Annotated in this window: 113 protein-coding genes (2 of these 113 only partly in view); 61 read left to right on the plus strand and 52 right to left on the minus strand. The window is 54.0% G+C overall.

Annotated features, from left to right (window positions below; translation table 11 throughout):
* From GBC03_17635 to GBC03_17650, 4 genes are all read right to left on the minus strand, one after another.
* A protein-coding gene (locus tag GBC03_17635; protein QFS71894.1) for a DUF4186 family protein crosses the window boundary here: on the minus strand, positions 1-296 show its 5' portion. The gene continues 64 nt to the left of window position 1, outside the view; 296 of the gene's 360 nt are visible here — the first part of the coding sequence; it begins with the start codon at positions 294-296; the stop codon falls past the left edge of the window.
* Complete coding sequence (gene glsB, locus GBC03_17640; protein QFS71895.1) at positions 296-1,222, minus strand: glutaminase B; 927 nt, start codon at positions 1,220-1,222, stop codon at positions 296-298. The genes GBC03_17635 and glsB overlap by 1 nt, the downstream gene beginning before the upstream one ends.
* A gap of 63 nt (positions 1,223-1,285) precedes the next feature.
* A complete protein-coding gene (locus GBC03_17645; protein ID QFS71896.1) occupies positions 1,286-2,875 on the minus strand; it encodes a HAMP domain-containing protein in 1,590 nt (529 codons plus the stop codon).
* A 101-nt stretch (positions 2,876-2,976) separates the two neighbouring features.
* Positions 2,977-4,365, minus strand: a complete 1,389-nt coding sequence (locus tag GBC03_17650; protein ID QFS71897.1) for a succinate-semialdehyde dehydrogenase — start codon at positions 4,363-4,365, stop codon at positions 2,977-2,979.
* Positions 4,366-4,464: 99 nt separating this feature from the next.
* Here GBC03_17650 and GBC03_17655 point away from each other — a divergent pair, with 99 nt between their 5' ends.
* Both GBC03_17655 and GBC03_17660 read left to right on the plus strand, forming a co-directional pair.
* Positions 4,465-5,325, plus strand: a complete 861-nt coding sequence (locus GBC03_17655) for a LysR family transcriptional regulator (protein ID QFS71898.1) — start codon at positions 4,465-4,467, stop codon at positions 5,323-5,325.
* 94 nt (positions 5,326-5,419) lie between these two features.
* The gene (locus GBC03_17660) at positions 5,420-6,616 is read left to right on the plus strand and encodes a sugar transporter (GenBank protein QFS71899.1); all 1,197 of its coding nucleotides are present in this window, start codon (positions 5,420-5,422) and stop codon (positions 6,614-6,616) included.
* A 33-nt stretch (positions 6,617-6,649) separates the two neighbouring features.
* On the opposite strand, the gene GBC03_17665 is transcribed toward GBC03_17660, so the two are convergent.
* A complete protein-coding gene (locus tag GBC03_17665) occupies positions 6,650-7,312 on the minus strand; it encodes a MarC family NAAT transporter (protein ID QFS71900.1) in 663 nt (220 codons plus the stop codon).
* Between the two features lie 258 nt (positions 7,313-7,570).
* Between GBC03_17665 and marR the strand changes: the two genes are divergently transcribed.
* From marR to marB, 3 genes are read left to right on the plus strand one after another with little or no spacing between them, the layout of a single operon-like run.
* Complete coding sequence (gene marR / locus GBC03_17670) at positions 7,571-8,005, plus strand: multiple antibiotic resistance transcriptional regulator MarR (GenBank protein ID QFS71901.1); 435 nt, start codon at positions 7,571-7,573, stop codon at positions 8,003-8,005.
* 19 nt (positions 8,006-8,024) lie between these two features.
* A complete protein-coding gene (gene marA / locus GBC03_17675) occupies positions 8,025-8,405 on the plus strand; it encodes an MDR efflux pump AcrAB transcriptional activator MarA (protein ID QFS71902.1) in 381 nt (126 codons plus the stop codon).
* A gap of 33 nt (positions 8,406-8,438) precedes the next feature.
* On the plus strand, positions 8,439-8,657 hold the full coding sequence (gene marB / locus GBC03_17680; protein QFS71903.1) for a multiple antibiotic resistance protein MarB: 219 nt from the start codon (positions 8,439-8,441) through the stop codon (positions 8,655-8,657).
* Positions 8,658-8,690: 33 nt separating this feature from the next.
* Here the strand turns inward: marB and eamA are convergent, their stop codons facing one another.
* Complete coding sequence (gene eamA / locus GBC03_17685) at positions 8,691-9,590, minus strand: O-acetylserine/cysteine exporter (GenBank protein ID QFS71904.1); 900 nt, start codon at positions 9,588-9,590, stop codon at positions 8,691-8,693.
* Positions 9,591-9,786: 196 nt separating this feature from the next.
* Here eamA and ydeE point away from each other — a divergent pair, with 196 nt between their 5' ends.
* Positions 9,787-10,974: an efflux MFS transporter YdeE gene (ydeE, locus tag GBC03_17690; GenBank protein QFS71905.1), complete on the plus strand. Its 1,188-nt coding sequence runs from the start codon at positions 9,787-9,789 to the stop codon at positions 10,972-10,974.
* A gap of 34 nt (positions 10,975-11,008) precedes the next feature.
* On the opposite strand, the gene urtE is transcribed toward ydeE, so the two are convergent.
* The 7 genes from urtE to GBC03_17725 form a co-directional block, all read right to left on the minus strand.
* Positions 11,009-11,707, minus strand: coding sequence for an urea ABC transporter ATP-binding subunit UrtE (gene urtE, locus GBC03_17695; GenBank protein QFS71906.1), 699 nt, complete (start codon positions 11,705-11,707; stop codon positions 11,009-11,011).
* Between the two features lie 12 nt (positions 11,708-11,719).
* Positions 11,720-12,517: an urea ABC transporter ATP-binding protein UrtD gene (urtD, locus tag GBC03_17700; GenBank protein ID QFS71907.1), complete on the minus strand. Its 798-nt coding sequence runs from the start codon at positions 12,515-12,517 to the stop codon at positions 11,720-11,722.
* Positions 12,517-13,590: an urea ABC transporter permease subunit UrtC gene (urtC, locus tag GBC03_17705; GenBank protein ID QFS71908.1), complete on the minus strand. Its 1,074-nt coding sequence runs from the start codon at positions 13,588-13,590 to the stop codon at positions 12,517-12,519. The genes urtD and urtC overlap by 1 nt, the downstream gene beginning before the upstream one ends.
* Complete coding sequence (gene urtB / locus GBC03_17710; protein QFS71909.1) at positions 13,587-15,164, minus strand: urea ABC transporter permease subunit UrtB; 1,578 nt, start codon at positions 15,162-15,164, stop codon at positions 13,587-13,589. The genes urtC and urtB overlap by 4 nt, the downstream gene beginning before the upstream one ends.
* A gap of 184 nt (positions 15,165-15,348) precedes the next feature.
* A complete protein-coding gene (gene urtA / locus GBC03_17715) occupies positions 15,349-16,620 on the minus strand; it encodes an urea ABC transporter substrate-binding protein (GenBank protein ID QFS71910.1) in 1,272 nt (423 codons plus the stop codon).
* Positions 16,621-16,846: 226 nt separating this feature from the next.
* Positions 16,847-17,950: a 5-methyltetrahydropteroyltriglutamate--homocysteine S-methyltransferase gene (locus GBC03_17720; GenBank protein ID QFS71911.1), complete on the minus strand. Its 1,104-nt coding sequence runs from the start codon at positions 17,948-17,950 to the stop codon at positions 16,847-16,849.
* 151 nt (positions 17,951-18,101) lie between these two features.
* A complete protein-coding gene (locus GBC03_17725; protein QFS71912.1) occupies positions 18,102-18,503 on the minus strand; it encodes a rhodanese-like domain-containing protein in 402 nt (133 codons plus the stop codon).
* Between the two features lie 73 nt (positions 18,504-18,576).
* Here GBC03_17725 and ftrA point away from each other — a divergent pair, with 73 nt between their 5' ends.
* Positions 18,577-19,569 (plus strand): transcriptional regulator FtrA, encoded by a 993-nt coding sequence (gene ftrA, locus GBC03_17730; GenBank protein QFS71913.1) that lies wholly within the window; start codon positions 18,577-18,579, stop codon positions 19,567-19,569.
* A 103-nt stretch (positions 19,570-19,672) separates the two neighbouring features.
* A complete protein-coding gene (gene mgtS, locus GBC03_17735; protein QFS71914.1) occupies positions 19,673-19,768 on the plus strand; it encodes a protein MgtS in 96 nt (31 codons plus the stop codon).
* Positions 19,769-20,232: 464 nt separating this feature from the next.
* On the opposite strand, the gene GBC03_17740 is transcribed toward mgtS, so the two are convergent.
* The 3 genes from GBC03_17740 to dcp form a co-directional block, all read right to left on the minus strand.
* Positions 20,233-21,171, minus strand: coding sequence for a diguanylate cyclase (locus GBC03_17740; GenBank protein ID QFS71915.1), 939 nt, complete (start codon positions 21,169-21,171; stop codon positions 20,233-20,235).
* Positions 21,172-21,307: 136 nt separating this feature from the next.
* The gene (locus GBC03_17745) at positions 21,308-22,489 is read right to left on the minus strand and encodes a serine hydrolase (protein ID QFS71916.1); all 1,182 of its coding nucleotides are present in this window, start codon (positions 22,487-22,489) and stop codon (positions 21,308-21,310) included.
* Positions 22,490-22,614: 125 nt separating this feature from the next.
* Complete coding sequence (gene dcp / locus GBC03_17750) at positions 22,615-24,660, minus strand: peptidyl-dipeptidase Dcp (GenBank protein ID QFS71917.1); 2,046 nt, start codon at positions 24,658-24,660, stop codon at positions 22,615-22,617.
* A gap of 138 nt (positions 24,661-24,798) precedes the next feature.
* Here dcp and ydfG point away from each other — a divergent pair, with 138 nt between their 5' ends.
* The 3 genes from ydfG (at position 24,799) to ydfZ (ending at position 26,709) form a co-directional block, all read left to right on the plus strand.
* Positions 24,799-25,545, plus strand: a complete 747-nt coding sequence (gene ydfG / locus GBC03_17755; GenBank protein QFS71918.1) for a bifunctional NADP-dependent 3-hydroxy acid dehydrogenase/3-hydroxypropionate dehydrogenase YdfG — start codon at positions 24,799-24,801, stop codon at positions 25,543-25,545.
* Between the two features lie 87 nt (positions 25,546-25,632).
* Positions 25,633-26,319: an FCD domain-containing protein gene (locus tag GBC03_17760; protein ID QFS71919.1), complete on the plus strand. Its 687-nt coding sequence runs from the start codon at positions 25,633-25,635 to the stop codon at positions 26,317-26,319.
* Positions 26,320-26,505: 186 nt separating this feature from the next.
* Positions 26,506-26,709, plus strand: a complete 204-nt coding sequence (gene ydfZ, locus GBC03_17765; GenBank protein QFS71920.1) for a putative selenium delivery protein YdfZ — start codon at positions 26,506-26,508, stop codon at positions 26,707-26,709.
* Between the two features lie 49 nt (positions 26,710-26,758).
* Here ydfZ and GBC03_17770 read toward each other — a convergent pair whose 3' ends face one another.
* The 7 genes from GBC03_17770 to GBC03_17800 all read right to left on the minus strand — a co-directional run bounded on the left by GBC03_17770 (position 26,759) and on the right by GBC03_17800 (position 35,694).
* Positions 26,759-28,225 (minus strand): fructuronate reductase, encoded by a 1,467-nt coding sequence (locus GBC03_17770; GenBank protein QFS71921.1) that lies wholly within the window; start codon positions 28,223-28,225, stop codon positions 26,759-26,761.
* Positions 28,226-28,386: 161 nt separating this feature from the next.
* Complete coding sequence (locus GBC03_17775) at positions 28,387-29,931, minus strand: MFS transporter (GenBank protein ID QFS71922.1); 1,545 nt, start codon at positions 29,929-29,931, stop codon at positions 28,387-28,389.
* 22 nt (positions 29,932-29,953) lie between these two features.
* A complete protein-coding gene (gene uxaC, locus GBC03_17780; protein QFS71923.1) occupies positions 29,954-31,360 on the minus strand; it encodes a glucuronate isomerase in 1,407 nt (468 codons plus the stop codon).
* A 33-nt stretch (positions 31,361-31,393) separates the two neighbouring features.
* Positions 31,394-32,608, minus strand: a complete 1,215-nt coding sequence (rspA, locus tag GBC03_17785) for a starvation-sensing protein RspA (protein ID QFS71924.1) — start codon at positions 32,606-32,608, stop codon at positions 31,394-31,396.
* 184 nt (positions 32,609-32,792) lie between these two features.
* Positions 32,793-34,166 (minus strand): MFS transporter, encoded by a 1,374-nt coding sequence (locus GBC03_17790; GenBank protein ID QFS71925.1) that lies wholly within the window; start codon positions 34,164-34,166, stop codon positions 32,793-32,795.
* 74 nt (positions 34,167-34,240) lie between these two features.
* Positions 34,241-35,260, minus strand: a complete 1,020-nt coding sequence (locus GBC03_17795) for a Zn-dependent oxidoreductase (GenBank protein QFS71926.1) — start codon at positions 35,258-35,260, stop codon at positions 34,241-34,243.
* A gap of 107 nt (positions 35,261-35,367) precedes the next feature.
* Entirely contained in the window at positions 35,368-35,694 is a 327-nt protein-coding gene (locus GBC03_17800; protein ID QFS71927.1) for a YnfA family protein, read from the minus strand.
* Positions 35,695-35,846: 152 nt separating this feature from the next.
* Here GBC03_17800 and GBC03_17805 point away from each other — a divergent pair, with 152 nt between their 5' ends.
* Together GBC03_17805 and speG are read left to right on the plus strand one after the other, a co-directional pair.
* Entirely contained in the window at positions 35,847-36,188 is a 342-nt protein-coding gene (locus GBC03_17805) for a DUF1283 family protein (GenBank protein QFS71928.1), read from the plus strand.
* A 34-nt stretch (positions 36,189-36,222) separates the two neighbouring features.
* The gene (speG, locus tag GBC03_17810) at positions 36,223-36,783 is read left to right on the plus strand and encodes a spermidine N1-acetyltransferase (GenBank protein QFS71929.1); all 561 of its coding nucleotides are present in this window, start codon (positions 36,223-36,225) and stop codon (positions 36,781-36,783) included.
* 16 nt (positions 36,784-36,799) lie between these two features.
* On the opposite strand, the gene GBC03_17815 is transcribed toward speG, so the two are convergent.
* Positions 36,800-37,510: a YnfC family lipoprotein gene (locus GBC03_17815; GenBank protein QFS71930.1), complete on the minus strand. Its 711-nt coding sequence runs from the start codon at positions 37,508-37,510 to the stop codon at positions 36,800-36,802.
* 631 nt (positions 37,511-38,141) lie between these two features.
* Between GBC03_17815 and GBC03_17820 the strand changes: the two genes are divergently transcribed.
* The 10 genes from GBC03_17820 to osmV all read left to right on the plus strand — a co-directional run bounded on the left by GBC03_17820 (position 38,142) and on the right by osmV (position 49,806).
* Positions 38,142-40,736, plus strand: coding sequence for an autotransporter outer membrane beta-barrel domain-containing protein (locus GBC03_17820; protein QFS71931.1), 2,595 nt, complete (start codon positions 38,142-38,144; stop codon positions 40,734-40,736).
* Positions 40,737-40,906: 170 nt separating this feature from the next.
* Entirely contained in the window at positions 40,907-41,215 is a 309-nt protein-coding gene (locus tag GBC03_17825; protein ID QFS71932.1) for a DUF1161 domain-containing protein, read from the plus strand.
* Between the two features lie 271 nt (positions 41,216-41,486).
* On the plus strand, positions 41,487-43,922 hold the full coding sequence (locus GBC03_17830; protein ID QFS71933.1) for a molybdopterin-dependent oxidoreductase: 2,436 nt from the start codon (positions 41,487-41,489) through the stop codon (positions 43,920-43,922).
* A gap of 10 nt (positions 43,923-43,932) precedes the next feature.
* Positions 43,933-44,550, plus strand: coding sequence for a dimethylsulfoxide reductase subunit B (dmsB, locus tag GBC03_17835; protein QFS71934.1), 618 nt, complete (start codon positions 43,933-43,935; stop codon positions 44,548-44,550).
* Position 44,551: 1 nt separating this feature from the next.
* The gene (locus GBC03_17840; GenBank protein QFS71935.1) at positions 44,552-45,409 is read left to right on the plus strand and encodes a dimethylsulfoxide reductase; all 858 of its coding nucleotides are present in this window, start codon (positions 44,552-44,554) and stop codon (positions 45,407-45,409) included.
* 42 nt (positions 45,410-45,451) lie between these two features.
* A complete protein-coding gene (dmsD, locus tag GBC03_17845) occupies positions 45,452-46,066 on the plus strand; it encodes a Tat proofreading chaperone DmsD (protein ID QFS71936.1) in 615 nt (204 codons plus the stop codon).
* A gap of 293 nt (positions 46,067-46,359) precedes the next feature.
* Positions 46,360-47,070: an osmoprotectant ABC transporter permease OsmY gene (osmY, locus tag GBC03_17850; GenBank protein ID QFS71937.1), complete on the plus strand. Its 711-nt coding sequence runs from the start codon at positions 46,360-46,362 to the stop codon at positions 47,068-47,070.
* A gap of 28 nt (positions 47,071-47,098) precedes the next feature.
* The gene (gene osmX / locus GBC03_17855; protein QFS71938.1) at positions 47,099-48,001 is read left to right on the plus strand and encodes an osmoprotectant ABC transporter substrate-binding protein OsmX; all 903 of its coding nucleotides are present in this window, start codon (positions 47,099-47,101) and stop codon (positions 47,999-48,001) included.
* A 9-nt stretch (positions 48,002-48,010) separates the two neighbouring features.
* Positions 48,011-48,658, plus strand: a complete 648-nt coding sequence (gene osmW, locus GBC03_17860) for an osmoprotectant ABC transporter permease OsmW (protein QFS71939.1) — start codon at positions 48,011-48,013, stop codon at positions 48,656-48,658.
* Positions 48,658-49,806, plus strand: a complete 1,149-nt coding sequence (gene osmV / locus GBC03_17865) for an osmoprotectant ABC transporter ATP-binding protein OsmV (protein QFS71940.1) — start codon at positions 48,658-48,660, stop codon at positions 49,804-49,806. Before osmW ends, osmV begins: the two co-directional genes overlap by 1 nt.
* Before the next feature lie 79 nt (positions 49,807-49,885).
* On the opposite strand, the gene bioD is transcribed toward osmV, so the two are convergent.
* The 3 genes from bioD to GBC03_17880 all read right to left on the minus strand — a co-directional run bounded on the left by bioD (position 49,886) and on the right by GBC03_17880 (position 52,955).
* Positions 49,886-50,581, minus strand: coding sequence for an ATP-dependent dethiobiotin synthetase BioD (gene bioD / locus GBC03_17870; protein ID QFS71941.1), 696 nt, complete (start codon positions 50,579-50,581; stop codon positions 49,886-49,888).
* A 125-nt stretch (positions 50,582-50,706) separates the two neighbouring features.
* Positions 50,707-51,927 carry an ROK family protein gene (locus tag GBC03_17875; protein QFS71942.1) on the minus strand — a complete coding sequence of 407 codons (1,221 nt, stop codon included), beginning with the start codon at positions 51,925-51,927 and terminating at the stop codon, positions 50,707-50,709.
* Positions 51,928-52,055: 128 nt separating this feature from the next.
* Positions 52,056-52,955, minus strand: a complete 900-nt coding sequence (locus GBC03_17880) for a LysR family transcriptional regulator (protein QFS71943.1) — start codon at positions 52,953-52,955, stop codon at positions 52,056-52,058.
* A gap of 121 nt (positions 52,956-53,076) precedes the next feature.
* Here GBC03_17880 and GBC03_17885 point away from each other — a divergent pair, with 121 nt between their 5' ends.
* From GBC03_17885 to GBC03_17905, 5 genes are all read left to right on the plus strand, one after another.
* Positions 53,077-54,330 carry an MFS transporter gene (locus tag GBC03_17885; protein ID QFS71944.1) on the plus strand — a complete coding sequence of 418 codons (1,254 nt, stop codon included), beginning with the start codon at positions 53,077-53,079 and terminating at the stop codon, positions 54,328-54,330.
* A gap of 278 nt (positions 54,331-54,608) precedes the next feature.
* Positions 54,609-56,093 carry a carboxypeptidase M32 gene (locus GBC03_17890; GenBank protein QFS71945.1) on the plus strand — a complete coding sequence of 495 codons (1,485 nt, stop codon included), beginning with the start codon at positions 54,609-54,611 and terminating at the stop codon, positions 56,091-56,093.
* A 149-nt stretch (positions 56,094-56,242) separates the two neighbouring features.
* Positions 56,243-56,569 carry an acid resistance repetitive basic protein Asr gene (asr, locus tag GBC03_17895; GenBank protein QFS74051.1) on the plus strand — a complete coding sequence of 109 codons (327 nt, stop codon included), beginning with the start codon at positions 56,243-56,245 and terminating at the stop codon, positions 56,567-56,569.
* A 94-nt stretch (positions 56,570-56,663) separates the two neighbouring features.
* Positions 56,664-56,747, plus strand: coding sequence for a hypothetical protein (locus tag GBC03_17900; protein QFS74052.1), 84 nt, complete (start codon positions 56,664-56,666; stop codon positions 56,745-56,747).
* Between the two features lie 101 nt (positions 56,748-56,848).
* Positions 56,849-57,670 carry a trypsin-like serine protease gene (locus tag GBC03_17905; GenBank protein QFS71946.1) on the plus strand — a complete coding sequence of 274 codons (822 nt, stop codon included), beginning with the start codon at positions 56,849-56,851 and terminating at the stop codon, positions 57,668-57,670.
* A gap of 39 nt (positions 57,671-57,709) precedes the next feature.
* Here the strand turns inward: GBC03_17905 and mdtI are convergent, their stop codons facing one another.
* The 3 genes from mdtI to GBC03_17920 all read right to left on the minus strand — a co-directional run bounded on the left by mdtI (position 57,710) and on the right by GBC03_17920 (position 58,669).
* A complete protein-coding gene (gene mdtI, locus GBC03_17910) occupies positions 57,710-58,039 on the minus strand; it encodes a multidrug/spermidine efflux SMR transporter subunit MdtI (GenBank protein ID QFS71947.1) in 330 nt (109 codons plus the stop codon).
* Positions 58,026-58,388 (minus strand): multidrug/spermidine efflux SMR transporter subunit MdtJ, encoded by a 363-nt coding sequence (gene mdtJ, locus GBC03_17915; GenBank protein QFS71948.1) that lies wholly within the window; start codon positions 58,386-58,388, stop codon positions 58,026-58,028. The genes mdtI and mdtJ overlap by 14 nt, the downstream gene beginning before the upstream one ends.
* 110 nt (positions 58,389-58,498) lie before the next feature.
* Positions 58,499-58,669, minus strand: a complete 171-nt coding sequence (locus GBC03_17920; protein QFS71949.1) for a hypothetical protein — start codon at positions 58,667-58,669, stop codon at positions 58,499-58,501.
* A gap of 136 nt (positions 58,670-58,805) precedes the next feature.
* Between GBC03_17920 and GBC03_17925 the strand changes: the two genes are divergently transcribed.
* The gene (locus tag GBC03_17925; GenBank protein ID QFS71950.1) at positions 58,806-59,840 is read left to right on the plus strand and encodes an AI-2E family transporter; all 1,035 of its coding nucleotides are present in this window, start codon (positions 58,806-58,808) and stop codon (positions 59,838-59,840) included.
* 48 nt (positions 59,841-59,888) lie between these two features.
* Here GBC03_17925 and pntB read toward each other — a convergent pair whose 3' ends face one another.
* Positions 59,889-61,277: a Re/Si-specific NAD(P)(+) transhydrogenase subunit beta gene (pntB, locus tag GBC03_17930; GenBank protein ID QFS71951.1), complete on the minus strand. Its 1,389-nt coding sequence runs from the start codon at positions 61,275-61,277 to the stop codon at positions 59,889-59,891.
* Positions 61,278-61,287: 10 nt separating this feature from the next.
* A complete protein-coding gene (gene pntA, locus GBC03_17935; GenBank protein ID QFS71952.1) occupies positions 61,288-62,817 on the minus strand; it encodes a Re/Si-specific NAD(P)(+) transhydrogenase subunit alpha in 1,530 nt (509 codons plus the stop codon).
* A 526-nt stretch (positions 62,818-63,343) separates the two neighbouring features.
* On the opposite strand from pntA, the gene GBC03_17940 reads away from it, so the two are divergent.
* The 3 genes from GBC03_17940 (at position 63,344) to folM (ending at position 66,638) form a co-directional block, all read left to right on the plus strand.
* The gene (locus GBC03_17940; GenBank protein QFS71953.1) at positions 63,344-64,288 is read left to right on the plus strand and encodes a DUF1471 domain-containing protein; all 945 of its coding nucleotides are present in this window, start codon (positions 63,344-63,346) and stop codon (positions 64,286-64,288) included.
* Positions 64,289-64,474: 186 nt separating this feature from the next.
* On the plus strand, positions 64,475-65,857 hold the full coding sequence (locus GBC03_17945; protein QFS71954.1) for an amino acid permease: 1,383 nt from the start codon (positions 64,475-64,477) through the stop codon (positions 65,855-65,857).
* Positions 65,858-65,915: 58 nt separating this feature from the next.
* Positions 65,916-66,638 carry a dihydromonapterin reductase gene (gene folM / locus GBC03_17950; protein ID QFS71955.1) on the plus strand — a complete coding sequence of 241 codons (723 nt, stop codon included), beginning with the start codon at positions 65,916-65,918 and terminating at the stop codon, positions 66,636-66,638.
* Here the strand turns inward: folM and GBC03_17955 are convergent.
* Positions 66,635-66,970, minus strand: coding sequence for a hypothetical protein (locus tag GBC03_17955; protein QFS71956.1), 336 nt, complete (start codon positions 66,968-66,970; stop codon positions 66,635-66,637). The genes folM and GBC03_17955 overlap by 4 nt on opposite strands.
* Before the next feature lie 127 nt (positions 66,971-67,097).
* Between GBC03_17955 and rstA the strand changes: the two genes are divergently transcribed.
* The gene (gene rstA / locus GBC03_17960; GenBank protein ID QFS71957.1) at positions 67,098-67,832 is read left to right on the plus strand and encodes a two-component system response regulator RstA; all 735 of its coding nucleotides are present in this window, start codon (positions 67,098-67,100) and stop codon (positions 67,830-67,832) included.
* An 18-nt stretch (positions 67,833-67,850) separates the two neighbouring features.
* On the opposite strand, the gene GBC03_17965 is transcribed toward rstA, so the two are convergent.
* Together GBC03_17965 and GBC03_17970 are read right to left on the minus strand one after the other, a co-directional pair.
* Entirely contained in the window at positions 67,851-68,168 is a 318-nt protein-coding gene (locus tag GBC03_17965; GenBank protein QFS71958.1) for a hypothetical protein, read from the minus strand.
* Positions 68,161-68,478, minus strand: coding sequence for a hypothetical protein (locus tag GBC03_17970; GenBank protein ID QFS71959.1), 318 nt, complete (start codon positions 68,476-68,478; stop codon positions 68,161-68,163). The genes GBC03_17965 and GBC03_17970 overlap by 8 nt, the downstream gene beginning before the upstream one ends.
* A gap of 213 nt (positions 68,479-68,691) precedes the next feature.
* On the opposite strand from GBC03_17970, the gene rstB reads away from it, so the two are divergent.
* Together rstB and GBC03_17980 are read left to right on the plus strand one after the other, a co-directional pair.
* A complete protein-coding gene (gene rstB, locus GBC03_17975; GenBank protein ID QFS71960.1) occupies positions 68,692-69,993 on the plus strand; it encodes a two-component system sensor histidine kinase RstB in 1,302 nt (433 codons plus the stop codon).
* A 73-nt stretch (positions 69,994-70,066) separates the two neighbouring features.
* On the plus strand, positions 70,067-70,996 hold the full coding sequence (locus GBC03_17980; GenBank protein ID QFS71961.1) for a DNA replication terminus site-binding protein: 930 nt from the start codon (positions 70,067-70,069) through the stop codon (positions 70,994-70,996).
* On the opposite strand, the gene fumC is transcribed toward GBC03_17980, so the two are convergent.
* Complete coding sequence (gene fumC / locus GBC03_17985) at positions 70,993-72,396, minus strand: class II fumarate hydratase (GenBank protein ID QFS71962.1); 1,404 nt, start codon at positions 72,394-72,396, stop codon at positions 70,993-70,995. The two genes, GBC03_17980 and fumC, sit on opposite strands and share 4 nt — an antisense overlap.
* 141 nt (positions 72,397-72,537) lie before the next feature.
* A complete protein-coding gene (locus GBC03_17990; protein ID QFS71963.1) occupies positions 72,538-74,184 on the minus strand; it encodes a class I fumarate hydratase in 1,647 nt (548 codons plus the stop codon).
* 217 nt (positions 74,185-74,401) lie between these two features.
* Between GBC03_17990 and manA the strand changes: the two genes are divergently transcribed.
* A complete protein-coding gene (gene manA / locus GBC03_17995; GenBank protein QFS71964.1) occupies positions 74,402-75,577 on the plus strand; it encodes a mannose-6-phosphate isomerase in 1,176 nt (391 codons plus the stop codon).
* A gap of 101 nt (positions 75,578-75,678) precedes the next feature.
* Complete coding sequence (locus GBC03_18000) at positions 75,679-77,160, plus strand: DUF945 family protein (protein QFS71965.1); 1,482 nt, start codon at positions 75,679-75,681, stop codon at positions 77,158-77,160.
* A 26-nt stretch (positions 77,161-77,186) separates the two neighbouring features.
* On the opposite strand, the gene malI is transcribed toward GBC03_18000, so the two are convergent.
* The gene (gene malI / locus GBC03_18005; protein QFS71966.1) at positions 77,187-78,215 is read right to left on the minus strand and encodes a Mal regulon transcriptional regulator MalI; all 1,029 of its coding nucleotides are present in this window, start codon (positions 78,213-78,215) and stop codon (positions 77,187-77,189) included.
* Between the two features lie 176 nt (positions 78,216-78,391).
* On the opposite strand from malI, the gene malX reads away from it, so the two are divergent.
* The 3 genes from malX to GBC03_18020 all read left to right on the plus strand — a co-directional run bounded on the left by malX (position 78,392) and on the right by GBC03_18020 (position 82,272).
* The gene (gene malX / locus GBC03_18010; protein QFS71967.1) at positions 78,392-79,984 is read left to right on the plus strand and encodes a PTS maltose transporter subunit IICB; all 1,593 of its coding nucleotides are present in this window, start codon (positions 78,392-78,394) and stop codon (positions 79,982-79,984) included.
* Between the two features lie 10 nt (positions 79,985-79,994).
* Positions 79,995-81,167, plus strand: coding sequence for a putative C-S lyase (locus GBC03_18015; GenBank protein QFS71968.1), 1,173 nt, complete (start codon positions 79,995-79,997; stop codon positions 81,165-81,167).
* Positions 81,168-81,270: 103 nt separating this feature from the next.
* Positions 81,271-82,272, plus strand: coding sequence for an adenosine deaminase (locus GBC03_18020; protein ID QFS71969.1), 1,002 nt, complete (start codon positions 81,271-81,273; stop codon positions 82,270-82,272).
* 39 nt (positions 82,273-82,311) lie between these two features.
* Here GBC03_18020 and GBC03_18025 read toward each other — a convergent pair whose 3' ends face one another.
* The gene (locus tag GBC03_18025; GenBank protein QFS71970.1) at positions 82,312-83,352 is read right to left on the minus strand and encodes an oxidoreductase; all 1,041 of its coding nucleotides are present in this window, start codon (positions 83,350-83,352) and stop codon (positions 82,312-82,314) included.
* Positions 83,353-83,582: 230 nt separating this feature from the next.
* Here GBC03_18025 and blr point away from each other — a divergent pair, with 230 nt between their 5' ends.
* The 12 genes from blr (at position 83,583) to gstA (ending at position 93,947) form a co-directional block, all read left to right on the plus strand.
* Positions 83,583-83,720: a division septum protein Blr gene (blr, locus tag GBC03_18030; protein QFS71971.1), complete on the plus strand. Its 138-nt coding sequence runs from the start codon at positions 83,583-83,585 to the stop codon at positions 83,718-83,720.
* A gap of 282 nt (positions 83,721-84,002) precedes the next feature.
* Entirely contained in the window at positions 84,003-84,218 is a 216-nt protein-coding gene (gene ydgT, locus GBC03_18035; GenBank protein ID QFS71972.1) for a transcription modulator YdgT, read from the plus strand.
* 78 nt (positions 84,219-84,296) lie between these two features.
* Entirely contained in the window at positions 84,297-84,737 is a 441-nt protein-coding gene (locus GBC03_18040; protein QFS71973.1) for a DUF2569 family protein, read from the plus strand.
* 76 nt (positions 84,738-84,813) lie between these two features.
* A complete protein-coding gene (gene rsxA, locus GBC03_18045) occupies positions 84,814-85,395 on the plus strand; it encodes an electron transport complex subunit RsxA (protein ID QFS71974.1) in 582 nt (193 codons plus the stop codon).
* The gene (rsxB, locus tag GBC03_18050; GenBank protein ID QFS71975.1) at positions 85,395-85,973 is read left to right on the plus strand and encodes an electron transport complex subunit RsxB; all 579 of its coding nucleotides are present in this window, start codon (positions 85,395-85,397) and stop codon (positions 85,971-85,973) included. The genes rsxA and rsxB overlap by 1 nt, the downstream gene beginning before the upstream one ends.
* The gene (gene rsxC / locus GBC03_18055) at positions 85,966-88,104 is read left to right on the plus strand and encodes an electron transport complex subunit RsxC (GenBank protein QFS71976.1); all 2,139 of its coding nucleotides are present in this window, start codon (positions 85,966-85,968) and stop codon (positions 88,102-88,104) included. The genes rsxB and rsxC overlap by 8 nt, the downstream gene beginning before the upstream one ends.
* Positions 88,105-89,163 carry an electron transport complex subunit RsxD gene (gene rsxD, locus GBC03_18060; protein QFS71977.1) on the plus strand — a complete coding sequence of 353 codons (1,059 nt, stop codon included), beginning with the start codon at positions 88,105-88,107 and terminating at the stop codon, positions 89,161-89,163.
* A gap of 3 nt (positions 89,164-89,166) precedes the next feature.
* Positions 89,167-89,787 carry an electron transport complex subunit RsxG gene (rsxG, locus tag GBC03_18065; GenBank protein ID QFS71978.1) on the plus strand — a complete coding sequence of 207 codons (621 nt, stop codon included), beginning with the start codon at positions 89,167-89,169 and terminating at the stop codon, positions 89,785-89,787.
* Between the two features lie 3 nt (positions 89,788-89,790).
* On the plus strand, positions 89,791-90,489 hold the full coding sequence (locus GBC03_18070) for an RnfABCDGE type electron transport complex subunit E (GenBank protein QFS71979.1): 699 nt from the start codon (positions 89,791-89,793) through the stop codon (positions 90,487-90,489).
* A complete protein-coding gene (gene nth / locus GBC03_18075) occupies positions 90,486-91,121 on the plus strand; it encodes an endonuclease III (GenBank protein QFS71980.1) in 636 nt (211 codons plus the stop codon). The genes GBC03_18070 and nth overlap by 4 nt, the downstream gene beginning before the upstream one ends.
* A gap of 608 nt (positions 91,122-91,729) precedes the next feature.
* Complete coding sequence (gene dtpA, locus GBC03_18080) at positions 91,730-93,235, plus strand: dipeptide/tripeptide permease DtpA (protein ID QFS71981.1); 1,506 nt, start codon at positions 91,730-91,732, stop codon at positions 93,233-93,235.
* A 106-nt stretch (positions 93,236-93,341) separates the two neighbouring features.
* Positions 93,342-93,947 (plus strand): glutathione transferase GstA, encoded by a 606-nt coding sequence (gene gstA / locus GBC03_18085; protein QFS71982.1) that lies wholly within the window; start codon positions 93,342-93,344, stop codon positions 93,945-93,947.
* Positions 93,948-93,995: 48 nt separating this feature from the next.
* Here gstA and pdxY read toward each other — a convergent pair whose 3' ends face one another.
* The 5 genes from pdxY to anmK form a co-directional block, all read right to left on the minus strand.
* Positions 93,996-94,856, minus strand: coding sequence for a pyridoxal kinase PdxY (gene pdxY / locus GBC03_18090; GenBank protein QFS71983.1), 861 nt, complete (start codon positions 94,854-94,856; stop codon positions 93,996-93,998).
* Positions 94,857-94,922: 66 nt separating this feature from the next.
* A complete protein-coding gene (gene tyrS / locus GBC03_18095) occupies positions 94,923-96,197 on the minus strand; it encodes a tyrosine--tRNA ligase (GenBank protein ID QFS71984.1) in 1,275 nt (424 codons plus the stop codon).
* A gap of 126 nt (positions 96,198-96,323) precedes the next feature.
* A complete protein-coding gene (gene pdxH, locus GBC03_18100; GenBank protein QFS71985.1) occupies positions 96,324-96,980 on the minus strand; it encodes a pyridoxamine 5'-phosphate oxidase in 657 nt (218 codons plus the stop codon).
* A 58-nt stretch (positions 96,981-97,038) separates the two neighbouring features.
* Positions 97,039-97,362 (minus strand): C-type lysozyme inhibitor, encoded by a 324-nt coding sequence (gene mliC, locus GBC03_18105; protein ID QFS71986.1) that lies wholly within the window; start codon positions 97,360-97,362, stop codon positions 97,039-97,041.
* A 93-nt stretch (positions 97,363-97,455) separates the two neighbouring features.
* A complete protein-coding gene (gene anmK, locus GBC03_18110; protein QFS71987.1) occupies positions 97,456-98,577 on the minus strand; it encodes an anhydro-N-acetylmuramic acid kinase in 1,122 nt (373 codons plus the stop codon).
* A 274-nt stretch (positions 98,578-98,851) separates the two neighbouring features.
* On the opposite strand from anmK, the gene slyB reads away from it, so the two are divergent.
* Positions 98,852-99,319, plus strand: a complete 468-nt coding sequence (gene slyB, locus GBC03_18115; protein QFS71988.1) for an outer membrane lipoprotein SlyB — start codon at positions 98,852-98,854, stop codon at positions 99,317-99,319.
* A gap of 44 nt (positions 99,320-99,363) precedes the next feature.
* Here slyB and slyA read toward each other — a convergent pair whose 3' ends face one another.
* Positions 99,364-99,804, minus strand: a complete 441-nt coding sequence (slyA, locus tag GBC03_18120) for a transcriptional regulator SlyA (protein ID QFS71989.1) — start codon at positions 99,802-99,804, stop codon at positions 99,364-99,366.
* A 195-nt stretch (positions 99,805-99,999) separates the two neighbouring features.
* On the opposite strand from slyA, the gene GBC03_18125 reads away from it, so the two are divergent.
* The 3 genes from GBC03_18125 to GBC03_18135 are packed head-to-tail and all read left to right on the plus strand — an operon-like array spanning position 100,000 to position 103,112.
* The gene (locus GBC03_18125) at positions 100,000-100,236 is read left to right on the plus strand and encodes a DUF1656 domain-containing protein (protein ID QFS71990.1); all 237 of its coding nucleotides are present in this window, start codon (positions 100,000-100,002) and stop codon (positions 100,234-100,236) included.
* 2 nt (positions 100,237-100,238) lie between these two features.
* A complete protein-coding gene (locus GBC03_18130; GenBank protein ID QFS71991.1) occupies positions 100,239-101,096 on the plus strand; it encodes an efflux RND transporter periplasmic adaptor subunit in 858 nt (285 codons plus the stop codon).
* Entirely contained in the window at positions 101,097-103,112 is a 2,016-nt protein-coding gene (locus tag GBC03_18135) for an FUSC family protein (GenBank protein ID QFS71992.1), read from the plus strand. It begins immediately after the preceding gene.
* Here the strand turns inward: GBC03_18135 and sodC are convergent, their stop codons facing one another.
* From sodC to GBC03_18150, 3 genes are all read right to left on the minus strand, one after another.
* A complete protein-coding gene (gene sodC / locus GBC03_18140) occupies positions 103,113-103,634 on the minus strand; it encodes a superoxide dismutase [Cu-Zn] SodC2 (protein ID QFS71993.1) in 522 nt (173 codons plus the stop codon).
* 78 nt (positions 103,635-103,712) lie between these two features.
* Positions 103,713-104,609 (minus strand): oxidoreductase, encoded by an 897-nt coding sequence (locus GBC03_18145; GenBank protein QFS71994.1) that lies wholly within the window; start codon positions 104,607-104,609, stop codon positions 103,713-103,715.
* Positions 104,610-104,658: 49 nt separating this feature from the next.
* Positions 104,659-104,898 carry a DUF1289 domain-containing protein gene (locus GBC03_18150; GenBank protein ID QFS71995.1) on the minus strand — a complete coding sequence of 80 codons (240 nt, stop codon included), beginning with the start codon at positions 104,896-104,898 and terminating at the stop codon, positions 104,659-104,661.
* Positions 104,899-104,999: 101 nt separating this feature from the next.
* Between GBC03_18150 and GBC03_18155 the strand changes: the two genes are divergently transcribed.
* The 3 genes from GBC03_18155 (at position 105,000) to gloA (ending at position 107,259) form a co-directional block, all read left to right on the plus strand.
* Positions 105,000-105,599, plus strand: a complete 600-nt coding sequence (locus GBC03_18155; GenBank protein ID QFS71996.1) for a TetR family transcriptional regulator — start codon at positions 105,000-105,002, stop codon at positions 105,597-105,599.
* 57 nt (positions 105,600-105,656) lie between these two features.
* Positions 105,657-106,754, plus strand: coding sequence for an N-ethylmaleimide reductase (gene nemA, locus GBC03_18160; GenBank protein QFS71997.1), 1,098 nt, complete (start codon positions 105,657-105,659; stop codon positions 106,752-106,754).
* Between the two features lie 97 nt (positions 106,755-106,851).
* A complete protein-coding gene (gloA, locus tag GBC03_18165; GenBank protein QFS71998.1) occupies positions 106,852-107,259 on the plus strand; it encodes a lactoylglutathione lyase in 408 nt (135 codons plus the stop codon).
* A gap of 48 nt (positions 107,260-107,307) precedes the next feature.
* On the opposite strand, the gene GBC03_18170 is transcribed toward gloA, so the two are convergent.
* From GBC03_18170 to GBC03_18185, 4 genes are read right to left on the minus strand one after another with little or no spacing between them, the layout of a single operon-like run.
* On the minus strand, positions 107,308-108,405 hold the full coding sequence (locus tag GBC03_18170) for a fimbrial protein (GenBank protein ID QFS71999.1): 1,098 nt from the start codon (positions 108,403-108,405) through the stop codon (positions 107,308-107,310).
* 31 nt (positions 108,406-108,436) lie between these two features.
* On the minus strand, positions 108,437-110,962 hold the full coding sequence (locus GBC03_18175) for a fimbria/pilus outer membrane usher protein (GenBank protein ID QFS72000.1): 2,526 nt from the start codon (positions 110,960-110,962) through the stop codon (positions 108,437-108,439).
* A 22-nt stretch (positions 110,963-110,984) separates the two neighbouring features.
* A complete protein-coding gene (locus GBC03_18180; protein ID QFS72001.1) occupies positions 110,985-111,707 on the minus strand; it encodes a fimbria/pilus periplasmic chaperone in 723 nt (240 codons plus the stop codon).
* A 50-nt stretch (positions 111,708-111,757) separates the two neighbouring features.
* Positions 111,758-112,315 carry a fimbrial protein gene (locus GBC03_18185; protein QFS72002.1) on the minus strand — a complete coding sequence of 186 codons (558 nt, stop codon included), beginning with the start codon at positions 112,313-112,315 and terminating at the stop codon, positions 111,758-111,760.
* A gap of 648 nt (positions 112,316-112,963) precedes the next feature.
* Here GBC03_18185 and GBC03_18190 point away from each other — a divergent pair.
* Together GBC03_18190 and GBC03_18195 are read left to right on the plus strand one after the other, a co-directional pair.
* Positions 112,964-113,611, plus strand: coding sequence for a ribonuclease T (locus tag GBC03_18190; GenBank protein ID QFS72003.1), 648 nt, complete (start codon positions 112,964-112,966; stop codon positions 113,609-113,611).
* 146 nt (positions 113,612-113,757) lie between these two features.
* On the plus strand, positions 113,758-115,343 hold the 5' portion of the coding sequence (locus GBC03_18195) for an ATP-dependent helicase (GenBank protein QFS72004.1). It continues 3,094 nt past the right edge of the window; the window shows 1,586 of its 4,680 coding nt (coding positions 1-1,586); it begins with the start codon at positions 113,758-113,760; its stop codon lies off the right edge, out of view.

Genomic DNA, 115,343 nt, shown 5'->3' on the forward strand with positions numbered 1-115,343 from the left:
TCATCGCTCAGCGGCTGTCCCTGCGCGATATTATGCCATTTAGCAAGACAACCGCGACAGCAGGTCGCCGTGGCGTGCTGGGCGATAAACACCGGATGACCGCGCATCGGCGTTTGCTTGCCATCATTGACAGGCATCGCCGGAGCAAGCCGCTGCGCCACAAAATCCGCAGCATGCCTGTCGATAACCTCAGCCCCTTTATCCCAGCAATACTGTCTCTCTTTTGTTCCCAGACGAAAACGGGAACGAAACGTTGAGCGCGACAGACGGGCAAAAAGTGGATCAAACGAGTTCATCAGTACACTGAGCGTCCTAATCGTTGAGTGAGTTGTTCCAGAACCGCAATGCCTGCCAGCGAATTACCGGTTGGATCCAGTTCCGGGCTCCAGACGGCGATCGCCATCTCATGCGGCACAATCGCGACAATTCCCCCACCAACGCCCGACTTCGCGGGTAAACCAACGCGCCACGCAAACTCTCCGGCGTTCTGATACATTCCGCTGGTCGCCATCAGCGCATTGATCTGTCGCGCCTGCATCGGCGTCACCACGGGCTCATCGAGATGAAACGCTTTTCCCTGGTTAGCAAGAAAGACAAAGGTCTTCGCCAGCTCCACACAGCTCATTTTCAGCGCGCAGTAATGAAAATAGTTTTGCAGGACCGTCGTGACGTCATGGTGAAAATTGCCGAAGGATTTCATCAGCCAGGCGATGGCGGCATTGCGGGCGGAATGTTCGAACTCCGAACGGGCCACCACCGCATCATAAGCGATATCGGCCACGCCGCTCAGCGCCCGCACGACTTCCAGCATACGTTGACGCGGTGCGCTGAGTCGTCCCTGCAACATGTCGCAGACGACCAGCGCCCCGGCATTAATAAACGGATTGCGCGGGATGCCGTGTTCCATTTCTAACTGTACCAGCGAGTTAAACGGCGAGCCGGACGGATCTTTCCCCACCCGTTGCCAGATCTCATCCTCTGAATAGTGACGCATCGCCACCACCAGACTGAGCACCTTCGAAATCGACTGAATGGAAAAGCGTTCTGTCGCATCTCCGGCATGCCAGAGCTGTCCCTCCACGGTGCAAATCGCAATACCCAGTCGGGAACCCTCAACCGAAGCAAGCGCAGGAATATAATCCGCCACGTTGCCCTGACCAATCAGCGGGCGAACCTCTGTCAGAATGGTCTCTAAAATTGAATTGTCCAGGGTGATTGCCACACCACACTCCTTGCCTGCCGGTCTGAAAAGGGCTGCGAGTATAGCAGAGCTAAATACCTCGCGTCAGGCCGGAAGACGGAATCTCGCCACGGCGTGAATCAACTGATGCGATTCATTATGCAACTGCCGTGAAGAGGCCGATGCGGTATCCACCAGCTCGCGGGTGTCGCGGGCAACCAGATTCAGCGCCTGCAACTGACGCGTCATCTGGTGGATTCGGGTTCCCTGATGCAGCGTTGCGGCTGAGATATCATTCAGCGAGGCGCCCAAATTCTCCACCAGTGCGATCACCTGTTGCAGATTTTCTTCCAGATGCGTCACCGCACTCGACCCTTCTTCTATTCCCTGCAATGAATGATAGATCAGCGCCTGAATATCCTGCGTAGACTGACTGCTCTTGCGCGCCAGCAGCCCCACTTCTTTTGCCACCACCGCAAAGCCGCGTCCTTGCTCACCGGCATGGGCGGCTTCAATGGCCGCGTTCAGCGCCAGGATGTTGGTCTGGAAGGCGACGTTATCAATCAGCGCAATAATCCCGCGCATCTCTGCCGATCGCGTCACGATCGCCTGCATCGAACGATTCACCGTGTCCATCATTCTGTCACCGCCAGCCGCAATGGTACGGGCTTCTTCCGCACGCTGATTCGCCAGTTGGGCAAACCCGCTGTTATCTTCAACGTGCGTTTCCAGCACAGAAATATGCGAGGTAACGTTATTCAGCTCCTCGTTCTGTTTTTCGGACTGTTGATACAGGCGCGTATTGTTCTGCGCCAGCCTTTCGATATTGTCGGCCATCGCCGTGGTCGCCTTGCTGACCTGTCGGACTAACTCGCGCAGTCCCTGCTGCATCGAACCGATACGCACGTGGAGTTGCGACACTTCCCGGTTCGCCCCGGACACTGCGGGAAGCGGTTGTGAAAGATCGCCAGCCGCCAGAATGTCGATGAACGCTATCAGCCGACGCAGCGGAGAAATGACCCAGCGCGACATCCCCCACCAGACCGCAACCGCAATAGCCAGCAGCACCCCCGGCAGTACCAAAAACAGATGCTGGAGATCCAACAGGCGATCCAGCAACTGCTGCCGTCCGCTTTCCCGCGCCTGCGCGCTGACCTTTTGCACTCTGGCATAGTTATCATTGAAGTCGGCCTGAAATGCCTGAATGGGCACGGCGAAGAACGCATCAATCGACTGCGTCTGGCTTAATCCTGCCACTTGTTCCTGAATGCCGCCGCTAAAGCGCTGATAGCTGTCGACCAGCCCGTCGTCCGCCTGCGGGTTCATCTCGCGCCACGCCTGCCATGCGGTTGTCGACTGGGTTAACGCCTGTCGGGCTTCGTCGATCAGCGGCTGCCAGCTTCCTTCAGAACCCGTGGCGGCGTCCTGCATAAAGTAGACCCCCGCCCGGTTGAGCAGATCGCTGGCCGTCAGTAGCGCAATCCGCGCCTCTTCGACCTTTGTCTGCTGACGCAACGCCAGTTGGTTACGCTGTTCATTTTCCCGGGCCTGGCTAACTGAAAATGACAGCATCAGTGACGAGGTCAGTTGCAGTACGGAAAACAACGCAATGATGCAAAAAATCCCGGTCAACAGGCCAAACTGCTGCGGTAAAAAACGGCGCGCCTGGCGACGTAAAGTTTGAGTTAAGTTCATAATATTCTTCAGTATCAACACGTTAATCGCGAGTCTACGAAGCGTAAATGACAAAACTATGGCGGAAATGTGACAAGACGCCCCGCAGGGCGTCAGAAAGATCAGCGTCGGTTCTTCCAGACGGTCTGCACGTTACAAAATTCATGCAGGCCAAAGTGCGAGAGCTCGCGACCAAAACCGCTCTTCTTCACGCCACCAAACGCGACCCGGGCATCGCTGGCGCTAAAACCGTTAATGAAGACACCGCCGCATTCCAGACGCGCAGCCATCTCCTGTGCACGGGCTTCATCGGCGGTAAAGAGGGTTGCGGACAGACCAAAATCACTGCAGTTTGCCAGTTCCAGCGCGTGTTCGGCACTCTTCGCCACGCCGATCGCCGCAACCGGCCCGAAGAGTTCCTCACGAAACGCGGTCATCTCTGGGGTCACATTCGCCAGCACGGTGACCGGATAATAGCTCCCACCGGTGGAAGGCTTCTCGCCGCCAAGCAATAGCTGAGCGCCTTCGGCGATCGTAGCCAGCACCTGCTGGTGCAATTCATCGCGCAGATCGGCACGCGCCATTGGGCCGAGTTCAGTCTCCTCCGCCAGCGGATCGCCCTGCTTCAGCGCGCCCGCTGCCGCCACAAAGCGCTCGATAAAGCGCTCCGCGATCCCCTCTTCGAGGATAAAGCGTTTCGCCGCCGCGCAAACCTGTCCGCTATTCTGATAGCGCCCGGCCACTGCCGCCTTCACCGCCAGATCCAGATCGGCATCGTTAAGCACAATAAACGGATCGGAACCGCCCAACTCCAGCACGCATTTTTTCAGCGCCGCACCGGCCTGAGCGCCAATGGCCGCCCCGGCTCGCACGCTGCCGGTCACCGTAACCGCCGCAATTCGCGGATCCTGAATCAGCGTACTGACGCCCTGATTATCCGCATTCAGCCAGCCGTAAACGCCAGCGGGGATCGCAGCGTCGGCAAAGACCTGGCTTATTATCTGCGCACAGCCAGTGACGTTGGGTGCAGGCTTGAGCAAATACCCATTCCCGGCCAGTAAAATCGGCACCGCACCACGCAGTACCTGCCACAAAGGAAAATTCCACGGCATGACCGCCAGCACGGTGCCTAAGGGACGATACTCAATCACCGCCTGATGGTTTTCCACCTGTGTCGGTTCGGCGGCCAGCATCGCCGGACCGTGTTCCGCATACCAGTCGCACAGCGCCGCCGATTTGGCGACCTCCGCATGCGCCTGCTTAATGGGTTTGCCCATCTCGCGGGTAATGCACTGCGCCATCTCTTCGCCACGCGCACGTAAGGCCTCGCCGATGTCGCGTAATTTCTGCGCCCGATGCGCTGGCGTCGTCAGTTTCCAGCCGCGCAATCCCGCAGCAGCACGCTGTAGCGCCTGCTCGATTTCCTGAGCCGTAGACCACGGCAGCGCCGAAAGGTGTTCGCCATTATGCGGGTTGGTGGAAATGGCATGGGTTGCCGATGAAATCGTCATACTGTCTCTCCGTGGTTCTTGATGTCATCATCATGGACGCGTTTACTCTTTCCGAAAAATGAATAATATTAACGAAACTATTCACTATGAGAGAATGCTATGGATCTGACCCAACTAGAGATGTTTAACGCGGTTGCCGAAACGGGCAGCATCACCCAGGCGGCGGCGAAGGTGCATCGCGTCCCTTCCAATCTCACCACCCGTATTCGCCAACTGGAGGCGGACCTCGGCGTCGATCTGTTTATTCGTGAGAACCAGCGACTGCGACTTTCTCCCGCCGGGCATAACTTTCTGCGCTACAGTCAGCAGATCCTTGCGCTGGTTGACGAGGCGCGGATGGTCGTCGCTGGTGATGAACCCCAGGGATTATTCTCACTGGGTGCGCTGGAGAGTACGGCAGCCGTGCGTATTCCGGCCACGCTTGCCCGCTACAATCAGCGCTACCCCAAAATCCAGTTCTCCCTGGCGACCGGCCCTTCTGGCACGATGCTGGACGGCGTGCTTGAGGGTCATCTCAACGCCGCCTTTGTTGACGGCCCGATTACTCACCCCGGTCTTGAAGGGATGCCGGTGTATCAGGAAGAGATGATGGTGGTCACTCCGCACGGCCATGCGCCGGTAACTCGCGCCAGCGAGGTCAACGGCAGCAATATTTACGCCTTTCGCGCCAACTGCTCTTACCGCCGCCACTTCGAAAGCTGGTTTCATGCCGATCGGGCGATGCCGGGCACAATCCACGAAATGGAGTCCTATCACGGTATGCTGGCCTGTGTGATTGCTGGAGCCGGTATCGCGCTGATCCCCCGCTCGATGCTTGAAAGTATGCCCGGACATCAGCAGGTCGAAGCTTGGCCATTGGCCGAGAACTGGCACTGGCTGACCACATGGCTGGTCTGGCGACGCGGTACGATGATGCGACAGTTGGAAGCGTTCATTGAGCTGTTAGCTGAGCAGGAATGAAAACGAGATCTGAGTCACAAAACGGTTGTCTTTTCATCAGCAAACGTTTTAAGATCCCCTTCTCTCCTTTTTCGCAACGAACCGATTCATTTTTATGACAACTCAAACGGTCTCCCGCAAAGTCGCATGGTTACGGGTCGTTACGCTGGCTATTGCTGCGTTTATTTTCAATACCACAGAATTTGTCCCTGTGGGCCTGCTCTCCGATATCGCGCAGAGTTTTAACATGCAGACCGCGCAGGTCGGGATCATGCTGACGATCTACGCCTGGGTTGTCGCGCTGATGTCCCTGCCGTTCATGCTGCTGACCAGCCAGGTTGAGCGGCGTAACTTGCTGATTTGCCTGTTTGCACTGTTTATCGTCAGCCATGTGCTCTCATTCCTGGCGTGGAACTTTACCGTGCTGGTGATAAGCCGTATCGGGATTGCCTTTGCTCATGCAATCTTCTGGTCGATTACCGCCTCACTAGCGATCCGCCTTGCCCCAGCGGGCAAACGCGCTCAGGCACTAAGTTTACTTGCCACCGGAACAGCGCTGGCGATGGTGCTGGGCTTACCGCTCGGGCGCATTGTCGGCCAGTATTTTGGCTGGCGAACCACGTTCTTCGCTATCGGGATGGGAGCGCTAATCACCCTGATTTGCCTGATCAAACTGCTGCCAAAATTACCAAGCGAACACTCGGGTTCGCTGAAAAGTCTGCCACTGCTGTTCCGTCGTCCGGCGCTGATGAGCCTCTACCTGTTGACGGTCGTGGTGGTGACAGCGCACTACACCGCGTACAGCTACATCGAACCGTTTGTGCAGACCGTTGCCGGGCTAAGCGCCAATTTCGCCACCGTACTGTTACTGGTACTGGGCGGTGCAGGCATTATCGGCAGCGTTATCTTTGGTAAGCTTGGCAATCGCCACGCTTCGGCGCTCATTACCGTTGCCATTGCACTGCTGCTGGCCTGCCTGATGCTGCTGTTACCTGCCGCGGACAGTGAATCTCATCTGGCGGTCCTGAGTATCTTCTGGGGAATTGCCATCATGGTCATTGGCCTGGGAATGCAGGTAAAAGTCCTCGCGCTGGCCCCGGACGCCACGGATGTAGCGATGGCGCTGTTCTCCGGCATTTTCAATATTGGTATTGGCGCAGGCGCGCTGGTGGGAAATCAGGTGAGTCTGCACTGGTCGATGTCAACGATTGGTTATGTGGGCGCCATTCCTGCCCTCGCTGCGCTTATCTGGTCAGTGATTATTTTTCGTAAATGGCCAGTCTCACTGGAAGAGCAGCCACAGCATTCCTGACAGACGGCCCGGTCACGACGACCGGGCTTTTTTTCAGTAGGTTTTAATAATTTCCAGCACGCCGTTAATAATAAACTGCACGCCCATACAGACCAGCAGAAAGCCCATCAGGCGGGAAATGGCTTCAATACCGCCCTTACCCACCAGACGCATAATCGCCCCGGAACTGCGTAAACATCCCCACAGGATCACCGCCACCAGCGCAAAGATGATCGGCGGCGCGACGGTAATCACCCAGCCAGGAAAATCCGTTCCGTGACGCACCGTTGAGGCGGAGCTGATGATCATCGCTATGGTTCCCGGCCCCGCCGTGCTTGGCATCGCCAGCGGCACAAAGGCAATATTGGCGGTCGGCTCGTCTTCCAGTTCTTCCGACTTACTCCGCGCCTCAGGCGAATCATGCGCTTTCTGCTGCGGAAATAGCATACGGAAACCGATAAACGCCACAATTAAGCCCCCGGCGATGCGCAGGCCTGGAATGGAGATGCCGAAGGTATTCATCACCAGCTGGCCCGCATAGTAGGCCACCATCATGATGGCGAACACGTAAACCGAAGCCATAAGCGACTGGTGATTGCGTTCCGCACTGTTCATATTCCCGGCAAGGCCGAGAAACAGCGCGATGGTTGTCAATGGATTTGCCAGAGGAAGAATCACCACCAGCCCCAGTCCTATTGCTTTAAACAAATCCATCATATTGACTGCCATTCCTGTTTAACCCTGTGTTAGCGGCAAGTATAAGTGTAAAACCATGAAGTTAGCCATTCTGGCGCTGTAAGGATTCGTTATCGGTAAGAAGCATAACCGGTAATTATCATTAATTAAATAAAGTGTGACGCAAGGCGCATCTTTTCCCTTTTAGCAATTCGTGTGATCGGTAAATCCATTCGTTTGACTTATAGTTGCCTGGGCAATATTATCTGCCGTAACTAAATACTTGCCAGGGCAACCATTGTGAAAAGCACCAGTGACTTATTCAATGAAATCATCCCACTGGGGCGCTTGATCTACATGGTCAATCAGAAAAAAGATCGTCTGTTGAACGACTATCTCTCACCGCTGGATATCACAGCAGCACAGTTTAAAGTGCTCTGCTCTATCCGCTGTGCGGGCTGCATTACCCCGGTTGAACTGAAAAAAGTGCTGTCTGTCGATCTCGGTGCCTTGACGCGCATGCTCGATCGTCTGGTCTGCAAAGGCTGGATTGACAGACTTCCTAACCCGAATGACAAGCGCGGCGTACTGGTGAAACTCACCGAGCACGGCGCGGCAATTTGTGAGCAATGTCATCAATTAGTAGGACAAGACCTGCACCAGGAATTAACAAAAAACTTAACGGCGGACGAAGTGGCAACGCTTGAGCATTTGCTTAAGAAAGTCCTGCCGTAAAACAAGAAGAGGTATGACGATGTCCAGACGCAATACTGACGCTATCACCATTCATAGCATTTTGGACTGGATCGAAGATAACCTGGAATCGCCGCTCTCACTGGAAAAAGTGTCTGAGCGTTCAGGTTACTCCAAATGGCACCTGCAACGGATGTTCAAAAAAGAGACCGGCCATTCATTAGGCCAATACATCCGCAGCCGTAAAATGACCGAAATAGCGCAAAAATTAAAAGAAAGTAACGAGCCGATTTTATATCTGGCGGAACGTTACGGTTTCGAGTCGCAGCAGACGCTGACCCGGACGTTCAAAAACTATTTCGACGTTCCGCCGCATAAATTCCGTATTACCAATATGCACGGCGAATCGCGCTATTTGCTTCCGCTGAATCATTGTAACTAACTATCGCCTGTAAACGACGTAATCGAGGAAATCATGAAACTGTTGTCTTCTGCAATGCTGGCCCTGCTGCTTGTTGTCTCAGGTCAGAGCGTTGCGGAACAATCCGCGCAGCCCACCACGACGAACAGTCGTGACACGATGATTGTCCCCACCTCTCTGGAACAGTCGCCGTTTGATTTTAACCATATGGGCGCGGGAAGCGATAAGTCCGACGAACTGGGCGTGCCTTATTACAACCGGCACCGCCTGTGATTCGTTTTTGCCCTGCTCATGCAGGGCTTTTTTTTACCCTCTCACCTGCGCCGTTTTGCGCCAGCGAAAGCCAAACACGTTGATGTACAGACCCGCCATAATCAGCACCGCACCAAACAATTGCAGCGCGCTCAGCGTTTCGTCGAGCAGCAGCGCTGCGCTTGCCAGTCCCACCACCGGCACCAGCAGAGAGAGCGGCGCGACACGCCAGGTTTCATAACGACCAAGCAGCGTTCCCCAGATCCCGTAGCCGACAATTGTGGCGACAAAGGCCAGATAGACCAGCGATAAGATCGTTGTCAGATCGATGGCGATAAGGCTTTGCACGATTTGCGCCGCGCCGTCGAGAAACAGCGAGGCGGCAAAGAACGGCAGTATCGGGATCAGCGCGCTCCAGACCACCAGCGACATCACCGGCGGGCGCGAGGCATGACCCATTATTTTTTTGTTGAAGATATTGCCGCAGGCCCAGCTGAATGCCGCCGCCAGCGTCAGCATAAAGCCGAGCAGCGCCACATGCTGCCCATTGAGACTGCCTTCAATCAGCACCAGCACGCCAAAGACAGCGAGCGCAATCCCGGCAATTTGTTTACCCTGCAAACGTTCGCCAAAGGCAAATGCCCCGAGCACGATGGTGAAGAAGGCCTGCGCCTGCAACACCAGCGACGCCAGCCCTGCCGGCATGCCGAATTTGATCGCGCAAAACAGAAAGGCAAACTGACCGAAGCTTATCGTCAGGCCGTAACCGAGCAGCAGCGAAAGCGGAATACGCGGACGCGCAACAAAGAATATCGCCGGAAATGCCACCAGTAAAAAGCGTAACCCCGCCAGCATCAGCGGCGGCATCGCGTGCAGTCCGACCTTAATGACGACAAAATTCAGCCCCCATACCACCACCACCAGTAATGCCAACAGCCCGTCTTTGCGCGTCATACCACGGCTCCGCGAAGTTTAAATTTTTGTAAACAAGTTAAAGTAGCGGAAATCCCTTCCCCGTAACAGATCATAAATTCTGGTAGGGATAACAGTGCACAATAGAACAATTTATCCGCTATACATCACAATTTTGCCGTGCTATTCCTTTACATATCTAAAAAAAACATAACGAATCGCACTGTCGGGCAGATAAATGAACAAGACTTTGAGACGATCCACCCTCGCTTTACTCGCCTCCTCACTGTTGTTGACGATCGGTCGCGGCGCAACGCTGCCCTTCATGACCATTTATCTGAATCGCCAGTACGACCTGGGCGTGGATCTGATCGGCTATGCCATGACCATCGCGCTGACCATCGGCGTGGTCTTTAGCCTCGGTTTTGGCATTCTGGCGGATAAGTTCGACAAGAAGCGCTACATGCTGCTGGCAATTTCCGCCTTTGCCTTTGGCTTTATCGCCATTCCACTGGTGCATAACGTGGTGCTGGTGGTACTGCTCTTTGCCCTGATTAATTGCGCATACTCGGTGTTCGCCACCGTGCTGAAAGCATGGTTTGCCGACCATCTCTCACCCGGCGCGAAGGCGAAAATCTTCTCACTGAACTATACGGTGCTGAATATCGGCTGGACGGTGGGCCCACCGCTGGGCACGCTGCTGGTGATGCAGAGCATCAACTTGCCCTTCTGGCTCGCGGCAATCTGCTCCGCCTTTCCGCTGGTGTTTATCCAACTGCTGGTCAAGCGCTCTGTCGCCGCCGTCGACGGCGAAAACAGCGTCGCCTGGTCGCCTTCCGTGCTGCTGCATGATAAAGCGCTGTTCTGGTTTACGCTGTCAGCGTTTCTGGCCTCGTTTGTGAGCGGCGCGTTTGCATCCTGCCTCTCCCAGTACGTTATGGTCGTTGCCGACGGCAACTTCGCGGAGAAAGTGGTGGCAGTGGTGTTACCCGTTAACGCCGCGGTGGTCGTCAGCTTGCAGTACGCACTGGGACGCAGACTGACGCCGGGAAACATTCGCCCTCTGATGGCCTTTGGCACGGTCTGTTTTGTCATTGGCCTCGGCGGGTTCATGATCTCCGGCAACAGCCTGCTGTTATGGGGTGTATCCGCCGCGATCTTTACCCTTGGCGAAGTGATCTACGCGCCAGGTGAGTACATGCTGATCGACAACATCGCCCCTTCGGGCATGAAGGCCAGCTATTTCTCCGCGCAGTCGCTGGGCTGGTTGGGGGCGGCGGTTAACCCGCTGGCCAGCGGCGTTATTCTGACCTCTTTCCCCGCGTGGACGCTGTTCGTCGTCCTGATGATAGCGATTATTGCCGCGTGGGCGCTGATGCTTAAAGGCATGCGCGCCAGGCCCTGGGGCCAGGCGGCGCTGTGCTGATCCGATGTCGTGCAGGCGCAGGCCTGCACGATTGTCAGATAGCCACTAATCCGCGTACCCCTTCTGATGCCATATTTTCGCCACGCCCGCGTTGAATAATGCTGCCGCGCGACATCAGCAAATAGTTGTCTGCCAGTTCTGCCGCGAAGTCGTAGAACTGCTCAACCAGCAAAATCGCCATGTCGCCGCGACGGGCAAGTTGGGCGATCACCTGACCTATCTCCTTGATAACAGAAGGCTGAATGCCCTCCGTCGGCTCATCGAGAATCAACAATTGCGGACGACTCGCCAGCGCACGACCAATCGCCAGCTGCTGCTGTTGACCGCCCGAGAGATCGCCGCCGCGTCGCTGTTTCATCTCTTTCAGTACCGGGAACAGCGTGTAGATCTCTTCCGGTACCGTTTTGGCTTCACGCGACGAAAAACGCGATAACCCCAACAGCAGGTTTTCTTCGACCGTGAGTCGCGGGAATATTTCGCGGCCCTGTGGCACATACGCGATACCCGCCTGTACCCGCTGGTGCGGCTTACGATGGGTGATATTCTTCTCCTGCCAGGTCACCGTTCCGCTACGTGCCGGGATCAACCCCATCAGACACTTCAGCAAGGTGGTTTTACCCACGCCGTTGCGCCCCAGCAGGCAGGTCACTTCACCAGGCCTGGCGTCAAAGGTGACGCCGCGCAGAATATGGCTGCCACCGTAGTATTGATTCAGTTCATTCACCTGTAGCATCTTCTGCACTCCTTAGCGCCCAAGATAGACATCAATCACCTGCTCATTGGCCTGAACGTCGCGCAGACTGCCCTGCGCCAGCACCCGTCCCTGATGGAGCACCGTGACGTGGTCGGCAATGGTTTCCACAAACCCCATATCATGTTCCACCACCATCAGCGAATGCTTACCCGCCAGCGTGCGAAACAGCTCTGCGGTGTATTCTGTCTCTGCATCCGTCATTCCGGCGGCGGGTTCGTCGAGCAGCAGCAGATGCGGCTCCTGCACCAACAGCATGCCGATCTCGAGAAACTGCTTCTGACCATGAGACAACATTCCGGCGCGACGCCCTCTTTCTGTCCGCAGGCGCAGCAGACCCAGCATCTCATCGATGCGATCGTGCTGTTCGCTGTTTAGCCTGGCGCGCAGTGACGCCCACACCGATTTGTCGTTTTTCATCGCCAGTTCGAGGTTTTCCTCCACCGTCAGCGCTTCGAACACCGTCGGCTTTTGAAACTTACGGCCAATTCCCTGGCGGGCAATGGCGATCGGATCCAGCGTGGTCAGATCGGTTGACTGGTCATACAACGCCTTGCCGCTTTGCGGACGCGTCTTCCCGGTAATCACATCCATCAGCGTGGTTTTCCCCGCGCCGTTAGGGCCAATGATGCAGCGCAGTTCGCCGACGCCAATATTCAACGTGAGATCGGTTAACGCTTTAAAGCCATCAAAGCTGACGTTGATGTTTTCCAGTTGCAGCACCGGGTCCGTCTGCTGGCGATAGCGATCGCCGGGAACCTGGCGGGTAAAAAGGCCTTCATCTGGCTGCATTATTTTTCTCCTTTGCGGAACAGGCCTATCACGCCGCGCGGTAGAAAAAGCGTGACGCCGATAAAGATAAGCCCCAGAAACAGCTGCCAGTATTCCGGCATGATAACGGTGAAGAGGCTTTTAGCGCCGTTCACCGTCACCGCGCCGATGACCGGGCCAATCAGCGAACCGCGCCCGCCGAGCGCCACCCAGATGGCGGCTTCGATAGAGTTGGTGGGTGACATTTCGCTGGGGTTAATAATTCCGACCTGTGGCACATACAGCGCCCCCGCCAGTCCGCACAGCACGGCGGAGAGCGTCCAGACCAGCAGCTTGAAGCCTTTCGGATCATAGCCGCAAAACATCAGCCGGTTTTCCGCGTCGCGCACGGCGGTGAGGATCCGGCCAAATTTACTGCGCGCCAGCGCAAATCCCAGCCACAGTGCCAGCATCAGCAGTAATAGCGTCGCCAGAAACAGCCCAATGCGGGTAGTCGTCGCGGTGATCGGCATTCCGAGGAGAGTGGTAAATCCGGTAAAGCCATTGTTGCCGCCAAAGCCGGTTTCATTACGAAAGAACAGCAGCATACCGGCGAAGGTCAGCGCCTGCGTCATGATCGAAAAGTAGACGCCCTTAATTTTCGAGCGGAAGGCAAAATAGCCAAAGATGAGCGCCAGCCCCCCCGGAACCAGCACCACCAGCGCCATTGCCCACGCAAAATGCTGGGTTCCCCACCAGAACCACGGCAATTCACTCCACGAAAGAAAGGACATAAACGCCGGCAACCCTTCGCCGGAGGCCTGGCGCATCAGATACATCCCCATCGCATAGCCGCCAAGCGCGAAGAAAAGCCCGTGTCCCAGCGACAGCATTCCGGCATAGCCCCAGACGAGATCCAGCGCCACAGCAACGACCGCATAGCAAAGAATTTTCCCGGCAAGCTGAAGCGTCCACACAGAAATGGCCAGCGGATGATCGGCGGGCAGCAAGGTGAGAAACGGCAGGATCACCAGCGTCAGCAGGATAATCGCCCCCAATACCCGGCTGACACGCGGCGCTTTACGCGCCAGTGTTAAGGTCATTGGCATCGTCATGATTCGGTAACCCTCCCTTTCAGGGCAAACAGTCCCTGGGGTCGTTTCTGAATAAACAAAATGATCAACACCAGGATCACTATCTTCCCGAGAACCGCCCCCATCTGCGGCTCAAGAATTTTGTTGAACACGCCCAGACCAAACGCCGCCGCCACGCTGCCGGCAAGTTGACCCACGCCGCCCAGTACCACCACCAGGAAGGAGTCGATGATATAGCCCTGACCCAGTTCCGGGCCGACGTTACCCAGTTGCGACAAGGCGACGCCGCCGAGGCCCGCAATCCCCGAACCGAGTCCGAAGGCCAGCATGTCCACACGTCCGGTCGGCACGCCACAGCAAGCCGCCATACTGCGGTTCTGGGTGACCGCGCGTACCCGCATGCCCAGTCGCGTTTTGTTCAGCAGCAGCCAGGTGAAGAACAACACCAGCAGCGTGAAACCCAGTACCACAATGCGATTCCACGGGAGTACCAGACCGGCGTAGACCTGCACGCCGCCGGAAAGCCACGCCGGATTCGCCACTTCCAGGTTTTGCGCGCCAAAGGTCATCCGCACGAGCTGAATCAGCATGAGGCTTATCCCCCACGTCGCCAGCAGCGTTTCCAGCGGACGTCCGTAGAGATGGCGGATCACCCCGCGTTCCAGAATCATTCCCGCGCCTGCGGTAAACAGAAAGGCGACTGGCAAGGCAACCAGTGGATAAAAGGCCAACCACTGCGGCAGGAACTGCGCCATCGCCTGTTGCACCATCCACGTACAGTACGCCCCGAGCATCAACATTTCGCCGTGCGCCATGTTGATAACCCCCAGCAGACCATAGGTGATCGCCAGCCCCAGCGCCGCCAGCAGCAGTACCGATCCCAGCGAGAGCCCCATAAACGCCTGTCCAAGCAGATCGCCAATCGCCATCCGCTGCTGAATGCGCGCCAGGCTATCACTGGCCGCCGCACGCACGCTGGCATCCGGTTCATGCGCCTTGTCAGTAAAAGGCTGCAGGCGCGCCTGCATTTCCGGATCGCTGGATTCCCCCAACAGCGCGATCGCCTCGCGACGAATCTCAGCGGATGGACTGGTCAGTTGCAGATTAGCCAGCACGCGGGTCAGACGAGTTTTCACTTCCGCATCCGTTTCCTGTGCCAGGCGCTGTTGGATAAAAGGCAGCATGGCTGGCTGTGCGTCGCGCTGAAGCGTACGGGTTGCTGCCAGCCTTTGTGTGACACTGTCACTAATAAGCTGATGTGTCGCCAGCGCGCCAGCGACAAGAATACGTAGTCGGTTGGTCAGGCGCAGCGGTTTTAGCGCGCCCGTTGGACTGCTGGCACTCCCCAGGGCGACGACCTGCGATCCCTCTCGGGTAAAAGCCTGTTTTGTGCCGTCGGTGAGCACCGCCTCCCGGCTCAGTGCCGTCAGCAGCGGCAAACGTTGTGTTTCAGGTGCCGCTGCCCACTGTTCGAGCAGTTGCGCCTGCTCGCTGCGACTGGCGGCAACGAACACATCGGCATCGCTGGCCTGAACGAACCATGGCAGAAGCCCGAACGCCAGCAGCAAGCCGCGAATAAAGCCCATGGCTTTCATGTCGTGATCTCCAGAAGTCACCCTCCGCTGGAGGGATAAGAACGTTGACAAACCTTGCGACGCGTTCGCCGGATGACGGCTTACGCCTTATCCGGCCTACATCTGCTTCCCCCTGCTCTGTCCAGGCCCGATAAGCTTGCGCCATCGGGCATCACGCCGTCTGCGCCCGCAGGAGGGCTTAACGTTAGTTGCTGGCTGTTTTCACCGGTTGTTCAGATTTTTTGTCATTACCGGCAATGAACGGGCTCCACGGTTGGGCTCGAACCGGCTCTTCGGTCTGCCACACGACGTTGAACTGACCGTTGCCTTCAATCTCGCCAATCATCACCGGCTTATGCAGATGATGGTTGGTGGCATCCATCGTCAGGGTAAAGCCAGACGGAGCCTTGAAGGACTGTCCGGCCATCGCCGCACGGACTTTATCCACATCCGTCGTCCCGGCTTTTTCAACGGCCTGCGCCCACATATGCAGGCCAACGTATGTCGCCTCCATCGGGTCGTTAGTCACAACGGTGTCGGCATTTGGCAGCTTATGGGCTTTGGCGTATGCGCGATAATCGGCGACAAATTTTTGATTAGTGGCGTTATCAACCGATTCGAAGTAGTTCCAGGCGGCAAGGTTACCCACCAGCGGTTTGGTATCAATCCCACGCAGTTCCTCTTCTCCCACGGAAAACGCGACCACCGGAACGTCGGTGGCTTTCAGCCCCTGGTTTGCCAGCTCTTTATAAAACGGGACGTTAGAATCGCCATTGATGGTCGACACCACGGCCGTTTTACCCCCGGCGGAGAACTTTTTGATGTTGGCGACAATGGTCTGATAATCACTGTGACCAAACGGCGTGTAGACTTCTTCAATATCTTTATCGGCAATCCCTTTTGAATGCAGGAACGCACGCAAAATTTTGTTGGTCGTACGCGGATAAACGTAATCGGTGCCCAGCAGGAAGAAGCGTTTGGCGTTTCCACCGTCCTCACTCAGCAGGTACTCAACCGCCGGGATCGCCTGCTGGTTGGGTGCCGCGCCGGTGTAGAAGACGTTCGGCGACATCTCTTCCCCCTCGTACTGGACGGGGTAGAACAACAGGCCGTTCAGCTCTTCAAAAACCGGCAACACCGACTTACGCGACACGGAGGTCCAGCAGCCAAACACCACCGCCACCTTATCCTGGCTCAGCAACTGTCGTGCTTTCTCGGCAAACAGCGGCCAGTTTGAAGCCGGGTCGACCACCACCGGTTCCAGCTTCTTGCCTAATACGCCCCCTTTGGCGTTGATCTCATCAATCGTCATCAGAGCCACATCTTTCAGCGGCGTTTCGGAGATAGCCATCGTGCCGGAAAGTGAGTGCATAATGCCCACTTTGATGGTATCGGCGGCCTGAACGCTAAAACTGAAGCCCATGGCGGCAACCGAGGCCGAGAGGGCAAACGCTTTGAGTAAGGTACGACGCTGCATAATTTCACTCCTGAAAATAAAAATGCTGTGAGTTCTGGTGCGACCCGACAAACAACACGGCGCAAAAATTTGTTCAGGAGGAATAAGGCAAAAAGGATGCCAGAACGGGGATGAAGAGGAAAAAGTGTTAAAACGCACGACCAGACGGGCTTAGCGTGGAGGATGCTCCATCATGAACCCGCGCTGCATTATTAGTGTGCAACGCGGTGTGCATTATTGAGGCAACTTACCAGACCTGTTGGGCTATTTCGGTGATAAGTTTAATTTTGTTCCACTGCTGGGCTTCCGTGAGGCTGTTCCCCTCTTCCGTCGAAGCAAAACCGCACTGCGGGCTGAGACAAATTTGCGCTTTGTCGACATAGTGTGCCGCTTCCTGCAGGCGCGCTTTTACTCCCTCCGGGTTTTCCAGTTCACCATTTTTGGTGGTCACCAGTCCCAGCACCACCTGCTGGTGGCCAGGGCGGATAAAGCGCAGCGGCGCAAAGTCGCCGGAGCGATCGTTGTCGTATTCCAGGAAAAAGGCATCGACGTTGACGCTGCCGAACAGGATCTCCGCAACCGGTTCATAGCCGCCTTCGGAGATCCAGGTTGAGCGGAAGTTACCGCGGCAGACGTGCAGGCCCACCGTCAGATCGGCCGGTTTATCCGCCAGCGCCCGGTTGATAACATCGGCATAAATCCGCGCCAGTTCGTCAGGGCAGTCCCCACGCTCGCGAATTTGCTGACGCTGGGCATCAGAGCAGAGATACGCCCATACCGTGTCATCCAGTTGCAGATAGCGACAGCCTGCGGCGTAGAAAGCGTGGATAGCATCGCGCCAGGTCGTCGCCAGATCGTCAAAATAGGCCTCAAGATCCGGATACACTGAGGCATCGATATCCTTACGCCCGCCGCGAAAGTGCAGCACGCTGGGGCTGGGAATGGTCATCTTCGGTTGCGCGTTACCGCTGATGCTCTTCAGATAGCGGAAATCCTCCAGCATCGGATGATCGCCGAAAGCCAGTTTTCCGGTAACCCGCACACCGTGCGCTTTGGTCTGCACACCATTAAACTGAATGCCCTGCTGTGAGTCATAACGCTCCACCCCTTGCAGACCGTCGAAGAAATCAAAATGCCACCAGGCGCGGCGGAACTCACCGTCCGTGACAACGTGCAAACCGCAGGCGCACTGCTGTTCGACCACCCGGCGAATCGCGTCGTCTTCGACGGCGCGTAACTGCAGTGCGGTTAACTCACCGCGCGAAAACTGTTGGCGGGCAACTTTGATGTCGTCGGGACGTAAAAAGCTGCCAACGACTTCTGCGCGAAATGGGGCCTGTTGTCTTTGCATGTGATCTCCTTCGTCGTCAGGCAAAGGTTGCCTGACGTGATAGTTTCTTATTTAAACATTTAGACTTCTGGATGTCCATGCGTCCAAATTGACATGCAAGGGTCGTGCAGGCAAACGAGATAAATTCATGGATGATGAAAAAAATTCATCTTCATTCTGCGGGACAGGCAAACGCGTAGCCTTCGTCTGCCCATCCGGTGATACCGCCAATCATCACCTTCACCGGTATGCCCAGCCTTGCGAGCTTCAGCGCCGCGCGGTCGGCACCGTTACAGTGAGGCCCGGCGCAGTAAACCACAAACAGGGTATCCGCAGGCCATTGCGCCATCCGTTCGGCGGTCATCATGGCATGCGGCAGATGAATAGCGCCCGGAATATGGCGACGTGCAAATGTCTCCGGCCTTCCCACTACGTGGAGTAAGACGAAATCCGGCTCCCCGCTATGGATACTTTCATAAACATCGGCGCAATCTGTTTCCAGACTCAAACGAGACAGGAAATGGTTGACCGCAAGGGCGGATGCGGCGGCCGGAAACTCAGTGACATGACTCATTCTGCTTTCTCCTCAGGGACGATTGTGTTTACAATAATTTAACCATCCCTGACCTCACATACCGCCTTCAACTATGCCAAAAAACGCCAGGATTATGCCAAAAACGCCGCGCCCGCTGGTGGTCGTGCTCGCCTATGACGGACTGTGCACCTTCGAGTTTGGCGTGGCGGTCGAAATATTTGGCCTGCCGCGCCCGGAACTGGGTGCTGACTGGTATCATTTTGCCGTTGCGTCAGTCGATCCCGGTCCACTCTGCGCGACCGGCGGCGTGCGGATGATGGTGGATGGAGGGCTGGAACTGCTGGCTGAGGCGGATACCATTGTTGTTCCCGGCTGGCGGGACAGCGACGCGCCGGTGCCGGAAGCCTTGTGTGTCGCACTGCGCACCGCACAGGCGCGAGGTTGCCGTCTGTTGTCGATCTGTTCCGGCGTGTTTGTACTGGCGGCGACCGGGTTGTTGGATGGGCGCAAAGCCACCACCCACTGGCGCTACACTGAGAAACTCCAGCAGCGTTTCCCGGCGGTCGAGGTGCTTGATGACGTTCTCTACCATGATGCGGGACGGTTGCTGACCTCGGCGGGCAGCGCGGCGGGTATAGACCTTTGTCTCTACCTGGTCAGAGAAGACTACGGCCTCGAGGTTGCCAACAGCGTTGCCCGACGACTGGTGGTGCAACCCCATCGCGACGGCGCGCAACCACAGCAACTGCTACGCCCCGTTGCCCGGCAGCGTGAAAGCCAGACGCTCGGCCCGTTGTTTGATTTTCTGCATCAGAATCTGACGATGAATCATGACGCCGCCTCGCTGGCCAAACGCGCCGGAATGAGTTCGCGCACATTTTTGCGGCGTTTCACCGACTGTACGGGCACCACGCCTGCACGTTGGATCCTCAACGAACGTTTATTACGGGCGCGCGATTACCTGGAAAATTCACCGCTCAGCGTGGAAATGATCGCGGAACAAACCGGTTTTGGCAGTGCGGCGCTATTTCGTCACCATTTTCGCCACGCTTATTGTCTGTCCCCGTCACAATACCGAAAGAAATTTACTTTTAACGTTAAATAATCACCTAATTCAGCTTTTGTTTAGGTTCACGCTGCTATTATCTCTTTCACCAACCGAAATTAAGGTAAGCGAGGAAAAACACAACCCGTCAAAGGAGGTAATTATGCTGGGTAATATGAACGTTTTCATGGCCGTTCTGGGAATCATTTTATTTTCTGGATTCCTGGCCGCTTATTTCAGCCACAAATGGGATGACTAATGAACGGAGAAAGTCCTGAACCGATAAGGCCCCTTGTCGCAACACTGCACAAGGGGCCATTTTTTTATCTCCGACAGGCAAAAAAAAACCGCCGGATAACCGACGGTGAATGCTTGCATGGATAGATTTGTATTTTACTTTTTCTATCATCCTGCCAATCCCGGCAGAGACAATAGACAGCCAATACCTTACCACGCCAATTCTCAATGAATGTTAAACGACAGGAACTAAGATTCCGGCGCGTCTCGTTTCCACTCTTTCTTACTCTGGCAACATGCGGTACGTGAAGACCACGGTTCAGCGGAACGTGTATTCTGTAAATCTTGCGATTCAGGACGGGAATTCCAGCGTTTTCTCTGTAATTTCTTGCGCATCAACAGCTGCATATGACCTCCGGGTTTCACTGTTTTAGTCCATTAATCAACTTGTTGACAGGAATTTAGCATATCGAGTGCAGACTTATGTCAGCTAACGGCCTGTTTTGTAAAGACCGCGTGAACGGGGGCGACGTTTACCACGTTGGTCATTCGTTGGTCCTTATCGATAAACATACAACGGTTTCTTCCCGTCTGTTTCCCCTCATACATGGCTTTGTCGGCACGGCCTAATACGGTATTCAGGGACTCGCCCGGCCAGCCGCGGGTGATTCCGCCTGTTGCTGTGATATCCAGAGTCCCGCCAGGATAGTGAATCGTTGTGCTCGCAATAGCCTGACAAATGCGTAAACCGGCCTGTCGGGCTTCTTCATCCGATTTTGCCCGGATGACAATCACAAATTCCTCGCCGCCATAGCGGTAAGCCGTTTCATCGCTGCGCGTCCAGGCCGTCAGATTCGTCGCCAGCATACGTAGTACGATGTCCCCCACCAGGTGACCATAGCCATCGTTAATCGATTTAAATCGGTCAATATCCAGCAACAAGAGATATAACTCCAGCGGCGCGGCGTCTTTAAGTTGTCTGTCAAACGTTTCATCCAGCATCCGACGTCCAGGAAGGCCGGTTAATATATCCATATTGCTTCGCAGATTGACCAGAGATATTTTATATTCCATCACTTTCCCGGTGAAGCTTAATAAGCTGTCCTGAAAATGGTCAAAATGGGTACCGCGCCAACGCTTTTCAATGACCGCCAACATTAATTCACGACCCGATTCATGCATTTTAGCGTGTGCATATTCCATTTCGCGAAAATGTTCCCACTCCTCGTGACTGTGCACAGTATGATTTTTTAACCACTGACCAAAATGGCATAAACAGTGTGCGTTAGTAGCAATAATATCTGCCTGCGACGCATCCTCTGTGACCACACAGTGGAACATTTTGACTAACCACTGATAATGCGTATCAATAGACTGATTAAGTTCTAAGAGGATAGCATCAATTTCTACTGCCTTTTTAATCATCGCCACTCCTTCGCACCTGTTCCATTTCGAAAAATAGTGTAACGAGATAAAAGCAAGGTTATGTCAATTTATTAATAGAAGAGGATGGGATCAACGGTTCAGAGCAATATGCTGATTTAACCCCGACATAGCGCCCTCAGAATGGCATGTTCTCCTGTTTGTCCAATTTTGTAAGAATGGTATGCCCCAGATAATTACTCCAGTTAAAACTATTTTGCAGCACCACCACCGCATTCTGATTCCGTTTGTCAAAACCAATATAACTGGAATATCCGCCAATATACCCTACCTGCCAGGTTATCTGGCGATCGGCTAAGGTATCTGTCACCCACGCAATATTCGCCGCTTCTTTTTGACGATAAAACTGGATGCGGGAAACATCCGCAAACGCGCGGGCGAGCACGGCGTTGTCCCCTGGCGCAAAATGGGCCCGTGCGTAGCCCGCCAGATCGCGTGCGCTGCTGTATAAACTCGCCGCCCCGACCATGTTGTGGCGGAACGTCCAGTCCGGCGTCAGTTCGCCGCGTTGAATGAGCTTCGGCTGATCTCCCGCGTGGCCTAATGCGCGATACGGATAGGCTTTGAGCGACGTCGGCACAAAACTGCTGTTGCTCATCTGTAGTGGCTGGAAGATTAGACGACGGGCCAACGCCGGGATCGACTCACCGGTTTGACGTTGCACGATGTAGCCAAGCAGCGCGTAACCGATATTGGAATAGCGCGGCACGCGCGCTTCAGGCGCGGTGAAGTCGGAGAGAAATGTCAGCACCGTGTCGTTATCCAGTTGGGTATAAAAATTTTCACCCGTACTGAAATAGTGCAGAAGATTTTCCAGAGTCAGCAAATCCATCGGTTGTCTGGGTAAACCGGAAGTATGCGTCGCCAGTTGCAGCAGGGTAATTTTTCTGGCGTCCTCGCTTAACGGCGTACTGGCCGGTAGCAGTTGCGCCAGCGTGTCGTTCCACTGAAGCACGCCCTGATTCACCAGAACGGTAGTGACTTCCGCGGTCACCCCTTTACTCAGCGACCCCAGCGCAAATAGCGTGTCCGGCGTGATCGGATAACGATGCCTGCTGTCGGTCACACCGTAACTGTGGAACTCCACCGGCCCGTTGTGCTGAATAACCGCCACCACCATCCCGGTCACCTGCTTTTCCTGCATATACTGGCGGATCATCGGATCGATGCCGCGCGCGTAGTAACCCACCACCGCCTGCGCACGCTGTTCAGCCGGCATATTCATCTGCGATAAGGTGCTGTTGCCACAACCGGCCAGTAGCAGGACAGAGGAAAGAAGGAGGGGTGCGGATCCTTTCATGGGATGAAAATTACCTGAAGGGTATCAGCGCAGAAAGGGAGGAAAACAGGCATGTGCAACCGCGGACTCCGAAAAAAGAAGCCCGCATTGTACATCAAGTTACCCGTATTGGGTTGTCAATCGTCTTATCCCGCCAGGCCACGGTGTCTGAGCATGTGGTCGATCTGCGGTTCATTTCCTCGCCAGGCCGGGTAAAGATGCTCTAAATCTTCACTGTTGCCCCGCGATAAAATCGCCTCGCGGAAACGCTGACCGTTCTCGCGCGTCAGCCCACCCTGCTCCACAAACCACTGAAAGCCGTCATCCGCCAGCATCTGCGTCCAGAGATAGGCGTAATAGCCTGCCGCGTAACCCCCGCCAAAAATATGAGCAAAATAGCTGCTGCGATAGCGCGGTGGTACCGCCGGAAGACTGAGTTGCTCTGCCGCCAGCAGTTGCTTTTCAAACGACTCGACCTGCTGGCTCGATGCTTCAACAGACAGCCTGTGCCAGCCCATATCCAGCAGCGCGGCGCTGAGCAGTTCGCTCATGTCATAGCCTTTATTGAACAGGCTTGCCTTACGCATTTTGTCCTGTAGCGCCTCTGGCATTTTCTCGCCGGTAGCATAATGGCGGGCGTAGCGCCCAAATACCGCCGGGTGGCTCGCCCAGTGTTCGTTAATCTGCGATGGAAATTCAACGAAATCACGCGGCGTATTGGTGCCGGAGAGCGTGGCATAACGCTGTGAGGCAAACAGCCCGTGCAGGGTATGACCGAACTCATGGAACAGCGTGATGACATCATCCCAGAGTAACAGCGCGGGCTGTCCCGCCGCGGGCTTCTGATAATTACAGACGTTGTAGATAACCGGTTGGGTTTCGTTGAGCGTCGACTGCTCGACAAAATTGCCCATCCAGGCACCGCCGCTTTTCGAATCACGGGCAAAGAAATCACCGTAATAAAGCGCCAGTCCGACGCCGTTATGATCGAAGATTTCCCAGACGCGCACATCCGGATGGTAGACCGGAATATCAAAGCGCTCGATGAATTTGATGCCAAAGAGTTGGTTGGCGGTCCAGAACACCCCTTCGTGCAGAACGGTATCCAGTTCAAAATAAGGTTTTAGCTGTGATTCATCTAACGCATATTTCGCGCGGCGCACCTGCTCGGCATAAAACGACCAGTCCCAGGCCTGCGCGCTAAACCCGCCCTGTTCGTCATCAATGACCTGCTGAATATCGGCCAACTCATTCAACGCCCGCTGACGTGCGGCAGGAACAATTGCGCGCATAAACGCCAGTGCGGCGTCTGGCGTTTTTGCCATCTGATCGGCGATTTTCCACGACGCGTAATCCGCAAAGCCCAACAGTTGCGCCTGACGGGCTCGAAGGGTGACCAGTCGCTGAATCAGCGCTCGCGTGTCATTGTCGTCCCCTTTCTCCGCACGACGCCACCCGGCGTTAAACAGATTCTCCCGCGTCTGACGATCGCGCAGCACGCTTAACGCCGGCTGTTGGGTCGTATTCAGTAGCGGAATGAGCCATCCCTCGGTTAGCCCTTTTTCACTCGCCGCCTGACGCGCGCTGGCTACCTCTTCCGCACTGAGTCCCTCCAGTTGATGGGCATAGTCCACCACCAGACCACCGGATTTATTCGCCGCCAGCAGACGCTGGTTAAACTGGCTGGTGAGCGTCGCCGCTTCGGTATTAAGTGCCCGGAGCTGCATTTTGTCGGCGTCGCTCAGTTGCGCACCAGCAAGGACAAAGCGCTGATGCGTCACCTCAATCAAACGCACGGATTCGCTGTCGAGCCCCAGCGCATCGCGCTGTTGCCAGACGTGGTCGACGCGGGAAAATAGCGCACTGTTAAGCCAGATATCATTCGCCAGTTCCGCGAGTTCGGCGGAAAACGCCTCATCGAGACGCTGAAGTTGCTCATTGGTATGCGCGGCGGTCATGGCAAAGAAGACACTGGTAACGCGGGTCAACAGTTCACCGCTTTTCTCCAGCGCGAGAACGGTATTGGTAAAATCCGGCGCATCGCGGTTAGCGATAATCACGGCGATATCCTCCCGCTTTTGCTTCATCCCTTCATCAAATGCGGGACGATAATGACTGACTTCAATCAGATCAAAACGGGGTGCCTGATACGGTAACAGGCTGTGGCTAAAGAACGGATTCGTTAACGACATCTTTCACTCCTGAAAACGATTTGTTCAATAGAGTAGGCTTCAGGGTAAAAGACCGCAATCCTGTAAAACCAGGATTACCCGCGTGGGCGGATCGCGTGCTATGGTAGTTAAACGTAAAAAGCGTTGAGGAACAGTGAGATGATCGTTTTAGTAACCGGAGCAACAGCAGGTTTTGGTGAATGCATTACACGTCGTTTTGTTGAGAACGGGCATAAAGTCATTGCCACTGGCCGTCGCCAGGAACGCCTGCAAGAGTTAAAAGAGTCGCTGGGTGATAACGTGCTGACCGCGCAACTGGATGTCCGCAACCGCGCGGCCATTGAGGAGATGCTGGCGTCATTGCCTGCCGGGTGGCGTGATATCGATCTGCTGGTCAATAACGCCGGTCTGGCGCTGGGCCTGGAACCTGCGCATAAAGCCAGTGTGGAAGACTGGGAAACCATGATCGATACCAACAACAAAGGGCTGGTTTACATGACCCGCGCCGTCCTGCCTGGCATGGTAGAGCGTAACCGGGGTCATATCATCAATATTGGCTCTACGGCAGGCAGTTGGCCTTATGCCGGCGGTAACGTTTATGGCGCGACCAAAGCGTTTGTTCGTCAGTTTAGCCTGAATCTGCGTACCGATCTGCACGGTACGGCGGTTCGCGTCACGGATATCGAACCGGGTCTGGTGGGCGGTACTGAGTTTTCCAACGTGCGCTTTAAAGGCGATGACAACAAAGCGGACAAAACCTATGAGAACACCACGGCGCTGACGCCGGAAGATGTGACCGAAGCAGTCTGGTGGGTTGCCACCCTGCCTGCCCATGTGAACATCAATACGGTAGAAATGATGCCTGTGACGCAGTCATTTGCCGGACTGAGCGTTCACCGCGGTTAATTTTGCCTCCCGGCCTGCGGGCCGGGTATAGCTCGCGACAAAAAAGTGGTAGAATTTGTGGGTTAACTTTTTAAAAAGTAAGAGCGAATGACCGTCGAAACGCAACTCAACCCTACACAGCCCGTAAATCAGCAGATTTATCGCATTCTTCGCCGTGACATCGTGCACTGCCTCATTGCGCCAGGCACGCCGCTGTCCGAAAAAGAGGTGTCTGTTCGCTTCGATGTCTCTCGTCAACCGGTGCGCGAAGCGTTTATTAAGCTCGCGGAAAACGGATTGATCCAGATCCGCCCGCAGCGCGGCAGCTACGTCAACAAGATCTCCCTCTCGCAGGTGCGAAACGGCTGCTTTGTCCGTCAGGCTATCGAATGCGCAGTGGCGCGGCGGGCCGCAGCCCAAATCACCGACAGTCAGTGCTATCAGCTTGAGCAGAATCTCAATCAGCAGCGGATTGCCATTGAGCGCAAACAGCTGAACGATTTCTTCGAGCTGGATGACAATTTCCACCAGAAGCTGGCAACCATTGCCGACTGTCAGTTGGCATGGGACACCATCGAAAATATCAAGGCCACTATCGACCGCGTGCGTTACATGAGCCTTGATCACGTTTCCCCGCCGGAAATGTTACTCCGTCAGCACCTCGATATTTTTGCCGCGCTGGAAAAGCACGACGCCGATGCCGTCGAGCAGGCAATGACCCAACATCTGCAAGAAATTGGCGAATCGGTCCTGTTGATCCGCCAGGAAAACAGTGACTGGTTCAGCGAAGAGTAATTCCCCCACCTCATCTCCTGCGAGATGAGGTTTCCTCGTTTTCTTCCCTGCATGTCCGCATCAAAAAAGATGTGAGATTGATCAAAAACAAAAAAATTCCTGACTGATAAGCGTATTTATATAGCGCCCGTTACGTGGGACCTGAGCCCACGGGCTTTGACGGTAAGTTAGAAAGGAGAAAATACCATGATGACATACGATCGTAACCGTAACGCAATCACCACAGGTAGCCGTGTGATGATCAGTGGCACCGGCCATACCGGTCGCATCAAAGCGATTGATACCGAGGGCCGGGATGCGGCGCAAATTCGTCGTGAAAAAACAGTCGAAGTGGAAGGCTGTGAAGGCATATTTGCCCCGGTAGAACTGATTCGGCTCGGCATGAACTAATGGTGTGAGTGCCGGATAATGCCTTGATTATCCGGCAGTCCTGAGGCAGTTACTTCACTTTTGCCGCATATTTTGCCACGGTGGCTTTCGCCCCATCCGCCAGCAACGTCCGATACGCCTCTTTCACCGCCTGCGTGAACAACGCCACTTGCGGCAGTTCGTTACCAAAGATCGCGTCAATACCCAGCAGTGCCTCAACGCGGCTTTCACCTTCCGCACTGTTTTGCACTGCCTGCTGAATTACCGGCAACAGCGGATCGTTCACTTCAATGGCATTTCCCTGCTCGTCCACGCCGCCGACATAGCGCATCCAGCCCGCCACGCCCAGCGCCAGCAAATCAAAACGGCTGTTGTGCGCCAGATGCCAGCGCACAGAATCCAACATCCGCTGAGGTAATTTCTGGCTACCGTCCATCGCAATCTGCCAGGTACGGTGACGCAGCGCCGGGTTGCTGTAGCGTTCGATGAGGAGATCGGCATAATGCGTGAGATCCACCCCCTGCACTTTCAGCGTCGGCGCCTGCTCGTTAAGCATCAGCGCGCGGGCCGCCACGCGGTAATTTTCATCCCCCATGCAGTCGTTGATATGCTGATACCCTGCAAGATAACCCAGATAAGCGAGGAATGAGTGGCTGCCGTTAAGCATACGCAGTTTCATCTCTTCAAACGGGATCACGTCAGAGACCAGTTCTGCCCCCGCTTTTTCCCACTGCGGGCGACCGGCAACAAAGTTATCTTCAATCACCCACTGGCGGAACGGCTCGCAGGCCACGCCCGCCGGATCGCGCACACCGGTCAGTTTCTCGATTTTATCCAGCGTGTCGGCGGTGACGGCCGGAACGATACGGTCAACCATCGTCGACGGGAACGTGACGTTTTGTTCGATCCAGGCGGCCAGTTCAGCATCCACTGCGCGTGCATAGGCGGTGACCACGTTACGCATCACGTGACCGTTTTCCGGCATGTTGTCGCAGGACATCACGGTAAAGGCCGCTAAACCCGCGGCTTTGCGACGCGCCAGCGCTTCAACCACCACGCCTGGCGCAGATTTCGGCTGATGAGGGTTTTGCAGATCGGCGGCGATCATTGGATGATCCAGCATCAGTTGTCCGGTTGCCGGGGAGTGGCAATACCCTTTCTCAGTAATCGTCAGTGAAACAATGGCAACCTGCGGTTCACACATCGCCGCCAGCACGCTCTCCAGCCCGTCAACCTGAGCATGCAGCGCCTTTTTCACCACGCCCACGACTCTCGCCGTCCAGGCATCGGCAGACATTTCCGCCACGGTATAGAGATTATCCTGCTGCTTAAGATCGGCGATTTGTTGCTCGCCGCCGATTAGGTTTACTTCGCAGTATCCCCAGTCGCTGTTGTGCTCTGCTGCCAGAATATCGGTATAGACGCCCTGGTGCGCACGGTGGAAAGCACCAAAACCAAGATGAACAATACGCGGAATCAGTCGGTTGCGATCGTAGTCAGGAAGCGTCGCCTTTGCCGTTAAGAGCTTGTTTTGCATTGTATGACCTACTTTGAATGAAATCAGGACGGTCCCAGAGTAACGCCTGTATGGTTGTATGTTTTGATTTGAATTAATATTTTGCTAATTGGTATAACATCATTAAGAAGTTATGTGACAGCCCTGGCGATTTGATATTCACGACCAGGACTGTCCACCCATTAACTCTGCGTGGTGGCCGGTTTAGCGGATTTTGCAACCTGAGGTTGCGCATCGCACCACAGCGTGTCGTAGTTGTAGCCCGTCAGATCCTCTACCACTCGGCGGGTCTCAGGATCCACATCCTGTTTAGCGCCGTTAGCTTTTAAACGATCCACCTCATCAACAAAGATTTTGTGGGTCTGTTTATTCAGATGGAATGTCACTGCCTGCCAGAGCGCCAGAATCAGTAAGCCAGCGGTACCGGCAAAGAGGAGTGTCGCTATGGTATTGATGGCCTGCTCGGGTTGCACCTGACTACCCTTCACAAACCCACCGTTTTGCAGCATCAATCCCACAATAAAGGTGGCGATTGCTACGGTTGTTTTGCGCGAAAACGTCATCACTGCAGCGAATAAACCTTCACGGCGCTGACGGGTGATCATCTCGTCAATATCAGGAATAAAGGGGAACACGTTCCAGGGCGTAAACTCAAGTACGCAGCGCCCAACCTGATACAGTGCGGCAAGGATCACCAGCAAGGTGACTTTGCTGTCTGTCGGGAACTGGTAAACCATAAACAGTCCGCCCAGACAGAGCATCATTAATGTATAGGCAAAAATGTAGAGGCGAGACGGACCGTACTTGATGATCCCTACTCCTGCCAGTAAGGTAACCGGCAGTCCCACAATACTCATCGACAGCAACGTTCCCGCCAGCGATGACGACACGTTAAGGCAATAGACGCAGAAAAAAACAAAGACCGTGTTGTAGACGTCTTTCGCCGTAAACGAGAACAAGTAGATCGCCAGATGTTTACGGAAAGCACGTACTTTCAGCGTTGACGCGTAATCTTTAAAGAGCTGTCCAACCTTCACGACTTTCTCAGCAAACGTGGAGGGTTGATTGCTACGTTCCAGTTCCTGCAGCATTTCTGGGGTTAACTCGCGCTCCCAGGTCACTTTCCAGGAGATAAACACGCACAGCATAAACATGACTGCAAATACAACACCATTAATAAAATAGGCATTAGGATCTTGTTCGCCAAAATAACCGATTAGCAGTCCTGGAATAAAGGTCGCCAAAAACGTCCCGGATGCAGAGAGGAACATACGACAGGTAGAAAGTTTGGTTCGGGAATTAAAGTCTTTGGTCATTTCCGACGGTAATGTTTCCCACGGGATTAATACCATTGCTGCGATAATTTCGAAGGCAAGGTAGACCGAAAGATAGAACCAGAAATTCATTCCGGTGACCCACAAGAGAATATAGACCAGCATCAATGGCGCGCCGATCAGCAGGAAAAAACGTCTTCTGCCAAATCGTTTACCTAACGCATTCTTATAGAAATGGTCGGTAAATGAGCCCATAAACAAACTGACAATGGCATCGACAATTCGCGCAATCGCCACGATGGCAGCAGCCTCTACCGGCGACAGGCCGACAAAAGTGGTGTAGAAGAAGAGTAGCCAGGCGCCAATAACGGTAAACGCGCCTCCCCCCATTATATCCGTCAGTCCGTAGCCGATACTGACCGGAATGGTTATTTTTCTATTGGTACGAGTCATGTTCTATCCTCACCGGAGAGTATTAGAATTTAAAATAGTTATTAGCGTTATCGTGACAAATATTTCTGATCATTCGTGCCAGAATCTCTTTATTGTCGGGTACTTCACCTTTCTCAACCCATCCCCCGATCAGATTGCACAGGATCCTGCGGAAATAGTCATGACGGGTGTAGGAAACAAAACTGCGCGAATCCGTAAGCATGCCAACAAAATGCATCAACAACCCCTGATCGGCCAAACTGTTCAGTTGATTTTCCATGCCACGTCGGGTGTCGTTAAACCACCAACCGGAACCAAACTGCATTGGTGATTTCACCCCATGTTCGGCACTCTGGAAATTGGCGATAGTTGTCGCCACAACGTCGTTATAAACAGCGTTCAGGTTATACAGGATGGTTTTTGGCAGCGCGTTTTCCTGCGCCATCGCATCCAGTAACTGATTCAGAGACATCGCCAGATTCGACTGATCGTTTATCGAGTCAAAACCCGTATTAATCCCCAGTTGTTGACGCATCCGGCTATTGTTATTACGAATCGCGCCAAAATGGATTTGCATCGCCCAGTCTGATGCTTTGTAGTGTCTGGCCAACATGACAAAAATAGCGCTGCTCAGCTGTCGCTCTTCTTCTTTTTTCAGCGTCTCACCAGAGGCTTTGCGCATAAAAAGTTGATTCACGCGGGACGGTTCGGCTGCCTGATAGTCAATAGCGATCGGACCATGATCAGAAATACGGCACCCTGCCTCATGGAACCAGGCAATACGTTTGCTCAGCGCTGCGCTGAACTGCTCGAACGTCGTAATCTCAATCTGCGTTAACTGCCCAAGTTTTGCCGTAAACTGCGAAAACTGTACGGCATCCTCATTAAAGACATCGTCCGGACGGAAGGTAGGTAATACCTTAATGGCAAACGTGTCGTCCTGCTGGAGCAGACGATGGTATTCCAGAGAATCGAGGGGGGCATCGGTTGTACAAATCACTTCAACCCTGGAGCGTTCCATTAAGCGGCGCGGTTTAAAATCAGCCAGCTTAATAAGCCGGTTACAGTGATCCATCACTTCACGCCAGTTATGACTGTCAAGCATAAGCTGGCAATCAAAATAGTGATTTAATTCCAGATGCGTCCAGTGATACAGCGGATTGCCAAATGCCGCTTCCACAGTTTCAGCCCATGCCTGGAATTTTTCCTCCGCGCTGGCATTGCCAGTAATAAAACGTTCGTCGATGCCGTTTGCCCGCATCGCCCGCCATTTATAATGGTCTCCCGCCAGCCAGAGTTGGGTAATATCATCAAATGCGTGATTTTCGTAAATGTCTTTTGCTTCAAGATGGCAATGATAATCGATGATCGGCAGATCTTTAGCGATATCCTGATAGAGCCGAACACCGACTTCATTGCCAATCATAAAGCGATCGTTAATGAAGCCCATGTTATTTCTCCTGCGTGAATCGAAATAGGTTTTTTACCAATTCCACAAGGTGCCATCTTCAAGCCGGGCAACCGGCAAATAGGCGGGGTCATAGGGATATTTCGCGGCCAGCTTTTCATCGAACTCGATACCCAGTCCCGGCTTCTCACCCGGATGCATATAGCCGTTGTCAAAGGTCCAGTTGTGCGGGAACACTTCCAGCATCTGCTCGGAATAGCCCATGTACTCCTGAACGCCAAAGTTCGGAACCCACAGGTCAAAGTGCAGCGCAGCGGCCATACAGACCGGAGAAAGATCGGACGGTCCGTGCGATCCTGTACGTACCTGATACAGAGAGGCGAAGTCGGCGATACGACGCATGCCGGTAATTCCGCCCGCGTGGGTGATCGTGGCCCGGATGTAATCGATGAGCTGTTCTTCAATAAGCTGCTTGCAGTCCCAGATGCTGTTAAAGACTTCACCGACGGCAATCGGGGTCACCGTATGCTGACGAATCAGTCGGAAGCACTCCTGATTCTCAGCAGGCGTCGGATCTTCCATCCAGAAAAGACGATAATCTTCGATGCTTTTACCAAAGCGCGCCGCTTCTATGGGCGTCAGACGGTGGTGCATGTCGTGCAACAGGTGTTCGTTAAAGCCGAACGTATTGCGCACCGCCTCGAACAGTTTCGGCGTGAAATCGAGATATTTTTCGGTTGACCACAGTTGTTCTTCCGGCCACTGCCCTTTAGTCGCCGGTTCATAAGCCTGCCCTTTCCCCTTCGCCATGCCGTAGGTGGTTTTCATGCCCGGCACGCCGCACTGTACGCGAATGGCTTTGAATCCCATCTCTTTGTGACGCGCATAGTCTTCCAGCACATCATCAACGGTATGACCCGTGGTGTGGCAGTAAACCATCACGCCTTCGCGCGATGCGCCACCGAGCAACTGATACAACGGCATGTTGGCGGCTTTGGCTTTGATATCCCACAGCGCCATGTCGACGGCGGAGATGGCAGACATGGTCACCGGTCCGCGACGCCAGTACGCCCCCTTATAAAAGAACTGCCAGATATCTTCGATGCGGTGGGCATCACGGCCGATTAACTGCGGGCAAAGATGATCTTTCAGGTACGACGCGACGGACAGCTCACGTCCATTCAGCGTTGCGTCTCCCAGACCGGTGATGCCGTCCTCGGTCGTAATCTTCAACGTGACAAAGTTACGCCCCGGACAGGTGATAAAAACCTCAGCCCCTACAATCTTCATTTTTTCTTCCTGGTTCTGTGTGGTGATGGTGAGAATCTACGCAATTCACATACTACCATACAAGTATAAATGATCTGTTTTTCTGAGCAGATCACAAAACTCGCGGGTTATGTCATGGAATGCTGAATTCAGAAAGGGTGTAAAGACGGCCCTGAAGGACAGGAACCGTCACCCTTGAAGGAGGTCAGACGCGACTGGCTGTCGCAGAACGCCGTTTCCCGGTCACCGGCTGCGCGGCGTCTTCCGGTATCCGCAGATCGCGGTCGCACACTTCAGGCATCAGGAATGCAGAGAGCAGACCAATCAGGGAATAAATCACGATCATCACCAGAATTGGCAGCCAGTTTCCTGTCATGTTGCAGAAAATCCCTGCCAGCACCGGTCCAAAGCCGACCGCCACCAGTCCCCCTGCTTCTTTGGCGATCGCCATACGGGTAAAGCGATTACGTGAGCCAAATATTTCAGCCATCGTAATGTTTTCCAGAGCAAATAATCCCAGTACCGCGACGTTATGAATGACGATCAGAGCCGTCATAATCACGCCCGGTTGGTAAGAGTTATCCACCACGATGGATAACATTGGGTATGCGAGAATAATCGCCGAGATATTCAGCACGATATAGGGTAATCGACGGCCGAATTTGTCGGATAACCATCCCAGTAGCGGGATAGTGATAAAACCAATCACCGAACTTATCATCAGCGCATCCGTCGGAATGGCCTTATTGAACAGCAGCGTCTGCACCAGATATCCGGCAAGAAACGTCTGGATCAGCCCCGAGTTACCGGCCTGACCAAAGCGTAATCCCGTTGCCAGCCAGAAAGATTTACTGGTAAACATCGTTCCCACTGAAATCGCCTCCTGCGAGGCTGTCGCCGGTGCGTCCCCTTCATTGACCTGCTCGAAGACGGGACTTTCTTTCAGGTTCAACCGCAACCAGATCGCAAAAATCATGACGACGACGCTCGCCAGAAATGGAATACGCCAACCCCATGCCAGCAAGGCTTCACGATCGAGCGCAAAGAACATCACCGCCCAAATCGCGGTCGCGCTGAGCGTGCCGCAGTTTGTTCCCATAGCGACCAGTGATGAAATAATTCCCCGCCTACCGACTGGCGCATATTCTGCGAGCATGGTTCCGGCACCGGATATTTCTGCCCCGGCCCCGAGTCCCTGAATAATACGTAATGTCACCAACAGCACGGGTGCAAAAATGCCTATCTGCGCATAAGTCGGAAGTATACCGATTAAGGTCGTACACATTCCCATTAACGTGATGGTAATAAACAACACCTTCTTACGCCCGATCCTGTCCCCCATTTTGCCAAAAAAGAAGGCCCCGATAATGCGGGCGATATAGCCTGCCCCGTAAGTTCCCATTGCGAGAATTAACGCCATTGCCGCCGATTGTTCCGGGAAAAATATTTCATGGAAAACCAGTGCGGCACCCAGAGAATATAACTGAAAGTCCATAAACTCTAATGCGGTGCCTAACCAACCGGAAACCGCGGCGCGCACCAGATCCCGGGTGCTTCTTTCATGCTTTGTTGTATTCATGTCGTCTGTCTCTACAGAGTAAATGCGTACCACGGAATACCCGAATCGTCAGGCATCCATCGCATGAATTAATTTTAAGCGGAAAAGGTGAGTAATACTTTACAACAGCTTTGCTGATCGGTTTCGAATAGCGTTATTGCGTCGATGACCTGTCGATAGTCAAACTGATGCGTGATTAATTTATCAGGGTCGATTAATTTATTTTGCATCCACTCAATAACGGTTGGAAATTTATGCGCGTTCAGTCGGGATGAAAAAATCGTGAGCTCTTTTCCGGTAATCCCCTGTTGGATTATCTGACAAGGGTCACTGGAAAAACCCATTATCACAATACGCGCCGCAGGTGATGCCAGGCCAATGGCTTCAGACAGGATGGTGGGATGGCAGGCCGCATCGATAATCAGCGTCGGTCTGATGCCCTTCTGTGCCAGATATTCCGCTAATGACCGCCGGGCATTATTCATCGTTTCATCGGCCCCGCACGCTTTCGCCATTGCCAGGCGCGCGTCAATCCGGTCAACAACAATCACCGTTTTGACCTGATATACCCCTTTAAGCGCCTGGACGGTGGTTAACCCCATCGGACCGGCGCCGTAAATTAAGGCAATATCATTTTCTGTTGGCGCAACCTGCCCCGTGACATTCGCGGCAATCGTAAAGGGTTCAACCATTACCGCCTGTCGGTCGCTAATCGAATCCGGAATACAATAAACATTACTTTCCGGAACCGTGACATATTCACTGAAGCCACCATCCCGATGAACACCTAATACCGTTAAAGAGGTACAAACATTGGGTTTGCCAACAGTGCAGGGATAACAGACACCGCAACTTATTACGGGATCCACCACCACACGTTCGCCAGCGCGTTTATTCTCCACGCTCTCGCCGACTGCATCAATAATGCCATAGAACTCATGACCAATGACGCGAGGATATTGCGCAAAAGGATTATGTCCACGATATATATGACTATCCGACCCGCAGATCCCTGCTATTTTTACCTTAATCCTCACGTCTCCAGGTTCTGGTAAAGGTAATGGCCGCTGTTCAATGCATAATTTATTTGGCTGTTGAATCACTATACTTTCCATGCGTTTTCCTTACATCAAATTAGTGATGCAAGAAATTTATTCCCCCCATAACTACCATACAAGTATAATGATCAAAAAATCACCAGGCGATCACAAAAAAGAGGCGCTTATCCGCGTCCCCATCCCGCCACAATAATCAGCATTCCGCTGAGCGCGATGAGCGCCCCGCTCCAGTCATACACGCTGAGCTTTACTCCATCCACCACGCGCAGCCAGATAAGCGCAGTACAAACATAAACGCCGCCATACGCAGCATACACCCGACCACTGGCGGCAGGATGCAGCGTCAACAGCCAGACAAACAGCGCCAGCGCAACGCCTGCAGGTAACAGCAACCAGGCGGTAGCCCCCCGCTTTAGCCAGAGCCAGGGGAGAAAGCAGCCGATAATTTCGCAAAGTGCGGTGGCAAAAAAAAGCAGCGTCGTTTTGATCATCTGTATCGTTCATTTACCTGAGGTTCAGGCATGATACGTCATAATTGCCTGAACTTATCCATAACCTTCCGGCGGGTATGCCCTGTGCGAGGAATGGTGTAGAATTTGCCTGTCAATGATGCTTTTTGCGTCGCTCATAAAAGGAACTTGCCATGAACATTACGCTTCGCAAACGCCTGTGCCTGACGGCAATGCTGCTGCTGAGTGCCGTCGTCTACACCGCGACCGCGCAGGCTGAGACCAGTCGACTGGTGATCGAATCCGGTGACAGCGCCCTGAGCCGTCAGCAGGCAGCCATGCAAAAAGAGCAATGGGATGACACACGTAGCCTGCGTCAGAAAATTAACAAGCGCGCGGAAAAAGAGTGGGATAAAGCGGATGCCGCTTTTGATAACCGCGATAGCTGCGAGCAGAGTGCCAATCTGAATGCGTACTGGGAGCCGAATACCCTGCGCTGTCTGGATCGTCGCACCGGTCGCGTGGTTGCCCCCTGATACAAAGAACTAAACGAGACGTTAAGGATTTGGTATGACAAGCGCCCTCAGTGTCAAGCTACGCCCGCTGGAGCGTGAAGATTTACGTTTTGTCCATCAACTCGATAACAATGCCAGCGTGATGCGCTACTGGTTTGAAGAGCCTTATGAGGCCTTCGTCGAGTTGTCCGATCTTTACGATAAGCACATTCACGATCAGAGCGAACGCCGTTTCGTTGTCGAATGCGACGGTGAAAAAGCGGGACTGGTCGAACTGGTTGAAATCAACCATGTCCATCGTCGGGCCGAATTTCAGATCATTATTTCCCCGGAGTATCAGGGAAAAGGTCTCGCCTCACGTGCCGCCAGGCTGGCGATGGACTACGGATTTACCGTACTTAACCTCTATAAGCTGTACCTCATCGTTGATAAAGAGAACGAAAAAGCGATCCACATCTACCGTAAGCTGGGCTTTATGGTTGAAGGTGAACTGATTCATGAATTCTTTATTAACGGTGAATACCGCAATACTATCCGGATGTGTATCTTCCAGCATCAGTACCTGGCGGAACATCGGTCGCCCGGTACGGCGATGTTGAAACCTACCGCGCAGTAATCGCTGCGCGGTCATCTTAGTAGTAATCGATGGTATTTTTGATCGTGTAATTGTGCTCAACCGCGGGCTTGACGCTTTCATCAACGATCACCAGCGTACAGTCCGTGGGATTGGCATGACGGTCATAATCACAGGTTTGCTTAACGTTCCCCAGAGGGCGATCGTTAAGCAGACTTACCGCCGTATAATCAAGCTTCTTACGCGGATCGGTCGAAGGTTTTGCGCTGACGGATAGCGTCTGGTCCTTGCTGACGGTGGTCTTGCCGAGCGGATAACCCTCGGCATCATAGCGATACTGGACTTTCATCTCTTTTCCGGTCGCCGCGACCACAAAGCCATTATCATCGGTATCCCAGACGACGCCGGCTGAAGGCAGTTCCGCGAGCTGACATTTCCCCTGCAGGCGCACCTTTTTCTCCAGCGTTTCGGCATCACGATAAAAGTTCGCATCCAGCACCAGCGCCACGCCGGTATTGTTTTCAAGATCGTGCAGCTCCAGCGAGTCAAAACAGCCTTCCTCAGACAGCGTACCGTTGACGCGCTTCGCCACTTCGCCCTTCTCATTGAGCAACGTCTGGCTGAAGTCCTTTACCGGCCCGCGCAAAGGGTCAAAATCAAACTCATTAGAGAAACTGGCCATTTCCGGCGTAAAGGAGAGCGGTACCGTACCGTTGTCACATCCCACCAGCAAAGTACCGAGCACGAAAAGAAATATCTGTTTTTTCACAGCTTCCCCGAAAGAAAAGGATGATCTCCAGTCATATTAGCAAAGACTGTCGTTTACACGACAGCAAAGCAAAAAAAACCGTTGAGTGCCAACGGGCACATAGCGTCTGGTGGCAAACTTCTACGCAAAACGCGCCCGGACTTTACTTATCTCAACTGCGAGGTTTGATCGAAATCAAGCTATCATGTATTAGCTTTCCGCAAAAATCCTAAATCACCACGCTCACGCATTTAAGCAATGATTGCCTGACAAATGACTAGCAGGTTAGTCATTCGCTCTATAATAAAAATCACTCATCCTCCACGCCTATTATCTCATTGTATAAGGGAAATTATTTGCACTAATCCTAATATTTTAAATGGTCTTAATAAGATACATTGCTGGCAAAAAAACACTTAAGATCTTATATAAGAAAATTAAAGATATATTAAATAGATGAAACCTATTGAACAACACAATAATTAGTCGATAAAACCATTTCTCAATTTAAAATCATGCGAATAAAATACACCTTAAGAAAACAATTTATTTTTACAAATTATATTTTTGTTCATCACCATGCACTAAGGGATTGTTCTTCAATACAAAATTTATTTCGTACACCAGGCACTCTCTTATGGAAGAGACAATTATGAATATTAAAAAATCGCACCAACCAAAATCAATACTGGCAATCGCTATTGCCTTCGCAATACAAACTGCCGCCGCAGCGAATGTGGATAATATCAATCTGTTAACCGTGACGCCTCCGACGGACATCACGAGCGATCTCATTATCGATAATAATGACTCTCTCACCCTTTCCTCAACCGAAAATACCGGCAGTAACTGGAATCAGGTTCGCGCAGCAAGCGTTGGGAGTACCGGCGTCGGTACATTGATTATTGATGGTCGGGATATCCTCGTTGCCGAAGGGGCTATCATTGGTTACGGGGGGACCGGTATCGTCACCTTGACCAATGGCGCCACCTGGAGAACGAATAACTGGCATATCCAGCTTGGAATGGGGAATGGTTCCGGCACGCTGAATGTGCTTAACGGCAGTAAAATAACTGGACTTGATGATTTGCGCATTGGTGAAGCATACGAAGATGCCCAGGGAGTGGTAAACATTGACGGCGCTAATTCTTCAATTGAAACCAGTTGGACCGTCGTCGGCGATCAGGGACATGGTCAATTATTCATTACCAACGGCGGTAAGCTCTCAACGACCAGTCACATGAGTATTGGCCTCGTCGGAGTGACGGTTAATACCGATGCTAAAGGCTTTGGTGAAACCCGGGTCGATGGGGCTAATTCAATGCTGGACGTTGCTGCGGCCATCAATCTGGGCGGGTTCTCAACCGTAAATAATACCGCCAAAGGGATCCTCACCGTCAGCAATGGCGCAACCGTTAAGTCCGGCACGTTGATCCGCCTGGCCTATGGCAACGGCAGTACCGGGATTTTAAATATCGGCGGCGCGCAGGGAGAAACCGAACAGGCGGCAGGCAACATTGAGGCGTCACGAATTTATCTGATGAATAACAGCGATCAGAACACCGCCATTCTGAACTTCAACCATTCCAGTCAGGACTTCGTGCTGGCATCGCGAATTTACGGCAATGGTGAAGTCAACCACGTTGGTTCGGGGGTGACCACGCTGACCGGGGCCAATACTTACAGCGGCAACACGCTTGTCTCCAGAGGGACGCTGCGCGCAGGCGCGGAAAATACCTTTAGCGACGCGTCAGATTACATCGTCAACGACGGTGCCAGTTTGGATCTTAATGGCTATTCGCAAACCCTGAACTCGCTGGCACTGGCAGGCACGACGACGCTCTCTTCCCCACCGCGAGTGAAAGCGGCCTTTAGCCCGACCACGTTAACCATCAACGGCAATTACACGGGCAACAACGGTCTGCTGGCCTTACGCACCGTATTAGGCGATGACCTTTCGGCGACCGATAAGCTGGTTGTTCGTGGTGATACCAGCGGCACCACGCGTGTCAGCGTCAGCAACGCTGGCGGCGGCGGTTCGCAGACGGTAGAAGGCATCCCGGTTGTGGAAGTGGAAGGAGCCTCCAACGGTACCTTTGTCAAAGAAGGCCGTATCGTCGCAGGCGCTTACGACTACAACATCATCAAAAAGAACAACCAGAACTGGCATCTGACCAGCGAAGTAATTCCCGATCCGTTACCGCCAGATGAGCCCGCGCCAGCATCACCGGAACAGCCGGTTCCGGAGACTCCTGCCGCCCCGGAAGGTAAACACCAGTATCGCCCGGAAACCGGCAGCTATCTGGCAAACACCCTTGCCGCCAATACGCTGTTTACCACCCGCCTCCACGATCGTCTGGGCGAAACGCAGTATACCGACGCGTTAACCGGCGAGCAGAAGGTGACCAGCCTGTGGATGCGCCACATCGGCGGCCATAACCGCTTCAAGGACGGTTCCGGGCAGATAAGCACCCAGAGCAACCGCTATGTGCTGCAACTCGGCGGTGATATTGCGCAATGGAGTACCGACGGTCTGGATCGCTGGCATCTGGGTCTGATGGCCGGTTACGCCAACAGCAAGAGCCGCAGCCATTCCAGTCTGACCGGATACACCTCTCGCGGGGAAATCAGCGGCTACAGCGCCGGTCTGTACGGCACCTGGTATGCCAACGACGCCGATAAAACCGGGGCTTATGTTGATGGCTGGATGCTCTACAACTGGTTTGACAACACCGTCTCCGGACAGGGACTGGCCTCTGAAGAGTATGACTCAGACGGCATCACCGCCTCTGTCGAAACGGGTTATACCTGGAAACTGGCCGAATTCAGCGAACGTAACGCGCTGTACATTCAGCCTAAAGTCCAGGTGACCTGGATGGACGTGCAGGCCGATACCCACATCGAGAAAAACGGTACCCGGGTGGTGGATAAAACCGACGGCAATCTGCAAACCCGCCTGGGTGTGAAAGCGTACCTGCAAGGGCATAACGCGATGGATGACGGTAAAGACCGCACCTTCCAGCCGTTTGTCGAAGCCAACTGGATCCACAACACGCAGAATTACAGCGTGCAGATGGATGACATCAACAGCGAAGTGAAAGGCAGCCGCAACATAGCTGAACTGAAAGCTGGTGTTGAAGGTCAACTGACGAAAAATGTCACCCTGTGGGGCAACGTCGCCCAACAGATTGGCGACAATGGCTACAGCGATACGCAAGGTATGCTGGGGCTGAAATACAGCTTCTGACCCTTCCTCCCGTGGCAACACGGGGGATTTAGCACAAACCCTGACACCGTCGGGGTTTTTGCTTTTGGGGAAAAGAGAGAGCTTTCCGATTCTTCGACAGGTTGCTGGCAATGACAATTGCTTACACTATCAATGCTATGCTTAATCGGTGCATCTCAACAATGGAGCTGATGATGAAATTTTCCCGAGGAATACTGACATGTGTACTGCTGAGCGCCTCCCCGCTGGTGTTCGCCGTCCCTGACTCCTGCGAACGTGTCAGGAGTGATATTGAGCAGCGCATCATCAATAACGGCGTGCCGGAGGCCAATTTCACCCTGAGCATCGTGCCAAACGATCAGGCCGATCAGCCTGACTCACAGGTTGTAGGGCATTGCGCCAACGACACGCATAAAATTCTCTACACCCGAACCAGCAGTGGTAATGCACCTGCCAGCACCACGCCTTCTCAGGAAGGTGCCAACACCGAGCCGCAGTAATTCCGCCTGTTTTTCGCCCTCCGGCAACGGAGGGTTTCCCTCACTTTGATATGGATTAATAACCCCTACTCATTAAGGGGTAAAATTCATTCCTGCTTAGCATGTCTCTGATATCGCTATAGAAAAAACTATACAACGCTCTGTTTGACGGTGGGGTATCAACACAACACCGCCTGCATCACACCGATCAATACAGAAAACAAAGGAATGGCTGTTCCCGGAAACAGGGACGCAACCAGGTCAGTTTTTGACATTAGCAAAGTGAGCAACCATGAAAATCACCACGCCTGAGGCCCTCATGACGGCCAGTATCAGTCGCCGTAGTCTGGTGAAATCATCCGCTATTGGCAGCCTTGCGCTTGCCAGTAGCGCTTTCACCCTCCCTTTCACCCGGATCGCGCGCGCCGCAGACGGCATGACGCCCGCGCCGGTCGAAGAAAAAGCGGTCTGGAGTTCCTGTACCGTTAACTGCGGAAGCCGTTGTCTGCTGCGTCTGCACGTCAAAGATGACACGGTTTATTGGGTGGAGTCTGACACCACCGGCAGCGATGAGTATGGCAACCATCAGGTTCGCGCCTGCTTGCGCGGTCGCTCGATACGTCGACGCATGAATCACCCCGACAGGCTGAAATACCCGATGAAACGCGTCGGCAAACGCGGTGAAGGCAAGTTTGAACGCATCACCTGGGACGAAGCGCTGGATATCGTCGGCGACAACCTGAAGCGGATCCTCAAAGAGTATGGCAACGAGGCGGTCCACGTGCTGTACGGCACTGGCGTCGACGGCGGAAACATTACCAACTCTAATGTCCCTTACCGTCTGATGAACGCCTGCGGCGGCTACCTTAGCCGTTACGGCAGTTACAGCACCGCGCAGATCAGCGCCGCCATGAGCTACATGTTTGGCAGCAACGATGGCAACAGCCCTGATGACATTGCCAATACGAAACTGGTGGTGATGTTTGGCAACAACCCTGCGGAAACCCGTATGAGCGGCGGCGGCGTCACTTACTACGTCGAACAGGCGCGTGAACGTTCCAATGCGCGAATGATCGTTATCGATCCGCGTTATAACGACACCGCCGCCGGACGCGAAGATGAATGGCTGCCCATCCGTCCCGGCACGGACGGCGCGCTGGCGGCAGCAATCGCCTGGGTGTTGATTACTGAAGATCTGGTCGATAAGCCGTTCCTCGACAAATACTGCGTCGGTTACGATGAAACCACCCTGCCTGCCGGTGCGCCGCGTAACGCGCACTACAAGGCGTACATCCTCGGCGAAGGTCCGGACGGCATAGCCAAAACCCCGGAGTGGGCGTCCCGCATCACCAGTATTCCGGCGGATAAAATCATCCAGTTGGCCCGTGAAATTGGCTCGGCGAAACCGGCCTATATTTGCCAGGGCTGGGGACCTCAGCGTCACTCCAACGGCGAGCAAACCGCACGGGCTATCGCCATGCTGTCGGTACTCACCGGCAACGTCGGCATCAACGGCGGTAACTCAGGCGTACGTGAAGGCACCTGGGATCTCGGCGTGGAGTGGTTTTCGATGCTCGATAACCCGGTGAAAACGCAAATCTCCGTGTTCACCTGGACCGATGCTATCGATCATGGCACCGAAATGACCGCCACGCGCGACGGCATACGCGGCAAAGAGAAACTGGATGTTCCCATCAAGTTCATGTGGTGCTACGCCAGTAATACGCTGATTAACCAGCACGGGAATATCGCCCATACTCATGAGGTGCTACAGGACGACAGCAAGTGCGAAATGATTGTCGGCATTGAACATTTCATGACGGCCTCGGCGAAGTACTGCGACATCCTGCAGCCAGATTTAATGCCAACGGAGCAGGAAGATCTGATCTCCCACGAATCTGCGGGCAACATGGGCTATGTAATCCTCGGCCAGCCCGCGACCTCAGCGAAGTTTGAAAGAAAGCCTATTTACTGGATGCTCAGCGAAATCGCCCGCCGACTTGGGCCTGACGTATACCAGACGTTCACCGAAGGACGCTCGCAGCATGAATGGGTGAAATACCTGCATGCGAAAACCAAAGAGCGCAATCCGGAAATGCCGGATTACGAAGAGATGAAGCAAACCGGTATCTTCAAGAAAAAATGTCCGGAAGAGCACTACGTCGCCTTCCGCGCGTTCCGTGAAGATCCAAACGCTAACCCGCTGAAAACGCCGTCAGGGAAAATTGAAATTTACTCTGCGCGGCTGGCCACTCTCGCCGAGACCTGGGAACTGAAGGCGGATGAGGTAATCCATCCTCTGCCCGCCTATGCTCCCGGTTTCGACGGCTGGGACGATCCGATCCGCAAAACATACCCGCTGCAACTCACCGGATTCCACTATAAGGCGCGCACCCACTCCAGCTATGGCAACATTGACGTCCTGCAACAGGCCTGCCCGCAGGAGATCTGGATTAACCCGATTGATGCCAACGCGCGCGGGATTCAACACGGTGACACCGTCCGGGTATTTAACAATAACGGTCAGATGCTGATCCCCGCCAAGGTAACGCCACGCATTCTGCCCGGCGTCACTGCCATTGGTCAGGGGGCGTGGCTCAAGGCCGATATGTTTGGCGACCAGGTAGACCACGGTGGCTCCATCAACATCCTGACGTCACACCGCCCTTCGCCGTTGGCAAAAGGGAATCCTTCGCACAGTAATCTCGTTCAGGTTGAAAAGGTTTAAGGAGTAACCGATGACAACTCAGTATGGATTTTTTATCGATTCCAGCCGTTGCACCGGGTGCAAAACCTGCGAACTGGCCTGCAAGGACTACAAGGATTTAACCCCGGATGTCAGTTTTCGCCGCATTTATGAATACGCGGGCGGAGACTGGCAGGAAGACAACGGCGTCTGGCATCAGAACGTTTTTGCCTACTATCTCTCTATTGCCTGCAACCACTGCGAAGATCCGGCCTGTACCAAGGTCTGCCCGAGCGGAGCGATGCACAAGCGGGAAGACGGTTTTGTGGTCGTGGATGAAGATATCTGCATCGGCTGCCGCTACTGCCATATGGCCTGCCCGTACGGCGCGCCACAGTACAATGCCGCTAAGGGTCACATGACCAAGTGCGATGGCTGTCATGACCGCGTGGCAGAGGGTAAGAAACCGATCTGTGTCGAATCTTGTCCGCTGCGCGCGCTGGATTTCGGTCCCATCGACGAACTGCGTAAGAAACACGGTGAACTGGCTGCCGTTGCGCCACTGCCGGGTGCGCACTTCACGAAGCCGAGTATTGTGATCAAACCGAATGCCAACAGCCGTCCGACCGGGGATACCACCGGTTATCTGGCAAATCCGAAGGAGGTGTAAAATGGGAAGTGGATGGCATGAATGGCCGCTGGTGCTGTTTACAGTACTCGGCCAGTGCGTCGTGGGCGCGCTGATTGTCAGTGGGCTTGGCTGGTTTGCGATGAAAGACGATGCCGCCGCCCGGCAACGCCTGGTTCGCAGCATGTTTTTCCTCTGGCTGGTGATGGGGCTGGGATTCCTGGCGTCGATCGTGCATCTCGGGTCGCCGATGCGGGCATTCAACTCACTCAACCGCATTGGCGCATCCGGGTTGAGCAATGAAATCGCCGCAGGCTCGGTCTTTTTCGCCGTGGGTGGTATCTGGTGGCTGGTCGCCGTACTGGGTAAAATGCCGCCCGCGCTGGGAAAACTCTGGCTGCTGCTCGGCATGGTGCTGGGTATCGTCTTCGTCTGGGCAATGACCCGTGTTTACCTGATCGATACCGTACCGACCTGGTATACTGGCTATACGACGCTGGCGTTCTTCATGACGGTATTGCTCAGCGGCCCCCTGTTCGCGGCATTACTGTTGCGGGCGTCCCGCGTCACCTTTAGCGGAACCGTGTTCGCCAGTATCAGCGTACTGGCGCTGCTGGTCAGCGTGGGTGTCATTGTCCTGCAAGGCATGTCGCTGGCGACGATTCACAGTTCGGTTCAGCAGGCCTCTGCGCTGGTGCCGGATTATGCCTCCCTGCAGGTATGGCGTGTGGTGTTGCTTACCGCCGGACTGGGCTGCTGGATCTGCCCGCTGGTACGCCGCAAAGAACCGCATGTCGCCGGGTTGCTACTGGGGTTACTCCTCGTGCTTGGTGGCGAAATAATAGGTCGTGGCCTGTTTTATGGCCTGCATATGACCGTCGGTATGGCGGTAGCAGGTTAACAAATCCGTGCGGGGAAACCCGCACTTCTCAGGATGTTTCAGATGACTGATTTTACTCAACGTGATGATTTTGCGATGACGGCACGCGTGCTGGGGGCCCTGTTTTATTACGCGCCCGACAGCGCCGAGGCCGCCCCTCTGGTATCAGCGTTAACCGCAGATGACTGGCAGACTCAGTGGCCGCTGGCAGCGGAAATACTGGCTCCGCTGGCGACGGATTTTAAACGCGTCAGCGATGAATCACTTCCCGAGGCGTTTCAGCGCCTGTTCGTGGGGCCGTATGCGTTACCGTCGCCACCCTGGGGTTCCGTCTGGTTAGATCGCGAAAATGTCCTGTTTGGCGAGTCCACTCTGGCCCTGCGTCAGTGGATGCGCGACAACGGCATTCACGTCGAAGCAACGCAAAATGAACCCGAGGATCATTTCGGTTCGTTATTGCTGATGGCGGCGTGGCTGGCTGAAAGTGGCCGACACACTGAATGCGAACAGCTGCTGGCGTGGCATCTGTTCCCGTGGTCATCCCGCTTCCTGGACATATTTATTGATAACGCCGGTCATCCTTTTTATCGGGCTCTCGGCGAACTGGCCCGCCACACCCTGGCACAGTGGCAGTCTCAGTTACTGACTCCGGTCGCGGAAAAACCGTTATTCCGCTAACCCTCTGAAGGCAGGTTTTTCCTGCCTTTTCTGATACCTGCACTTTTCTTTGTTGTTACAGTGTCACTTCTGATTGGCGTTTTTAAGACAATTCTTTACATACCCTGCTTATCCTTTACGGCATAAGGCCAAATCGCGTTTAGCGATTAATAGTCTGCGAATCTAATTTGCCTTCACGCTGGAATCCTTCCCACCCTGTTGCTATAGCTCAAAACACCCTGCCGATACATGGCATAACAACATGCGACGATTATTCGCCGCCATAACGCATGCAAACAGGGAGACACACTGCAATGCACACTTCCACGTTAAAACACGTGCTGGGCTTTAGTTTCGTCATCATTGTGCTACTGGCACTGCTGATCTGGGGAATTGGCGTCGAAACGCTCAAATCACGTCAGGTCGATTTGCTCTATCTCGGCCAACAGCACCTGATTTTAGTCCTTACCTCAATGTTCTTCGCCCTACTGGTCGGTATTCCAAGCGGTATCCTGCTCAGCCGCCCCGCAGCAAAGGGGATTGCTGAATATGCCATGCAGATCTTCAACATTGGCAACACGCTACCTCCGCTGGCCGTTCTCGCGCTGGCGATGGTCATTATCGGCATTGGCGACCTACCCGCTATTGTTGCGCTGTTTCTGGCGTCACTGTTGCCGATTGTGCGTAACACCTATGCCGGACTGATTTCTGTCCCACCGTCGCTGATTGAAGCGGCAAACGGCATCGGTATGACGAAATGGCAGCGGCTTCGTCAGGTGGAAATCCCCAACGCCTGGCCGGTGATGCTTTCCGGGATCCGCATTGCCACAGCGATTAACGTCGGAACCGCCCCGCTGGCGTTTCTGATTGGCGCCAGCAGCTACGGCGAGCTGATTTTCCCCGGCATCTATCTTAACGACTTCCCGACATTGATTTTGGGGGCGACCGCCACCGCACTTTTCGCCCTGATCCTCGACAGTCTGCTCGCCTGGCTTGGGCGCGCCCTGAGCCCGCACACGGCCTGATGACAATGATAAAAACAAGGAGCGCTAAATGAATCTCAAGAATACATGGCTGGGATGGCTCGCCGCCGCGCTGTTGATGAGCACGCAGGTCCAGGCCGCCCCCATTATCCTCGCCACCAAGAGCTTTACCGAACAGCACATTCTCTCGGCCATGACCGTTCAGTATCTGCAAAAAAAAGGATTTCAGGTTCAGCCACAGACCAATATCGCCACGGTCATCTCACGGAATGCGATGATCAATAAACAGATTGATATGACATGGGAATACACCGGCACTTCGTTGATTATTTTCAACCATATCAATGAGCGCATGAGCCCGCAGGCGTCGTATGACACGGTGAAGCGCCTTGATGCCAGGCTGGGGCTGGTATGGCTGAAACCGGCAGATATGAACAACACCTACGCGTTCGCCATGCAACGTAAGCGCGCCGAAGCGGAAAACATCAACACCATGTCGGAGATGGTGGCGAAAATTGAGCACATCCGCCAGACCGATCCCGACAACAACTGGTTGCTGGGGCTCGACCTGGAATTTGCCGGGCGCAGTGACGGAATGAAGCCGCTACAGCAGGCCTATCAGATGGAGCTTGACCGACCGCAAATCCGCCAGATGGATCCCGGACTGGTCTACAACGCCGTGCGTGATGGCTTTATTGACGCCGGCCTTATCTATACCACTGACGGTCGTGTGAAGGGTTTTGATCTCAAGGTGCTGGAAGATGATAAGGGCTTCTTCCCAAGTTACGCTGTCACGCCTGTGGTGCGTAAAGATACGCTGGAGGCCAACCCAGGGCTTGCCGAGGCGCTCAATATCCTCTCGGAGCAGTTAAATAATGACGTGATCAGTTCATTGAATGCGAAGGTTGATATCGATCACCAGTCACCTCAGCAGGTTGCTCGTGAATTCCTGCAACAAAAGAACCTGCTGTAAGGAGCGCATATGGATACGATTCACTACATGATCGATAACGCAGGTTATCTGGCGACGCTCACTTTTCAGCATCTGTGGCTGGTGGCGCTGGCGGTTGGCCTGGCGATTGTGACTGGCGTACCGCTCGGGATCCTGATTGTCCGCCACAAATGGCTGGCAACGCCCGTACTGAGCGCCGCCACGCTGCTATTGACGATTCCATCTATTGCCCTCTTCGGGCTGATGATCCCTCTGTTTTCGCTGATCGGTCACGGAATTGGCGCACTGCCCGCCATTACCGCCGTGTTCCTCTACTCGCTGCTGCCTATCGTGCGTAACACCCATACCGCACTGGACAGCATCCCACCGGGCTTACGCGAAGCGGGTCGCGGGATTGGCATGACGTTCTGGCAGCGTTTGCGCTGGGTTGAGATCCCAATGGCTTTACCGGTGATTTTCGGCGGGATCCGCACCGCCGTGGTCATGAACATCGGCGTGATGGCGATTGCCGCAGTGATTGGCGCAGGCGGCCTGGGATTACTGTTACTGAATGGTATCGGCGGCAGCGACATTCGCATGCTGATTGCCGGCGCATTGATGATTTGTCTTTTAGCGATTGTACTTGACTGGCTGTTACACCGCCTGCAAGTCGTCCTGACACCGAAGGGGATACGATAATGATAAAACTGGAAAACCTCACCAAACAATTTTCGCAGAAAAACGGTCAGCCGCTTAAGGCCGTCGATAACGTCAATCTGAACGTGCCAGAGGGAGAAATGTGCGTTCTGCTGGGGCCGTCGGGCTGCGGCAAGACCACTACCCTGAAGATGATTAACCGCCTGATTACCCCGAGCAGCGGCAACATCCTGATTAACGGTGAAAATACGGGCGAGATGGATACCGTGACCCTGCGCCGCAACATTGGCTATGTGATCCAGCAGATTGGTCTGTTCCCTAACATGACGATTGAAGAAAACATTACGGTCGTCCCCCGCATGCTGGGCTGGGATAAAGCCCGCTGTAAAAGCCGTGCCGAAGAGTTGATGGAGATGGTAGCAATGGATGCGAAGAAGTTTCTGCATCGTTATCCAAAAGAGATGTCCGGCGGCCAGCAACAGCGTATTGGCGTCATTCGCGCCCTGGCGGCGGATCCGCCGGTTCTGCTGATGGATGAACCGTTTGGCGCCGTCGACCCCATCAACCGCGAAGTGATCCAGAACCAGTTCCTCGACATGCAGCGCGCGTTGAAGAAAACGGTGATGTTGGTAAGTCATGATATTGATGAAGCGTTGAAACTCGGCGATCGTATTGCCGTATTCCGCCAGGGACGCATTGTCCAGTGCGCCAGCCCGGATGAGTTGTTGGCCAAACCGGCCAACGACTTTGTCGGTTCATTCGTCGGTCAGGACCGTACGCTCAAGCGCCTGCTGCTGGTCTCGGCGGGCGACGTGACCGACCAGCAGCCAACGCTGACCGCGCAACCGTCTACGTCGCTGAATGAAGCCTTTGGGATTATGGATGACAACGACATTCGTGCGATTACGGTGGTGGATGGCGAAGGTAAACCGCTGGGCTTTGTGAAACGTCGCGAGGCGCGTCAGGCCACCGGCACCTGCGCAGACATCATTCATCCCTTCCGTATTACCGGCAAGGCCGAAGACAACCTGCGTATTGTGCTGTCCAAGCTGTATGAAAGTAATACCAGTTGGATGCCGATTGTTGACGAGGACGGTCGCTACAACGGCGAGATCTCACAGGATTACATCGCCGATTATCTCAGTTCTGGACGTACCCGCCGGGCGCTGAACATTCACGAAAGCAGCTAAGACCGGTTTTGACAGTATAAAAAAACCGGGGAGCGCGTTGGCTCCCCGGTTTCATCATTATGATGTGTAAGGTCGTGAATCAGGCCATGATTCTATCGACTGACAGCACGCTACCCAGCATTGACAGGCGAATGTACTGTCCAAGATCGCGCTGCTCGGCGCGCGGTAAATAAGGCAGTTCGCCGATCAACGGCGCAGGCAGTTTTTTGCTCAGGACATCGATAATTTCCGCATAGTGTGCCAGACCCGGATTGATACGGTTGGCGACCCAACCGATCAGCGGTAAGCCGTCGTTGGCGATCGCCTGAGCAGTCAGCAGCGCATGGTTAATACAGCCTTCCTGAATGCCTACCACCATCAGTACCGGTAACTGCTCCTGCACCACCCATTCAGACAACGGACGCAGATCGTTCATCAGGCTGCGCCAGCCGCCGGTGCCTTCAACCACCACGTGATCGACTTTCTCGGACAGGCTCGCCAGACCGTTAGAAAGTAAGGTGTAATTGATCGGGCAACTGTGGGCCACACTACTTTCATCTTCGCTCAGGGCGATGGGGTTAACGGCCTCATAGGGCAATTCCAGCGTCGATACGCTTTGCAGCACCAGTGCATCCCGGTTGCGCAACCCTTCAGGGGTCTCTTTGCTGCTCTTCGCGACCGGTTTATATCCCGCAACGCTTTTACCCCCCGACGCTAACGCTTGTAGCAATGCGCGGGAAACAACCGTCTTCCCAACAGAAGTGTCTGTACCTGTAATAAAGAAACGCTTCAGCATCACCAACTCCACCGTTATGCTTCGAAAATATAAGCCAGGAAAATAATACAGTGGAGAAAGTCTAAGGTATGCCAGGTAGAATCAGCTTGAGTTAGCGCAATTTTTGGTAGAACAGTTAAAAAATGTTAACCCTGTAATAGACGAATCAACAAAGAACCATTATACATCGCGTCTTTTACCAGCGCGGCCCCCGCCATCGTCCCCTGATTAGAAAACTGCGTGCTCTCAACGACCATATTTTTGCTGTAGGCCGGTAGCGCCTGCTGGCGAATGCTGTCCGCAATCGCCGGGAACAACACGTCCGCCGCTTTACTGAGCGGCGATCCGATCAGTATTTTTTGCGGGTTAAACAGATTGACCATAATGGCGAGGATACGTCCAACGTGAGTTCCCACGCCGCTGATAATGTCTTTAGCCAGCAGATCGCCCTGCATCGCCGCCTGACACAACGAATCAACCGTCAACGGCTGGCCATGGAGCGACGAGCTCATGGATTGTGCCAGCCGCAGTTGCGCCAGTTCCAGCACGCTTTCGACGCTGGCAATGGTTTCCAGACAGCCGTGATTGCCGCAATAACAGCGTTTTCCGTAAGGATCAACCTGGGTGTGGCCAATCTCCACCAGGCTGCTGCTGCCCGCATGCAGTAAGTGACCGTCGGTAATCACCCCGGCCCCAACGTTATGATCGATAACCACCTGAATCACATCACGCGCCCCACGGGACGCGCCAAACAGCGCCTCTGCCATTGTCCAGGCGCTAATATCATGCTGAATGTAGACCGGTACACCGGTGTGCTGCGACAGCGTATCGCCGAGCGGCATCTCTTTCACATCGGCATAAAACGGCATGCGATGCACGATCCCATTCTCTGTATCAATAATGCCGGGTAAGGTAATGGCGATGGAGGTCAGACGTTCGAGCTTCTGCTGATGGCGAATAAAGAACTGATCGACCAGCGTGACAATGCGCGCCAGCAGCGGCGTTTCATCGTTCAGCGGCAGCTCAAGACACTCTTCCACCACCAGTTTGCTGCTGAGATCGCGCAGGGCGAGAAATATTTCCCCACGACTGATACGAAGAGACAAATAGTGCCAGGCTTCTGTTTCCACCACCAGTCCCACCGCAGGGCGTCCGCGACTACCGGCTTCTTTAATTTCCAGTTCCTGGACCAGGTGCGCTTCAAGCATTTTGCGCACTATCTTCGTGATACTGGCAGGCGCCAGCTGCGCAAGACGCGAAAGATCAATACGCGATACCGGCCCCAACTGATCAATCAGGCGATAAACTGCACCCGCATTGGTCTGCTTTATTTGATCGATGTGCCCAGGCTGACTATCAGCAACCACCTCTGACTCCCTTTATTTTCGCGCTCCGAAATAATCTGCGGGCTATGGTGAAGTACTTCAATACACGACGTCAACTTTTTACTTAGCCGTGTGATTAACTGCACATTTTCAGCCGTTATTAAATTAATTTAAGCGCTACTGACGGCCTGAATTAACTGCTGACGAAAGCGTAGCGCCGCCTGGCTCTGTTCATGATGTGCCGACCAGACCAGCCACATTTCCGAGACTGCATCCTCTTCCGCAATTGGCACCCAACACATCTCATTGAGCTGCACTTTTTTAAACGACGCCGGAAGTATCGACACGCCTAAACCGGCAGCGACCAGCCCAATGATCGTCATTGCCTCGCCGACCTCCTGGGTAATCACAGGCGACAACTGGTAGCGACGCATCATGCCGAGGATATCGTCGTAAAGACCGGTTCCGACATGGGGGTCAAAGAAAACAAACGGTTCTTTCGCCAGTTCAGCCAGCGTCACTACCGGCTTTTGCGCCAGTGGGTACACCCGGGGGATCATCGCCATCAGCGGTTCATGCAAGATAACCGCATGATGTAAGCTCTCCGGCAACGGGGTATTGCGCATCAGGCCCAGATCCAGCGCCCCTTCACTCAGCGGTGCCAGTTGTTCGCGGGTATTCATCTCGCGGGTCTGCAAATGCATATCCGGGTAATTCTGCCGGAACAACGACAGAGTATCGGAGACCGCGCGTATAAACGGCGCCGACGAGGTAAAGCCGATGCGCAGTTCCCCGGCCTCCCCCTGGTGCAGACGCTCCGCGCGGGCGGCGGCATCATTAACCAGCCCGAGGATCTGCCGACTGTCGGCAAGAAATTGCTTGCCTGCGGCGGTCAGCGCGACGCTACGGTTCGTTCGCGCGAGCAGGCGCGCGCCGACCTGTTGCTCAAGCATCTGAATTTGCTGGCTCAGCGGCGGCTGCGAAATGTTCAATCGGGCCGCAGCACGCCCAAAATGCAGTTCTTCCGCTACGGCAACAAAGTAGCGAAGATGACGAAGTTCAATATTCATATTTTTAAAGTATTATTTGAGACTATTAATATATTAGACAGAATAATGAGTTTTTCCTACTCTACTCAACAAGGTTATGCCCGTCCCCTTAAAACACGGGTTTGTTGCGCAAGGATTTCCAGTGAGTCGTACTACTACAGTCAATGACGCGACGGCGAGCGATATTGACGACCAACGCATTTCTCAGCCGGTTCAGTTTATTCAACGCGGTACCTCTGCCTTCATGCGCGTCACGCTGGCGCTCTTTTCTGCCGGACTGGCGACCTTCGCCCTGCTGTACTGCGTCCAGCCTATTCTGCCAGTGCTGTCCCATGAATTTGGCGTATCGCCTGCCAGTAGCAGTATTTCACTGTCGATCTCCACAGGAATGTTAGCCGTTGGCCTGCTGTTTACCGGCCCGCTGTCGGATGCCATCGGTCGCAAGCCGGTGATGGTGACCGCGCTGCTGCTCGCCTCCTGCTGTACGTTGCTTTCGACGATGATGACCAGTTGGCACGGTATACTGGTGATGCGCGCGCTGATTGGCCTCTCGCTCAGCGGCGTAGCGGCCGTCGGAATGACCTATCTGAGCGAAGAGATCCACCCCAGTTTTGTCGCGTTCTCAATGGGACTGTACATCAGCGGCAACTCGATTGGCGGAATGAGCGGACGTCTGATTAGCGGCGTGTTTACGGATTTCTTTAGCTGGCGCATTGCGCTGGCGGCCATTGGCTGCTTCGCACTGGCGTCGGCCCTGATGTTCTGGAAAATTCTGCCGGAATCACGCCACTTCCGTCCCACGTCGCTGCGCCCCAAAACGTTGTTCATTAACTTTCGACTCCACTGGCGCGACCAGGGGCTGCCGCTGTTGTTTGCGGAAGGTTTTCTGCTGATGGGGTCGTTCGTCACGCTGTTTAACTACATCGGTTATCGCCTGATGCTTTCACCGTGGGAGCTCAGTCAGGCGGTGGTCGGCCTGCTTTCCGTTGCCTATCTGACCGGGACCTGGAGTTCACCGAAAGCCGGTTCGATGACGGTGCGCTACGGGCGCGGCCCGGTGATGCTCTTCTCTACCGCCGTGATGCTTGTCGGTCTGCTAATGACCCTATTCAGCTCGCTATGGCTGATTTTCACCGGCATGCTGCTCTTCTCGGCGGGATTCTTTGGCGCCCACTCCGTCGCCAGTAGCTGGATCGGCCCGCGCGCGCGGCGCGCCAAAGGCCAGGCCTCTTCGCTGTATCTGTTCAGCTACTATCTGGGATCCAGTATCGCCGGTACGCTCGGCGGCGTGTTCTGGCATAACTATGGCTGGAATGGCGTGGGGGGATTTATCGCTATTATGCTGATACTGGCCATTCTGGTCGGCACCCGACTGCATCACCGCCTTCACGTCTAGTCTGAAAGAAAAGCCCGGGTTTCACCGGGCTTTCGCCTCTCGACCAACAGTGGTTACCAAATTCCTAAGATTGATGAATACCCCATCAATTCTCTGACGGCATCCAGTGCCAGAAGAGCAAAGACAACCCAGTGAAGTGGATTCATTTTGCTGTGTGTGTTTATTTTTATTGGACGGGGACGATGTTCCCGTCGGCTACTATAAAAAAGGCTATCGATAAACATAACTACCCATTATGGTGGGGGAACTCAACCTGCCTGTTTCGTCGAAGAGGTTACATGGATAACAAAAGCTATCAACAACTTGCACGTACCTTCCTGCGGCTGTCCCGCTTCTCTCACCTTTCCGCCATCGCCAGTTGGGATATGTTCGCCATGATGCCGCCAGGCGGCAGCGCGGCGCGCGGTGAAGCGCTGGCTGAGCTGAGCGTGCTGGAACATCAAATCCTGACCGAACCGAAAGTGGCGCAATGGCTTGCCGCTGCCGCCCAGGAGGATCTCAATGATGTGGAACAGGCCAATCTGCGGGAAATGACGCGGCTGCATACCCAGGCCGCATTGTTACCTGAGTCGCTGGTGGAGGCTAAATCGCTCGCCGGAAGTCGCTGCGAGCACGCCTGGCGCAGTCAGCGTCCCGCCAACGACTGGCAGGGATTCTCGGCGAATTTGCGAGAGGTGGTGAAACTGAGTCGCGAGGAGGCCAGACTGCGTGCGCAGGTCAAAGGCGGCTCGCCGTATGACGCGCTGCTGGATATTTATGAGCCAGAAATGACCAGTGCACAACTGGACGGACTGTTTGCCGATCTCAAATCGTGGCTGCCGGATCTCCTCAACCGCGTGGTCGTCCGGCAGTCACAGCAGTCGCTGGTTGCCCCCGTTGGCCCTTTCCCGACTGCCGTCCAGCGAGAACTGGGGCTGGAGACGATGTCTGTACTCGGTTTCGATTTCAATGCCGGTCGCCTGGATATTAGCGCTCATCCGTTCTGCGGCGGCGTGCCGGAAGATGTGCGTATCACGACGCGCTATGACGAAAACGAGTTACTCAGCGCCCTGTTTGGCGTTATCCACGAAACCGGACACGCCCGCTATGAGCAAAACCTGCCGCGTAACTGGCTGGGTCAGCCGGTAGCGCTAGCCCGTTCCACCGCGATCCACGAATCCCAGAGTCTGTTTTTTGAAATGCAGGTGGGCCGCAGCAATGCGTTTTTACAGCGACTGCTACCCGCCGTGAAGCGTCATTTTGGCTCTCAGGCTGCCTTTGAAGAGCAAAACTTCATCGCCTGGAACCAGCGGGTTAAACCCGGTTTTATCCGCGTGGATGCGGATGAAGTCAGCTACCCGGCGCACGTCATTCTGCGCTATGAGATTGAGCGAGCGTTAATCAATGGCGACATCGAGGTGGAAGATATTCCGGCGCTGTGGGACGAAAAAATGCAGGCATGGCTGGGACTGTCGACAAAAGGGAATTATCGCGACGGCTGTATGCAGGATATTCACTGGACCGACGGCGGGTTTGGTTACTTCCCTTCTTACACGTTGGGCGCGATGTACGCCGCGCAGTTGTTCAGCGCCGCGAACCGCGCGTTGCCTGGCCTCAGCCAACAAATTGCTGGCGGTGATTTCAGCGCGCTGTTTGACTGGCTGCGACAGAACATCTGGCAACACGGCAGCCGCTTTACTACGGAGCAGTTGATCACGCAGGCCACCGGAGAAACGCTCAACAGCCGCCATTTCCGCGCCCACCTTGAATCTCGCTATCTGTAAACCGCCTTGCCGGGCCGTTGCGCCCGGCATTGTACATATCGTTACACGCCGAAACCAATGACTCACGGAAGCACACATAATCCAGCGATATAGTTATTTCAACGGCCCCGCAGTGGGGTTGAATGAAAAACCAAATCGAGGGTATGAGAATGAAAAAAGTATTAGCTCTGGTTGTTGCCGCTGCTATGGGTCTGTCTTCTGCCGCATTTGCTGCTGACACTACGACAACTGCACCGGCTGCCGCACCTGTCGCAAAAGCGGCTCCGGCAAAAACCATGCACCACAAAAAACATCACAAAGCGACCACCCAGAAAGCGCCAGAGCAAAAAGCGCAGGCCGCTAAAAAACACCCGAAAAAAGCCAAAGCCACGACTGAGCAGAAAGCGCCAGAACAAAAAGCGCAAGCCGCTAAAAAGCACGCCAAGAAACACACCAAGCAACCGGCTGCTAAGCCTGCTGCTCAACCGGCAGCTTAAGTCCTGAATCTGTAAACTGGCGCGCCCCCTCGCGCCATTACTTAACGGCGCTGAACGCTTTCCCGGTTTAGCGCCGTCTTTTTCGGAGGGTAACATGGTGCGCCGTTATAGCTTTGAGTTCATCCTTATCACGCTTATTTTATGTGCACTCATTGCTGCCCGCTTTTATCTTTCCTGATCGTAGTACTCTGATTTTGCTCTCACTTTCCCGCCGTTACGTCTATAGTATTTACTGAGGGTTTTCTTTTAATAATCATAATTACCCACACAGAGTGTGATATGCGTAAAACCGTTGCTGTATTACTGGGGTCGTTGTGCTTTTCATCGGGTATTGCGCATGCGGATAAGCCTGAGGTGGATAGCGAGACCAGTGAAGTCAAAACGTTATTTTTTGGTCAGGACGATCGCGCGCCGGTAAGCGATCCTACGCAATCGCCGTGGGATGCTATCGGACAACTGGAAACCGCCAGCGGTAACTTGTGTACTGCGACGCTGATCTCCCCGCATCTGGCGCTTACCGCCGGACATTGCTTATTAACCCCGCCTAAAGGGAAACCGGATAAAGCCGTGGTCCTGCGTTTTGTCTCTAAAAAAGGTCTCTGGCGTTATGAAATCCACGGAATTGAAGGACGCGTCGATCCCGGCCTGGGAAAACGTCTGAAGCCCGATGGCGATGGCTGGATTGTGCCGCCGGCTGCCGCGCCGTGGGATTTTGGTCTGGTCGTCCTGCGCTATCCGCCTTCCGGCATCACGCCGTTGCCGCTCTTTGAAGGGGATAAAGCCGCACTGACCGCCGCACTCAAGGATGCCGGGCGCAAGGTCACACAGTCGGGATATCCGGAAGACCATCTTGATACGCTCTATTCTCATCAGGATTGCATTGTCACCGGCTGGGCGCAGAATTCGGTGTTGTCACATCAGTGTGACACCCTGCCGGGCGACAGCGGTTCGCCGCTGATGTTGAAAACCGAGGCGGGATGGCAGTTAATCGGCGTTCAGAGTTCTGCCCCGGCGGCAAAAGATCGCTGGCGCGCAGACAACCGGGCTATCTCGGTGACCGGTTTTCGTGAAAAACTGGATGCACTGGCCGGGGAACAATAAGGCTCATCGCGCTGCCCGCAGGAAGCGGGCAGCGGAACATCAGGCAAGTTTAATCATCACCATTCCGGCCAGCAGTAGAACAACGCCAATCCAGCCCTTATGATTCAGGCGCTGACCAAACAGTATCCATCCGGCGGCCAGCGTCGCGGCGATACCAAACCCACCCCACAGCGCATAGGCAACGGACAAATCGATGCCTTTTACCGCCTGAGACAGCGCGCTGAACGCGGCGAGTACCGCGACCAGCGAGAGGATGCCGTACCATTTGCGCCGAAAGCCGTCAGAGAATTTTAAGAAGACGTTGGCGATAATTTCCAGAACGATCGCCCCTCCCAGCCACGCAGCATGAACCCACTCAAACTGTTGCATGCGTCACCTCTTTCGCACTCTGACGCGACTTGCGGGTACCAGACTTGATCAACACAATCCCCAGTACCAGCGTCGCCAGACCGGCAATTTTCATGGCCGACAGCGACTCATCAAATAACAGCACGCTAAACAGCGTAATAAATAAAATACCGATACCTTCCCACAGGGCGTAAGCTACGCCGAGGGCGATTTTTTTAACGGCGAAAGAGAGAAAAATATACGAAGTCGCGATCATCACCAGCATTAAAATAAATCCGCTGTTGCCATCGCTCACGCTTGCCCATTTCATCGACAGTGTGCCGGTAATTTCGGCGGCAATCGCCAGGCCTAATAAAATCCAGTAAAACATGGTGCTTCTCCTGCTTGAGAATATAATCCTTTGGGCTTGCACAAAGCGGCAAACCAGAAAATAAAATCAGTTAGCCAGACGCATGGCGTCAGCTCGAACAGAAGAAGGGACTACAGCGCGTTGCGCCAGTGCTGCTCACCTGCAAGCAAGAAAGAGGAGGAAGTGCGAAGAAGAGTCTGTGTAGAAAAAAACGTCCTGAACATATTGTCCATAATATTACAATTATCCGCAGTGTTGCTTCTCGTCATCGCGGATGATAATTGTCCTCGGTAGTTGAACACGCCTGATTTGTATCATAGGCCAGGAATTAACTCAAAACCTTTTCACTTCTTTACCCGAATCGTTTGATTTTTTCCAGGACACCTCGACAGGAATCACATTATTATACGCGGCAATCAGAAAAATACAGGACACCCCATGGCAAAACCCATCATCACGCTGAACGGTCTCAAGATAGTCATTATGCTGGGAATGCTGGTGATCATTCTTACCGGTATCCGCTTTGCGGCGGATATTATTGTTCCCTTTATTCTGGCCTTATTTATTGCCGTTGTCCTTAGCCCACTGGTACAGCGGATGGTGAAACTGCGCGTTCCGCGCGTGCTGGCGATCTCCTTGCTGGTTATCATCATCGTTATGGCGATGGTCCTGCTGCTGGCCTACCTTGGAACGTCCCTCAACGAACTGGCGCGCACCCTGCCCCAGTATCGTTCGTCACTGGTCATTCCCCTGAAAAATCTGGAGCCCTGGCTGGTTCGCTTAGGCATCGGCGTCTCCGTGGATGAGATGGTGAAGTACATCGATCCCAACGCGGCCATGACGCTTATCACCAATTTGCTGACGCAGTTAACCAATGCCATGTCGTCGATATTTTTACTGCTGCTGACGGTGGTCTTCATGCTGCTGGAAGTGCCGCAGCTTCCCACTAAATTCCAGCAGATTATGGTCCGCCCGGTTGAGGGGATGGCGGCCATTCAGCGCGCCATCGACAGCGTGTCACACTATCTGGTGCTGAAAACGGCCATCAGTCTCGTCACGGGTCTGGTGGTCTGGGGGATGCTGGCAGCGCTGGATGTCCGTTTCGCCTTCATCTGGGGGCTTCTGGCCTTCGCGCTGAACTACATTCCGAACATAGGCTCGGTGCTGGCTGCAATCCCCCCTATCATTCAGGTACTGGCGTTTGGCGGCCTGTACGACGCGCTGGTGGTACTTGCTGGCTATCTGATTATCAACCTGGTGTTCGGTAATATCCTTGAGCCACGCATCATGGGACGCGGTCTGGGGCTCTCTACGCTGGTGGTGTTTCTGTCGTTGATCTTTTGGGGATGGCTGCTGGGACCGGTCGGGATGCTGCTTTCGGTACCATTGACCATTATCGTCAAGATTGCGCTGGAACAATCCGTTGGCGGGCAAAGTATCGCCATTCTGTTAGGCGACGCGAACAACGCATAACTGACGTAAAAACGGCCTCCGCAGAGGCCGTTTTGAACGAACAACCGATTACAGCGCTTTCAGAATCGCATCCACGCTGGCTTTGGCATCGCCAAACAGCATATGGGTGTTCTCTTTAAAGAACAGCGGGTTCTGCACACCGGCATAACCGGTATTCATCGAACGTTTAAAGACGATAACGTTCTGCGCTTTCCACACTTCCAGTACCGGCATACCGGCAATAGGACTGTTCGGATCGTCCTGCGCCGCCGGGTTCACCGTGTCGTTCGCGCCAATAACCAGCACGGTGTCGGTATCGGCGAAATCATCGTTGATCTCGTCCATTTCCAGCACGATGTCGTAAGGCACTTTCGCTTCCGCCAGCAGTACGTTCATATGGCCCGGCAAACGCCCGGCAACCGGGTGGATGCCGAAACGCACTTTGATGCCGCGCGCGCGCAGTTTCTCGGTAATTTCCGCAACCGGATACTGTGCCTGCGCCACCGCCATGCCATAGCCCGGGGTGATGATCACCGTATGCGAGTTTTTCAGCATATCGGCAGTATCTTCCGCACTGATCTCACGGTGTTCACCCACTTCTTCATCACCGCTGGACGCCGTACCATCGGTACCGAAGCCCCCCGCAATGACGCTGATGAACGAGCGGTTCATCGCCTTACACATGATGTAAGACAGAATCGCACCGGAAGAACCGACCAGCGCACCGGTCACGATCAGCAGGTCATTGCTCAGCATGAAGCCTGCCGCCGCCGCTGCCCAACCGGAATAGGAGTTCAGCATGGAGACCACGACCGGCATATCCGCCCCGCCGATGGAGGCCACCAGGTGCCAGCCAAACGCCAGCGCGATGATGGTCATCACCAGCAGCGCCAGAACCTGCAGGCCAACGCTTTCGGTACGCACAAAAACCACCAGCAGCAGGAAAGAAACCACCAGCGCCGCGAGGTTCATTTTATGGCGGTTCGGCAGCATCAGCGGTTTAGACGAGATCTTGCCGCGCAGTTTACCAAACGCCACCACCGAGCCGGTGAAGGTCACCGCACCAATGAAGATGCCAAGGAACACTTCGGTCAGGTGAATATTGACCAGAATCGGCTCGAGGCCCGCTTCGTGATACAGATAGCTGTTAAAGCCGACCAGTACCGCAGCCAGACCGACAAAGCTGTGCAGAATCGCCACCAGCTCCGGCATTTCCGTCATTTCGACTTTCTTCGCCAGACGAATACCAATCGCGCCGCCGATGATCATTGCCACCAGGATCCAGGCAACGTTGCCGGTATCCGGGCCAAAAATCGTGGCAATCAGCGCAATCGCCATCCCGGCGATACCAAAGTTGTTACCCTGCTGAGACGTTTCATGCTTTGAAAGTCCCGCCAGACTGAAAATAAACAGGATCGCGGCAACAATGTATGCAGCTGTAACTAATCCTCCAGACATGTGTTACCCCTTAGTTTTTCCGGAACATTTTCAGCATGCGCTGAGTCACGGTGAAGCCACCGAAAATATTGATGCTGGCAATCAGTACCGCGATGAAGCTCAGGAAGCTAACCCAGCCACCCTGGCCAATCTGCAATAGCGCGCCAACCACGATGATCCCTGAAATGGCGTTGGTCACGGACATCAGCGGCGTATGCAGGGCATGAGAGACGTTCCAGACCACGTAATAACCCACCACGCAGGACAGGGCGAATACCGTAAAGTGCCCGAGGAACTCTTTCGGCGCGACATCAGCCAGCCAGCCGAACAGAATGATCGCCAGCGCCATCAGCGCATATTTACGCCACGGCGATGTGGGTTTTGCCGGTTCTTTTGCTGCCGGCGCGGCTTTCGCGGCGGCCTGCGGTTGTGCAGACACCTGAATCGGCGGCGCAGGCCAGGTAATTTCACCGTCACGCACCACCGTTACGCCACGCACGACCACGTCGTCGAAATCAACGGTGATATTACCGTCTTTCTCTTTGCACAGCAGTTTGAGCAGATTAACAAGGTTAGTGCCGTACAGTTGGGAAGACTGCGTCGGCAGACGCCCTGGCAAGTCGGTATAGCCGATCACTTTGACGCCATTTGCCGTGGTCGTGACCTGATTGGCGACCGTGTATTCACAGTTGCCACCGTTTTGCGCGGCCAGATCGACAATCACGCTGCCCGCTTTCATGGAGTCAACCATTTCACGGGTGATCAGTTTCGGTGCTGGTTTGCCGGGGATCAGCGCAGTGGTGACAATAATGTCGACCTCTTTTGCCTGCGCGGCAAACAGCGCCATTTCCGCTTTGATAAACGCTTCAGACATCACTTTGGCGTAACCGTCGCCGCTGCCTGCTTCCTCTTTGAAATCCAGTTCGAGGAATTCAGCGCCCATACTCTGGACCTGTTCTTTCACTTCCGGACGGGTGTCAAAGGCACGTACAATCGCGCCCAGGCTGTTCGCCGCACCAATGGCAGCCAGACCGGCAACACCGGCGCCAATCACCATCACTTTGGCAGGAGGGACTTTGCCCGCTGCGGTAATTTGCCCGGTAAAGAAACGGCCGAACTCGTGTGCCGCTTCCACGATCGCCCGATAACCGGCAATGTTTGCCATGGAGCTCAATGCATCCAGCGACTGCGCACGTGAAATACGCGGTACGCTATCCATTGCCATCACCGTCACATTACGCTCGGCGAGCTTTTGCATTAACTCTGGATTCTGCGCAGGCCAGATGAAGCTGACCAGCGTGGTGCCCGGATTGAGTAACGGAATTTCCTCATCTTCCGGTGCGTTGACCTTCAGAATGATCTCTGATTGCCAGACAGCGCTGCTATCGACAATTTCCGCGCCCGCTTCTACAAAAGCTTTATCGTCAAAACTCGCCAGTCCACCCGCGCCGCTCTCTACCGCGACGGTGAAACCCAGCTTCAGCAGTTGCTCAACCGTTTTTGGCGTCGCTGCTACGCGGGTTTCATTGGTAAACCGTTCTTTTGGTATGCCAATTCGCATAATGTTCCCTTCCATCGGTATTTTTGATGATGGTTTGTCAGTGATCGTGGAATCGCGTAAGCAATTTCACGCAGGAGGTATAGGTTACCCCGGAAAAATAAAACAGTAACAAACTCTCTATAACGTACTGAAAATAGCGCCTGTGATCTAGCGCCAAAAAACAGTATTTGTCGGATTATCAGCAAAACAGGAACGATTCAGCCCTCTGCCCGGGATAATGACCTTCAATTCCTTGAGAAAGGCCAATAAATCGCTCAGACGAAGCGGCAAAACATGATTAAGCGCCACGGCAGATCAACTAATTAACATTAAATTAACTTATAAAATTCAGCACGTTCATCAGTTTTTACTGTGAAATGACCATTTTTTCGACATATCATAATTTGTTATCGACCTTGTGACGTCATCTGCCATGCTGATTGAAAAATGACGCAGACAGTCACCGGGTTTAAATGCAATAATCAGCCACGTTTCTAGTCAATAACAATACCAGTACCTGGTTTGCGCAAGGCGAAGGATTATTTTTATGAAGCTTAAGAACACTCTCCTGGCGTCCGCACTTCTTTCTGCGACGGCTTTTTCCGTAAACGCAGCAACAGAATTGACGCCGGAGCAAGCGGCAGCACTGAAACCTTACGACCGTGTCACGGTCACAGGCCGTTTTAATGCGATTGGCGACGCGGTGAAGGCCGTTAACCGCCGCGCAGATAAAGAAGGCGCTGCCTCATTTTATGTCGTTGATACATCTGATTTTGGCAACAGTGGTAACTGGCGTGTTGTTGCAGACTTTTACAAAGCCGACGCCGAAAAAGCGGAAGCCAGCAAAAACCGCGTGATCAATGGCGTGGTTGAATTACCGAAGTCTGAAGCCGTAATGCTGGAACCGTTTGATACCGTCACGGTACAGGGTTTCTACCGCAGCCAGCCGGAAGTGAATGACGCCATCACTAAAGCCGCACGTGAAAAAGGAGCCTACTCCTTCTATATCGTACGTCAGATTGATGCGAACCAGGGTGGCAACCAGCGTATCACCGCCTTTATCTATAAAGAAGATGCGAAGAAACGCGTGGTGCAGAGCCCTGACGCGATCCCGGCAGACTCCGATGCTGGTCGCGCAGCGCTCGCTGCTGGCGGCGAGGCGGCGAAGAACGTCGAAATCCCGGGCGTAGCCACTACCGCATCCCCGAGCTCTGACGTGGGCCGCTTCTTCGAAACGCAATCCACTAAAGGTGGACGTTACACTGTCACCCTTCCGGATGGCACGAAAGTCGAAGAGCTGAACAAAGCCACGGCGGCTATGATGGTGCCGTTCGACAGCATCAAGTTCACCGGCAACTACAGCAGCATGACCGAAGTCTCTTATCAGGTCGCCAAACGTGCGGCGAAGCAAGGGGCCAAGTATTACCACATTACTCGCCAGTGGCAGGAACGTGGTAACAACATGACCATCAGCGCCGATCTCTATAAATAACGATCTCCGGTAGCAAAATAAGGCGGCTTTATGCCGCCTTTCGTTTTATTAGTCACAAATTTTTCTCTGATCATTGCATGCAGTCTCTTCTCTCCGTAAAATCCCGCGCCTTAGTGGCTTTCACCATTTTTATGCGTTTTGCCACAATAATTATTCTTCATCGTTCGTTTTTACCACGGGATAACCATGGAAAAGAAACTGGGACTGAGCGCACTCACCGCGCTGGTTTTAAGCTCAATGCTTGGCGCAGGTGTTTTCAGTCTGCCGCAGAACATGGCCGCGGTTGCCAGTCCGTCGGCATTACTCATCGGCTGGGCGATCACCGGGGCCGGGATATTGCTGCTGGCGTTTGCCATGTTGATTCTGACCCGTATCCGTCCCGAACTGGATGGCGGCATCTTCACCTATGCTCGTGAAGGATTCGGGGAGCTGATCGGTTTCTGCTCTGCCTGGGGCTACTGGTTATGCGCGGTGATTGCCAACGTCTCCTACCTCGTCATTGTCTTCTCTGCCCTCAGCTTCTTTACCGACACGCCAGCGTTGCGTCTGTTTGGCGACGGGAACACCTGGCAGGCGATCGTTGGCGCTTCGGTTCTGCTGTGGGTGGTGCACTTTCTGGTACTGCGCGGCGTACAAACGGCGGCCAGCATTAATCTGGTGGCGACGCTGGCAAAATTGTTGCCGCTCGGTCTGTTTATCGTGCTGGCCTTTATGGCGTTTAAACTGGAGGTCTTCAGCCTCGATTTTACCGGCCTCGCGCTGGGAGTCCCGGTCTGGGAACAGGTTAAGAACACGATGCTCATCACGTTATGGGTGTTCATCGGTGTGGAAGGCGCGGTGGTGGTCTCGGCGCGGGCGCGTAATAAGCACGATGTGGGTCGCGCCACGCTGTTAGCGGTGCTCTCTGCACTTGCCGTTTATCTGCTGGTTACCCTGCTCTCACTTGGCGTGGTTGCCCGTCCTGAACTGGCGGAAATCCGTAACCCGTCAATGGCCGGTCTGATGGTCAAGATGATGGGACCGTGGGGTGAGATTATCATTGCGGCGGGCCTGATTGTCTCTGTCTGCGGAGCGTATCTGAGTTGGACGATTATGGCGGCGGAGGTTCCGTTTCTCGCCTCAACGCATAAAGCTTTTCCGCGGATTTTCGCCCGTCAGAATGCGCAAGGGGCGCCATCGGCTTCGCTGTGGCTCACCAACCTCTGCGTCCAGGTCTGCCTGGTGCTTATCTGGCTTACCGGTTCAGATTACAACACGCTGCTGACCATCGCCTCAGAGATGATTCTGGTGCCTTATTTCCTCGTCGGTGCCTTTCTGCTGAAAATTGCCACCCGCCCGCTTCACCAGGCGGTAGGTGTCGGTGCGTGCATTTATGGCTTATGGTTATTGTATGCCTCCGGGCCAATGCACCTGCTGCTCTCGGTAGTGCTTTATGCGCCGGGTCTGCTGGTGTTCCTGTATGCACGCAAGACGCATACGCATGATAACGTTCTGAATCGTCAGGAGATGGTTCTGATAGGTCTGTTACTGGTTGCCGCCGTACCGGCGACCTGGTTGCTGGTGGGGTAAACGCATCCCATCGTTTGACGCTAATTGCCTGATTCGCAGGCGCATAAGGAGTTTTTCGATGGGAACCCAACATCCTCTGCCCATTTTAGTGACCGGTGGAGGTCGCCGCATCGGTCTCGCCATTGCCTGGCACTTTCTCAATCAGAAACAGCCGGTGATCGTGAGCTACCGCACGCATTATCCGGCCATTGATGGGTTGACCCAGGCAGGAGCCCTGTGCATTCAGGCCGATTTCTCTACTGATGAAGGCATTCTGGCCTTTGCCGATAACGTTAAAGCGTGTGCCAGCGGCCTGCGCGCCATCGTGCACAACGCCAGCGCATGGATGGCAGAGAAACCCGGAACGCCGCTCTCTGATGTACTGGCCTGTATGATGCAAATCCATGTTAATGCCCCCTATCTACTTAATCATGCGCTGGAAGGCATGCTGCGCGGGCACGGGCACGCCGCCGGTGACATCATTCACTTTACCGATTACGTTGTGGAGAAAGGCAGCGACAAGCATATCGCCTATGCGGCCAGTAAGGCGGCGCTGGATAATATGACCCGATCATTCGCCCGTAAGCTCGCGCCAGAAGTGAAGGTTAACGCAATCGCCCCTTCGTTGATTCTGTTTAACGAAGCTGACGATGCCGAGTACCGTCAGCAGGCACTGAACAAATCGCTGATGAAAACGGCTCCGGGCGAAAAAGAGGTAATTGATTTAATCGATTATCTGCTGACCAGCTGCTTTGTGACCGGCCGCAGTTTCGCCGTGGACGGTGGTCGTCACCTGCGTTAGTGAAGTTTGACCCAGCAAAAGATCAGCAGCCAGGCGCTCAGGCACCAGCAGATCACCGCCCCGCCCAGCGCCACCGGCAGCTTCAGAAAACCGGTGAAGTACCACAGCGAAACGAGATAGACAAAATAGGGAATAATTGACCACATGCTGAACACGATGGTCGTTCGCAGCGCGTCAATACCCCGTTCGCTGGCCACGATGTAATGTGCAATCAGCGCGAATGTCGGGAACAGCGGGATTAACCCTGCGATGTAGTAATTCTTCGTTTTTGCCAGCAACCCAATCAACACCACTACCAGCGCACCCAGCGCGGCTTTAATCACGAGTCCCATTACCTTGCCTTTACACATCAATAACATCGGCAACCAGCATAACGGAAGCGTCCCCGTTTAGGAAAGATTAATGGAAGGCAACGCCCCGGCGGTGTATGTTGACGTTTTCTGATCGGCAATCAAGACGATGAACACGATTGTATTTGTTGAAGACGATCCTGAGGTCGGTGCGCTCATTGCGGCCTATCTGGCAAAACATGACTTCGAGGTGGTCGTCGAACCGCGTGGCGATCTGGCGGAAGCGCGGATATTAGAGGTTCAACCGGACCTGGTGCTGCTGGATATTATGCTCCCCGGCAAAGACGGCATGACCCTTTGTCGTGACCTGCAGGGGCAATGGCAGGGTCCCGTCGTCCTGCTCACTTCGCTTGACAGCGACATGAACCACATCCTGGCGCTGGAAATGGGCGCCTGCGACTACATTCTGAAGACCACACCGCCAGCGGTGCTGCTGGCCCGCCTGCGGCTGCACCTGCGTCAGAGCGATCAATCTGGCCATAGCAAAGGGTTTCAGCCTGCCACCGTCACGCCGCATAAAACCCTGCGCTTTGGTTCCCTGTCCATCGATCCCATCAACCGTGTCGTATTGCTCAGCGGTGAGCAGGTCATACTGTCCACCGCCGATTTCGAACTGTTATGGGAACTCGCCACCCATGCCGGACAGATTATGGACCGCGATGCGCTGCTGAAAAATCTACGAGGCGTAAGCTACGACGGTATGGATCGCAGCGTGGACGTCGCCATCTCGCGACTACGTAAGAAACTGCTTGATAACGCGGCAGAACCCTATCGTATTAAAACCATACGTAACAAGGGCTATCTGTTTGCCCCGCACGCCTGGGATGAAGTACAAGGCCAGTAAGACGACGCCTTTCGCCGGTTACGGCATGACGATATAGGGAGGCAGTCTCAGGATCCGGAGATTGCCATAATGAATATCCAGCCCGGTGACCGTTTGAAACAGATGCTCATAGTAAACCGTCCAGTGCATGTGCGAACGGTTTTCTGTTGTACAGAACCGACGTAATTTTTCGTGACAGGACAGTGGATAATGAATGCGTCCCAGTTGACGTGCAGGACTGGGATCGCGATTGGTCACCTGACAGGGGCAATAGGTAAGAAAGACGTCGGCGCGCCGGGGAAGACGATGTCGATGGTTCGCGAAATCCCGCAATACTTCATCCCAGTGTTCAATCATTGCTTCTTCCGCATGTCGCCCCTCGGGATCCAGCGGTTCTCGCTGCCATATTCCTCGCGAAACCGATCAGCTCGCGGTAACGCAGTTGGCCTTGTGCGCTATCGTAAGGCGGAGGGTCTTCGTGTCCTCGGTGCAGCAAGTCATGATGCAGTTCCAGCCTCCTTTGCAGAACGGAGCTGGCAACCTGATCGCGGGTCTGGCGACTATGAAAAACATAATAACGCGCGCCTTCCAGACTCAACACCAGGCCCACGGCCCCTGCCCGCGTACGTAATGGTAAGGCTTCCGTCAGCGTATTACGCACCAGCATTTGTTCTCTCCCTTGAAAAAATCCATTCCTGTTATTACGACACCATATACTTTAGCCAGGAAAGAGGTTTCCCTCTTCATCACAAAATTTTCACGCAGGACAGGACAGTGTACACTGCCTGGCGGGATGCGCATGATGACGACCTGGACAACAGAGCAACGTACCTGCAATCCGTTTGCATCAGACACAACATTGAACATTCGGTGATTTTTAATGAAGAAACTGTTCGTGCAGTTTTATCTCCTGCTGTTTGTCTGCTTTCTGGTGATGACCCTGCTGGTCGGACTGGTTTATAAATTCACCGCGGAACGAGCCGGCAGGCAGTCGCTCGATGATTTGATGAAAAGCTCGCTCTATCTGATGCGCAGCGAATTGCGCGAGATCCCCCCGCGCGACTGGGGTAAAACGCTCAAAGAGATGGACCTTAATCTCTCTTTTGACCTGCGCGTTGAGCCACTGACGAAATTCACGCTGGATGCCCCAAGTATGCAGCGTTTGCGTGAAGGCGACATCATTGCGCTCGACGATCAGTACACCTTCATTCAGCGCATTCCGCGCAGTCACTATGTACTGGCCGTTGGCCCCATTCCCTATCTCTATTTTCTCCATCAGATGCGCCTGCTGGATATCGCGCTAATGGCGTTTATCGCCATTTCACTGGCCTTTCCGGTGTTTATCTGGATGCGTCCTCACTGGCAGGAAATGCTGCGACTGGAAGCTGCCGCTCAGCGGTTCGGCACCGGTCATCTCAGTGAACGACTGAATTTTGACAGCGGTTCCAGCTTTGAACGCCTGGGCATTGCCTTTAACCAGATGGCGGACAATATCAATGCGCTGATCGCCAGTAAAAAACAGCTGATCGACGGGATTGCCCATGAACTGCGTACCCCGTTGGTTCGACTTCGCTACCGGCTGGAGATGAGTGAAAACCTCAGTGAGCAGGAGTCTCTGGCGCTTAATCGCGATATCGGGCAACTCGAAGCGCTGATTGAAGAACTGTTAACCTACGCCCGGCTCGACAGACCGCAGAATGAACTGCATTTGAGCGAACCGGACCTCCCAAACTGGCTCACGGCGCACATTGACGATGTACAGAGCGTGAATCCTGAGCGAACGCTTCAGGTTTCACACCTCGTCAACGGCGATTACGGTGCGCTGGATATGCGACTCATGGAACGGGTGCTGGATAATCTGTTAAACAACGCGCTGCGCTATTGCCAGTCCACGGTGCAGATAAGCCTGCAACTTAGCGATCGTTTCGCCACGCTGGTCGTTGAAGATGACGGTCCAGGCATTGCCCCGGAAGCCAGAGAGAACGTTTTCGAGCCTTTTGTTCGCCTGGATCCGAGTCGGGATCGCGCCACCGGCGGCTGCGGTCTGGGTCTGGCTATCGTCTACTCTATCGCTCAGGCGATGGGTGGCACGGTCAGCTGTGGGGAAAGTGAACTGGGCGGTGCCCGCTTCAGCTTTTGTTGGCCGATCCGGCACACACTTTCCGAATTAACCGCTGGCTAACGCCACCCGCACCGTAGTCGCAGGCTAAATAACCTGCTATAAATTGAGTATGTTGTAACTAATGAGGTACCCAATGGCCCGTTACGATCTCGTCGACAGACTGAATACCACGTTTCGCCTGATGGAGCAGGCGCTGGCAGAACTGACACAAGCGCTCGGACAACATCAACTGATGATTGCCCGCGTCTTTTCGCTACCGGAAGTGACCAAAGAGGCCGAGCACTCCCCGCTGGATACCATTGCGGTGAAGCAGCATCTGGGCAAAGAGGCCGAAACGCTGGCGCTGGCGCATTATCGTCACCTGTTTATTCAGCAGCAATCCGAATCCCGCAGCAGTAAAGCGGCGGTGCGTCTGCCGGGTGTGCTGTGCTATCAGGTTGACGGTGCAGGCCAGGCCGCGCTGGAAAACCAGGTGCTACGTATCAATCAGTTGAAAACCACTTTTGAGCATATTGTCACCGTCGAGTCCGGTTTGCCGTCCGCCGCGCGCTTTGAATGGGTCCATCGCCATCTGCCGGGGTTGATTACGCTTAATGCCTACCGGATGCTGACGGTGATAAACGATCCGGCGACACTGCGCTTTGGCTGGGCGAACAAGCATATCATCAAGAATCTGACGCGCGATGAGGTCCTGGCGCAACTGGAAAAGAGTCTGAATACCCCGCGCAGCGTGCATCCCTGGACGCGCGAAGAGTGGCAGGCAAAGCTTGAGCGCGAGTATCAGGACATCGCCGCCCTGCCGCAGCAGGCAAAACTGAAAATTAAGCGTCCGGTGAAGGTCCAACCCATTGCCAGAGTCTGGTACAAAGGCGAACAAAAGCAGGTACAGCATGCCTGCCCGACGCCGCTTATCGCGTTAATCAATACGGAAAACGGTGCAGGCATGCCGGATATTGGCGAGCTACTGAACTACGACGCCGAAAACGTACAGCATCGATTTAAACCGCAGGCGCAGCCGCTGCATCTGATCATTCCGCGACTGCACCTGTATGTGGCAGATTAACGACCCGGTTTCATGCTGCCGACCATCTGCTCTGGCCGCACCCAGCTGTCGAACTCCGCTTCGGTGAGATAGCCCAGCGCCAGAGCCGCCGCTTTCAGCGTCAGCCCCTCTTTATGCGCTTTCTTGGCGATTTCCGCCGCTTTGTCGTAGCCAATATGGGTATTCAGCGCGGTAACCAGCATCAGCGATTCATTGAGCAACTGATTAATCCGCTCGCGATTTGGCTCAATACCGACCGCACAATGCGCATTAAAGCTCTCCATACCATCCGCCAGCAGACGCACCGATTGCAGGAAGTTGTGAATCACCATAGGACGGAAGACGTTCAGTTCGAAATTGCCTGACGCTCCGCCGATGTTGATCGCCACATCGTTCCCCATCACCTGACAGCACAGCATCGTCAGCGCCTCGCACTGGGTCGGGTTGACCTTGCCTGGCATTATCGAGCTACCCGGTTCATTTTCCGGGATCGCAATTTCGCCAATGCCGCAGCGCGGCCCCGATGCCAGCCAGCGCACGTCGTTGGCAATTTTCATTAGCGACGCCGCCAGCCCTTTCAGCGCGCCGTGGGCGTGAACCAGCGCATCGCAGGTTGCCAGCGCTTCGAACTTGTTCGGTGCCGTGACAAAGGGAGCGTGGGTAATTGCCGCCAGTTCGTCGGCGACGCGGCGGGCATACTCCGGATGCGTATTCAGCCCGGTGCCAACGGCTGTACCGCCCAGCGCCAGTTCCGCCACGTGTGGCAGGCTGTTTTCGATGTGTCGCAGATTATGTTCTAACATCGCCACCCAACCGGAAATCTCCTGCCCCAGCGTCAGCGGCGTGGCGTCCTGGAGATGAGTACGGCCAATTTTGACAATATCAGCGAAGGCGTGTGATTTTTCGTTCAGCGTTTTTGTTAATACCTGCAACTGCGGAATAAGATGGCTGCGTAGCGCCAGCAGCGCAGCGACATGCATCGCCGTCGGAAAGACGTCGTTTGAACTCTGGCTCTTGTTGACATCATCATTAGGATGGACTTTGCGCTCCATGCCGCGAACGCCGCCAAGCAGTTCACTGGCCCGGTTTGCCAGCACTTCGTTCATGTTCATGTTGCTTTGCGTACCTGACCCGGTCTGCCAGATAGCCAGAGGAAACTCCTGTGCGTGTTTATCTGCCAGCACCTCATCGGCAGCCTGCATAATTGCGGCGGCTTTTTCGGCGTCCAGCAGCCCTAAATCTTCGTTAACCTTTGCCGCTGCGCGCTTGGTGAGCGCCAGCGCGTGGATCAGCGAGACGGGCATTTTCTCGGTGGAGATACGAAAATGCTCAAGCGAACGCTGGGTTTGCGCTCCCCACAGCTTATCTGCCGGGACATCAATCGCGCCCATCGAATCTTTCTCGCTGCGTACCGTTACCATGACCTGCTCCTTAGATAATGAATTGATTAGGTTATGTTCGACATTGCCCACTTGCTTGCGGTCTTATGAGTATCAACGATGACAGCACCACCGTTTGGTGGTTTGTGCGATAAAAAAAACCGCCCCGAAGGGCGGCTGACGTTACTTAACGCAGCGTGCGCACTGCGACGTCTGAATCTGCTGGAAGAAATCGTTTCCTTTATCGTCAACAAGAATAAAGGCCGGGAAATCTTCGACTTCGATTTTCCAGATAGCTTCCATTCCCAGTTCCGGATATTCCACGCACTCCAGGCTCTTGATGCTGCCCTGCGCCAGAACGGCTGCCGGACCGCCAATGCTGCCGAGATAGAATCCGCCGTGTTTTTGACAGGCATCGGTCACCTGCTGACTGCGGTTACCTTTCGCCAGCATGATCATACTCCCACCCTGCGACTGAAGCTGGTCGACATACGAGTCCATACGCCCGGCGGTAGTCGGACCGAGTGAACCGGAGGCGTAGCCTTCCGGCGTTTTCGCAGGACCCGCGTAGTAAATCGGGTGATCTTTCACATACTGCGGCAGCCCTTCGCCATTATCCATCCGCTCTTTCAATTTTGCGTGCGCGATATCACGACCGACGATAATCGTGCCGTTCAGGGAAAGACGAGTCGAAACCGGGTATTGCGATAGCTGTTCAAGGATCGCTTTCATGGGACGATTCAGGTCCACGCGTACCGCTTCCCCTTCGCCCGCTTTACGCAGTTCTTCAGGAATGTACTTACCCGGATTGTGCTCCAGTTTTTCGATCCAGATGCCTTTGCGGTTGATCTTCGCTTTGATGTTTCTGTCCGCCGAACAGGAGACGCCCATCCCGACCGGACAAGACGCGCCGTGACGCGGCAGACGGATCACGCGAACATCATGGGCAAAGTATTTGCCGCCAAACTGTGCGCCTAAGCCGAGGTTTTGCGCCTCCAGCAGCAGTTCTTTTTCCAGCTCAACGTCGCGGAACGCCTGACCGTGCTCATTTCCTTCCGTCGGCAGTTCGTCATAGTATTTTGCCGACGCCAGCTTCACGGTCTTCAGGTTCGCTTCCGCCGACGTCCCGCCTACCACAAAAGCGATATGGTATGGCGGACAGGCTGCGGTTCCGAGCGTGCGCATCTTCTCGACCAGGTAGTTTTTCAGCTTGCCCGGTGTTAATAGCGCTTTGGTTTCCTGCCAGAGATAGGTCTTGTTCGCTGAGCCGCCGCCCTTCGCAATGCAAAGAAATTTGTACTCATCGCCATCGACGCTATAGAGGTCAATCTGCGCAGGCAGGTTGGTGCCGGTATTCACCTCTTTATACATATCCAGCGCGGCATTTTGCGAGTAGCGCAGGTTATCTTCGATGTACGTGTTGTACACCCCACGCGCCAGCGCCGCCTCATCACCACCGCCGGTCCAGACGCGCTGGCCTTTTTTCCCGACGATTATCGCCGTGCCGGTGTCCTGACAGGTTGGCAGAATACCTTTTGCCGCGATGTCAGAGTTACGCAGGAACTGCAGCGCCACATACTTGTCGTTTTCACTGGCCTGCGGGTCACGCAGAATATCGGCAACCTGCTGTTGGTGCGCAGGACGCAGCATAAATGAAGCGTCATGGAAGGCCTGGCGCGCGAGCAGCGTCAGCGCTTGCGGGTCGACTTTGAGGATCTCTTGTCCTTCAAATTCGGCGACGGAAACATATTCACTGGTCAGCAGGGTGTATTCGGTATCATCCTTTTTAAGGGGAAAAGGATCCTGATAATGAAAGGGTTTGTTTGACATTGTTCTCTCACTTACTGCTCGGTCTGATTTTCTTAGGCTTCAGGGCAGATGTTCCATTGCCCTCGTTAAAAGCGAGTTACACTATCCTACACATTTTTTTAACAAAAACTGAGACAAGTACGACTTTTTGCGCCCACAGGTTACTTCCCACAGGTTTCTTGCTTTAATAGTCGAATTAAGTTTTCACTGATTTCCAACTTGCAACAGGGCATTGAACATGCAAAAACTCATCAACTCCGTGCAGAACTACGCCTGGGGAAGTAAAACGGCGCTGACAGAACTCTATGGTCTGGCGAATCCGCAGCAGTTACCCATGGCGGAACTGTGGATGGGCGCACACCCGAAGAGCAGTTCGAAGATTGAAGATACCAGCGGACGCATTGTGTCGCTGCGTGACGCGATCGACAGTCGGCAATCCGCCTTGCTCGGCGATGCCGTGGCAAAGCGCTTCGGGGAGCTGCCGTTCCTGTTTAAAGTGCTGTGTGCCGCGCAGCCGCTGTCCATTCAGGTACACCCAAACAAGCGTAATTCTGAAATCGGCTTTGCTAAAGAAAATGCCGCCGGTATCCCGATGGATGCCGCAGAGCGCAACTACAAAGATCCGAACCATAAGCCGGAACTGGTTTTCGCCCTGACCCCGTTCCTTGCCATGAACGCATTCCGCGAGTTCTCTGAAATCGTTTCACTGCTGCAACCGGTGGCTGGCGCGCACACCGCCATCGCCCATTTTCTGGAAGACCCCAACGCTGAACGTCTGAGCGAGCTGTTTGCCGGTCTGCTGAGTATGCAGGGCGAAGAGAAATCCCGGGCGCTGGCGATTCTGAAAGCGGCGCTGGAAACCCAACAGGGCGAACCGTGGCAGACTATCCGCCTTATCGCAGAATTTTACCCGGACGACAGCGGTCTCTTCTCGCCTCTGTTGCTGAACGTGGTGAAACTGAATCCTGGCGAAGCGATGTTCCTGTTCGCCGAAACGCCGCATGCCTATCTGCAGGGCGTGGCGCTGGAGGTTATGGCGAACTCCGATAACGTGCTGCGTGCGGGTCTGACACCGAAGTACATCGACATCCCGGAACTGGTCGCCAATGTTAAGTTCGACGCAAAACCGGCAAACCAGTTACTGACCACGCCGGTGAAAAACGGCGCGGAACTCGATTTCCCTATCCCGGTGGATGATTTCGCGTTCTCCCTGCACGCTCTGTCAGCCGAAGAGACGACGATTGACCAGCAAAGCGCGGCGATCCTGTTTTGCGTTGAAGGCGAAGCGGTGTTGAGCAAAGGCGAACAGAGTCTGGTACTTAAACCGGGGGAATCGGCGTTTATCAGCGCTGAAGAGTCGCCGGTGAGCATGAGTGGCGTGGGTCGTGTGGCGCGGGTTTACAACAAACTCTAGCAACTTACTGAATTCTGTAGTAACTCTTGCTAAGCTTGTAAAGGGCTTATGACTTTGCCGGGCGGTCCCTACCGCCTGGTTTCATTTTATGGACAAACAATATGAAAAAATCGCTGGTAGCTGCAGGTGTGATCGTCGCACTCGGCGTCGTCTGGACAGGCGGTGCGTGGTACACAGGTAAGAAGCTGGAAACCCATCTTGCTGAGATGGTCAGCCAGGCCAATGCGCAGATTAAACTCACCGCACCGGAAGCAAACGTGGAACTCGCTTATCAGAACTATCAGCGTGGCGTATTCAGTAGCCAGTTACAGTTAGTGCTTAAGCCGGTGGCGGGAAAAGAGAATCCATGGCTGAAAGCGGGCCAGAGCGTGGTGCTTGATGAATCCGTCGATCACGGTCCCTTCCCGTTTGCCCAACTGAAAACCTTTAATCTCCTGCCGTCGATGGCTTCGGTGAAAACCACCCTGGTGAACAACGACGTCAGCAAACCGCTCTTTGAGATGGCGAAAGGTGAAACGCCTTTTGAGGTCAATTCTCGTATTAACTATAGCGGCGATACCCGTTCCGCACTGTCGCTGAAACCGCTGAACTATGAGAAAGGGGCTGAGAAAGTCGCGTTCAGCGGCGGCGACTTTATCTTCAATGCTGATAAAGAAGGAAAAGTGGTATCCCTTTCCGGTGAGGCGAAGAGCGGTCTGGTCGATGCAGTAAATGAGTACGATCAGAAGGTCCAGGTCTCCTTTAATGACCTGAAAACAGAAGGTTCCAGCACGCTTGCCAGCTTCGGTGAGCGCGTCGGCAACCAGAAAGTCACGATTGGGAAAGTAGCGCTCGCCGTGGAAGGCAAAGAGATGGCGCTGCTGGAAGGCATGGAGATCAGCGGTAAAACCGATCTCGTGGATGACGGTAAAACCATCAACAGCCAGCTGGATTACGCCCTGAACAGCCTGAAGGTTCAGAATCAGGATCTGGGCAGCGGCAAGCTGACGCTGAAAGTGGGCCAGATTGACGGCGCGGCCTGGCATCAGTTCAGCCAGCAGTATAACGCCCAGACCCAGGCGCTGTTATCTCAACCGGACATAGCGGATAACCCGGAACTGTATCAGCAGAAAGTGACCGAAGCCTTCTTCGGTGCCCTGCCGCTGTTGATGAAAGGCGAACCGACGATCACCATTGCACCGCTGAGCTGGAAAAATGCCAAAGGCGAAACCGCGCTGAATGTATCTCTGTTCCTGAAGGATCCGTCCGCCGCACAGGGCGAGCCGCAGACGCTGGCTGACGAAGTCGATCGCTCAGTGAAATCGTTCGACGGTAAGCTATCGATTCCGGTGGACATGGCCGTTGAGTTCATGACTCAGGTTGCCCGACTCGAAGGTTATCAACAGGATGAAGCGGCTAAGCTTGCCAACCAGCAGGTGAAGGGGCTGGCCGCAATGGGACAGATGTTCCGCATTACCACCCTTGAGGACAACACCATTGGCACCAGCCTGCAGTACGCTAACGGTCAGGTGACCTTAAACGGTAAGAAGATGCCGCTGGAAGAGTTTGTCGCGATGTTTGGTATGGTATTGCCGCAGCAATAATCGTTAAAGCCCCTCTACGGAGGGGTTTATTTTTGCACCACCAGCCGCGCAGACAGCGTCTGATTACGGGAGTGACTCTCTTCGTGTGCAAGACGTTGCAGCATGCGCTCCGCCAGGCTGTACCCCATTTCCCGGGCCGGTATCGTCGCCCAGACAATCGGCAAATCGTCCAGTGCGTTTTCCGCCACGTCAGCAAAGGCGCCTAACGAGACCTGTTGTTCAAAGTAGCGATCGACCCCCACTTCACCGCTCTGCCGCCCCGCCCGCATCAGACCAAACCACGCCCCCATCGCAATGGTTTCGTTGTAGCACACCACGGCGCTGATGGTTGGATTGCGCCGCAGTAACGCGCCGATTGCCTCGGCGGCCTGCTTCTGGCTGGACGCGCACTCCATCACCCAGTCGCTGTGAAACGGTAAACCGTATTTCAGCAGCGTCGCACAGTAGCCGCCGACGCGTTCCGCACGCGTTAATGAAGAACTCTGCCCACCCAGCCAAGCGATGCGCTGATGACCGTGGCGAATCAGATGCTCGGTCAACAGTTGCGCGGCCTGCATGTTGTCCGGACGCACGGTATCCATATCATCCAGATAGCTGGCCCGCGAGGCAAAAACCACCGGAATGCCCTTCTCTTCCGCCATCATGCGCAGGTCGTCGCTACTGCCAGCCGCCCCGGCGATCACCACCCCGTCAACGCCCTGATTCAGTAACATGGCAAAGCGCTGGGCCAGTTGTTCACCATCCTGACCGCCATGCAGTAAAAACACCATCCGCCCCTGTGCTTCCAGCGCTTCCGTTAGTCCCGCCGTCAGTTCCGCATAAAACTGCGCCGACAAATCGCGGACAATCAGTCCGATCACGCCGCTCTGCCCACCCCGTAGCGCCGAGGCCTGACGGTTACGCACAAAACCCAGTTGTTCTATTGCCGCATTCACCCGTTCGCCGGTGGCGGTTGAAATGCGACCCTTGCCGCTGAGCACCAGTGAAACCGTACTGACGGAGACACCTGCCGCAAGGGCGACATCGTGAATAGTGATTTTTTTGGCTATAGCCATAAAAACGCCGGACTCCCTGATAATGTGACAGATAAAACGTTTTATCTATAACTTATATTTATACGCGTAATCATCCGCTGATAATGTGACTTTCACCGCACTAAAAAATGGTAAAACGTTTTATCTTCTTGCTCAAATTTGCTCATTACCAATGGATTTGCACAAGGAGTCGTTAGATGACGGCGAAGACAACACCAAAAATTACGTTGTGGGAGTTTTTCCAGCAGTTGGGGAAAACGTTTATGTTGCCCGTGGCACTGCTTTCGTTTTGCGGGATTATGCTCGGGATTGGCAGTTCGTTAAGCAGCCACGATGTGATCACCCTGCTTCCGGCACTGGGTAATCCGGTGCTACAGGCCATCTTTACCTGGATGAGCAAAGTGGGCTCCTTCGCCTTTAGTTTCCTGCCGGTGATGTTCTGTATTGCTATCCCGCTCGGACTGGCGCGCGAAAACAAAGGCGTTGCGGCGTTCGCCGGTTTTGTCGGTTACGCGGTAATGAACCTCGCCGTCAACTTCTGGCTGACCGCGAAAGGCATTCTGCCAACCACCGATGCGGCAGTACTGAAAGCCAATAACATCCAGAATATCCTCGGCATCCAGTCCATCGACACCGGGATCCTCGGCGCGGTAATCGCCGGTATCATCGTCTGGATGCTGCACGAGCGTTTCCATAACATCCGCCTGCCGGATGCGCTGGCGTTCTTCGGCGGCACCCGCTTTGTCCCGATCGTCTCCTCGGTGGTGATGGGTCTGGTCGGTCTGGTGATCCCGCTGGTGTGGCCGGTTTTCGCGATGGGAATCAGCGGCCTGGGCCATATGATTAACAGCGCGGGTGACTTTGGTCCAATGCTGTTTGGTACGGGCGAACGCCTGCTGTTGCCGTTTGGTTTGCATCACATTCTGGTGGCGCTGATTCGCTTTACCGACGCCGGTGGCACCCAGGAAGTGTGCGGTCATTCGGTGAGCGGCGCACTGACTATTTTCCAGGCACAGTTGAGTTGCCCGACCACGCAGGGCTTCTCGGAAAGCGCCACCCGCTTCCTGTCACAGGGTAAAATGCCGGCGTTCCTCGGCGGCTTGCCGGGTGCAGCGTTAGCGATGTACCATTGCGCACGTCCGGAGAACCGTCACAAGATCAAAGGACTGCTGATCTCAGGGTTGATTGCCTGCGTCGTTGGCGGCACGACTGAACCGCTGGAGTTCCTGTTCCTGTTTGTCGCGCCGGTGCTCTATGTCATTCACGCGTTACTGACCGGTCTGGGCTTTACCATGATGTCGGTACTGGGTGTGACTATCGGTAATACCGACGGCAATATTATCGACTTTGTGGTGTTTGGGATCCTGCACGGGCTGTCGACCAAGTGGTATCTGGTACCGGTCGTGGCGGCGGTCTGGTTCGTGGTGTACTACGCCATCTTCCGCTTCGCCATCACCCGCTTTAACCTCAAAACACCGGGTCGTGACAGTGAAATCGCCAGCACGCTCGAAAAAGCCGTTGCCGGAACGCCGGGAAAATCGGGTTATAACGTTCCTGCTATTCTGGCCGCGCTGGGCGGTGCTGATAACATCGTCAGTCTGGATAACTGCATTACCCGCCTGCGTCTTTCTGTTAAAGATATGTCGCAGGTGAACGTGCAGGCGCTGAAGGACAACCGAGCCATTGGCGTTGTGCAGTTGAATCAGCATAACCTACAGGTGGTGATTGGCCCGCAGGTCCAGTCGGTTAAAGACGAAATGGCAGGCCTGATGAATACGGTTCAGGCATAAGGACACGCGCATGTTTGATTTTTCACAGGTTGTCGACCGTCACGGTACGTGGTGCACGCAATGGGATTACGTGGCCGATCGTTTCGGTACCGCCGACCTGCTGCCGTTTACCATCTCTGATATGGATTTCGCGACGGCTCCCTGCATCCTGGAGGCGCTAAATCAGCGCCTCGCACATGGTGTGCTGGGCTACAGTCGCTGGAAGAATGATGCGTTTCTCAGCGCGATCGCCCACTGGTTTGCCCGGCGTCACAACACGCCCATTGATACCGGGTCGCTGGTGTATGGCCCTTCTGTAATCTATATGGTGTCGCAGCTCATCCGCCAGTGGTCTTCTGTCGGCGACGGTGTGGTGCTTCACAACCCGGCCTATGACGCCTTTTATAAGGCCATCGAAGGCAATGAGCGCCACGTTGTGCCGGTGGCGCTGGAGCAGCGAAATGGCGGCTGGCATTGCGACATGGACAAACTGGATGCGGCGCTGGCTCGCCCGGAAAGTAAAATTCTGCTGCTGTGCAGTCCGCATAACCCAACAGGTAAAGTCTGGACGCGCGAAGAACTGGAGACGATGGCGGAACGCTGCCAGCGTCACGGCGTGCGGGTGATATCTGATGAGATTCATATGGATATGGTCTGGGGCGAACAGCCGCATATTCCCTGGAGCAACGTAGCACGCGACCAGTGGGCGCTGTTCACGTCCGCCTCCAAGAGCTTCAACATTCCGGCGCTGACCGGCGCCTGGGGACTGATTGAAGACGCTGACAGTCGCGATGCGTATCTGAGTGCGCTAAAAGGCCGCGATGGCCTGTCGTCTCCCGCCGTGCTGGCGCTGACTGCGCACATTGCAGCCTACGAACAGGGTGCGCCGTGGCTGGATGCGCTGCGGGAGTATCTCAGAGACAATCTGCGCTACGTTGCGGATACGCTGAACCACGCATTTCCTGAACTCAACTGGCAGATACCCCAGTCGACCTATCTCGCGTGGATTGACCTGCGGGCGTTGAACGTTGACGATAGCGCATTGCAGAATGCGCTGATTCAGCAGGAAAAAGTCGCCATCATGCCCGGCTACACCTACGGTGATGAAGGACGCGGTTTTGTGCGCCTGAATGCCGGTTGTCCCCGTTCAAAACTGGAAAAAGGGGTGAACGGGTTAATTAACGCAATCCGCTCAATACGCTGACAGCCTGTTGCGCAATGGAATTAATCATTGCGCTACATAGCTTTTCCCCTGCTTTTGTTTTTATAATAGAGCGCACTTTTATATTCGAATAATGAGTGCGACCATGATTGATACTTCCCTGCCGTTAACTGACATTCATCGCCACCTTGATGGAAACATCCGGGCACAAACCATTCTGGATCTTGGCCGCCAGTTCAATTTGCCCCTCCCCGCACAAACCCTTGAAGCGTTGATCCCTCATGTGCAGGTGACAGCCACAGAACCCGATCTCGTCAGCTTTCTGTCGAAACTGGACTGGGGCGTAAAGGTCTTAGCCTCCCTTGACGCCTGTCGCCGCGTGGCTTTTGAAAACATCGAAGACGCCGCGCGTAATGGCCTGCACTATGTTGAGCTGCGTTTTTCCCCAGGCTACATGGCAATGACGCATCAGCTGCCGGTCGCTGGCGTGGTTGAAGCCGTGATTGCCGGCGTGCGTGAAGGCTGCCAAACCTTTGGCGTACAGGCGCAACTGATCGGCATCATGAGCCGGACCTTCGGCGAAGCCGCCTGCCTGCAAGAACTGGAAGCACTGCTGGCGCACCGCGATCGGATAGCCGCCCTCGACCTTGCCGGTGATGAACTGGGCTTCCCCGGCAGTCTGTTCCTGTCCCATTTCAACCGCGCCCGTGATGCCGGTTGGCATATTACGGTGCACGCCGGTGAGGCCGCCGGTCCGGAAAGCATCTGGCAGGCCATTCGCGAACTGGGTGCGGAACGTATCGGTCACGGCGTAAAAGCGGTAGAGGATCCCGCGCTGATGGATTTCCTCGCTGAACAGCGTATTGGAATCGAATCCTGTCTGACGTCAAATATTCAGACCAGCACCGTGCCGTCGTTATCCGTCCATCCGCTGAAGACGTTCCTGGAGCACGGCATCCTCGCCAGCCTGAACACTGACGACCCGGCGGTCCAGGGGGTGGATATTATTCACGAATATACGGTCGCGGCACCGGCAGCGGGACTGAGCCGTGAGCAGATTCGTCAGGCGCAGATCAACGGGCTGGAAAGCGCCTTCCTGAGCGCAGCGGAAAAACAGGCGCTGCGTGAAAAAGTCGCAACGGCATAAAGATAAAGGCCCGATGAATTTCATCGGGCCTTTAAGACATCAGGCAAGACATAACGTCGAACGATGCTTCGCCGACTCAATGCCCAGCTCAATCAATTCCATGATCTGGATGGCCTGGCTCGCCGGTACCGGGTTTTCGCCGTTACCATTCAGCGCGTCGCGGATCCCGGCATAATACGCCGGATAATTCCCCGGCACGGTCAGCCAGGTCTCTTCCACCCGCGTTTCGCCTTCAACGCGTGTGACGATGCCATCACGCATATCATAACCCCAGTCTTCCTGCGGCAGACGTTCCCCGCTTTTAAGGCGCTCTTCCTGCGGATCAAGACCATACTTCACATAGCTGCCGCGCGAACCATGCACGATGTAACGTGCCGATTCCGCCGCGGCCAGCATCGTACCGTGCAAAATAACCCGACGCTGTGGATAGGAAAGCGTGGCATGGAAGTAGTCCGTTGACTGCGCCCCCGGACGCAACTGCGCTAAATCTACCGTCATGCTGACAGGCAGGCCGAACAAATTGATCGCCTGGTCAAGGAGATGCGGAGCCAGATCGTACCAGATACCGCTCCCCGGCCCCCCTTGCTCACGCCAGCGGTCGCGCACCTGCGGACGAAAGCGATCGAAATGCGATTCGAAATAGGCGACCTCACCCAAAACGCCTTCTGCCAGCATCGCTTTCAGGGTCAAAAAGTCACTGTCCCAGCGGCGATTGTGGAAAACAGAAAGCACCCGTCCCAGGCTGCGCGACAGCGCATCCAGCTCACGAGCTTGTGACAGTGTCACGGTGAAGGGCTTATCCACCACCACATGTTTGCCGGCTTCCAGCGCCGCTTTGGCCAACGGGAAGTGGGTATCGTTGGGGGTAGGAATGACAATCAGATCGATATTGGGGTCATTAAACAGATGCTTCGGCTCAGAGACAACGGCCACGGAAGGCCAGTCCGCCTTCACTTTCGCTGCATCGCTACTGGATACTGCCGCCAGCTCCAGTCCCGGTGTGCCGTCAATCAGGGGAGCATGGAACGTTTTACTGGCGTATCCGTAGCCAATCAGTCCTACACGGATGTTGTCACTCATATCTCTGCCTCTCGTTTCAGTCTGCTGACTATTTCACACTATCCATAAACCACTAACAATAGTTTACTCACCCCGCCGCAAGAAAGGTCGTTATTTAACTTAAGTCAAATAAATGTCACTTTCGCGCATTTTGTCGATATAAAGTCACTGAAATCGTTCCCAAAACACTTGCCGGGATAATTATTGCTAAGTAACATCTGCTGCCTGTATTTAAGGATAAATCAACGCAAATGTCGTCAGTCATCGATCGTCTTATTCAATTAACAGGTTGGGTGGTTCTCGCAGTTTCTGTGGTCCTCCTCGGCGTCGCTAATCATATTGATAATTATCAGCCTCCCGAACCGACCGCCGCTATTCAGCAGAAATAGTGTGCCAGGCGACGTATGTCGCCTGGAAGGTCTGTTTTCCCCTGTTGATTGCAGAAAAAGCCGTAAAAATTATCTGAAAAAGCGGATTGTGCGGCTTCCTGCCTCTGCGCGTATTGCCAGTCATAGCGAAGCGCGTTACCCTTCGCTCTGGTGTCGTCTGACACGTCAAACACCACTTAAGAAAATACTTTGTTGACATTTGCCTGCCGGTTCTTTTCGCCGGAAAGGTTTATTTACGTTCACGACTCGTAGGCTTTATTTTTATAATAGGGATCCCTGTTTATGACTGTTCAGGATTATTTATTAAAATTTCGCAAAATTAGCTCGCTCGAAAGTCTGGAAAAACTGTTTGACCATCTGCACTACACCCTTACCGATGACCAGGACATTATCAATATGTATCGCGCTGCCGATCACCGTCGCGCTGAACTGGTCTCCGGCGGTCGCCTTTTTGATGTTGGCCAGGTACCGAAATCAGTCTGGCGCTACGTGCAATAAGAAAGTAGCGCTTGCCGGTAAAAGCTTTATAATAACCGCCCCAAAAAGAACGGTACATATGGCAATTCCGGAGATTTTATGACCACAACACCGGCACAGCGCATTGGCGGTTGGTTACTGGGCCCGCTGGCCTGGCTTTTAGTCGCCTTGCTGAGTGCCTCGCTGGCCCTGTTTCTGTATGCTACAGCACTCGCCTCTCCCAAAACGTTTGCGATGCTGGCAGAGCAAAGTACCGGCAATCTGCTGTTGTGGGGCGTCTCTTTTCTCACCGCGATCGCCATGTGGTATTACACCCTGTGGTTGACGATTGCGTTCTTTAAGCGCAGACGCAGTGTTCCGAAACATTATATTATCTGGCTACTGGTCTCCGTCTTGCTGGCGGTTAAAGCCTTTGCTTTTTCACCAGTACCCGACGCACTCGCGGTACGCCAGTTGCTATTTCCGCTGCTGGCGGCGGCACTGTTAGTGCCCTATTTCAAGCGCTCAGTACGTGTGAAAACCACCTTTGTGAATCCGTAATAACCCTACAGTTAACCTGTTGTCGCCTGCTGTAGATTGTCAGATAATAGGCGGCTTTTTTATTTCAGGCCGAAAAATGACTGATTACCTGCTGCTGTTTGTCGGAACTGTACTGGTCAATAACTTTGTACTGGTTAAGTTTCTGGGTCTTTGTCCCTTTATGGGCGTTTCCAAAAAACTGGAAACCGCGATGGGGATGGGGCTCGCGACCACGTTTGTGATGACGCTGGCTTCAATCTGCGCCTGGCTGATTGACACCTGGATCCTGATTCCGCTCGATCTCATTTATCTGCGTACGCTGGCCTTTATTCTGGTTATCGCGGTCGTGGTGCAATTTACCGAAATGGTGGTGCGCAAAACCAGCCCGGCGCTCTATCGTCTGCTGGGGATCTTCTTGCCGCTTATCACCACCAACTGTGCGGTTCTCGGTGTGGCGCTGTTGAATATCAATCTCGGCCACAACTTTTTGCAGTCGGCACTGTACGGCTTTTCCGCCGCTGTCGGCTTCTCACTGGTGATGGTGCTGTTTGCGGCGATTCGCGAGCGTCTCGCCGTCGCGGATGTGCCTGCTCCGTTTCGCGGTAACGCCATTGCGCTGATTACCGCCGGGTTAATGTCTCTGGCCTTTATGGGCTTTAGTGGTTTGGTGAAGTTGTAATGAATGCTATCTGGATTGCCGTTGCCGCCGTGAGCCTGCTGGGTCTGGTGTTCGGCGCTATCCTGGGTTATGCCTCCCGTCGTTACGCGGTGGAGGATGATCCTGTCGTTGAAAAGATTGATGAAATTCTGCCGCAAAGCCAGTGCGGGCAATGCGGCTATCCTGGCTGTCGCCCCTACGCGGAAGCGATTGGTGGCCAGGGCGAAAAAATTAACCGCTGTGCGCCCGGCGGCGAAGCGGTCATGTTGAAAATTGCGGAACTGCTGAACGTCGATCCCCAACCGATTGATGGCGATGAACAAGACGTTGCGCCGGTTCGCATGCTGGCGGTAATTGATGAAGCTAATTGCATTGGCTGCACCAAATGTATTCAGGCCTGTCCGGTGGACGCAATTATTGGCGCTACGCGCGCCATGCACACGGTGATGAGCGATTTGTGCACGGGTTGCAATCTGTGCGTTGACCCCTGCCCGACTCACTGCATTGAACTGCGTCCGGTCGCCGAAACGCCTGACAACTGGAAGTGGGATTTGAACACGATCCCCGTGCGTATTATCCCCGTGGAACACCATGCTTAAGTTATTCTCTGCTTTCAGAAAAGATAAGATCTGGGATTTCAACGGCGGCATCCATCCGCCGGAAATGAAAACACAGTCAAACGGCACGCCGCTGCGCCAGGTTCCCCTCGCGCAGCGTTTCGTTATTCCGCTCAAACAGCATATCGGTGCTGAAGGGGAACTGTGCGTCACCGAAGGGCAGCATGTACTGCGCGGACAGCCGCTAACCCGTGGATGGGGAAGAATGCTCCCGGTTCATGCGCCTACCTCCGGGACGGTGGTGGCGATTGCGCCCCACTCGACGGCGCACCCTTCAGCATTAGCCGAGCTGAGCGTAATCATTGATGCCGACGGTGAAGACCGTTGGATTGAGCGTGAAGGCTGGCAGGATTACCGTTCGCAGAGTCGCGACGCCCTGATCGCCCGCATTCATCAGTTCGGCGTCGCCGGGCTGGGCGGAGCCGGTTTCCCGACCGGGAATAAATTGCAGGGCGGCGGCGACAAAATTCAAACGCTGATCATCAACGCCGCGGAATGTGAACCCTATATCACCGCCGACGATCGTCTGATGCAGGATTGTGCGGCGCAGATCGTCGAGGGTATCCGCATTCTGGCGCATATTCTGCAACCGCGTGAAATCCTTATTGGTATTGAAGATAACAAACCGCAGGCGATCTCAATGCTGCGTGCGGTGCTGGCCGGCTCGCAGGATATCGCGCTGCGCGTGATCCCAACGAAATACCCTTCGGGCGGGGCAAAGCAGCTTACCCAAATCCTGACCGGAAAACAGGTTCCTCACGGCGGTCGTTCTTCCGACATCGGCGTACTGATGCAAAACGTCGGCACGGCGTATGCGGTTAAACGTGCGATTATTGACGGCGAACCGATTACCGAGCGCGTTGTGACCCTCACCGGTGAAGCGGTCAGTCGTCCGGGTAACGTCTGGGCGAGACTCGGTACGCCGGTACGCCATCTGCTTAATGATGCGGGTTTCTGCCCTTCTGCCGATCAGATGGTGATCATGGGCGGCCCATTGATGGGCTTCACCCTGCCGTGGCTCGATGTCCCGGTGGTGAAGATAACCAACTGTTTGCTGGCACCGTCGGCAACGGAAATGGGCGAGCCGCAGGAAGAGAAAGGCTGCATTCGCTGTAGCGCCTGTGCCGACGCCTGCCCGGCCGATCTTCTGCCCCAGCAGCTCTACTGGTTCAGTAAAGGACAGCAGCATGACAAAGCCACCGCGCATAACATTGCCGACTGCATTGAGTGTGGCGCTTGCGCCTGGGTCTGCCCAAGCAACATTCCGCTGGTGCAATATTTCCGTCAGGAAAAAGCTGAGCTTTATGCAATAAGCCAGGAAGAAAAGCGCGCGGCGGAAGCCAAAGCGCGTTTCGAAGCGCGTCAGGCTCGCCTGGAGCGTGAGAAAGCCGCGCGTCTGGAACGTCATAAGAAAGCCGCCGTACAGCCAGCGGCGAAGGATCAGGATGCCATTGCCGCCGCCCTGGCTCGCGTTAAAGAGAAACAGGCTCAGGCGACGCAACCGGTAATGATTAAAGCGGGTGAAACGCCGGACAATAGCGCGGTGATTGCGGCTCGTGAAGCGCGTAAAGCGCTGGCGCGAGCAAAACAGGCCGAGAACGCCACCGCTACTGACACCGATCCGCGTAAAGCCGCCGTCGAAGCCGCTATTGCCCGCGCAAAGGCGCGCAAACAGGAACAGCAGGCCAGCAGCGAACCCGCCGCGTCTGATGAACCGGTGGACTCGCGTAAAGCGGCCGTCGAAGCCGCTATTGCCCGCGCAAAGGCGCGCAAGCAGGAGCAGCAGGCCAGCAGTAAACCCGCCGCGTCTGATGAACCGGTGGACCCGCGCAAAGCCGCCGTCGAAGCCGCTATTGCCCGCGCGAAGGCACGCAAGCAGGAGCAGCAGGCCAGCAACGAACCCGCTGCGTCTGATGAACCGGTGGACCCACGTAAAGCCGCCGTCGAAGCCGCTATTGCCCGCGCGAAGGCGCGCAAACAGGAACAGCAGGCCAGCAGTAAACCCGCCGCGTCGGATAAACCGGTGGACTCGCGTAAAGCGGCCGTCGAAGTCGCAATAGCACGGGCAAAAGCCAAAAGAGACGCTCAGCAGCAGGTTGTTAACGAGGATTAAATGGTATTCAGAATCGCAAGCTCTCCCTACACGCATAATCAGCGTCAAACGTCGCGCATTATGCTGCTGGTCTTACTTGCCGCCGTGCCGGGAATTGCCGTGCAATGGTGGTTTTTCGGCTGGGGAACTCTGTTGCAGATCGTACTCGCCTGCGCAAGTGCGCTGCTGGCTGAAGCCGCCGTGCTCAGATTACGTAAGCAACCGGTAGTGGCGATTTTAAAGGACAATTCCGCGCTACTGACCGGTCTGCTGCTTGCCGTCAGTATTCCCCCGCTCGCGCCCTGGTGGATGGTGATCCTCGGTACGGTATTCGCGGTGATCATCGCCAAACAGCTGTATGGCGGTCTGGGACAAAACCCGTTCAACCCGGCGATGATTGGCTATGTGGTGCTGCTTATCTCCTTCCCGGTGCAGATGACCAGTTGGTTACCGCCACAGGATATTGCCGCCACAACGCCAGGACTGCTCGATGCCCTGCAGATAATCGTTACCGGACAGACCACCGGCGGGGGCGACATGCATACGCTGCGCATGGGGATTGACGGGATAAGCCAGGCCACGCCGCTGGACACCTTCAAAACGTCCCTGCATGCCGGTCATTCTGTTGAGCAGATCATGCAATACCCCATTTACAGCGGCATCTTTGCCGGTGCGGGCTGGCAGTGGGTCAACCTGGCCTGGCTGGCTGGCGGTGTTTTTCTGCTGCAACAAAACGCTATTCGCTGGCATATTCCGGTTAGCTTCCTGCTCTCATTAGCCGTCTGCGCGATGCTGGGTTGGCTATTTGCGCCTGAGACGCTCGCCTCCCCGCAAATTCATCTGCTCTCCGGGGCAACGATGCTTGGCGCATTCTTCATTCTGACTGACCCGGTGACGGCATCGACGACCAATCGCGGTCGTCTGGTGTTTGGCGCGCTGGCAGGCTTGCTGGTGTGGTTAATCCGCAGTTTCGGCGGCTATCCGGATGGCGTGGCCTTTGCCGTGCTGTTGGCCAATATCACGGTCCCGCTGATTGACTACTACACGCGTCCGCGCGTGTACGGACACCGCAAAGGATAATCCATGCTGAAAACGATTCGTAAACATGGCATCACCCTGGCGCTGTTTGCGGCGGGGTCGACCGGACTGACTGCCGCCATCAACCTGATGACCAAAACCACCATTGATGAGCAGGCGGCCATTCAGCAAAAGGCGCTGTTTGATCAGGTTCTGCCTGCCGATCGCTATAATAACCGTTTGCAGGATCGCTGCTTCGTGGTCAGCGCGCCCGCACTGGGGAAAGGCGAGCATCGCGTCTATATTGCGGAGCAGGACGGTACGCCCGTGGCGGCCGTGCTTGAGACAACGGCGCCGGATGGCTATTCTGGCGCCATTCAGTTGCTGGTCGGTGCCGACTTCAGCGGCACGGTTTTGGGCACCCGGGTAACGGAACACCATGAAACGCCGGGGCTGGGCGATAAAATTGAACTGCGCCTGTCAGACTGGATAACCGGTTTCAGCGGTAAAAAGATTCAGGGTGACAACGACAGCCACTGGGCCGTGAAAAAAGATGGCGGAGATTTTGATCAGTTTACCGGGGCAACGATTACGCCGCGCGCGGTGGTCAATGCCGTCAAGCGTGCAGGGCTGTATGCCCAAACGCTGCCTGCGCAACTGCCTCAACTTCCGGCCTGCGGAGAGTAAGTCATGAGTGAAATTAAAGACGTCATCGTTCAGGGATTGTGGAAAAATAACTCCGCGCTGGTGCAACTGCTGGGGATGTGCCCGCTGCTGGCGGTCACCTCGACTGCCACCAACGCCCTCGGGCTGGGGCTTGCCACCACGCTGGTGCTGACGCTGACCAACCTGACTATCTCCGCGCTGCGCCGCTGGACGCCAGCCGAAATTCGTATCCCGATTTACGTGATGATCATCGCCTCGGTGGTCAGTGCGGTACAAATGCTGATCAACGCCTATGCCTTTGGTCTTTACCAGTCACTGGGGATCTTTATCCCGCTGATCGTGACCAACTGCATTGTGGTGGGACGCGCTGAAGCCTTTGCCGCCAAAAAGGGTCCGGCGCTGTCGGCGCTGGACGGCTTCTCCATTGGGATGGGGGCAACCGGCGCTATGTTTGTGCTGGGTTCCCTGCGCGAAATAATCGGCAATGGCACGCTGTTTGACGGGGCGGACGGACTGCTCGGCAACTGGGCAAAGGTGCTGCGCGTGGAAATTTTCCACACCGACTCTCCTTTCCTGCTGGCAATGTTACCGCCTGGCGCATTTATTGGGTTGGGACTCATGCTGGCGGTGAAATATCTCATTGATGAAAAGATGAAAAAGCGCCGCGCCAGTGCGGCAGTCGCGACGGAGTTGCCCTCCGGTGAACCAGGGAATGCCTCATGAATAAAGCAAAGCGGTTAGAAATATTAACCCGATTACGCGCGAACAATCCGCATCCGACCACCGAGTTGAACTTCAACTCCCCCTTTGAGCTGTTGATCGCGGTGCTGCTGTCGGCGCAGGCGACGGATGTCAGCGTGAACAAGGCCACGGCGAAACTCTATCCGGTTGCGAATACCCCCGCCGCCATGCTGGAGCTCGGCGTTGAAGGGATCAAGTCCTACATCAAAACGATCGGCCTGTTTAACAGCAAAGCCGAGAACGTGATTAAGACCTGCCGTATTTTGCTTGAGCAGCATCATGGCGAGGTGCCAGAAGATCGTGCGGCGCTTGAGGCGCTGCCGGGCGTGGGCCGCAAGACGGCGAATGTTGTGCTGAATACCGCCTTCGGCTGGCCAACCATCGCCGTCGACACGCATATCTTTCGCGTTTGTAACCGTACCCAGTTTGCACCGGGCAAAAACGTTGAGCAGGTGGAAGAGAAATTACTGAAGGTGGTTCCCGCGGAATTTAAGGTCGACTGCCACCATTGGCTTATCCTGCATGGGCGCTATACCTGTATTGCCCGTAAGCCGCGCTGTGGTTCCTGTATCATTGAAGATCTCTGTGAATTCAAAGAGAAGGTGGATATCTGACCGCCAGGGGCTGGTAACATTGTCCAGCCATCACTTTTTGTTATCCTCTGCTTCTTTCTCCCCAATCCGTCAATGATTCCGCTTTCTACGTCTTATACAAATGATTCATCCTGGCTATAAGCACTTATTCAGGTTAATCCTTTTTTTAATAACGAAAATTTCTATCCAATTGTGATCTCGATCATAGTGATAACTCTATGTAAATTTTTCTGTTAATTTTGGTTAACTTTGCATTCAGATGACAATGAGTCAGTTTTTATACACAAAACATTACACTGGCTATTTTTTAGATACTGGGCTTTATCACTGCATTAACCGACAAATAGCAGAACATATCGCCATACAGCCATTTCCAGGGCAACGTGACAGCGTAATAAACTGCCATTACTCAATTAATAAAATTTAACGCTAGATAACATTTATCCACCCCGTGGAATCCACCATTCAATATATATGTAACAGAGTATTACAAAAGACTTGTCTGAAAGTGCAAGATAGTGAACATTACTCGCCGTTTCCCCTCCCACTATAACAATTTCACGGCTACCCAAGAGGTATCACGTGACAGAACACCCCCGTTAATATGGGATGTAAAAAAAGAGGTTAAAGTGTCTACTGCAAACAAGAAACCAACGGAAAGCGTCAGTCTTAACGCTTTCAAACAACCGAAGGCGTTCTATCTCATCTTCTCGATTGAGCTCTGGGAGCGTTTCGGTTATTACGGCTTACAAGGAATTATGGCCGTTTACCTGGTTAAACAACTGGGTATGTCTGAAGCGGATTCAATCACTCTTTTCTCATCCTTTAGCGCCCTGGTTTACGGTCTGGTCGCCATTGGTGGCTGGTTAGGTGACAAAGTTCTGGGTACCAAGCGCGTCATTATGCTCGGTGCGGTGGTACTGGCTATCGGCTATGCACTGGTGGCATGGTCCGGACACGACGCCGGTGTCGTTTATATGGGGATGGCCGCCATTGCCGTCGGTAATGGTCTGTTTAAGGCTAACCCATCCTCTCTGCTGTCGACCTGCTATGCGAAAGATGACCCGCGTCTTGATGGCGCCTTTACGATGTACTACATGTCCGTCAATATCGGTTCATTCTTCTCTATGCTGGCAACACCGTGGCTGGCCGCGCATTACGGCTGGAGCACCGCGTTCGCGCTGAGCGTCGTCGGTATGCTGATAACCGTAGTAAACTTCGCATTCTGCCAGCGTTGGGTGAAAAACTACGGTTCTAAACCTGACTTCGAACCTATCAACATCCGCAACCTGCTGCTGACCATCGTCGGTGTTGTCGCGCTGATCGCAATTGCGACCTGGCTGCTGCATAACCAACAAATCGCACGTATGGTGCTGGGCGTGATCGCACTTGGTATCGTCTTTATCTTCGGTAAAGAAGCGTTCGCCATGCAGGGTGCCGCTCGTCGTAAAATGATTGTGGCCTTCATTCTGATGCTGGAAGCGATCATCTTCTTCGTACTGTATAGCCAGATGCCGACGTCGCTGAACTTCTTCGCTATTCGTAACGTTGAGCACTCTATTCTTGGCATTGCATTCGAACCTGAACAGTATCAGGCGCTGAACCCGTTCTGGATCATCATTGGTAGCCCTATCCTCGCGGCTATCTATAACAAGATGGGTGACACCCTGCCGATGCCAACTAAGTTTGCCATTGGTATGGTGCTGTGTTCTGGCGCGTTCCTGATCCTGCCGCTGGGAGCAAAATTCGCGACCGATGCGGGTATCGTTTCCGTTAACTGGCTGATCATCTGCTACGGCTTGCAAAGTATCGGTGAGCTGATGATTTCCGGTCTGGGTCTGGCCATGGTGGCACAGCTGGTTCCACAGCGTCTGATGGGCTTCATCATGGGCAGTTGGTTCCTGACCACCGCCGGTGCCAACATCATTGGCGGTTATGTCGCCAGCATGATGGCGGTTCCTGAAAATGTGACCGATCCGCTGATGTCTCTGGAAGTGTATGGTCGCGTGTTCCTGCAGATTGGCGTGGCGACCGCAGTGATCGCTGTTCTGATGCTGCTGACGGCGCCGAAACTGAACCGCATGACTCAGGACGACGAACCAGGCGAGAAAGCGTCCAAGACCGCTACCGCGTAAATTTCTGGGAAACGCGTAATGAAGCTGCTAACTTTGCGTTAGCAGCTTTTTTTTTTGCCTGAACCCGAACCAGGATACGTTAAACCTCAGTTGAAAGGAGTTATCGATGAAACTGTTCTACAAGCCAGGCGCCTGCTCTCTTGCTTCCCATATTACCCTTCGCGAGAGTGGGAAAGATTTCACGCTGGATGGTGTGGATTTGATGAAGAAGCGTCTGGAAAACGGTGATGATTTTTTCGCGGTCAACCCGAAAGGACAGGTTCCCGCCCTGCTGCTCGATGACGGCACGCTGTTAACCGAAGGCGTGGCGATTATGCAATACCTCGCCGATAGCGTTCCTGACCGCCAGTTGTTGGCGCCCGTGAGCAGCATCTCGCGCTATAAGACGCTTGAGTGGCTTAACTACATTGCAACTGAGCTGCACAAAGGCTTCACCCCATTGTTTCGCCCTGATACCCCGGAAGAGTACAAACCGACCGTTCGTGCGCTGCTGGAGAAGAAGATGCAGTACGTTGATGCTTCCCTCAAAGAGGGACAGTGGATATGCGGATCGCGTTTCACTATCGCAGATGCCTACCTTTTCACCGTACTGCGCTGGGCATACGCGGTGAAGCTCAATATGGATGGGTTAGCGCATATCGCGGCGTATATGAAGCGCATGGCTGAGCGTCCAGGCGTTGCGGCGGCGCTGAAAGCTGAAGGGTTACAATAAGCGAATTGTGCCGGATGGCGGCGGTAGACGCCTCATCCGGCAAGTGGGTCAGAGTTGTGTGGCGCTGAAGTAATGCTCTGGTTGAGCGATCCTGTCCTGTGCGGCAACCACCTGTAGTTCATATTCCTGCATCGCTTTGGTGGCAATCATAATCTCATACACCGCCGCAGTGACATGCTCCAGCGCCTGCTGGTTTGTCGCCCCCTGCAACAACTTCACTAACAGCAACCCGCTGGTCACATCGCCAACGCCGACCGGCTGGCGTGTGCCGAAATCCACCAGCGGACGGCTGATGTGCCAGGCGTCATCAACAGTGACCAGCAGCATTTCAAAACGATCCTGACTGTAACCCGCACGCGCCAGATGTTTTACCAGCACGATCTCCGGTCCCTGTGCGATTAACTCGCGGGCGGCGACAACGGCGTCATCCACACTGTTCACCGCGTGTTCGCAGAGGATTTCCAGCTCAATCAAATTCGGCGCAATAATATCGCTTGCTGGCAGCGCGTGACGAACATGAAATTCGGCGACGCCCGGGGCGACGATGCAGCCTTTCTCCGGATGTCCCATCACCGGGTCACAAAAATATTTCGCCGCCGGGTTGGCCGCTTTCACCTGACGCACGATCCCCAGAATATGCTCGCCCTGCTCGGCAGAACCCAGGTAACCGCTCAGCACGGCATCGCAGCGCTTCAGCTGATCGATATCAGCTATGCCCTGCACGATCTCGGTCAGATGTGATGGCGGCATGACGCAGCCTGTCCATTTGCCGTATTGCGTGTGATTAGAGAATTGAACCGTATTGAGGGGCCAGACGTTGGCACCGAGGCGGCGCATCGGGAATTCCGCAGCACTATTGCCAGCATGCCCAAAAACAACGTGGGACTGGATGGCGAGAATATTCTTCATTTTTTGCTTACCACAACCCTGAAAATAGAAAGGGGCGTGGTTTCCCACGCCCCTGCTGACTTTCGATTACTTCCAGCACACCAGACAGTAATTCTTCTTACCGCGACGCAGCAGCGTGTAGCGGCCATACAGGCGATCGCCTTCGACGAAGGTGTATTCCGGATCTGACTGCTTCTCACCGTTAATGGTGATCGCGTTTGACGCAATGGTTTTACGCGCCTGACCACGAGACGGTTGCAGTTCGGAATCTACCAGCGCCTGCATCAGGTCAGCGCTCTTTTCCATTTCAACCATCGGTACGCCATCCTGCGCCAGCTGTTCGAAGTCCGCTTCGCTCAAATCGCTCAGCGTGCCGTTGAACAGGCTCTCCGTGATGCGTTTCGCCGCGATAAGACCTTCTTCACCGTGCACCAGACGCGTGACCTGCTCGGCCAACACATATTGGGCACGCGGCGCTTTGCCGCTGTTCTTGTCTTCTTCTTCCAGCGCATTGATCTCTTCAATGTCCATGAAAGTGAAGAACTTCAGGAAACGATACACGTCGGCGTCCGCCGTGTTGATCCAGAACTGGTAGAATTTGTACGGACTGGTTTTCTTCGGATCCAGCCACACTGCGCCGCCTTCGGTTTTCCCGAACTTGGTGCCGTCGGCTTTAGTGATCAGCGGAACGGTCAGACCGAAGACCTGATTCTGATGCAGACGACGTGTCAGGTCGATCCCGGAAGTAATGTTACCCCACTGATCGGAACCCCCGATTTGCAGCGCCACGCCATGCAGTTTATTCAGGCAGGCAAAATCATAACCCTGTAACAGGTTGTAGGAGAACTCGGTGAAGGAGATCCCCTGATCGTCACGGTTCAAACGCTGCTTCACCGCTTCTTTGTTGATCATCTGGTTTACAGAGAAATGCTTACCGATATCGCGCAGGAAGGTCAACACGTTCATGTTGCCGAACCAGTCATAGTTGTTCGCCGCGATAGCGGAGTTTTCGCCGCAGTCGAAATCCAGGAACGGAGCAACCTGTTTACGGATTTTGTCTACCCACTCCTGAACGGTGTCTTCGGTGTTCAGTTTACGCTCGGCGGCTTTAAAGCTCGGGTCGCCAATCAGACCGGTCGCGCCGCCGACCAGCGCCACAGGTTTGTGACCTGCCTGCTGGAAGCGTTTCAGGCATAACAATGGAACCAGATGCCCCAAATGCAAGCTGTCAGCGGTAGGATCGAAGCCGCAATAGAGCGCGATCGGGCCTTGCGCCAGTCGCTCTGCTAACGCTTCCTCGTCCGTCACCTGGGCGACCAGCCCCCGCTCTTGCAATTGTTTAATCAAGTTACTGCTTGCCATCAAAATCTCCATGTATAAAACGACTGCACCTTTGCCGGTACACGACTTTTCGCCAGACGCGAAAGCTCTATAGAATAAAGCGCTGGCGCACACAGCGCTAGCGCTTAAAACAACAATTTTCCGGGTTTATGGCGCGAGACGGTCAATTTTCCATGCGTTATTTTCACGCTGGTATAAAAAGCGGTCATGCAGTCGGTGTTCACCGCCCTGCCAGAACTCCATCTGCTCAATGCTGACGCGAAATCCGCCCCAGAAACTGGGCAGCGGCACTTCACCTTGCTGGAATTTCTGTTTCAGTTCGAGGAATTTGCTTTCGAGGATCCCGCGCGCGGAAATGCGGCTGGACTGTTTCGAGACCCAGGCACCTATCTGGCTGTCACGTGGACGACTGTGGAAATACTTCACCACTTCCAGCGTCGATAAGCGCTCGGCTTTGCCGGTCACCATCACCTGACGCTCCAGCATATGCCAGGGAAACAGCAGGCTGATCCGTGGATTTTTTTCGATTTGATGCGCTTTGCGGCTGCCAAGGTTGGTATAGAACACCAGACCTTTTTCATCGTAGTGTTTCAACAACACAATACGCTGATAAGGTTGGCCATTTTCGTCAACGGTCGCCACGACCATGGCGGTGGGATCCGCCAGTCTGGCGTCACATGCCTGAGCCAGCCAGCGTTCGAAAAGGGTTAACGGCTCAGCGGGAAGATCGCGGCGGCGCAGACCGCCTTTGGTATATTCACGGCGCAGATGCGCGATTTGCTGCAATTCGTCGTTATCAGACATGGTGCTCGCTACGGATTGTCAGTGGGTGGCGCTATTGTGCGCCGCCCTGCTGGAAATCTCAACGCTTCGGGTTTTGTAACTGGCAGTTATTCAGCACGATACGGTCACGTTTGTAGACGGTCGCACCGTCGCCTTTCGACCAGAACACATAAATTCCGTCGGTATAGCGCGCGCCTGACGCCGAGATGCCCTGCTTCAGATTGAGCAGTTTGTTGTCATAAACAAAGTTCACCTCCTGACGGGTATTATTCAATTTCACCGTCAGCGGTTTTTCATCACACTGGTATTCCAGCGTGTCCGTTTGCATGCGCTCAACAAACTGATTGTAGACGCTACAACCGGACAGCATAAGCGGGAAACAGATGAGTAACAGTTTTTTCATAGACGTATCCTGAAGACTTTCCTGGTCCGGGAGGGTGAATTCACCCTCCTTAATCTCCACAGTGTAACGGCAGAAGACGAAAGAAAAATTCAGTTAACTCTGAGTTCGCGGGTTGGCGGGGAAAACAGCACCGAGCACACTCGCTTCGCGGGCACCGGTGACCGAGGGCAGATTGCCCGGAAGACCGGCAAGCGTACGCCACGCCAGCCACGCAAACGCCAGCGCTTCCATATCATCGCCGCTAATCCCAGCCTCATCGGTGGTGGTCACTTCGGTTCCCGGCAGCAGTCCCGCCAGGCGTGTCATCAACAGCGGGTTGCGACTGCCGCCGCCGCAGACCATCAGGCGCTCACACCCTCCGCTCAGCAGCACCTGCTCGGAGATGGTTACCGCCGTCAGTTCCGTCAGCGTCGCCTGAACATCTCGCGGGCTAATCCCCGGGAACGCCGTCATCTGACGTTCAATCCAGCCATAGTTGAAGTATTCCCGTCCGGTACTTTTCGGTGCCGGTAGCGAGAACCAGGGGTCACTGAGCATGTTTTGCAGCAACGGAATAATCACCGTCCCACCACAGGCCCATTGCGCATCTTTATCATAGGGTTTACCGCACTGCCGCCAGATCCAGGCATCCATCAGCATATTGCCAGGACCGGTATCGTATCCACGAACGGGTTGCCCTGGAATCAACATCGACAGATTCGCAATACCGCCAATGTTGAGCACCATTCTTCGCTCAGTTGGATGCGCGAGCAGCGCCTGATGAAATGCGGGCACCAGTGGCGCGCCCTGTCCGCCCAGCGCAATATCACGACGGCGGAAATCGCCAACCACCGTGATACCGGTACGCGCCACAATCTGGTTGTTATCGCCAATCTGTAGCGTGTGCGGCGCAACGCCGCCAGGTTCATGCCACACGGTTTGCCCGTGGCAGCCGATGGCGACAATGTCTTGCGGGCGCAGTTTTTCCTGTGCCAGCAGCGCGTTTACCGCCTCTGCAAACAGCTTGCCCAACTGGACATCCAACTGACCAAACTGAGAGAGCGTCAGGGATTGTCCCTGACAGATATCGAGAATCGCCTGTTTAAGGGACACAGGCATCGGCCAGGTGAGACTCCCCTGTTGAGCCACCATCGTGTCATCAATCGTCGCCAGTACTACATCGACACCATCAAGACTGGTGCCAGACATCACGCCAATATAACGGCCCGATTTCATACATGTTCCTTTTTTAAGCATAATGTTGCGTCAACACTCCATCACAAACGCGCAGTCAATGCTACGCTTCATTCACGTTTTTCCCCTGAAAGCGCGTGCGCAATGTCAATTAAGTGGATCCGCTGAATAGTTCGTTTAAAGTTGGTTAACCTGGCTGTTATTATGATTTCTGCATCGTTAAGACAGAACATGTGACCTTAAACGCACAAATACCATATAATTTGACCATGAGGGATGCTTGGGTAGCGTTTCATGGTGAACAGGAGATTTTTAGATGATTAAACGTGTGCTGATCGTTTCACTGGCAGGCTTGTCTCTGGTGGGTTGTTCCAACACAGATAGCCTTTCAGGCGATGTCTACACCGCCTCCGAAGCGAAGCAGGTGCAGAATGTCACCTACGGTACGATTGTGAACGTCCGTCCGGTCAAAATTCAGGCCGGTGATAATGAAAACGTGATCGGCGCCATTGGCGGTGCCGTGCTCGGCGGCTTCCTGGGGAATACTGTCGGTGGTGGTACGGGTCGTTCCCTGGCAACCGCGGCAGGCGCTGTCGCTGGTGGCGTTGCCGGTCAAGGCGTACAGGGCGCGATGAACAAAACGCAGGGCGTTGAGCTGGAAATCCGCAAGGATGATGGCAACACCATCATGGTTGTTCAGAAACAAGGGGATACGCGTTTCTCTGCAGGACAGCGTGTCGTGCTGGCCAGCAACGGTCGTCAGGTTACTGTCTCTCCGCGCTAAGTGAATTAACGTGTGGTCAGATCCTGACCACACGTTTCATGATTTTAATCGTGCGACTGGAGCTCAATAATATTGTGTTCAAGTCGGGTGATCAGCTTGATCAGCAGATCAATTTCCTGCGCAGTAATCCCTTCCAGAATTTCACCACGCGTTTTATTGATAACCGCTTCCATATCGGCAATCAGCGGCTCTGCCTTTTCCGTTAGCTTTATACGTTTAGCACGGCGATCGCTGACACAGGTTTGACGCGAAATGAGCCCTTTCTCTTCGAGCTGATCCAGCGTACGTACCAGTGACGGCTGTTCAATGCCAATCGCTTTTGCCAGTTGTATCTGTGATTGATCCGGTGGCAATTGATGAATATTATGCAGCGTTACCCAGTGTGTCTGCGTCAATTCCAGAGGCTTAAGACGGTGGTCTATCAAAGCACGCCAAATGCGCACCAACCGTGCCAGATCAGAACCTAATGGCGATTCCAATTTCATCTCCTTATAATTAGCTTGCTAAGATATTATACTGATTTTAGAATAGTGTGCAGCAATTGTATTGCTAAAACAAATGTATTGCTGCAATTGGTTACCGCCAGACATATTTTTCAGACATTACGCGAAAAAAGCGCTCGTCATGCAGGTTTTTGCTAAACCTGTATACACGTAACCTGACGCAAAGGACTATTGCTTGTGACCTCCGCACTCAATACTACAGGGATGCCCTTACAAGACCTGGTGATTGGCGCATCTGTTTATTTCCCGCCGCTGTTCAAGGCCTTCGCGCTGGGATTTTTCCTCTGGCTTTTCATCCATCGCCTGCTGCGCGAACGCATCTACTCCGGTGAAATTTGGCATCCATTATTGATGGATCTGTCGATTTTTGCCCTCTGCGTCTGTTCGGGTCTTTTTCTATTGGTTGCGTGGTAATTATGACGCTGAAAACACTGAAGTATTTCTCCACAATTGTGATTGCTGCCCTCGCCGTTCTGGCGGGTTGGTTTATGTGGAATTATTACATGCAATCGCCCTGGACGCGTGATGGTAAGGTGCGCGCCGAGCAGGTCAGCATTACCCCCCAGGTGTCTGGCACCATCGTCGATCTCCAGGTAAAGGATAACCAGTTCGTCAACGCGGGCGATCTGCTCTTTCGCATTGATAAGACCCCTTTTCATATCGCCGAACTCAACGCACAGGCTCAACTGGCTAAAGCGCAATCGGAACTGGCAAAGGCCAACAATGAAGCCAACCGCCGCCGCCGTTTATCGCAGAACGTCATTTCTGCAGAAGAGTTAGACACCGCGAATCTGAACGTCAAAGCGATGCAGGCAAGTGTGGACGTCGCTCAGGCGACGCTCAGACAGGCGCAGTGGCAACTGGCGCAGACGGATGTCCATGCCCCGGTCTCCGGCTGGATAACCAATCTGTCGACGCGTACCGGTGATTTCGCCACCACCGGGCAACCGCTGTTTGCTCTGGTGGATAGCCACTCCTTCTATGTGATGGGGTATTTTGAAGAAACCAAGTTGCGTCATATCCGCGAGGGCGCGCCTGCTAGAATAACGCTCTACAGCGGCAATATTCAGTTACAGGGTCACGTATCCAGCATCGGTCGCGCCATTTACGACCAAAGCGTGGAGAGCGATTCCGGACTGGTGCCGGATATCAAACCTAACGTGCCCTGGGTGCGTCTGGCGCAGCGCGTACCGGTACGTATCGAGTTTGATCAACTACCGCATGACGTGACGCTCGTTTCCGGCACGACCTGTAGCGTAGCGATCGGCAAATAAATGTCCTCCCTGTACCGCTATCTGAGCAAAACGCCGTGGCTGAAAGCGACGGCCGGGCAGTGGCGCTATGCATTGCGTAATACCCTCGCGATGTGTCTAGCGTTGACGTTCGCCTATTATCTGAACCTGGATGAACCCTATTGGGCCATGACCTCTGCCGCGGTGGTCAGTTTTCCCACCGTCGGCGGCGTTATCAGCAAGAGCCTCGGGCGTATTGCCGGGAGTTTGCTCGGCGCAACCGCCGCGTTGATTCTCGCCGGGCATACTCTCAACGAGCCGTGGCTTTTTCTGCTGAGCATGTCCGCCTGGATTGGTTTTTGTACCTGGGCCTGTGCGCAGTTTACCAACAACGTAGCCTACGCTTTTCAGCTTGCCGGTTACACGGCGGCGATTATTGCCTTCCCGATGGTCAACATCGTTGAAATCACTCAACTCTGGGATATCGCGCAGGCGCGCGTCTGTGAAGTGATTGTCGGGATCCTCTGCGGCGGCACGATGATGATGATCCTGCCGAGCACCTCCGATGGCACCGCGTTGCTGACGGCGTTGAAGAATATGCATGCACGCTTGCTGGAACATGCCAGTCTGCTGTGGCAACCCGAGACTACAGACGCCATCCGCTCTGCCCACGAAGGGGTGATCGGGCAAATATTGACGATGAACTTACTGCGTATCCAGGCCTTCTGGAGCCATTACCGCTTTCGTCGCCAGAATGCGCTGTTGAATGCCCTCTTGCATCATCAGTTGCGCCTGACCAGCGTCATCTCAAGCCTGCGCAGGATGTTGCTTAACTGGCCAAATCCTCCAGCCCACACGCGTGATGTCATTGACCAACTTTTGACGGCCCTGGCCCGCTCGCAAACGGACAGTTACACCATCGCTCGAATTATTGCCCCGCTTGCCCCCGCTAACGGGGCTGATTACCGTCATGTCGCCTTCTGGCAGCGGTTATGTTACTTCTGTCGTCTCTATCTGCGCACCAGCCATCAGTTATACCTGATCGAAAATGGCGGGGCACTGACGCCTGTCCATATTCCCCGTGCGCCTGCGCTGGCGCGACACACTGATAATGCTGAAGCGCTCTGGAGCGGTTTGCGTACTTTCGTCACGCTGACGGTGATTGGCGCCTGGAGCATTGGGTCACAGTGGGAATCGGGTTCGGGGGCGCTGACGCTGGCCGCCATCAGTTGCGTGCTCTACTCTGCCGTTGCCACGCCGTTTAAATCACTGACGCTGCTGATGCGTACGCTGGTGTTGTTATCGCTGTTCAGCTTTGTGGTGAAGTTTGGCCTGATGGTGCAGATTAGTGAACTGTGGGAATTCTTACTGTTTTTATTCCCCCTGCTGACCACCATGCAACTGCTTAAGCTACAGATGCCAAAACTGGCGGGGCTTTGGGGACAACTCATTGTCTTTATGGGATCGTTTATCGCCGTGACCAATCCGCCCGTCTATGACTTTGCTGATTTCCTTAATGACAACACCGCCAAGATCGTCGGAGTCGCCTTGTCCTGGCTTGCTTTCGCCATCTTGCGTCCGGGATCGGATGCGCGTAAAAGTCGCCGTCATATCCGCGCGTTACGCCGGAGTTTTGTCGACCAACTGAGCCGCCATCCTGCACACAGTGAAAACGAGTTTGAGTCGCTGACGTATCACCACATCAGCCAGCTAAGCAACAGCCAGGATGCGCTGGCCAGACGCTGGCTTTTACGCTGGGGCGTGGTGCTGCTCAACTGTTCACACGTGGTCTGGCAGCTTCGCGCCTGGGAATCGCGCTCCGATCCGCTGTCGCGCGTGCGGGATATCTGTATTTCGTTACTACGCGATGTAATGAATGAGCGCGGTGTCCAGCAGCGCCCCCTCGCCGCCACGCTCACCGAATTGCTGCGCATCTGTGAGACGCTTTCGCATCATCATCAGCCGGCTGCGCAAGAACTGGCAGCCATCATCTGGCGGCTGTATTGCTCACTTTCTCAACTGGAACAAGCGCCGCCAGAAGGAACGCTCACATCCTGATTACTTGATCACCCCACAGGCGTAACGCGCCCCGCCGCCGCCCAGCGGTTTAGGCTGATCGGACATATTATCGCCGCCGACATGGATCATCAGCGCTTTGTCTTTGACATCATTCAGGGATTTCAGGCGTGTTGCCGTGACGGGAATAATGGCTTTACCTTCGTTATTAACCACCAGCACAGGCAGATCGCCCAGGTGCCCTTCGCCATCCGGTCCGGCATGTTTACCGGTTTTGTGCGGGTCAAAATGTCCTCCTGCGGACTCAGCAGGAGACGCTTTGCCATCTTTAATCGCGGGCTGACAGCTGCCGTTGGCATGGATATGAAAACCATGTTCTCCCGGCGGCAGCGCTTTCAGATCCGGCGTAAACTCCAGCCCTTTCTCCGTTTGGGTAATGGTCACCTCCCCGATAGACTGCCCAACGCCTTGCGAGGTGACCAGATTCATCTCCACCGTCTCACTGGCGGCTTGCGCGCCCGTACAGGCTAACAGGGTTAACACAGCCAGACTCAATCGCTTCATAGGACCTCCGTTCTGTATGCATGTCGGTTAAGTGTAAACCAGTGACACCATTTTGAACGCAGAACCATGATTTAGCGATTACGGTACGTCGTACCCCAACGCCGCTTTTCGGATACGGAACCACTGCTGACGGCTCATTTTGAGCGACTCCGCTTCCACCGCCGCGCGAACGCGTTCAATTTTACCGGAGCCGATGATCGGCAGCGGCTGCGACGGCAGACGCAGTATCCAGGCGTAAACCACTTGCTCAATGGACGAGGCGTTGAGTTCTTGTGCAATGACCGCCAGTTCGTTGCGCAGTGGCTGGAACGCATCGTCATTAAACAGGCGCCCGCCACCGAGGCAGGACCAGGCCATCGGACGAATACGCAGTTGCTGAAGTTGATCGAGCGTGCCGTCTAATAGCAGCGGTTGGTGAACCGGTGAAATCTCCACCTGATTGGTCGCCAGCGTGAAAGGAAGACGCGATTGCAACAGCGTGAACTGTGCGGGGGTAAAGTTGGAGACGCCAAAATGGCGCACTTTACCGCTCTGGTGCAGGTGTTTGAAGGCTTCAGCGACCTCATCGGCATCCATCAGCGGGTCCGGACGGTGGATCAACAGCAGATCCAGATGGTCAGTCGCCAGGTTAGTCAGCGACTGTTCCGCGCTTTTCACAATATGATCGCGGTCAGTGATGTAGTGGCCAAGCGCGTTTTCCGCGCGGGCGGTGGTGGCGATACCGCATTTGGTGACGATCTGCATGCGCTCGCGCAGATGAGGAGCCAGTTTCAGCGCCTCACCAAAAGCGGCTTCGCACAGATAACCACCGTAAATATCCGCATGGTCCACGGTGGTGACACCTAAATCCAGGTGCGCTTCAATAAAGCTCACCAGCTCCCGGGGGGACATTTTCCAGTCCATCAGTCGCCAGTATCCCATGACAAAGCGGGAGAATTCCGGGCCTTGCGGTGCAAGAGTAATACGCTGAACCATAACAGCTTCCTCGTGAAGTAAATTACTGCGAGTATATACAATTAGTGGCTTAAAAGAGTGAAGGCTGTTGAGGTTCTTCTGGCGCCGCAGGTTTATTTGCGCGTAATTTACGCAGCAGACGCTGGCGGCATAACCGCAGCACGTCTTGTTTTTGTCCGTCGCTCATGTTTTGCCAGTTGAATCGCTCCTCCCTGCTGCGCAGACACCCCCGGCAAAAACCGCGCTCATCTGACTGGCAAATTCCCCGACACGGGCTCTGCACGGGGAAAAACTCTAACTGCTCTGCCACGCCCTTTCCTCTTAATCAGGTCTTCATTCTATTGAAGACGTAAACACGCTTTCTGGCAACCTGACTTGCATTAGACCGACTGGTCTATTACACTCCCTGCCATGAACAAGCAAACTGAATACGATACTCGCGAACACTTACTGGCTACCGGTGAGCATCTTTGCATGCAGCGGGGCTTTACCGGTATGGGACTGAGCGAGTTGCTTAAAACCGCCGGGGTGCCGAAAGGATCGTTTTATCACTATTTTCGATCCAAAGAAGCCTTTGGCGTCGCGATGCTGGAACGTCACTTTGCCGGTTATCATCAGCGGCTGGCGGCACATTTTGACACGGGCCCTGGCAATTATCGCGATCGCATTCTGGCTTATTATCAGCAAACTCTGAACCAGTTTTGCCAGCAAGGGATCATCAGCGGCTGCCTGACGGTTAAACTTTCCGCCGAAGTGTGCGATCTGTCGGAAGATATGCGCACCGCGATGGACCAGGGCGCCGGAAAGATTATGACGATCCTGGCGCAGGCGCTGGAAAAAGGCCGCGACAGTCATTGTTTGACGTTTGCAGGCGAGCCGCTGCAACAGGCGCAAATTCTCTACGCGCTGTGGCTGGGAGCGAATCTGCAGGCCAAAATTTCGCGCAGTGCCACCCCGCTGGAAAATGCGCTGGCACATGTGGAACGTATTATTGCAACGCCTGGTGCTTAACAGGCGTTTTATTTACTCTCTCACTAGACGACCGGTCTATTTATAACGGGAAATATTATGTCATCTGATAAACTGTTTACCCCACTGAAAGTGGGCGCGATCACCGCACCAAACCGTATTTTTATGGCTCCTCTGACGCGTTTGCGCAGTATTGAGCCTGGCGACATCCCGACTCCGTTAATGGCCGAGTATTATCGCCAGCGCGCCAGCGCGGGTCTTATCATCAGCGAAGCAACACAGATTTCCGCACAGGCGAAGGGTTACGCCGGCGCGCCGGGTCTGCACAGCGATGAGCAAATCGCCGCGTGGAAGAAAATCACCGCGGGCGTCCATGCTGAAAACGGTCATATCGCCGTTCAGTTATGGCACACAGGCCGTATTTCTCACTCCAGCCTGCAACCGGGCGGTCAACCGCCGGTGTCAGCATCGGCTATCAGTGCCGGTACCCGTACTTCCCTGCGTGATGAACACGGTCAGGCGATCCGCGTAGATACCTCAATGCCTCGTGCACTGGAAATCGATGAGATTCCGGGCATCGTCAATGATTTCCGCCAGGCGATCGCCAATGCGCGTGAAGCCGGTTTCGATCTGGTTGAACTGCACTCCGCGCACGGTTACCTGCTGCACCAGTTCCTTTCCCCTTCTTCTAACCATCGTAACGATCGGTACGGCGGCAGCGTAGAGAATCGCGCACGTCTGGTGCTGGAAGTGGTTGATGCAGGCATAAAAGAATGGGGTGCGGACCGTATCGGTATTCGCGTCTCGCCTGTCGGCACCTTCCAGAACGTTGACAATGGTCCGAACGAAGAAGCCGATGCGCTGTATCTGATTGAAGAACTGGGTAAACGCGGCATCGCTTATCTGCACATGTCTGAACCCGACTGGGCGGGCGGCAAGCCGTATACCGACGCGTTCCGTGAAAAAGTGCGCGCTCGTTTCCACGGTCCGATCATCGGTGCCGGCGCCTATACGCCAGAAAAAGCAGAAACCTTAATTGAGAAAGGACTGATCGATGCTGTCGCCTTTGGGCGCGATTACATCGCTAACCCGGATCTGGTCGCGCGCCTGCAACGTAAAGCCGAACTCAACCCACAGCGCAGCGAAAGTTTCTACGGCGGCGGCGCGGAAGGTTATACCGATTACCCGACGCTCTGATCCCCCCATCCGCATTACTGCATTGATAGCGGCGTAAAAACGCCGCTATACTAAAACAACATTTTGAATGTATTGACCATTTTTAAGGGGACAAAACATGCGTTTACTTCACACGATGCTGCGCGTTGGCGATCTGCAACGCTCCATTGATTTTTACACTAAAGTCCTGGGCATGAAGTTGCTGCGTACCAGTGAAAACACGGAATACAAATACTCTCTGGCGTTCGTCGGCTACGGCGAAGAGAGTGATGAAGCGGTGATTGAACTGACCTACAACTGGGGCGTCGATAAATACGAACTGGGCACCGCTTACGGTCATATCGCCCTGAGCGTGGATAATGCGGCCGAAGCCTGTGAACGCATTCGTCAGAACGGCGGAAACGTCACCCGTGAAGCCGGCCCGGTGAAAGGCGGCACGACCGTTATTGCATTTGTTGAAGATCCGGACGGTTACAAAATCGAACTGATCGAAGAGAAAGATGCCGGTCGCGGGCTGGGCAACTGAGTATTCGCGGGCGCACGACGCGCCCGCCTTTATCGACACGCGATGTATTTATTGGTAGGACAATTCATAAACGACCGACGCCGAGACTTTCCCACCGACAATTTCGCTGTCTGACGTTCTGTAATATCTGGCTGCCATCGGAATACTGTACTGCCCTTCGCTCGCATTCCCCACTGTAAAAGTTTCGTTCAGATGAACGGTTTGCGGCGTTTGCCCTCCGTCTTTGGCTGACAAAATCTGAACACCCACATTTTCCGCTAATCCGTCCCCTTTATCGCTATACAGCACACCATTTTCAGCGTCGCCGCCGTTAGGATCGGTCAGCGTCATATTGACGGTGGTGGCCGCATTACACTTGAGGCTGATCGTAAAATCCACGTTATTACCGACATCGCCTTTTTTAGGCAAGTCACTGGCATTAATACGCCTCAAATTAACCGTTGAGGGGGTGTCAGCATTAATATCACAGCCGCCTGAATTAACAGAAATGGTAAACTCTGATGACGAAATAGTTGCACACATATCACCCGTATTCCTTACATCTGACGATGAGAGACATACGTATGCCAAATTCGAATTTTGGATAAGATGCTCTCCTGGAAACAACGCTTGTGCCGTGACGAAATATATTTTGTATTTCACTCCCAAGGCTCCCTGGTAAATAACCCCGGGATCTGACCATAACTCGGTAGAGGAAGAAGCCCATCCTAGGCCGTGATAGGAAAGATTAGGATCGCCTATTGCCATCGCATATCCATAATTAAAGTTATTTGGCAGTCGATATACAGGTAAATTTCCTTCTGGGGCTGAATATGTTCCTATAGATTGGCCTATGTTACTACTGTATGCCCAAGTTGATGTCCCATTTGCGGAACATTTTACCCCCGTGAATGTAAATGCTGATTCCAAATTATCAACATAGGCTTCCCCCACCAGCGACCCTACAGGATATTCCGAGGAATCATTGACAGCTATTGTTACATTAGCAGGTTTAGCATTCATGTCGTGTTCGGTAGCACATGAAGATGTATAGCTGGCGTGTACGTCTATGGGTATTCCGTACAACGATAATGCAATAACTGACATTATTACTATTCGTAGTGAGTAGCTCAATGCTCTGTTTAGAATTAAAATAATTGCTGTCATATATTCCTGTTATCCATTGTGTGCCGGACGTTTATCTACAACTTTCCACAAACGGTTTCAACGCTGTTTTCTTTGTTTTTTCCGATTCTGGTGCAAGAGCATAATTGACATGACACTGTTCATTGTCATCATCCCCCCATTTAATATGCAGGCTGCCTTTATCATTGGGTACGCGGGCATAAATCAGGCTCCCTTGCGAAACCACCCCGACGCTGACACCGTTATCATCAAAAACATCCGCACCGAACGGCAATGTTTTGCCGGAAAAGTCCGCCTGAATTAAAACCGGCCGCCCCTGGCGGGCATCAAACTTCGCTTTCACCACTGCGCCATAGCGCGGGACTATTTTTTGCGAGGTGTTTTCCAGTTCGGCGTTTTCAGATATCCCTTTTGGATCAATAACGACATCATTTAGTTGATAAGGATTGGTTGACGGAAACAGAGCATAGCCAAAACGGTCAATGGTCACGCCGGGATAAGAAGGTATTGCCGCTCCTTCAGCCCCTTTCGCCTCTACCAGGGTGAACGTATCGCCCGTGTAGGGTGAAAGCGTGATACCGCCAGAATGCGCAACCAGCGTACCGGACATCCCAACCGACGCACTGTGATAATCACGACCTTCACTGTAAGTTGCAGAAAGTGACGCAAGGCTGCCTTTATATGACCCACCAACGTTGCCGCTTGTTCCCGAATAGTCGTCATGACTGCCGCTCACCGACCAGGTATACTGGTTCTGTTCACCGAGATTACCCGAAATAATCGCCTGTTCTGAGGCCGAGCCAGAAGAATCCTGGTTATAACTCATACTGAGCTGCGGCGCATACGTCCCCATATCGTGGCTTTCCCACAACGGAAGCGAGAAATTCAGAAAATAGCTGGTTTGTGATGTGCCCCACTCGTCCTGACTACGACTGATGTTCAGGCTATAATTCAACCATTTATAACTATTGGAATAACCGATCTGATATTGCCGCTCTACAGATCCTTTATTCCAATAGTTCTCCATGCTGGCGCTGATGTATAACTGACCCCATCCGTCCTTCAGTCCCTGACTCAGATTAAGCGTAAAGCGGTTTTTTTGTCGCTGGATATGATTACCGTCATCACCATGATGAAGATCATCCAGAGTTTCCATCGCCGTAAGGTAATCCATATAGCCACTGCTGGAGAATCGGTACGCGGCCAGTGTGATATTACTGTTCGTTTCATTAATCAGCTTGCTGTAACTTATCTGATAACTCTGACCGGACATGTCGCCGCGGCCGGGAAGACGCGCTTTGGATTGGGTAACGTCAAACGCAATGGCGCCAATGGGAAAACCTAAGGCGGTGCCAATTTTTATCGCCTGATAATCCTTGTTTGCCTGAACGCCTCCGTACCCTGTCAGAATGTTCGTGAAACCTTGTTGCCAGGTAGCTTCCGTAAAAACAGGGTCGTCCGATACGCTGTTGCTACGCAGTTTCCCGGCGCTGAGGCTGTACCGGTTACTTCCGGGACGCAGTAATTGCGACACTGAAGAATAAGGAATGGAAAAGTTCTGTTGCGAACCATCAGCTTCTTCAATACTCACATCCAGGTTGCCGCCATAGCCGGTCGGATACAGATCGCTAATCACAAACGCACCGGGCGAAACGGTGGTTTCATAAATCGTCTGACCGCTCTGTTTAACCGTGACCTTCGCATTCGTTCTCGCCACACCCCGTATTTCGGGGGCATAGCCGCGCTGCGATTGTGGCAACATACGCTCATCACTGGCAACCTGCGCCCCACTGATGGGTAATGTATCAAACAGTTGTCCGCTGGTATTGAGTTGCCCGGCAGCCAGACGCCCCCAGATAGCGGGAATATCCCGTTGCACATAGGTATTCAGGACATTGTAGTGACCGCCTTGATCCTGCATCCAGTTCCAGGAACCATTATGACGAAGGTACCATGCGCCAATATTCAGACCACTGTTGATCGAGGCATATAATGACTTCGATTCATAACTGCTGTTTTTAGATTCGTAGCCATTCATATTGTATCCCAGCATCAGGGCGGGAATCCCGCTATCCCACATTGACGGGGGCACAGAACCACGCGGAAGTTTATTAATATAAACTTGCGGGATAGAGAGATTTAGCTGCTGGGCTTCACTGTCAAATTCCTGTGTTGCCTCCGGAATGATATCTTGTATACGTGTGCAGTTCTTACTGTCGGTCAGTCCGTCCCATTGCGTGAATTTAATCTGTTCTTTTTTAAAACTGATCAGTTCAAAGACATTTCCCGGAATACAGGCATCAACAGCATCATTTTCCCCTGCCCGGAATTCGATATTCGAAATCGTTAATTTTTCAGTGTTCAGCGTGACAATGACTTTATAGATACCGGGTAATACACTGGCACCGTTTGAAAATCGCTTCAGGTCCACTGTTTGCGCACCTGAACGATTCACAAAAGCATCATTAAATTCATAATTCCCGGCCACACCCATCGAGGTAGCGTCTGTTGTTTCGGCAACAGCATATTGCAACGGGAGCACAATATTAACGCAACACAACACATGAAGTAAGCGCATAACAATATCACCGGAGAATAAATTATTTTTTTACTTTATACTTATTCAACCCACCAAAATCATTGATTGAAGCATATTCGATAGAATCTACACTATTTATCTGATTCACACCGTTGAAATTAAAATCGCGGGTTCCTCCCGGTGTAATCATCTGCCCTGAGGCCGCTACTTTTTTCCCACCCGATGTATAACTCACTTCACTCAGCGTAACATAATAAGGTGTTGGGTTCGTCGCTGTGACACTGCTACCGTTAATATGCCAGCGCAGTAAATCGGGCGCATCATTAGCGTTGCCTTTGAGTGAGTCTGGACGATAGAAAAGCTTGATGCGTGTTTTGAAGGCAATATTGATCTGGCTTGCGTCAATGGAGTCTTTCGATTTTGCTGGGATAGCCAATACATTCAGATAAAACACAGACTCTTTATCCTGCGGCAGGGTATTTTCGGCAAGCAAACTGATCCGCAAGGTCTGCCCTTTCCCCGCATTCACCCGGTTAATTGGCGGTGTTAAGACAAAGACCGATGATATTTTGTCGGGTGTCACGTTCTTGACACCGTTATCGATCCAACTTTGCGCCAGAACCGGCAGTCTTCCTGTATTTTTCATTCGTACAGTGACCTCACTCTCGCCGGCAGGATAGATAACACGAGTCCCGTCTAATACCAGACCAGCAAATGAGAGAGTGCTGAAACCAAACAGTGTCATCATTAATGACATCTGACATAAAAATTGAGAACGTTTCATTAAATTAATCCAGAAGCACCCATTTGTTAACAACACTCTGTGTGACTTATTTACTGATACGACAGTTCATAGGTGGCATTAGCGGTGACTTTACCGACTGCCGGAGCCGCATCATTACTGTAATATTGCACGACATATTCAAGCGAACCTTTCCCACTGGCATCGATGTCAAATTTCGACCCACCGCTCTGGTCCGCATTTAAATCAATCGCAGTATTTGATTTAGCCACATCAACCAATTGCAGACTGACTTTCGTCGGCGTTGCGTCTTCGTTCGCCAGGTTACCATTGGTATCCGGCGTTCCCGTTGCCACACCGAAATTAACACCGATACCTGTCGCGCTAGGCGCACAACTCGAAACGGAAATGGTGAAAGGCTTCGGTTTTGCTGTCGTGCCAACCCCCGCGATGGTTTCTGTTGACACTTTATCCAGAGTTACCGTACCAGTCGGGCCCGTCGCATCAACGGATACATCACAAGTTGACGCAATAACTTCCCCGTCGAATTTGATTGTCCCTTTATCCGTTGCTGCATTCGCGGTATTGATGCCAGATAAGCTCACTATCGCACAGGCAAACATCACCATATATAACTTACGCAATTTCATTTATCTCTCCAACGTATAACAAGAGTGTTTATTGAGTATCAATCATCCCTAAAACTTAGCACTCACTCGCCAGTGTTATCTGTAAGGATTCTTCATGTTATTTATCGCTATTATATTTTATACTCCGACAACTCGCAATTCCGAGCAATTTTAGTCATCATATGCAAAAGAATATCTTTAGCGTCAGTACAATAGCCATAACAACATAATAATATTATATATCAACAGTAAGCCGACGGTAATAAATGTTCAGTCTATTTTTGGACAATTCACAATGCGGACACTTTACTTAAACACAAAATTAACCAGAGACAATATCAGATATTAATTCACGTAATAGGCAAGTGAGATTAACTAACCATTCCTTCAATTAAATTGATAACACGTTCACCTAAGCCCTCAACACTGAATAATGCTGATAAAAAATAGGAATACAAAATATATTTTTTTGATTTTATGAACAGGCGCTCTGCAATCTGAAGGAGAAGAAAATGCCCACAAGCAGCCTGACGATGCTTCAACCTGCTCTACGGGATGTCGATATCCCGGTACGCAATATCCGATGTCCGCTTTTCCCCTCTACCATTCCCGTCAGCAACAAAATTTGGCATAATGCGCGCTGCAATTTTTCCGTACTAAGAGACCCTGATGTCCGATAACGCTCAACTTACCGGTCTGTGCGACCGTTTTCGTGGTTTCTATCCCGTCGTCATTGATGTTGAAACGGCTGGATTTAACGCCAAAACCGATGCGCTGCTTGAGATCGCCGCCATCACGCTGAAAATGGATGAACAAGGCTGGCTGATGCCGGACAGCACGCTACAATTCCACGTGGAGCCGTTTGAAGGCGCGAATTTGCAGCCAGAAGCGCTGGCGTTTAACGGTATCGACCCGTCTAACCCACTGCGTGGCGCGGTGAGCGAATATGACGCCCTGCACGCCATTTTCAAAATGGTGCGCAAAGGCATTAAAGACAGCGGTTGCAGTCGCGCCATCATGGTGGCGCATAATGCGACGTTCGATCATAGCTTTATGATGGCTGCCGCCGAGCGAGCGTCGCTCAAGCGCAACCCGTTCCATCCGTTCGTGACGTTTGATACCGCCGCCCTGAGCGGGCTTGCTCTCGGACAAACGGTGCTCTCCAAAGCGTGTCTTGCGGCAGGCATGGAGTTTGACGGTACCCAGGCGCACTCTGCGCTTTATGATACCGAGCGCACCGCCGTGCTGTTTTGCGAAATCGTCAACCGCTGGAAGCGTCTGGGCGGTTGGCCGTTACCCCTGCCTGAAGAAGCCTGATGATATGGCCTGATAACGTGGTTTATCAGGTCGTGCCACCCCCACCCCGACACTGTATATTTGACCAGTATCAATACACCCTGCCTATTTCCCGCTATTCTGTAAAAAGGTCTTGATCCGCCAACACCGCAAAAGGGACAGGGAACATGTCAGCAAACAATGCGTCGCCCCCACTGCCGGATATTTTCTCGCAGGCGACCCGCGACTGGTTTATCTCGGCATTTCAGCATCCCACGCTGGTGCAGTCGCAAACGTGGGCCGTTACCGCGACGAATCAACATGCGCTGGTGATCGCCCCGACCGGTTCGGGGAAAACCCTTGCCGCGTTTCTCTACGCACTGGATCGCCTGTTTCGTGAAGGTGAGGAAAAGCCCACGACGCCGCTCTCCGGCAAAGAAAAGAAAGTCACCCGCATCCTCTATATTTCTCCGATAAAAGCCCTCGGCACGGATGTTCAGCGCAATCTGCAAATTCCCCTTCAGGGGATTAGCGAAGAGCGGAAGAAATGCGGCGCGACAGAGGTGACCATTCGGGTCGGTATCCGTACAGGAGATACGCCACCTCAGGAGCGTGCGAAGCTCAGTCGTCATCCGCCCGATATTCTGATCACCACGCCGGAGTCGCTTTATCTGATGCTCACCTCGCGCGCCAGAGAGTCGCTGCGCGGGATTGAAACGGTGATCGTCGATGAAGTACACGCGGTGGCAGGCACAAAACGTGGTGCGCACCTCGCGCTCAGCCTTGAACGACTGGATGCGCTTCTGACGAGGTCGGCGCAGCGTATTGGTCTGTCGGCGACGGTGCGTTCCGTTACGGAGGTTGCGGCTTTTCTGGGCGGCGATCGCCCGGTTACCGTGGTCAATCCCCCCGCGACTCGTCACCCGGATATCCGCATTGTTGCACCTGCCGCCAATCTGGATGACGTCTTAGCCGATAATAGTGACAGCAGCGATGCCATTCACAAAGGCAGAGAAGGTTCCGTCTGGCCGCGCATTGAATCCGGTATTCTCGATCAAATCCTTCGCCATCGCTCCACTATTGTCTTCACCAACTCGCGCGGGCTGGCGGAAAAACTGACGGCTCGTCTGAATGAACTCTATCTCTCGCGACGACACGCCCCCCCTGAATCGCAGGCGGAACCCGTACACTATGACTCGTCAACCGGTTCCACCAGCAATCGGGCGCAGGACGCCGGAGAATACATTGCCCGCTCGCATCACGGTTCAGTTTCCAAAGAGCAGCGGGCCGTCACGGAGCATGCCCTGAAATCAGGCGAACTTCGCTGTGTGGTGGCGACGTCAAGTCTGGAGCTGGGGATCGACATGGGCGCCGTTGATCTGGTGATTCAGGTGGCAACGCCCCTTTCAGTCGCCAGCGGCCTGCAGCGCATCGGACGAGCCAGCCACCAGGTTGGCGGCGTCTCGAAGGGGCTATTCTATCCCAGAACTCGCCGGGATCTGATTGATTCGGCGGTGATTGTCGAGTGCATGTACGCCGGGCAACTGGAGACCCTGACGCCTCCGCGCAACCCGCTGGATATTCTGGCGCAACAAACCGTGGCCACCGTTTCCATGGATCCGGTCAATGTCGATGACTGGTATGCCCTCGTCCGCCGGGCTTCTCCATGGAAAGCGCTGCCAAGAGGCGCGTTTGACGCCACGCTGGATATGCTGGCGGGACGCTATCCCTCTGGCGATTTTGCGGTATTCCGACCGCGTATTATCTGGAACCG

It is taken from the genome of Citrobacter telavivensis (genome assembly GCA_009363175.1).
Classification (GTDB): Bacteria; Pseudomonadota; Gammaproteobacteria; order Enterobacterales; family Enterobacteriaceae; genus Citrobacter_A; species Citrobacter_A telavivensis.

Excerpts from the sequence above, each read along its gene's own strand:
- GBC03_17645 (QFS71896.1), bottom strand. The coding sequence starts at position 2,875 with ATGAACTTAACTCAAACTTTACGTCGCCAGGCGCGCCGTTTTTTACCG.
- GBC03_17650 (QFS71897.1), bottom strand. The coding sequence starts at position 4,365 with ATGACGATTTCATCGGCAACCCATGCCATTTCCACCAACCCGCATAAT.
- GBC03_17655 (QFS71898.1), top strand. The coding sequence starts at position 4,465 with ATGGATCTGACCCAACTAGAGATGTTTAACGCGGTTGCCGAAACGGGC.
- GBC03_17660 (QFS71899.1), top strand. The coding sequence starts at position 5,420 with ATGACAACTCAAACGGTCTCCCGCAAAGTCGCATGGTTACGGGTCGTT.
- GBC03_17665 (QFS71900.1), bottom strand. The coding sequence starts at position 7,312 with ATGATGGATTTGTTTAAAGCAATAGGACTGGGGCTGGTGGTGATTCTT.
- marA (QFS71902.1), top strand. The coding sequence starts at position 8,025 with ATGTCCAGACGCAATACTGACGCTATCACCATTCATAGCATTTTGGAC.
- marB (QFS71903.1), top strand. The coding sequence starts at position 8,439 with ATGAAACTGTTGTCTTCTGCAATGCTGGCCCTGCTGCTTGTTGTCTCA.
- eamA (QFS71904.1), bottom strand. The coding sequence starts at position 9,590 with ATGACGCGCAAAGACGGGCTGTTGGCATTACTGGTGGTGGTGGTATGG.
- ydeE (QFS71905.1), top strand. The coding sequence starts at position 9,787 with ATGAACAAGACTTTGAGACGATCCACCCTCGCTTTACTCGCCTCCTCA.
- urtE (QFS71906.1), bottom strand. The coding sequence starts at position 11,707 with ATGCTACAGGTGAATGAACTGAATCAATACTACGGTGGCAGCCATATT.
- urtD (QFS71907.1), bottom strand. The coding sequence starts at position 12,517 with ATGCAGCCAGATGAAGGCCTTTTTACCCGCCAGGTTCCCGGCGATCGC.
- urtC (QFS71908.1), bottom strand. The coding sequence starts at position 13,590 with ATGACGATGCCAATGACCTTAACACTGGCGCGTAAAGCGCCGCGTGTC.
- urtB (QFS71909.1), bottom strand. The coding sequence starts at position 15,164 with ATGAAAGCCATGGGCTTTATTCGCGGCTTGCTGCTGGCGTTCGGGCTT.
- urtA (QFS71910.1), bottom strand. The coding sequence starts at position 16,620 with ATGCAGCGTCGTACCTTACTCAAAGCGTTTGCCCTCTCGGCCTCGGTT.
- GBC03_17720 (QFS71911.1), bottom strand. The coding sequence starts at position 17,950 with ATGCAAAGACAACAGGCCCCATTTCGCGCAGAAGTCGTTGGCAGCTTT.
- GBC03_17725 (QFS71912.1), bottom strand. The coding sequence starts at position 18,503 with ATGAGTCATGTCACTGAGTTTCCGGCCGCCGCATCCGCCCTTGCGGTC.
- ftrA (QFS71913.1), top strand. The coding sequence starts at position 18,577 with ATGCCAAAAAACGCCAGGATTATGCCAAAAACGCCGCGCCCGCTGGTG.
- mgtS (QFS71914.1), top strand. The coding sequence starts at position 19,673 with ATGCTGGGTAATATGAACGTTTTCATGGCCGTTCTGGGAATCATTTTA.
- GBC03_17740 (QFS71915.1), bottom strand. The coding sequence starts at position 21,171 with ATGATTAAAAAGGCAGTAGAAATTGATGCTATCCTCTTAGAACTTAAT.
- GBC03_17745 (QFS71916.1), bottom strand. The coding sequence starts at position 22,489 with ATGAAAGGATCCGCACCCCTCCTTCTTTCCTCTGTCCTGCTACTGGCC.
- dcp (QFS71917.1), bottom strand. The coding sequence starts at position 24,660 with ATGTCGTTAACGAATCCGTTCTTTAGCCACAGCCTGTTACCGTATCAG.
- ydfG (QFS71918.1), top strand. The coding sequence starts at position 24,799 with ATGATCGTTTTAGTAACCGGAGCAACAGCAGGTTTTGGTGAATGCATT.
- GBC03_17760 (QFS71919.1), top strand. The coding sequence starts at position 25,633 with ATGACCGTCGAAACGCAACTCAACCCTACACAGCCCGTAAATCAGCAG.
- ydfZ (QFS71920.1), top strand. The coding sequence starts at position 26,506 with ATGATGACATACGATCGTAACCGTAACGCAATCACCACAGGTAGCCGT.
- GBC03_17770 (QFS71921.1), bottom strand. The coding sequence starts at position 28,225 with ATGCAAAACAAGCTCTTAACGGCAAAGGCGACGCTTCCTGACTACGAT.
- GBC03_17775 (QFS71922.1), bottom strand. The coding sequence starts at position 29,931 with ATGACTCGTACCAATAGAAAAATAACCATTCCGGTCAGTATCGGCTAC.
- uxaC (QFS71923.1), bottom strand. The coding sequence starts at position 31,360 with ATGGGCTTCATTAACGATCGCTTTATGATTGGCAATGAAGTCGGTGTT.
- rspA (QFS71924.1), bottom strand. The coding sequence starts at position 32,608 with ATGAAGATTGTAGGGGCTGAGGTTTTTATCACCTGTCCGGGGCGTAAC.
- GBC03_17790 (QFS71925.1), bottom strand. The coding sequence starts at position 34,166 with ATGAATACAACAAAGCATGAAAGAAGCACCCGGGATCTGGTGCGCGCC.
- GBC03_17795 (QFS71926.1), bottom strand. The coding sequence starts at position 35,260 with ATGGAAAGTATAGTGATTCAACAGCCAAATAAATTATGCATTGAACAG.
- GBC03_17800 (QFS71927.1), bottom strand. The coding sequence starts at position 35,694 with ATGATCAAAACGACGCTGCTTTTTTTTGCCACCGCACTTTGCGAAATT.
- GBC03_17805 (QFS71928.1), top strand. The coding sequence starts at position 35,847 with ATGAACATTACGCTTCGCAAACGCCTGTGCCTGACGGCAATGCTGCTG.
- speG (QFS71929.1), top strand. The coding sequence starts at position 36,223 with ATGACAAGCGCCCTCAGTGTCAAGCTACGCCCGCTGGAGCGTGAAGAT.
- GBC03_17820 (QFS71931.1), top strand. The coding sequence starts at position 38,142 with ATGAATATTAAAAAATCGCACCAACCAAAATCAATACTGGCAATCGCT.
- GBC03_17825 (QFS71932.1), top strand. The coding sequence starts at position 40,907 with ATGATGAAATTTTCCCGAGGAATACTGACATGTGTACTGCTGAGCGCC.
- GBC03_17830 (QFS71933.1), top strand. The coding sequence starts at position 41,487 with ATGAAAATCACCACGCCTGAGGCCCTCATGACGGCCAGTATCAGTCGC.
- dmsB (QFS71934.1), top strand. The coding sequence starts at position 43,933 with ATGACAACTCAGTATGGATTTTTTATCGATTCCAGCCGTTGCACCGGG.
- GBC03_17840 (QFS71935.1), top strand. The coding sequence starts at position 44,552 with ATGGGAAGTGGATGGCATGAATGGCCGCTGGTGCTGTTTACAGTACTC.
- dmsD (QFS71936.1), top strand. The coding sequence starts at position 45,452 with ATGACTGATTTTACTCAACGTGATGATTTTGCGATGACGGCACGCGTG.
- osmY (QFS71937.1), top strand. The coding sequence starts at position 46,360 with ATGCACACTTCCACGTTAAAACACGTGCTGGGCTTTAGTTTCGTCATC.
- osmX (QFS71938.1), top strand. The coding sequence starts at position 47,099 with ATGAATCTCAAGAATACATGGCTGGGATGGCTCGCCGCCGCGCTGTTG.
- osmW (QFS71939.1), top strand. The coding sequence starts at position 48,011 with ATGGATACGATTCACTACATGATCGATAACGCAGGTTATCTGGCGACG.
- osmV (QFS71940.1), top strand. The coding sequence starts at position 48,658 with ATGATAAAACTGGAAAACCTCACCAAACAATTTTCGCAGAAAAACGGT.
- bioD (QFS71941.1), bottom strand. The coding sequence starts at position 50,581 with ATGCTGAAGCGTTTCTTTATTACAGGTACAGACACTTCTGTTGGGAAG.
- GBC03_17880 (QFS71943.1), bottom strand. The coding sequence starts at position 52,955 with ATGAATATTGAACTTCGTCATCTTCGCTACTTTGTTGCCGTAGCGGAA.
- GBC03_17890 (QFS71945.1), top strand. The coding sequence starts at position 54,609 with ATGGATAACAAAAGCTATCAACAACTTGCACGTACCTTCCTGCGGCTG.
- asr (QFS74051.1), top strand. The coding sequence starts at position 56,243 with ATGAAAAAAGTATTAGCTCTGGTTGTTGCCGCTGCTATGGGTCTGTCT.
- GBC03_17900 (QFS74052.1), top strand. The coding sequence starts at position 56,664 with ATGGTGCGCCGTTATAGCTTTGAGTTCATCCTTATCACGCTTATTTTA.
- GBC03_17905 (QFS71946.1), top strand. The coding sequence starts at position 56,849 with ATGCGTAAAACCGTTGCTGTATTACTGGGGTCGTTGTGCTTTTCATCG.
- mdtI (QFS71947.1), bottom strand. The coding sequence starts at position 58,039 with ATGCAACAGTTTGAGTGGGTTCATGCTGCGTGGCTGGGAGGGGCGATC.
- mdtJ (QFS71948.1), bottom strand. The coding sequence starts at position 58,388 with ATGTTTTACTGGATTTTATTAGGCCTGGCGATTGCCGCCGAAATTACC.
- GBC03_17925 (QFS71950.1), top strand. The coding sequence starts at position 58,806 with ATGGCAAAACCCATCATCACGCTGAACGGTCTCAAGATAGTCATTATG.
- pntB (QFS71951.1), bottom strand. The coding sequence starts at position 61,277 with ATGTCTGGAGGATTAGTTACAGCTGCATACATTGTTGCCGCGATCCTG.
- pntA (QFS71952.1), bottom strand. The coding sequence starts at position 62,817 with ATGCGAATTGGCATACCAAAAGAACGGTTTACCAATGAAACCCGCGTA.
- GBC03_17940 (QFS71953.1), top strand. The coding sequence starts at position 63,344 with ATGAAGCTTAAGAACACTCTCCTGGCGTCCGCACTTCTTTCTGCGACG.
- GBC03_17945 (QFS71954.1), top strand. The coding sequence starts at position 64,475 with ATGGAAAAGAAACTGGGACTGAGCGCACTCACCGCGCTGGTTTTAAGC.
- folM (QFS71955.1), top strand. The coding sequence starts at position 65,916 with ATGGGAACCCAACATCCTCTGCCCATTTTAGTGACCGGTGGAGGTCGC.
- GBC03_17955 (QFS71956.1), bottom strand. The coding sequence starts at position 66,970 with ATGGGACTCGTGATTAAAGCCGCGCTGGGTGCGCTGGTAGTGGTGTTG.
- rstA (QFS71957.1), top strand. The coding sequence starts at position 67,098 with ATGAACACGATTGTATTTGTTGAAGACGATCCTGAGGTCGGTGCGCTC.
- GBC03_17965 (QFS71958.1), bottom strand. The coding sequence starts at position 68,168 with ATGATTGAACACTGGGATGAAGTATTGCGGGATTTCGCGAACCATCGA.
- GBC03_17970 (QFS71959.1), bottom strand. The coding sequence starts at position 68,478 with ATGCTGGTGCGTAATACGCTGACGGAAGCCTTACCATTACGTACGCGG.
- rstB (QFS71960.1), top strand. The coding sequence starts at position 68,692 with ATGAAGAAACTGTTCGTGCAGTTTTATCTCCTGCTGTTTGTCTGCTTT.
- GBC03_17980 (QFS71961.1), top strand. The coding sequence starts at position 70,067 with ATGGCCCGTTACGATCTCGTCGACAGACTGAATACCACGTTTCGCCTG.
- fumC (QFS71962.1), bottom strand. The coding sequence starts at position 72,396 with ATGGTAACGGTACGCAGCGAGAAAGATTCGATGGGCGCGATTGATGTC.
- GBC03_17990 (QFS71963.1), bottom strand. The coding sequence starts at position 74,184 with ATGTCAAACAAACCCTTTCATTATCAGGATCCTTTTCCCCTTAAAAAG.
- manA (QFS71964.1), top strand. The coding sequence starts at position 74,402 with ATGCAAAAACTCATCAACTCCGTGCAGAACTACGCCTGGGGAAGTAAA.
- GBC03_18000 (QFS71965.1), top strand. The coding sequence starts at position 75,679 with ATGAAAAAATCGCTGGTAGCTGCAGGTGTGATCGTCGCACTCGGCGTC.
- malI (QFS71966.1), bottom strand. The coding sequence starts at position 78,215 with ATGGCTATAGCCAAAAAAATCACTATTCACGATGTCGCCCTTGCGGCA.
- malX (QFS71967.1), top strand. The coding sequence starts at position 78,392 with ATGACGGCGAAGACAACACCAAAAATTACGTTGTGGGAGTTTTTCCAG.
- GBC03_18015 (QFS71968.1), top strand. The coding sequence starts at position 79,995 with ATGTTTGATTTTTCACAGGTTGTCGACCGTCACGGTACGTGGTGCACG.
- GBC03_18020 (QFS71969.1), top strand. The coding sequence starts at position 81,271 with ATGATTGATACTTCCCTGCCGTTAACTGACATTCATCGCCACCTTGAT.
- GBC03_18025 (QFS71970.1), bottom strand. The coding sequence starts at position 83,352 with ATGAGTGACAACATCCGTGTAGGACTGATTGGCTACGGATACGCCAGT.
- blr (QFS71971.1), top strand. The coding sequence starts at position 83,583 with ATGTCGTCAGTCATCGATCGTCTTATTCAATTAACAGGTTGGGTGGTT.
- ydgT (QFS71972.1), top strand. The coding sequence starts at position 84,003 with ATGACTGTTCAGGATTATTTATTAAAATTTCGCAAAATTAGCTCGCTC.
- GBC03_18040 (QFS71973.1), top strand. The coding sequence starts at position 84,297 with ATGACCACAACACCGGCACAGCGCATTGGCGGTTGGTTACTGGGCCCG.
- rsxA (QFS71974.1), top strand. The coding sequence starts at position 84,814 with ATGACTGATTACCTGCTGCTGTTTGTCGGAACTGTACTGGTCAATAAC.
- rsxB (QFS71975.1), top strand. The coding sequence starts at position 85,395 with ATGAATGCTATCTGGATTGCCGTTGCCGCCGTGAGCCTGCTGGGTCTG.
- rsxC (QFS71976.1), top strand. The coding sequence starts at position 85,966 with ATGCTTAAGTTATTCTCTGCTTTCAGAAAAGATAAGATCTGGGATTTC.
- rsxD (QFS71977.1), top strand. The coding sequence starts at position 88,105 with ATGGTATTCAGAATCGCAAGCTCTCCCTACACGCATAATCAGCGTCAA.
- rsxG (QFS71978.1), top strand. The coding sequence starts at position 89,167 with ATGCTGAAAACGATTCGTAAACATGGCATCACCCTGGCGCTGTTTGCG.
- GBC03_18070 (QFS71979.1), top strand. The coding sequence starts at position 89,791 with ATGAGTGAAATTAAAGACGTCATCGTTCAGGGATTGTGGAAAAATAAC.
- nth (QFS71980.1), top strand. The coding sequence starts at position 90,486 with ATGAATAAAGCAAAGCGGTTAGAAATATTAACCCGATTACGCGCGAAC.
- gstA (QFS71982.1), top strand. The coding sequence starts at position 93,342 with ATGAAACTGTTCTACAAGCCAGGCGCCTGCTCTCTTGCTTCCCATATT.
- pdxY (QFS71983.1), bottom strand. The coding sequence starts at position 94,856 with ATGAAGAATATTCTCGCCATCCAGTCCCACGTTGTTTTTGGGCATGCT.
- tyrS (QFS71984.1), bottom strand. The coding sequence starts at position 96,197 with ATGGCAAGCAGTAACTTGATTAAACAATTGCAAGAGCGGGGGCTGGTC.
- pdxH (QFS71985.1), bottom strand. The coding sequence starts at position 96,980 with ATGTCTGATAACGACGAATTGCAGCAAATCGCGCATCTGCGCCGTGAA.
- mliC (QFS71986.1), bottom strand. The coding sequence starts at position 97,362 with ATGAAAAAACTGTTACTCATCTGTTTCCCGCTTATGCTGTCCGGTTGT.
- anmK (QFS71987.1), bottom strand. The coding sequence starts at position 98,577 with ATGAAATCGGGCCGTTATATTGGCGTGATGTCTGGCACCAGTCTTGAT.
- slyB (QFS71988.1), top strand. The coding sequence starts at position 98,852 with ATGATTAAACGTGTGCTGATCGTTTCACTGGCAGGCTTGTCTCTGGTG.
- slyA (QFS71989.1), bottom strand. The coding sequence starts at position 99,804 with ATGAAATTGGAATCGCCATTAGGTTCTGATCTGGCACGGTTGGTGCGC.
- GBC03_18130 (QFS71991.1), top strand. The coding sequence starts at position 100,239 with ATGACGCTGAAAACACTGAAGTATTTCTCCACAATTGTGATTGCTGCC.
- GBC03_18135 (QFS71992.1), top strand. The coding sequence starts at position 101,097 with ATGTCCTCCCTGTACCGCTATCTGAGCAAAACGCCGTGGCTGAAAGCG.
- sodC (QFS71993.1), bottom strand. The coding sequence starts at position 103,634 with ATGAAGCGATTGAGTCTGGCTGTGTTAACCCTGTTAGCCTGTACGGGC.
- GBC03_18145 (QFS71994.1), bottom strand. The coding sequence starts at position 104,609 with ATGGTTCAGCGTATTACTCTTGCACCGCAAGGCCCGGAATTCTCCCGC.
- GBC03_18155 (QFS71996.1), top strand. The coding sequence starts at position 105,000 with ATGAACAAGCAAACTGAATACGATACTCGCGAACACTTACTGGCTACC.
- nemA (QFS71997.1), top strand. The coding sequence starts at position 105,657 with ATGTCATCTGATAAACTGTTTACCCCACTGAAAGTGGGCGCGATCACC.
- gloA (QFS71998.1), top strand. The coding sequence starts at position 106,852 with ATGCGTTTACTTCACACGATGCTGCGCGTTGGCGATCTGCAACGCTCC.
- GBC03_18170 (QFS71999.1), bottom strand. The coding sequence starts at position 108,405 with ATGACAGCAATTATTTTAATTCTAAACAGAGCATTGAGCTACTCACTA.
- GBC03_18175 (QFS72000.1), bottom strand. The coding sequence starts at position 110,962 with ATGCGCTTACTTCATGTGTTGTGTTGCGTTAATATTGTGCTCCCGTTG.
- GBC03_18180 (QFS72001.1), bottom strand. The coding sequence starts at position 111,707 with ATGAAACGTTCTCAATTTTTATGTCAGATGTCATTAATGATGACACTG.
- GBC03_18185 (QFS72002.1), bottom strand. The coding sequence starts at position 112,315 with ATGAAATTGCGTAAGTTATATATGGTGATGTTTGCCTGTGCGATAGTG.
- GBC03_18190 (QFS72003.1), top strand. The coding sequence starts at position 112,964 with ATGTCCGATAACGCTCAACTTACCGGTCTGTGCGACCGTTTTCGTGGT.